This window comes from Nocardia sp. NBC_00416 (assembly GCF_036032445.1).
Taxonomy (GTDB): domain Bacteria; phylum Actinomycetota; class Actinomycetes; order Mycobacteriales; family Mycobacteriaceae; genus Nocardia.
This window is the reverse complement of the sequence record NZ_CP107932.1, coordinates 3,687,322-3,802,664: the sequence shown is the minus strand read 5'-3', so window position 1 is coordinate 3,802,664 and position 115,343 is coordinate 3,687,322. Positions and strand designations below refer to the sequence as shown.

Sequence of the window (115,343 nt, the reverse complement as noted above, 5' to 3'; positions counted from 1 at the left end):
CTGCTCGGAGGATCTGAGCGAGTTCGTTCACCCCGCCGTCCACGGCTTCGGCAATGAACTGTTGCGAGTCCTCGGAGCGCGCGACCCGGACCGCGTTCTCGAGGCTCAACAGCAGATCTTCCTTGTGGGCCCGGATGGCATCGAGCATGCCGTTCCAGGTGGGCGCCACCGACTCCGGCAGCGACCGGCCCTCGGCGGCCTCTCGCAGCCTATTGTCGAAGACATCGCCCAGGCCTTGGCCCGTGGCCTCCGCGAGCGCCTCGGTGATGAGACGGTCTTTCGAGCCGAAGTGGTAGCCGATAGCGGCCAGGCTGACTCCGGCGGCCTTGGCGATATCGCGGGCGGTGACCTTGGCCAGGCCGCGTTCCAGCAGTGCTTTGCGGGCACCGGCAAGTAGGGCTTCTCGGTTTCCCATGATTTCACCGTACCAGCGTCTCAGACGTTTGTCCTAGACATGTGCGAACAAATGTGTTAGACATTTGTGTAAGACACACGTTCTGCATGTAGGAGTTTCGATGAACAAGACCCCCGCGCCCCTCCGCATCCTCGTCGCCGGTGGCGGCATCGCGGGCAATGCCGTTGCCCTGCAACTGCTGCGCGCCGGTATTCGCACAACCGTCGTGGAGCGTTCGACCGCCCCACGCCCCGGCGGCCAGGCAGTGGACCTGCGCGGACCCAGCAAGGAAGTGATCGAGCGGATGGGTCTCATGACGGGCGTCGGCAAATATCAGCTCCACGAAGAGGGCATGAGCGTGGTGGATCGCACCGGGCGCGACGTCTACCAGATGCCCGCGGAGATGTTCGACGGCAATGGCCCGGTCGCCGAGATCGAGATCACCCGCGGAGACCTCAATCGAGTGCTCCTCGACGAACTCGACACGGTCACAGGCGAACTCGACTACCGCTACGGCGAGTGGATCGACGCGCTCACACAAGACGACACCGGCGTCGAGGTGCGGTTCGCCTCCGGCGACACCGAACGGTTCGACCTGGTCATCGGCGCGGACGGCGTACACTCTGCCACCCGGCGGCTGGCCTTCGGCCCCGAGGAGAAGTACTCCACCTACCTCGGTGGATACATGTCCTTCTTCACCATCCCCACGCCGGAGGGTGTCCGGCCGAACTGGATGACCATGCACGCGGTCCCCCACGCCGCGGTCGGTATCCGCCCCGACGGCGACCCGGCGACATCCAAGGCCATCATCACCCTGCGTACCGACCACGACCCGAGCCTGCGCGGCGATGTCGACGCGCAGCAGCGGCTCATCCGCACCATGCTCGCCGATGCGGGCTGGCTGGCCCCCACTGTCCTTGCCGCCATGGCCGACACCACGGACTTCTATTTCGACGAACTGGCCCGCATCGACCTGCCCACTCTCACTGCAGGGCGCGTCACTCTGCTCGGAGATTCCGCCTTCTGCGGTTCCCCCATGACCGGAATGGGCACCGCCATGGCCCTCGTCGGCGCCTATCTTCTCGCCGGTGAAATCGCTTCCACCCCGGACGATCTCCCTACCGCCTTGAAACGGTACGAAGAAAAGGCCACCCCGTTCCTGGCCAAGGCCAAGGAAATGCCCGGCGGTGGCATCAAGCAAATGGTGCCCACCAGTGAACTCGGCCTGAAGATGATGCTTACCATCGGCAAGCTCATGACCACCCGCCTGATGCGCCCGATCATGAACCGCATGCTCGCGAAGACCGACGATTACACCCTACCCACCTACTGACTGTGACCATCTCATGGATTCCGAGCGCAACCGTGATAGCGCGAACCAGGTCCTTGTGCGGGTCCTTCGCCGAGATAAGTTGACGACTGCGGGCACTACGCTTTCCGCATGCCCGATCTCGGCGGAACACACCGGCCGCTGCGAGATCCCGACGCACGCGACGGCGAGTGACAGATTATCGGCACGAACACCCGAAATTGCGGCGCATCGAGTGGTGCCGAATAGCTCGTGGCCTGCCGTCAGTTCGGGATGCAAGCGAGCCGGAACGGTGCGGCACCGACGGGATTCAGGAATATCTCGACACCGGTCGGCACGACCTCAGTGAGTTCTGCTCCGTGCACGGAACGCCATCGGTCGACGTCGATTCCGGTCTTCTGCAGCTCGGCGGTAGCAACGACCACACAACCGATTCCGTCCGGGCTGGAACCGAACCTGCGCCTGCATTCCTGCTGCTTCTGCTCGGGGTCGCGATCCTCGCGCAGGTCGGAGACGTCATCATCGGGGTCACTCATCGGCTGACCGGCATGGTCGCGGGCGCTGCGTTCGCCGCGGTCTGCCACGGAGCAGCGGTTCTAGCGTTGCTGTAGACCTTCCGGTCCGACGAGCACGGCGAAAGTAGTCTGAGCATTTCGGTGGGCCAGGAAGGTTGCCCGACGTTGCCGCTGGGGCCGAACTCGTGATCACCGGACCGCCACGGCCGTGGAAGGCATAGAGCCCGAACATGACAGACAGGGAGTGGTTGATCGTGCGCGGCGAGCAGCCGGCCCCATCGGCGGTATACGGGCGAGTAGCAGGCCGTCGACGCCCTGCCCGTTGTAGGCCGGGTCGGCCCTCGAAAGCTATTCCCCTTCGGCACTGACGACGGTCTCCTGGCCTTCGGATCGCCGGCTCGGCTCGTCCGCAGCTGCCGTCATAGGCTCAGCACCAGGTCCCGGACGTCGGTGGGTTGGGACAGGAACGGGTGGTGGCCGGCGTCGAGTTCGACGGCGCTGCCGGCCCGGCGGGCGAACTCGCGCTGCAGCCGCGGTGGGGTGCCCCGGTCCTTGGTGCAGATGAGATACGTAGAGGGCAACTGCTGCCATGCGGCCGCCCCGACCGGTTGGCCGGTCACCTGCACGCTCTGTCGGGCGAGGTGGGCGGCTGCCTGCGCCTGGACTTCGGGGTCGCAGTCCTGCAGGAAGGTATCCACGAGCAGCTCGGGGCGGACCCCGAATGTGCCGGCGTCGGGGTCGACGTCGAGAAACGGGGCAGGGCTGCCGTCCCCGAACTCGGACAGGCTCTGCCCGACCTCGGGCAGGTAGCTGGAGATCAGGAGCAGGTGCCGTACCGACCCGATTCCCGCGGCGGCTTCCGCGGTGACGATGCCGCCGTAGCTGTGGGCGACCACGATGATCGGCTCGTCGCTGTCCTGCAGCACCTGCCGCACCGCGGCAACATCCTCGGGCAGCCCCGGCCCGCCGCCGCCGGCGGGCCGGCCTGCCTCGCCGCAGCTCGGCAGTGCCGGGGCCGTGCTCGGCACCCCTCGCTCCTGGAGCAGCTCGGCGGTGCGGTGCCACCACCACAACCCGTCCCGCACGCACGCCCCGTGCACGAACACGACCCTCATCGCCACCTCCACGTCTGCCCTGATTGCCTCCTGCCGACGATAGACGTAATAGCCGTTACGTGAAAAAGTAGGGCGGTGGGTAGACGACCGCAACCGCACGTCAAGGAGAGGCTGCTCGATGCCTGCGCTGATCACGCCCTCGCGCACGGCCTCCCCGACCGGCTCGAGCCGCTGGCCACCGCCACCGGGACCTCGGCCCGCATGCTGATCTATCACTTCGGCACCCGCGACGCGCTGCTGCGGGCCGTCCTCGGGCACGCGCGGCAACGTCAGCTCGACATATTCGGCGACCTCCTGCGGGTGCGACCCGACGAGCCGTACACGGCCACCCTGAACCGCGCCTGGACCTCCATCACCGGCCCGGACGGGCAGCCGTACCTGCGGATGTTCGGTCAGCTGCGCGAGAGCGCGGAGCAGCAGTTGTGGCCCAACTTCCGGCGCACCGCGACGACCGACTGGCTCGGGCCGCTCGAGGACGGCCTGCGCAGCATCGGTCGGCCGGATCTCGCGACGCTCGTTCTCGCCGTTATCCGTGGTCTCCTCATGGACCTCGACGCCACCGGCGACACCGCCCGCACCGACCGAGCCTTCCGCGACTTCCTCGACGCAGTCGAGCACCTGTCCGGGGACTACCGCTCAGCCGCAATTCTCCTCGTCCCAGATGGTGTCCCGCCGGGTGGTGTAGCGGCCCCACCGAGGCCGGGGATGCCGAGCGGCTCATGACGGCCCTTCGGGTCGGCCGCCGGCATTCCGAGGCCGACGAGCTGACCGGCCGGGTCTGGTGGGTAGCCATCCCTTTGCTGTCCCGCAGGGAATATCTGGGTCCGCGCCCGGTCGCCACGCCGTTCCCATGACTCGGCCGGCGTCGAGTTGCCGTGCCCGCCGGGGTTCGGGTGGCGGGCCGATGTTGTGGGGTCGGATTTCAGGCGGCGGTCGCCGTGGCGATCGTCGCGGCGAGTTCACGAGCACGGTCGTGGGCGGCGGCCATGGATGCCTTGTGCATCGGGAGAAGCTTCGCCAGGGCCGGTGTGTGGGGGCCATGGTCAGCTCGGGCACCACGGTGGCGACATCGAGTCCCAGCAGTTCTTCTCGTCCGAGCACCGCCTCGGTGGTGGGCACAACGTAGTCGAAGCCGTGATTCGGCGCGCCGGGACCGTAGCTGCCACCTCGGGCGGAGATCAGCACGGCCGGGCGTCCAGCAGCCGGGGACGGCTTGATAAGGTTCTGCTGGTGCAGAAGGAAGCCGGACGCGAGCCCTGGTTCCGGTTGACCGTCGAGATGACTCCGCTGGATCTGGCGTGGATGCTGGAGAACTCCGGGTATTCCACTCCGCTCGGGCCCGGGCACGCGTTGTCCATTTCGACGATCGCGGTCCTGATCCGAACTCTTCGCCGAAGCTTCTCTACGCCCGCGATCACATGACTTCCCCGTCGGGGAATCTTGTTTTCTGTAAGGTTCTGGTCGACGAGCGTGACGCGCAAACTCGTATCGTCCATCTCAAGTTCCTGAACATCTGAACCAGACCCGCCCCGTGGCGGTCGGCGATCCTGGGGAATCAGTCGAGCTCCGGATCTGCCAGCAGCACGACCCGGTCGGCGGCCGGGTCGAAACCCATCATCGGGTAACCGTAGTCGCCCTCCGCGCTCATGGACACCGGCTTGCCCAACCACCGGCCGACCGTGCACAGGAAACCACACAGGGTGTCCACCCCCGCCTGCCCCTGCAACTGGCGAAGGTCGACATCGAAATCGATCTCCGTGGTCGACAAGGGCCAGAAGATCACCAACACATCCGGGACAGGCCAGACACGCAGCCTGACCATCTCCGAATCGGCAGGGCGCGACAGAACCTCCACGGCAGACGGCAGCCGCTGCTCGACGTCACCCTCCGAGTACTCCCATGCCCACCCCTTCGACCGGACCAGATCGAACACCGCCTGCCAGTCCTCGACCGAGGTGCCCGACACGCATACATCCGGCAGCGCACCCATCAGGTCGGGATCGAAGAAGTTCTCGACCTCACTCCACAACAGATCCGGCACCCTGCCATGCTGCCAGGCCGGCTCGGCCGAGCGCAGCCCGATTTCGTGGCCACCTGGCAGTCATGCTCGACAAGACGCTCCGGTTCGACGATGCCATCATCTGGTATCAGCGGGCGGCGGAAGCCGGCCACACCGACGCTATGCACAACATGGCGATTCGGCTCCGCCTCCGGGGTCACTGAGGCATGGTGGCGCAGAGCGGGGCACAAGCGTGCGCAGCGCGCCAACGTCAAACCACGTGGCCCGGTCTCCAGGACGCAGACCAGGTGAGAATTTGCGCGAGTCCGCCTAGATCGAGCATGGTGGAGTCGCGACGGTCAGCTCTCGCCGAATATGTTGCCGCATTGGGTCAACTGGCGGGTTTGCCGGTGCCGGTGAGCTCGTAGACTGTTCGCTGGCCCCGTCCACCGGTCTGAACTACGACTCCCGCGTCCCGCATTGCGCGTAACGCTTTCCGGATCGTGGACGTGGACAGCTCGAGCAAAGGTTGGAGCTGTGACGTATCGTGTGGGCCGTTCGCGAGGATTTCGGCGATTCGTCGTTGGGTCGGGGTCAACTCGGCAGTGGTCGAGTTCATTGCCTCAAGCCTTCGATCTTCCACAGGCTGCGCAACTGCTGGTCGCTGTTTCGCTTCGCCCGGAACCTTTCGGTGGTCCGCTGTGGTTCGCAGAACGGCGGTGAACCTGATGCCCATATCACTGTATTGGGCTGGTGGTAGCCTGTTGGCTTCGAGAGCATGAGCGATGGTTGGTATTCCCGTCGCCAGTGCTTCGATGACCCGGCTGCCGGACTCTGGTGAGCGCAGGTATTGGCAGATGTTGACCAGCCACATGTTTCGCGCCGAAGTCACTGTGTCTTTGCCGAGGCGGTCGACGGTCACCCCATAGAGGCCGCCCGGGTTGGTGACGATCAGTCGATCGCGGCGCAGCCGTACTTCCACGGCCATCCCCTGTGACCACTGATCCAGATCACGGTGCAGCATTGCGTTGGCGATCAGCTCGCGGAATGCGACCAGCGGGTAGGACGGTATGTCGACTACGGTGCCGTCGGGTCTGCTCACGATGGCGGTGTCGAAGGTCTGTCCGGCCCATTCCAGAGCCGCGTCCAGCATGCGGGGGATCGGGCCGGTCAGCGTGACTTGGTTGCGTGCCCGGGTACCCGGTGGGTCGGTGGGCCCCGGCTCTGCGGCGGCGCGGATGACGTATTGGGGAAACCACTGCTGGGGATATGTTCCGAGCGCCAGCAGCCCGGCCAGGGTGGGGACGCCGTCGGGCGTGAGCACACCTGCGCGTCTGAGCAGTTCGTCACCGCTGAACCGGCCGAGTCCATGTCGATCCCGCAACCGCACCGTGCGTGCGAAATCTTCGACCAGCGCGTCGTCCAGGTCGTTCCGGGACGCCTCGGTTACGGGCGTCCGATCGAAATGCGGGGCTTGCCGGGCTGCGAGGAAAGCTTGCTCCTCGAGCGTGGACATCCGGAAATCCCCGTCGTACCCGCGCAGGTACGCCGCGCCGGTCGCACCGACCCGGCAGGGTTTGGCCGACGGTGCGCATTCGTGTACTACCGCGGCGACGACGGGCTTGCCGTCGGCGGTGGCGTCTTCGATGGTCACCTGAACAGGTGGCGTAAACGACCGGGCTTTCTGCGCGAGGCCCTGTTTCAGCTTCTGAGGGTCCGGCAATCCAGTCGGCCGGAAACCATCCCGCTCGTCCAAGCCGAGGATGATCAACCCGCCGCCCGGAAGGTTCGCCAAGGCCGACAACGTGCTGGTCAACGAGTCCGGAAGTCCGCCGGCCGCGGACTTCACCTCGATGTTCGTACAGTCGCCGCCCTGTGAACACAGCGAGGGGATCAGCGCAGGCAGGTCGATGGCCACAGGCAAATGGTACTCAAATGGGAATGAAATGGGAAATGGGAATCGAAATGGTACCTAAATGGGAACCAACCGGATGAGCGCGGTAGCCCGATTGTGATGGCGTCCGAGCCAGGACTGGAGTGGTCCTTGTTCCGGGTTTCCTTCGAAAGCCGGAATAGTACGTACCCAAATCCCGCTTTCCGGAGTTCCCAGGGTCCGGCAGGGTGGTCGCGGAGCATCGTGGCGTCGGGGGTGTGCCGGCAACCTGGGTGCTGCTGCCGGTGGCCCGTTCACGACGCGACGATCAGGGCCACCAGATCGTCGCCGCGATCACCAGCAGAGGCAGTCCGATCGCGATCGCGAAACCGGCGATTACCAGTGCGCTCATGGTGTCACCTGCTGGGGTGTACAGCGGGCGAAGCTGAGACGGGGTAACACGGTCTCGACGTCGGCGATGTCCATGACCTCGTTGAGTTCGAGGGGGCTCAGGTGGCCGGGTGCAGGCAGGATCAGCAGGTCGGCCTCAGCGTTGCGTACCTGATCGACCACCCGAAGTACCGATCGTTCGCAGGGCCACACGAGTCGGTAGCCGAGTTGGTCGGCGAGGCGGCGTATCCGGTCGCGGTCGGATTCGGGTGCCGGGCTGATGTTGTAGTCGATCCAGCCGAACGCGATCGAATGGCTCATCGCGCGATATCGGCGTCGGCCGCGGTTTCCGGGACATCGAGTGTGGCCCGGAGTCCTGTCGCCACTCGTTCCAGCACGGCTGTCTCGACGGCGTATTGATCGCGCCACATCCGGGTGGCCGCTTCGATTGCCTGGTTTCGCGCGGGTCGCTTGGGCAAAGGTGGTCGTTCGCGCACGGTTCCTCCTCATCAGGTTTGATGGCAGGCACCCGGCGCCGGGGAGTGTGAGGCGGTCGGCAACTCGTAATGTGCTGTCCAACAGAATGGTTCGACCCGGCGCCGGGGCCGAATCAAGCCTTATCGACCGAGGCGGTCCGTCCCAGGTACAGCAGTGATAGGAAACTGGTACCTTTCCGCTAGGTGCGGGGCAGGGGGTCGATCGGAACGAGGCTGGCGAGAAGCCCTGCGGGGGTAGAGAAATCGATCGATTGAGTGCTCAACCCGTGGGTGAGGGAGCGGTGTACCGGGCTCAGGTGAGTGTGAGAGCCCGATACACACCGACCACGGTCGCCGCGCCGGCGATCTCTCCGCGATCGATCATCTCGACCGCCTCATCGAGTGGTACCCAGCGGATTGCCTCGGCCTCGTTGATGTCCGGGCGGGTGTCTGTGAGCTCGGCACCGCGGGCCAGGTAGATCTCCTGGGGATGATCCAAGGTTCCGATCGCAGGCTGATAGGTCACGAGGTGTTCCATCGTGCGCGGACGCCAGCCGGTCTCCTCTTCGACCTCGCGGGCCGCCGCGGCGGCGACATCTTCGGCGTGGTCGACGTACCCTCCCGGCAGCTCCCACACCCACTGGTCGATGATCCACCGGTGCCGGTACATCAGCAGCACCTCGCGGTTGTCGTTGAGCACCAGCGTCATCGCACACCGCGGTATTCGGGCAACGTACTGGGTGAACTCCACCCCGTCCGGGAGACGAATGTCCGCTGTCGACAGCCGGATGTGCCGGTTTTCGTCGACCAGCTGCTCACCGAGGATCGTCCACCGGGTATCGCTCACCTCCTCGACGGTAGCGGAACCGGTCCGGAGGCGGACGTGTACGGACACCGTCAGAATAACTGCAGGTGGAGTGCGGCCGGCTCCACGGTTGGCGGAGGGCGAAGTAGCAGCTGTCGCGGTCGCCGGATAACGCGACGGGATACGCCGGCTGCCCAACATATAGGAGGTAACGATGCGGGTCGCCGTGACCGGGCACATGAACATCACCGAGAAGACCGCGGTGCTGGTGCGGGCGGAGATCGCTCGGCACCTTGCCGAGGTCCCGGATCTGGTAGGAGTGAGCTGTATCGCCCGGGGCGCAGATTCGGTGTTCGCGCAAGCGGTGCTCGACGCCGGTGGCCGGCTCGAGGTGGTGTTGCCCTCCCGAAATTACCGCGAAGCCAAAGTGAAGCCTGATCACGCACCGGTGTTCGACGGGCTGGTGGCGCGTGCATCCGAGGTTCGGGTGATGGAGTTCGCGGAGGCCGGCCGGGAGGCATATGAGGCGGCGAACGAGGCGCTCCTCGGGTCAGCTGACCGGCTGGTCGTGGTATGGGACGGGGAGGGCGGAGAGGCCGGCGGTACGGGGAGCGTGGTGAAGCTGGCGCGAGAGCGTGGGGTGGCTGTGGATGTGGTCTGGCCCGAAGGCGCCGCCCGAGCTTGACCGGGGCTCGGTTACCTCTCGACGCTCATCGAAGAGCCACCGGGTTCCTTCTGACGCCCGTGCTCGCGGGTTCTATTCGGACATCTGAAGAAGCGCAGGGTAGCCATCAGCAGTGATTCGAACACTGCTGGAGTATCCACCGGGCTGAAGGAGATCAGGGATGATGTAGGTCGCCCGAGCGACCTCGCCGTTCTCGAGGAAGACGAGGATGTTGCCCTGTTGCATGAACGTCTCGTCCATGTCGATCTTCCCTCCTACCTCGCGCTCGACGTAGTCGCGGGAGACCGGCTGGTGCGACACATAAACCGAGTCCCAGTCGCCGCCGGCCAGCTCATGCAGGCTGACCGACCCGCCGTTCTGGCGCAGTTCGGCCGAAAGTGCCTGGTCTTCCTCCAAAACAACCCCTCCATCACCTGAACATGCAGTCAGCGCAACAGCGGCGCACACCAGCAACGCGAGCAGGACCTTATTAGCCGTCATAGGTGCCGTAACTTTCGCCGTCGTCTCCCGGGTTGTATCCGCCCCGGGCGAGCAGGTCGTCATGGAAGAGGTTCTCGGGTGTTTGTCACCTATTTCGAACCCCGGTAGTGATGGGTAGCGGCGTGTGGATCGGCCGGGCTACTACGTATGCGTGCCGGTGCGCCTGGCGAAGGCCAGTAGGCCCGGCAGCGTCGCAGTCTGCGGGTGTTGCAGCAGGTCTGCGGTGATCTTCTGGATGGGTTTGCGGTAGCGGACTTCGTCGGGAGCGGCTTGTTCGGCAGCCCGCAGTGCCCGGTAGCACTGTTCGGGTTTGCCCCACTGGTGGAATGCGCGGGCTACGTCGGACCAGTAGCGGGCGCGGCTTTCGGCCAGCGGAATTGCTGCGGCGTCGATCCGACGTGCCGCGTCGATAGCTGCGCCGGAGTCGCCGAGGACTCTGGCGATACTGACCTGGTACAGCCCGACAGTGCCGGAGCCGAATCCGGCGACGGAACCTGGACGCTCGTGGTCGAGCCGGGCAGCGGCGTGTGATGCCTCGGTGATCAGAGTTCGGGCGGACTCGCGATCGCCGTCGACGGCGGCGGTGTATGCCGCAGTGGACAGTAGCGCCCCATACGCCGCAAGGTATTCCGCACCTCGGTGAAGTTCTGGCTGTAACGAGGTCGCGGTGTCGAGGATCAGCCGTGTTGCGGTGTCGGTGTGTCCGGTGCGGCGCAGCACGATCGCCCATGACCGGTGAGCCGAGACTCGGGTCAGCGGGTCGTAGCTGCCGTCGGCGGCTTGCATCGCGCGGTCGGCGGTGGTCCAGGCGAGTTGATCGTGGCTGAGTTTGACACTCAGTCTGGAAGCCAGGACGTAGGCACGGGCGACGAGCGCCCCGGCTTCGGCGACATCATCTGTGCTGGTGCCCGCGGTGCGGGTTGCCGTCGCGTTTGACAGCAGCCGGGGTAGTCCGGCGGCGAGTTCGGTGTAGTGCCCGCGGCCGAACAACGACTGTGCCGTGGCGATCTGGTGGCCGAGCTGCCGTAGATCGACGGGGATGCCCGGAGCGGGCGGGGCCAGCAGCGCACGTTCCAGCGCGCATAGCGGGTCGGATATCTGTGCCGCTGTCGACGGTGGCGGGGTGACGCCGAGAGCGGTGACGGTGCCGGCCAGGCCGGCCAGCAGCGTGCGACGACGCATGGGTTCGGTCTCCTCGTCCGGCGCTGGGGTGACGCCGACGATAGCGGCGGGTCCGGCGAAGCGCACTGTGCGCGGCGGTGGGTCGGCCAATCCGAGCAGTTCCGGTGGAATGTGCAAGGCGAAAGCGAGGGCACGCAGCACGCGCACATCGCTGAGTGGCTGTTTGCCGCGCTCCAGCCGGGACAGCGTCGAGATCGAATAGTTGCTGCGTCGAGCGAGGTCGGCGAGAGTGAGGTTGTTGGCGCGGCGGACAGCTCGAACCACGGCACCGTAGTCACCGGAGGCCAGGGCACCACGCACGGCGTGCGTGTCCCAGATCGCGCAGTCCTGGTCCATCGTCGAGTTCCTTGCTCAGACCGGATATCGAGCATATCCGGCAAATCATCGACTGCGGCAGCGGTTTTGCAGTTCACGCAACAGGTTTTCGAATGCCGCAAAGCCTCTGGTCCGTGACGTCACGGCGGGCGTCCCCTGGTATGTACCGCGGCAGCTCACCCGTCCCCGCCGTGGTGGAGCAACACCATGAGAATCCTCAGCACGAGATCACCGCAGCCTCACATCCAGAGCAGCATGCGGGAAATGACCGTTACCGAACTCGACCGTGCCGGCTTGCTGCACGCCGACGAAGACGTGCAGATCAGCAGGTTCGCCGTGTTCATCCCGGCCGATGAGCTGGGTACGGCTCGCCCGATCGTGGTGCGCCGGGGCGCGGTGATCTCCGCGTTCGCGGTGGTGCACGGCGGCGCGATAATCGCCGAACGTGCGCGTGTCGAGGAGCACGCGGTGGTCGGCAAGCCCGAGCGCGGGTATGCGGTCGGCCGGACCTACCCGGGCGCAGGCGCCGCGGCCTTACTCGGGGCTGATGTCGTGATCCGATCCGGCGCGGTTGTCTACGCCGATGTCGAGGTCGGCACCGGCACAGTGGTCGGGCACCAGACCCTGTTGCGCACCGGGGTCCATGTCGGTGCGGACACCTTGCTCGGCCATCACCTGTGCGTCGAACGCGAGACCTGGATCGGGCGAGGAGTGCGGTGCTCGCCGGGATCGCACATCACCAGCTCGACGTACCTGGCGGATCGGGTGTTTCTCGGTGCCGGGGTCCGCACGATCAACGACAAAACACTGATCTGGCGCGAGCCGCACCGCGAACCGACATTGATCGCACCGCGATTCGAGGCCGGAGCCAAGGTCGGCACCGGATCGGTGATCCTGGCAGGTGTCACCATCGGCGCACACGCGCTCATCGGCGCCGGTTCACTGGTCACCCGCGATATCCCATCCGACGCCCTGGCCTACGGCCGGCCCGCCCGCGTCCAGGGGGAGGCCCCATGAACCCGAACATCTCGGTGGAGGCCATCGGCATATGGCTGGAGCCGCTGCGTCCCCTGCTCGATCCCGGGAACCACCTCGACTGGCCCCGGCTGACCGCTCTCGCGGAGACTTTGGACGAGCTCATCGCGATACATCCGATCGCGACCGGACCATACGGACATGAACGGAGCGACCAGCTACGTGCGATCCGAATCGAACTCGCGCGCAGCGGCCTCCTCGACACCACACAGCAACCTGCACTGTTCGCGGTGCTGGCCCAGTTCGTGTGCGGCTACTGCGATATAGACCTGCGCGACTCCACCGGACTCGGCCACGGTGCGCTCATCGCGCACCACGCGAGCCCGGCAGCGCGTCGGCATTGGGTTCCGCGTTTGCTGGACGGCGAGTTGGCAGGTATCGCGGTCACCGAACCACACGGCGGATCGAACCCGGCGGCCACCACAACCGCCGCGGTCACCGCAAAGGACGGCAGCTGGCGTGTGACGGGCCGCAAGGCCTGGATCAGCCGGCTGACCGAGGCCACAGTGTTCGTCGTGTTCTTCCGAGCTCCGGATGGTCACCTGGCTGCCGCTGCGGTCGACGCCACGGAACCGGGCCTGCACCGGCAGCCGATCACGCCCGCAGGGCTCGCCGGCTGGGCCTGGGGAATTCTCGATCTCGACCAGGTCCCGATCCGCCCCGACGATGTGCTGCGCGGAGACGGGATGGCTTTGTTGCGTAATCACTTCGCCCGCTATCGGCCGCTGATCACCGCCACCGCCCTCGGCGGCGCTGCTGCGATGTTCGACGCGGTCACAGCCGCCCTCACCGACCGGCAGACCACGGGCGGTGTCGCGCGACTACGGGACACAGCACTTGTGACGGTCGGCCGGGCGCACGCCCAATTGGTCACCGGCCTGCTCGGCGCCGTGGCAGCCGCTCAGCTGGCCGAATCCGGGCACCCGCACGCCGAGCGGTGGTCCGCGGTGATGAAAGCCCACGGCATCGACCTCGCTGATCGGGCAACCACTGATCTGATGCCGCTGGTCGGAGCGGCAGGCTTCCGAGCCGACGGCCAACTGGTCAAGATTCGTCGTGATCTGGGCGCGCTGCTCTACGCCGACGGCGTCCACGACAGTCTCTACCGGGCGGCGGGCAAGCAACACACTGCGCTGACAGCGTCGAGTCCGCATCCAGTCTCAGGATTGTTGCCGGTCTCGGCGTGACCGCGAACCAGGGGCGGCGTCGGTCAACCGATGCGCCGCCCCTGCTCGCACAGCACCGTGACCCCTTCACGTACCGCGACGAACGCCGCTGCCAAACGATCTGCCAACAGCGTCTTCACCTTCGTGGCTGCTTCGTCGCGCGCGTAGAAACCCGCAGAGCGGATCTCGCCCGGATGCAGGACCATTCCCGCTACGTCACTGTCGGAGAGCACACCACCGTCGAAAAGGAACACGACGCCTTCGGGCCGGCCGTCCTGCGGCCGCACGTAGTCCACCAGCAGCAACCGGCCCACGGGCCGGTCCCAGCCGATCTCCTCGCATAGCTCGCGGCGAACTGTCTCCCACGGTGCCTCATCCTCTTCCACCGCGCCGCCCGGGATCTCCCAGTTGGGTTTGTAGGTGGGTTCCACCAGAAGCACCCGGTCCCGCTCATCGCGGAACAACACTCCCGCAGCCATCCGTTTGCGCGCCAGCCCGGCCACGTACTGCTCCACCGGCAACACCCCGGTAGCCGACTCCGAACTCGATGGTGTGCTCACCCGCGCCACCCTAGCCTCGGGCCGGTCTCTCCGCGGCGTACGGCGTGCCGACGTGGGGTGAGAAGACAATCTCCGGCGCTGGCGCTTTCCGCTGTCGGTGGCTTCGTAATGTACTGCCCAGAACGGCGATCCGATTGAGAGCCCGCTGAGATAGAGGATTGCTATCTCGAGGACAGCGGTGCGGGGAGCCGATACGCTTCCGACAGGTATGCATGGACAGGGGGCGTCGCATGATCGTGGAGGTTTGGACAAGGGTCGAGGTGCGGGCGCTGCGTGACGCCGCGCTGCGGATGACCCAGGAGCAGTTCGCTGAACAGATCGGGTGGTCTGTCGCGACCGTGCGAAAATGGGAGCGTGCCACCGAATCGCGGCCGGTGCGCGGGCAACGTGCCGCCGACCTCGATAGTTGGCTCGCCAAGCTGAGCCCGGAGCAGATGCGTCGATTCGCTCTCGCAGTATCCGCCCCGCGGGCCGCAGCACAGCGACTCTCGCAGTCTGGAGGCGTAGAGGATGAGGCAGACGTGAACCGCCGCGAATTCAGCAAGGCCGCCGCGCTCACCGTCGTGACGTTGCCGCAATGGAATCCCTCCCGCATCGGTATGGCGGATGTAGACCGGCTCAACGCATTCACTGCCGAGCTGGAGGCCGCCCAGCAGAGGGTCGGAGGCGCAGGACTCCTGCCCACTGCTGTCGATGCATTGGCGCGCAGTCAGGCGCTGGTTCACAACTGTGTCTTCGACGACGCGACTGGCCGAGCATGGATGTCCGCAGTAGGCGAGCTTGCTGTTCAAACCGGCTGGCTCGCCTACGATGCGGAGCGCACCGAGCTGGCGTGGCGCTGCTATTCCGATGCGCTGTCATTGGCATTCACGGCGGACGACGACGATCTGACCGTGCATGCATGCCTGAACGCTGCCCTACAGACCACCACCCTGGCGCGTGTCGGCCGAGCGTCCCCGTCGTATGCACTGGCGCTCATCCGCCGCGCCGGAAGTCTGGTGCGGCGGCGGCCGGCGGGACGGATACACGCACTGATCGCCGCACGTGAGGCCGCCGCACACGGAACGGCTGGTGACTGGAGCAGTGTCCAGCGTTCCATGTCGGGGGCCTGGCGTGAGATGGACAATGCGATCGGGCATGAGCCGGTGGACGAGTGTGCTCCATGGCTGCGGTTCGTCAGCCATTCCGAGATCCGGTTTCATGAGGCGCGGGCCTGCACCGATAGCGGCCGTCACGAGCGTGCGCTCGGCTTGTTCGAGGTCGTCGCGGGTGAACCTGCGAGCGTGGGCAACGTTGTGCACAGGGTAGCTTGGAAGTCAGCGGCGCTGGCCCGCACCGGTGACGCGCGGTCAGCGATCGATGCGGCGGCACCGGTGTTCGATGCGCTTGAGGGCTGGCTGTCGTCTCCGCGTGCGCTCAAAGCGCTGGCACCAGTGCGGCATTCGGCCGAGACCTTTTCCGATGGTGAGGAGTTCCGGCATCGGTTCGACGCGCTCACGATGGTGAAAGGTGCAGTAGTTGACTGAATTCCACCGATTCGACCACCTGAGCGCCCGCGAGATCCGCGACACCGTGCAGGCTGTGTACGCGCGTGCCTATGTGGAAGCTATCGCGAGCGGCGACCCGTTCGAGTCGCTGGAGGCGGCTATGCGCCGATTCGACGCCTACACGAACGGTGCAGGATTCGATCTAGTTGTTTTGTACTCCGATGGTGAGGCGATTGGGCAGGCGTGGGGGTGGCCCCTCGACAAGGCGTCCCGCTGGTGGAACGGTCTGTACCTCGACGATGAGGATCCCGGATTCACTACAGAGGATGGAACACGGACGTTTGCGCTGTCGGAGATCATGATGGTGCGAGAACACACTGGCCGCGGTTATGCGCGGGCACTGCACGACGAACTACTTGGGGGGCGGCAGGAACGGCGGGCGTCGCTGCTGGTAAATCCGACCAATGACCACGCGTACGCCCGGTATTTGGAGTGGGGTTGGTCCCGGGCAGGGATGCTTAGACCCAGCTGGGCGGGCGCGCCGACTTTCGATGTACTGACTCGCACCCTGACGTCGTGACTAGATCAGGTGCTCAAGGACGGGCAACACGGAGATCTGAGCCGGAGACCGATCTTCGGCTGACCGTAGCGGTTCCGGCGCACCACATCGAAGTAATGCGCGAGACGGCAGTGCCGGCGATTCGGTGCACCCGGAATTTGCATCCGAGCTGCGTGGTCCGCCCCGACCGACGATCTGGGGCGAAGTCGGGGTCGGTCTATGCCTCGCTACGAGGGCTTAGCAAGTTCGCAACCGCACAGTCAGCGGATTTAGGTTTCCTAGCGGTGCTGATCTGGCTGGATCCTGTACCGGAAGGTCCGCTTGGCGATAACATTTCTCCCTTGGGGAGTTCTCTAGACCCCGTATCGACGATAGTGCTCCCGCTGTGCGTCAGCGGATTGACAGCGAGGTAGCGTGTGGCTTTCAGGGAATGGTATGGAAACGAGTGGCAAGACTACTGCCTCCAGCTCCTGCGTGCGCGCTATGCAAGCCACGAACTAGTGGAGGTTCCTGACCGACACAAAGGTGATCTGGGCCTTGAGGCGTTTACGCACAACGGAGTTGCATTCCAGTGCTATGCGGCTCAAGAGCCTGTCTCTACTGCAGAACTATGGGAGCATCAACGCGATAAGCTCACTACCGATCTTGGAAAATTGAAGAAAAATAAGATCGAACTTGGTCGATTGCTAGGTCCGGTTGCGATTCACGCGTACGTATTCATGGTTCACCGGCACGAATCTCGTCAACTTGTTGCGCATGCGCAGACGAAATCTACGGAAGTTAGAGGCTGGGAACTCTCATTTGTCAGCCCCGAGTTCAGGATTACAGTCGAGACAGACGAATCTTATAACAAGGAGCGAGACCTTTTATGTTCCATCCCGGAGCAGTTGGTAGACCTACGCGATGTTGATGAGTCGGTTATCGACGGTTGGCGATCGAGTAACGTTCCACTGTTCGGGGACGCGCGCAGGAAGCTTGTCAACCTTGACTTGACCGGCGTGCGCCTGGAGTCGCGTTTAAACGCCCTACTTGACCAGTATCTAGTTTCCGAGAACGGCATGGACAGCCTGCGTGACAGATATCCTGACAGCTGGAGGGGGGTTTCTAGAGTAAAATCAGCGAAACGGAAGTTGCTCGCACTTGAGGTTCCGGACGGTCCCGAAGCCGACTTCGGGGCTGTCGCCATGGTTGCGAAAGAGTTGACGACGGAGATTCTGCAGGCCGTACCATCGATTGGCGAAACAACAGCGAAAACCTTTGCTTGGGGAGCCGTTGCTGACTGGATTTTTCACTGCCCGCTCGATTTTGGAGAGTCCGCATGAGTTCGCTGCGTGTGCTTGAAGAGTTCTTTGGCGAGGATCGTCATTCGATCCTATTCACCTCCAGGCCTGAGGCAATCCCGGGAGATCTGAGAATCTCATGGAGGCTGTCAGCAATTTGTTTGATACTGGACAAGTTTCGATCACAAAAGTCGCAGCTCGACCAGCTACATATTATGTGGTGGGCGATTCGTGCCGACGAAAGTCGCAAGATGTTCTTGCGTTGGTTTTCTGACAATAAACGACCAGACGAGGCAATTGTCCGTTTCGATCCATCGTTGAGCTCGACGGTAGATCTCGCATTAGGGCAAGGGTTGGTGGTGCAGCAGAGGTCTGGGTCGATCGCTCTCACAGGAGCGGGAAAGGCACTGGCACGCAGAGTTCGCGAGACTAAAGGCGTTTTTCTGGAAGAGAAGGACTTTCTGAATCAAATTCCAGGAAAGCTGACTCAGCGAGCAGTAAAGGATGTTCCTGAATGGAACTAGCGTCTCACCTGCGCATTCGGGCAGTAAGGCTGGAAGCGTCAACTCATACAGGCACATTTGCTAGAACGGTATATTTCGATAGCGGCTTGAACGTATTTCGTGCCGACAATTCAAGTGGAAAGTCGACCTTGCTTCAGGGTATAATATACGCCCTGGGCCTTGAAGGGATGCTCAGTTCCCGTCGTGAGGTGCCGCTCCCACATGCCATGACGGAGCGGCTGAACACCGGGCTATCCGAGGTTGCGGTCGACAAATCCGCCGTATTTCTTGAGGTCGAGAATCGCAATGGTGAAGTTATAACGATTGTCCGGTACGTGAAACATCCTTCAATACAGGATGGGCTTATCCAAGTGGGTTTGGGTCCTGGTCTAACGGAACGGAATATTAGCCGATATCGCGACTATTTTGTACGCCGCCCAGGGGCGGCCCAGAGAGAATTCGGATTCCATAAGTTTCTCCAGGAGTATATCGGTTGGGACCTTCCTTGGGTTTCAAAGTTCGACGGCAGCGAAGTCCCTCTTTATATGGAGACGCTTTTTCCATACTTCTATGTTGAACAAAAACATGGATGGTCCGGTGTGCAGGCGCGTATGCCGGCATATCTGGGGATACGAGATGTCGCGAAAAGGTCGGCTGAGTATGTACTGGACTTAGAAGTATTTCAACGAATTCAGGTGCGCCAGCGTATTGCATCAAATCTAAGCCAGTTGGAGTCCGAATGGAATTCCTCCCGGCAGGAATTGATAGACCTTTCGAAGGCCTCGGGTGTCGGTCTGGCAAGGATTCCTCGGCGAGTTGCGGAAACATCAGATGATAGCGCGATCGTTTTCACAGTGTTCGTCAGCGACGAGTGGATTTCGATCGAACGTGCTGTCGAGCAAATGGAACGTGGGTTAGAGGCGGCGTCTAGTAGGCCTGTGGAGTCTGTCGGTGTAGCAGCGCTGGAAGCCGAACAAGAGCTTGAGCGAGAAGAACGGTTACTCCGTACACAATTGGTGTCACTGGCGGCTCTCGCGGAAAGACGCGATGAAGTTCGAAAAAGAATACTGCAACTTGATTTGCGTGTTGAGGCGCTACGTGAAGATCTCCAGCGACATAAAGATGCAAAGGCCTTGATAGGATTGGGATCTGATCTCGCGGCTGATCTGATCTCCGATCATGTGTGTCCTACGTGCCATCAAGGTGTTGATGATGGAATGGATATAACATCGCATGCGATGTCGATTGACGACAACATCGAATTTGTTGAACGTGAGGTCCGGACCTTCACTGCTTCGCGAGATGACATTGTCCGTCAGCAGGAATCCCTCGCGCTTCAGGAACGCGGCATTCGTGGTGAGTTGGCTTCAAACAGGCGTCGTATCCGCGCACTTCGAGAAACTTTGAGCACCCCCAGTAATTCGCCTTCGGTGGCGGAAGTCAGGCGACGCGTTGAGCTCGAAGACCGTCTTGAGCGCATCCGGGCCAGTGCAGGGCAGCTGGAAAATCTGCGTTCTAGGTTGCTGGACCTCGGTACGCAGTATGGCCGACAGAGACAGCTGTTAAAGGGCGCGAGCGGCTCAGAGCTGGATAGTTCGGACATCGAGAAAATTGATCTGTTGCAACGGCAAGTCCGTACTCAGTTGAGGCGATATAATTTCCGGTCGCTACCGCCGAATGAAATCGAGATAAGCAAGGATACCTATCGTCCAGCGCACGAGGGGTTTGACCTGGGTTTCGATCTATCGGCGAGCGACAATATCAGGGTTATTTGGTCCTACTTGTTGGGTATTCTATACGTAAGTCGCGAGCGAGGAGGGAATCATCTCAATCTGCTGATTTTCGATGAACCTCGCCAGCAGGAAACGGCGCCGGAAAGCTATCGCGAGCTGTTGCAACAGGCTGCGGAGCAAGGGGCAATGGGCGAGCAGATCATTTTTGCGACTAGTGAATCGTCGGGTCGAATTCGAGCAATGTTGGGAGAGGCGCGCGCAAACGTGCAATATCTCGAGCGCGGGGAGAAACTGCTGGTTCCTTCTGAGTTCAGCCTTATGCGTTGACGTCTCCGCTCCGGTAATAAGGTACCCAGCCTGGCATGTCGGTGTTATAGGATAACCGCATATTTTCGAATCTGCCCGCGAGTGCAGGTCGCGTACATGCTCGCCGTAGCCTGGATGTCTGCGCTGTATTCTGTACAGCTTATCGTGGTGCTTCGAATTCTGTAGATGAAGCATTGAATTCGGAGTTAACAGGATGGGATATTCAAGTATTATGGTTTCCTTTTTGAGCTACTTTTATGGGGGCATTCCGATACTTCCGTCGGCGGAAAAGGCGGTGGGGCAAATGTAATGCCGATACCGGATTGGTACCTCCAGCACCTGGTCAGTGGTTGTAACGTTCCTGTTCAGGAAGGGATTAATAGGCATGGCGCGTTACCGGTACCGGGACATGCACGTAAACGTGCGCGACACTGCAAGGCCACGCCCGCACCATGAGGTGGCCGAACATCACGCTGCCGCGCATATGCACTGGCTCGGCTACGGGGATGCCCAAGTCACGCCACGGGGTTCGGACGGTGGGATCGACGTCGTTTCTTCACAGGCGATCGCGCAGGTGAAGATGCATATGAAGCCTGTCGGTGCGCCGGACCTGCAACGTCTGTTCGGCGCACGGGGAAATCTTCACCACCAGGCGATGTTCTTCTATTCCCTGTCAGGCTACAGCCCGAAAGCCCTTGCGTACGCCAACGAACACGGCACTTTGCTCTTCCTGATTGGCCTGCACGGCATAGCTTCGCCCGTGAACGAGGCAGCTAAGCGGCTAGTCCGTGGCGTTGTTGATTCCCAGCGGGCAGAAGATAACCGCCGGCAGCAGCGTTTACAGCGGGTCGCGAGGGGGGAGAGCGCGCCGCAGTCACGGGCCGAGGAGCAGATTCGGCGGTTCGCGCAGATCGGGCGGTCCGCTACCCCGCAGCCCATGCGGCGGACTCGGGGCGGTGAGCAGTTCCCTGATGCTGAAAAGATCGCTCGTATGTGGGTGAGTGTGGCTGGGCGGGTGAATCCATCAGGGGAGCATCGGTTGAGGCAGGCGTGCGATTTGGTGGCGATATGTGCGTCAGGAGCGGTCGCCGGCGTTCTTCTGCTATTTGCGACGGTTGGGGTTTTCGTGGTCGGTGTCGACAACTGGGTTCCCGTCGTAATTTTCTGTTTGGCTGCTTCCGCCGGGTTCGGAGCCGTCGGTTGGTTTGCGTGGCTTAGGTACGATCGCCGCGATAGGGGCGGGTCCTGAGGATTCTGTGGTTTGAGTCCTGCTGGAGCCTTTAAGTAAGGCATGGAAGGCTCTCTTACGAGATCCTCGATGGTCAAAATTGTCGACCAATCAGCCGGACTCAGATGGCCCTGCGCGCACTATCCTTCTCCTATCGCCAGGCGTTGTGTGCTGGTCCAGTTCGCGTTATCTGGTCGGCCCGCCCGGCCACCAACTGCTCCGCAATAGCCGACCCGTCGAACAGGAACCGATGGCAGAATTCATCGTTGCAATGCGCGTCGAACAAGACGTTTGCCACCTGTCATTCTATTAAATTATGCTCGGAAGCTAGTGTGACGGGGACAGGAAAGCTCAATTGCGCAGTTCATGTCGGTGCGTTTGGTCACGCAGCGCTCGGCGGCGGATCTTCCCAGTCTGGGTTTTTGGCAGAGCTGGGATGATTTCGATCGTCCTCGGCCGCTTATACGGAGCAAGTCTATCGCGGGCGAACGCGATCAAGTCGTCGGCCCGGGCCGTATGCCCGTCTTTCAGGGATACGTAGGCAGCCACCGACTCACCTTGGTACTCGTCGGAAACTCCCACAACCGCCGCTTCGAGTACTGCCGGGTGTTCGTAGAGGACGTCCTCGACCTCACGTGGCCATACCTTGTAACCGGAGACGTTGATCTGGTCTTTGATCCGGTCGACGAGGTAGACCCAGCCCTGCTCGTCCACGATCGCGCTGTCGCCGGTTCGGAGGCGGCTTTGAGGTAGAGCGGCTTTGGATTCTTCTGGTTTGCGCCAGTATCCGCGGATGACCTGTGGGCCGGTGACGACTAGTTCGCCTTGGCTGCCGGGTGGGAGAGGGTGGCCTTCGGGGTCGACCACCTCGGCGTTCACTCCTGGGAGTGGTAGTCCAATGGACAGGGTGCCGCTGTCCGGGTCGACCGGGGCGCTCGTTCCGGGGGGCACCGCGGTGACTGCCGAGGAGGTTTCGGTCATGCCGTAGGCGTTGTGGATGTAGTGGCCGAAGCGTTCCTGGAAGCGGGCGACCGTGCTCGGCGGGACCGGCGCACCCCCGCTGTACAGCGTTTTGATGGTGGAGAAGTGTTCGGCCGTGGCGTATTCCGAGTTCATCATCGCGTTGAAGGCGGTGATGGAGCCGATGGTGTAGGTGACGCCGTGTTCGCGGAGGGCGTCGACGGCTACGTCGGTGTGGAAGCGGCCGGTGAAGACCAGGGAGGTTCGTTCGGTGAGGGCGAGGGCGCCGATGACGACCGCTCCGGTGATGTGGAACAGCGGGGCCAGGGCGAAGACGACGTCGCCGGGGGTGATGCCGGCGAGTTCGGCGAAGCTGGTGGTTACCGCGCGGACGTTGGCGTGCGAGTTCATCGCGCCCTTGGGCGGGCCGGTGGTGCCGGAGGTGTAGGCGAGGAAAGCGAGGTCGTCGCCGTTTACCTGGACCGATGGGGGTTTCCGGCCGGCGTACTCGTGGGCCAACGTGAGCAGGTCGGCTGCTTCGGCAGGGTGGTCTGCGGACCCCTCGGTGGCGGAGGGGGTTTCGGGTTTGAAGACGCGGGGGTCGTTGCGGGACTGGAGGTCCGACTCCGCGGTGCCGAGTACCCACCCGACTGTGGTGCCCTCGACGTCCGCCCGGACCTGCCGCACATCGCGGTCGGTGGTGATGATCCCGACCGGTTCGGCATCGCTGACCAGTTCGCGGAGTTCGCGGCCGCGATACATCGGGTTGAGCAGCAGGGCGATCGCGCCGAGTTTCCACAGGGCGAGCAGGACGAGCGCGTATTGCGGGATGTTCTGGAGGTGGATGCCCACCCGCTCACCGTGGCCCACGCCGCGGTAGGCGAAGGCGGCCGCGAGTGCGTCGGCGAGGTCGTCGGTTTCGCGGACGGTGAGTGTGGTGTCGAAGTAGACGAGGGCCGGGGCGTCGGGTTCGTGCTGGACTCGGTCGTTCCATGCCGCCACGAGTGTGGCGAACTGTGCGGTTACCTCTCGCGGGCGGGACGCCCCGCCCGCCGCACCCTCATCAAATGCGGCGGACGGGGCGTTCCCGGTATTACCGGTGGTCATGCGGGGAGTTCCTCGCGGCTGGTTTCGCGGATGGTCGCGACGGTGAGTAGGCCGATGGCGCAGACGCCCATCACCCAGTAGGCGGGTGACATCGCGCTGCCGGTCGTTTCGACGAGCTGGGCGGCGACATAGGGGGCGGTTCCGCCGGCGGCGATGGTGCCGATATTGAAGCCGAGGGAGACGCCGGTGTAGCGGACGGTGCGGGGGAACAGTTCGGTGAACAGGGGGAACGCGGGGACCTGGACGACGCCGTTGAGGACCATGTAGACGAAGTAGACGAGGCCGATGACGACGATGCTGGTGGTCGCGCCCATGATCAGGAACGCGGGGAGGGCGATGACTACGTAGGCGAGGTAGCCGGCGATGAGGACCGGTTTGCGGCCCCACCGGTCGGTGGCCATGCCGGCGAGCGGGAAGGTGGCGCAGGCCAGGGCGATGCTGACGGCGGAGGTCCAGTAGACGGCGTCTTTGGAGAATTCCAGGTCTTTGATCAGGTAGACGCTGAAGTAGGTGAGGCCGATATAGCCGGAGCCGTTCATCGCGATGGCGACGCCGATGACGCGGAGTACGGACAGCGGGTTCTTCTTGATGACGTCCATGAGCGGGCTCTTGGTGACCTGCTTCTTCTCGGCCATCTCCTCGAACTCGGGGGTGTCCTCGAGCTTCATCCGGACGCGGAGGCAGATGAGGGCGAGGGGGAGTGCGAGCAGGAACGGGATGCGCCAGCCCCACGACTCCATCTGTTCGTCGGTGGTGGCGAGTGCGACCACACCGACGACGGCGGCGGCCACGGCGAAGCCGAGGGTGGAGCCGACGGGGGTGAAGGAGCCGAAGAAGCCGCGGCGTTTGGGCGGGGCGGATTCGGCGATATAGGTCGCGGCACCGCCTACTTCGCCGCCGGCGGAGAAGCCCTGGGCGAGGCGGATGAGCACCAGGAGGGTGGGGGCGAGCACTCCGACGGACGAATGGGTCGGGAGCAGACCCAGGACGCCGCAGGCCACGCCCATACAGACGACGGTGATGACCAGTGCGGATCGGCGGCCGCGGCGGTCGCCTAGGCGGCCGAAGAAGATTCCGCCTAGGGGGCGGGCCACGTAGGCGACACCGAATACGGCGAGGGTCGCGAGCATCGAGGCGCCGGGGCTGTTCGAAGGGAAGAACAGGGGCGCGATGGTGACGGCGAGGAAGCCGTAGACCGCGAAGTCGTAGTACTCGATGAGGGTGCCGACGCCGCCGGCGATGGCGGCCCGGCGTGCCATGGACGGCGACTTCTCCGGTGCTATCACCGGTAGCGGGCCGGAGGGGTGCGTATCACGACGGGTGTCCTGGACGCGGTGATCTACGTTGGTCATTGCGCTTGTCCTTGGCTTGCGTGCTCGGCGAGCAGGAGTTCGTACGAGCCACCGGCCTCGATGACCTGGACGGTCCGCGGATTCGGTGGATTACCGACCAGTTCGGTGCCGTCGGCCAGGCGCATGGCCGCGGAACGCCAGTCGAGTGCCACGGGATCGTCGACTTTTACAGCGGTCGAGATACCGGGGATCGTGATCAACGGCATGCCGTTGAAGGTTTCGCCCCGCCAGAAACCGGGCGAGAACGATTCCGCGACGATCGCCTGGATGCCCGCGTTGCGGAGGGCGACCATCGGCGGATAGTGCGGATGACCGTAACCGAAGTTACGGCCGCCGACGATGATATCGCCGGGGCGGACGCGGTCGGCGAAGGAGGGGTCGTAGGCCTGCATACACACCGACCGCAGGTGGTCGGGGTCGTAGGACTTGATATTGGAGACGCCGACGACGAGGTCGATATCGAAATCGTCGCCGAAGATCCAGGCGACCTTGCCCTCGATCACGTCGGGCGGGGGTGGGTAGGCGCTCACTGGACGGACTCCTGGATGGTGCCGGCCAGGGCGCTCGCAGCGACGGTGTACGGGGAGCCCATGTAGATATTGGCGTCGGGGCTGCCCATGCGGCCGGAGATGTTGAGGACGCCGGTGGAGATGCAGTTCTCGCCGGCTTGCAGGGGCTTCTGGTAGCCGAAGCAGAAATCGCAGCTCGATATATTGATATGCGCACCCGCGGCCCGGAGCACATCGAGGATGCCCTCGTTCTCGGCTTGCTCGTACACCTTCTGCGAGGTCGGGACGACATTGAGCTCCACGCCGGGCGCCACCTTGCGGCCGTCGAGGACCAGGGCGGCGGCGCGTAGATCTTCGATGCGGCCGCTGGCGCACGAGCCGATGAAGGCTTTGGTGATCGGGGTGCCGGCGAGTTCCTGGGCGGTTTTGGTGTTGACGGCCCGGGCCGAGCCGGGGAGTACCACCCGGGGGGTGAGGGTGGCGAGGTCGATCTCGTAGCGGGCCGCGTAGGTGGCGTCGGCGTCGGGATACACGGCGTCGAAGCTGTGGCGGGCGACCTTGTTCGCGTAGGCCAGCGACATCTCGTCGGGTTCGAAGATGGCCGAGACTGCGCCGGTGAACATGGCCATTCCGCACAGGCCCTGGCGGTGGTCGATGGCCATCGAGCGGGCGCCGGGGCCGCCGAATTCCATCACCTGATGGGCGCAACCGTCGGCGCCGACCATATCGATGATGGTGTGCACGAGGTCGCGGCTGTCGACGCCGGGCGGGAACTCGCCGACCAGGTCGAAGCGGGTGGTGGCGGGGATATCGACGAAGACCTGGCCGGTGACCCAGGCTTCGATGAGGTCGCGGCGGATACCCCAGCCGAGGGCGCCGAACGCACCGACACCGCTGATGTGGCCGTCGAAATGGACCAGGAATTCGCCGGGGATCGCCAAGCCGAGTTCGGCGGTGAGCTGGTGGCCGATGCCGCGGCCCTCGTGCAGCTCGATGCCGTAGAACTCGCACCAGTCGCGGGTGACCTGGTGGACTTCGGTTTCCTTGTCGTTGCCCTTGCTGAGCATGTGGTCGATGAAGATGATGTAGCGGCTCGGATCCTTCAACTCGGTGATCCCGAAGTCGTCGCGCATCTGGCGGAACATCACATCGGTGTAGCCGGGGAAGTCGTAGGCGATCATCCGCGACGGCTGCACCGCGTGGTTCTCGCCGCTCCGGACCATCTTCTGATCCGAGGCGCGGCCCAGGATCTTCTCGGTCATCGTGTAGCCCACGGCGGTCACCGGTCCTGTTTCGCGGGTAGGTACTTGTTCTGCTTGGCCTCGACCTCGGGGAAGCCGATCAGTTCGACGAACTCGTGGTGCTGGAGGGCGTCGGCGCTGACCTGGGCGGGGGCTTCGCCCGCGGCGAGCCGTCGCAGCGCCTGCTGCGCGGCGCCGGTCGCCGCCATCAGGACCTGGGTGGGCAGCAGGGCGAGGCGGACGCCGATCTGGTCGAGGATCTCGGGGGTGAAATCACGTTCGGTCCAGGTCGAGGCGGTGAGGGTGGCCATGAGCGGGACCCCGACCGCCTCGTGGCAGCGCTGCCATTCCTCGACGGTCGCGAAGGTCTTGGTGACCGGCATGATCATGTCGGCGCCGGCTTCGACGTAGGCCTGGGCGCGGCGGATGGCCTCGTCACCGCGGGCATCGGTGCGGGCGATGAGGAGAACCTCGTCGGGGATCGAGTCGCGGACGGCGCGGATCTTGCCGGTCGCTTCGTCGACGCTGATCAGGTCTACGGGGTCGCCCACGCAGATGGGGCAGGACTTGGGGGAGACCTGGTCCTCCATGAACATTCCGCCGACGCCCGCGTCGGCGAATTTCGCGGCGGTGCGGGCGGCGTTGACGGCGTTGCCGTAGCCGGTGTCGATATCGGCGACCAGCGGCAGCTTCGAGGACTCGCGGATCGTGCGGACTGCCTGGAGGTTCTCGGTCTGGGTGTAGAGCTCGGCGTCGGGGAGGCCGAGCGCTGCCGAGACGGCGAATCCCGAGGCGCACAGTGCGCTGAATCCGGCCTGTTCGGCGAGGCGTGCGGTCAGGCCGTCCCATACGCCGGGCGCGTAGACCAGGCCGCGTGACGTGAGGTCTTTCAAGGTCGGGCTGCTCACTGTCAAACTCTCCGTTTCGCAATGCGGAATGCGTTTCAAAATCTCGATACGAGACGGTAAGGTGGCTCAGGTCACAAAGTCAACCCCGATCGATGAATCAGTTCGTAAGGTGGCGAGATCGATCGCCCGAGCCGTGGAAGCGAGTGAGTATCAAGTGGCTGTGCCGTCCGAGCCGAAGGCGACTGTGCCCGCCGAGTCCGAGGTGTCCGGGGGGCGCGATGTCGTGGGTGCCGTGCTCAAGGCGTGCACGCTGCTCGGTCACTTCAGTGCGGACCGGCCCACCTGGGCGTTGAACGACCTCACCGTGGCGAGCGGGATGAACAAGACCACCGTGTTCCGCCTGATGGCGACCCTGGTCCAGGCGGGATGGGTGGACCGCACCGAAGAAGGCGCCTACCGGGTGGCTATGCCGGTGTTCGAGATCGGCTCCGCGGCGCTGGCCAAACTCGATATCCGGTCGGCGGCAAAGCCGTTCATGACCGAACTGGCGACGGCGTTCGGCAACACGGCCTATCTGATGGTGCCGGCCGAACAGGGTGCGGTCTGCATCGATCTGCTCGAGGGGCGTAACTCGCTCGTGGTCGCCGGGATCAATGTCGGGTCGGTGATGCCCTATCACGTGGCCGCGGGGCCGGCCGTCATGCTCGCCCATTCGAAAGCGTTGCGGGACAGGTGGATCACGAATGATCTGCCCGCGATCACCGAGCAGACCATTACCGAGGCGGACCGGCTCGTCGAACATCTGGACGAGATCGAGCGAGCCGGCTATTCGGTGAGCAATTCCGACTATCTGCCCGGGGTCGCCGCGGTGGCGGCACCGATCCTGGGGCGGGACGGATCGGTGGTCGCTTCCATCAGCGTCGGTGGCCGTTCCGAGGAGTTCGAAGGCGAGGCGCTCACCGCGAAGATCGAGAAGGTGTGTGATGCCGGAGCGCGGATCACGCGGATCGTGCAAGCGCTACCGCGCGGCTAGAGCGAATCCCGGAGTCGGTCGGGCCGCGGGCTGTCGGCCGGTCTCCCGCGCCGATACGAAGGTAGCGCGTACGCGACCGTGAAACGGTCCTGTTCTCCACCGACTTCCCCCGGCCGCCGCTCTGTAATGGAGGCGTGGATACAACGCTGGCCCACAGGCGGCCGTTCGGGCACAACACCGTAAGCCGGAGGGGGGTTCGATGGTTCCTGTTGCTTGCCTTCGCGGGGGCATGGATTCCGTGGGGTATCGCCGGAGCGGCCGGGTATTCGCTCGACGATCCGGTCGTCCAACTGCTCGTCCTGCGCGGTTTCTCACCCCGGGTACTGGCCGAACGCGGCCTCGAACCGGCATTGATCGATCTCGCGGCGGATCTGCCGCTGGATATCCGCATCGACCTCGACGCGCCGTCGGTCCCCGGCAACCGGCTGCCACCGGCCGTCGAGCACATGTCCTACGTGCTGGTCGCCGAATGCCTCACCAATGTGGTCCGGCACACCGGCGCGGCCCGGGTCGGCGTGCGCGGCACGCACACCGACCGGAAGTGGATACTGAGCATCACCGACGACGGGCCCGGCGGCGCGCATATCGTGGCCGGCCACGGCCTCGAACGCCTGCAGCGCAGGCTCGCCGCCCTGGACGGACAGTTGACGGTGACCAGTCCGCCCGGCGGGCCGACGACCATCCGGATGGAGTGCTCAGTGTGACCGCACCACCCCCTCGACTGCGGATCGTGCTGGCCGAAGACAGCCCACTGCTGCGCGCGGGACTCGAGAGTGTGCTCACCTCGGCCGGACACGAGGTGAGCGCGGCGGTCGGCGACGCGGCGGGTCTCGTCCACGCCTACGCGGCCTACGCACCGGATCTGGTGATCACCGATGTGCGGATGCCGCCCAACGGCACCGACGACGGACTCCGCGCCGCGGCCGAGCTACGCGGCCGCGACCCGAATCTCGGCATAGTCGTTCTCTCCCAGTATGTTTCGGTCGCATATCTGGACGATCTACTCGGTGCTGATTCGACCGAAGGCGGTGTGGGCTACCTCCTGAAAGAACGGGTGGGACATGTGCGGCAGTTTCTCGACACCGTCTCCCGCGTCGCCGCGGGCGAGACGATCGTCGATCCCGAGGTCGTCCGCGCACTCGTCAAATCGAGCAGGCACCGCACACCGCTGGCCGATCTCACCGCACGGGAGCGGGAAGTGCTCGCGCTGGTGGCGGAGGGGGCTGCGACACTCATCTACCTCCGCTCGCTCGGACAGTCTCCTGCCCGCTGAGCAGCGGGTCCCTTCCCCCGAGCGGCGAGGTCGTCGCAGTCGGAGTGCACATCGAATTCGGCGGCCACGGTCGTGCCGATGCTGTGCACAGAGCCGGCGGCCTCATATCAGGGGCGTGGGTGGCCCGCCGCGCGGTAGTGTTCCGGGCATGCGTGGTGGGAGAACGGGGGGCCGGTGGCTCGTCGCGGTTGCTTTGTTGCTGATGGCGCCGATTGCCGGTTGCGGACATTCGGTGTCGGGCAGCGCGGTCGCGGCGGAAGCGGAAACCGTCGAATCGGATTCGCTGAACCTGGCTGATATCACCGGCGTCTGGGTCGGCACGTACACCTGTGCACAGGGTGAGACCGGGCTCGAGCTGACCGTCGAGGACAGCGGGCGGACCGAATTCGCCTTCCATCCCTTGGCGAACAATCCTGAGGCGAAGTCGGGCAAGTACGAAATGCGTGCCTCGGTCCAGGGCGAGAAGGTGGAGTTCGACCAGGTCCGCTGGATCGAACGGCCCGGTGACTACGGAATGGTGGATCTGGTGGCCACCCGGGTGCAGCCGAGCACCATGCGCGGGAACGTGTCGGCCGCGGGATGCACGACGTTCCAGGTCGAGCGGAAGCGGAACTGATCGATTCCGGGGCAGCGGACACCCGGGATCACCCTGGCACGGATGAACTCTGTTGTGCTGCGGCGTGCCCTGCCTGGAGGTTCTCGGTTCGGGTGTAGAGCTCGGCGCTCGCACGAACTACCGGCGACCCCGCTGCCACGGAGTCGGGACCGGTGCTCGGCCGTTGCGCTCGTGATTCTGCTGCGGCGTCAGTGTCTGGTCGGGGACGTCGCGGTCGGCATGCGCGGCCCATGGTGCGGGCCTGCGGTCTTTGCGAGGGGGGAGGTCGAGGGCTTCTTCGATGTGGGGGATGCGGGTCGACCGGGCTGGTGACCGTTCGGGTGCGGTGTCGAGGTTCCCGGTGTCGATCGGACGCTCGCCCCTGGTGGCTGTCGGCGGTGCGGACTCCGCGGGATCGGGTCCGATCCGCGCACCGTGTCCGGAGGTTTCGTTTCCGGCGAGTGGTACTTCCGGGATGGTGTTTGTGAGGTTGGTTTGGTGGGGGGTTTTCCAGGGCTTCGGTTGGTGGGTTGTGGGGGTTTCGGCGGGGTGTGTCGGGAGGGCCGATCGGGAGTTGAACGGTTTATCCGGTGACGAGGGCTGCGCGGCGCCCGGTGTTCGTGGCGACGGCGCCTCGGGGCCCGGTTCGGTCGGGGTGGGGGCCTGCTGGGGGCCCGGCTCGGGCGGCGGTGGGGTGGTTTCGGGAGATGAGCCTTGTAGCTCGGATTCGGGGTCTTCCTTGTGTCGGCGGCGGAATATCCCACCGCGCTTCGGCGGTCGCGCGGGGGACAGGCCGCCTTTGTTGTTGTCGGTGAAGTAGGCGAAGGAGACTGTGTCGGGGTCGTCGAGGAGCTTGCCCAAGCGGAGGGGGACGCCTTCGATATCGGTGATGATCGCGCCCTCCACCTGGGTCCCCTTCTGGGTGATCACGACGGCGAGGGCGACCTCGTCTTGTCGGGTGCGGACTTTTCCGACGATATCGGCGACCGCGGCGTCGCCGGTGAGGGCATGCGGTCTGATCTTGGTGCCGATGATGTCCTCGAGCGGTTTCCAGCTGCCCTTCGCGTTCGACTTCGGGTCGGTGTATTCGGTGTCGCCGCGCAGCTTTTGGAATGCGCGGGCGAGTTGTTTCGTGGTATTCGTGACGGCGGCGGGGTCGGCGGCGACGGAATCGGGGTGTGGGGACGAACCGTCGCCTGTCTGCGGCAGTTTCGCATTCCGGCGGCGCGTCGCAATTCCGATCACGGATGCCCCGATGCCCGACGCGGTCAACAACGCGGCGTCCAGCAAGCCGACCGTGGTGGAACCGAGAGCGAACATGGGGGAGAGGGCGGCGCCGGCGGCCATCCCCCAGATGAGGTTGGTGGTATTGATGGCGGAAGTCGTGCCGGCCAGCGCGTCGCCGGCTACCTCGTCTCGTTTGCCCGCGAACTGCAGGTTGTTGATATATGAGGCGACACCGGCTGTGAACGATAGCGCACCGATGGCCAGTGGTTGGCCCGGAATCAACGCGTAGGCCCCCATTTGAGCCGCCAGCGTGTACAACGACCACGGATAGGCGCGCTCAAAGGAAATGTGGCGCCGGAGCTTTTCCGTGAACGGGTATGCTGCGGCGTACCCCAGACCGAGGGACGCGAAGACTACTCCCTTGGCTGCCGAGCCGTAGTTTTGTTCGTTGGCCATGATCGCGACGTGCGATTGGCCGAGCCCGACCGCGAAAACCGCAGGCGGGCTGATGGCCAGGTACCATTTCATCCAGTCGTCCGCCAACATGCGGCGGATCCCGGCCACGGTCCCAGGCTTTTTTGTCGCCTTCTCTCCCTTGGCTTTCTGCTCCGCCACCATTTTCTTGAACTCCGCGGCCTCTTTTTTGAACTCGGCCCGCGTCGGCGAGGGAAGCTTCGACAGCACGAATAAGTTCACGCCGTGTGCCGCGGCGAGGAGTCCGTTCATGAACCAATCGCCGATCGCCGAGGCCGCCGGACCGAGCCCTTTGCCCACCGCGCTGCCCGACGAACGCTCGATCAATGAATACTTTCTGGCGACAACCTTTTCTTCCTCGGACTTGGCCAACCACATGTTGTAGAGCGTCCCGATATTACCGTTGACATTATCGATGAAGACCAGGATTCCAGCCACGCCTATCGCGGCGTATATGACGCCGTCCAGTCCGAACATGATCCAGCCGCCGGCGGCAGCAGACGCCGTGAGACCGAGGCTCGACATGAATTTCAGTGATTCACGATGTCGGAAACTGTTCCCAATTTTGACAGCCGAGAGGGAACCCACGAATCCTGCTGCGTTGGCCGTGAGTTGCGCAACCGAGAGATCGGAATTCGTCGCGCCGTGATCGAGCAGGAACGAGCTGTTCAACTGGATGATCGAGGTGGTCGCGATGGCGATCGGGACAGAGGTGAAGAACCGTTTCCGGAGGTTCTTGTTGGGTGGGGTTCTCGCGGTGTGGGCCGCAGGCGAATCCAGGAATTTCGAGGCGCTATTGGTCGCCGGGGCCTGTTCGGGCTGTGTGGCTTGGTCGGGTTGCGTGGCTTCGTCGGGCTGCTGCACCGCCGTGCCGGGCTCTTCGGCGGCTGGTTCTTGGATTATGCGCTGCGGTTCGGCCGGGGGCTCGGCGACGGGTGCGGGGGCCGGGGTGGTTTCCGAACCCGGCTGTGGCGCGGGTTGCGGTGCGCCCGCCGGCGGCGGTGTGGGCGTGGTCGGATTCGACTTCGGCCCGCCACGGTTCTTGCGGCCCTTGTGGGGTCTGTTTCCACCGGCTTTCGCTTGAACCCACGGGAACGAGACGGCCTCCACCGGTTCGCTCGGCGGCACCGCGAGGAAAGCACCCGGTCTGCTCGCGTGATCCGGGAGGCCGCTCAGCGGTGGGAGGTAGTCGAGGCTGGAGGGGTCGAAAGGGACCCAGCGGGACGGGTCGGTGGGTGCGCCGGGTGCGTTCCTGTCGAAGCGGGTGGGGAATTGGTTCGGACGCAGGACAGTGTCGGGAGATGCGGTGGGGGACCCGGCGGGGGGTGGGGCAGGCAGCGGGGTCGGGGGTGTGGCGGACAGGCGTTGTGGCGAGGTGGACCACGGGTTCGTCGCGGGTTCGGTCAGCGGGTTCGCTTCCGCGGCATCTCGATCGGTGTCCGCCGGCTGGTCTAGGAATGGGCTCGTCGCGGGGAAGGTCGGGCGGAGTTCGGTGTGGTCACGGGGTACCGCGAGCTCTCGGTCGGACTGCTCTTCCTCCTCGATGTGCGGGACGCCGGGGAGATGGAATTCGCCACCGTCGGGCCGCTGGTATTCGCGGGGCGCCTCGACGGGAAATGTGGTGCCGTATTCGCCGGGGTTCGGGAAGACGTCCGGCCGGGGGAGGATGAACTCTGGATCGGAGGCCGGAGGCTGGTACTCATCGGGCTCTGCGTCCGGTGTCGTAACAGTCAGGCCGCCCGTGGCCGGGGCGTGCGTCGGCGCGTCGTGGGTCGCGATCACCTCGGCTCTGGTGCCGAGCCCGCCTGCCGGTGACGGCGAATCTATCGGCGGGGTGGCGTAACCCGTCTCCGAAGCCGCGGCCGCCGCAGTCGCGGTCGTAGCGGCTGCTGCCGTCGCGGCCGCGGCAGTCGACGGAGGTTCGGTGCGCGGTACGCCCGGCTGCGGCCCGGGATCGACCGGCGCTCGGAGGCCGGTGGCACCGGGCTCCGGCGCGATGGCCGATACGTGGGCGTTCGCCGTGTTCGGCGGGAGGCCGGGTTCGGACTGCGGTGTGGCCGTAACCTCTTGGTGTGCGCCGTTGTTCGGCGTGGTGGTCGATCCCGGAGTGTTCTCAGGAGTCGATCGCGGCGGCGCTGTGGGGGGTTCCGTTGTGTGAGTGGGGGCGGCGTGAGCGGTTGGTTCCGCAACAGTGGGGCTCGAGGTGACCGTTTCGGTCGCGTTGGGGACTGCGGTTGCGGTCTCCGGCTGCTGGGCCGCGGTCACCGGCGGCGCGTTGTCCGGTGTGGGCGCCGAGGGGAGGTCGAAGGCATGGGCGAGGTCGGCGAACGCGGCGTGTTCGGCGGGGCTGAGCGAGGTTTCGGGGGCGGGCGGTGCGTTGGCGGGACGGTCCAGGAGTGCGGTGCCGCCGTCGACTCGGTTGCCGAGGTTGTCCCAGGGGACGTCGATACCGATCATGCCGCCGGTCTCGCCGTTGTGGAGTTGGAACTTCGGCAATCCGTCGGTGAAGTAGACGCCGTTGACGATCTTGGTCCGGGGCAGTTGGTCGTAGAAGTTCTCGAGGGCGTCGGGGTTTTCGCGGGTGCTGACCCTGTCGGTCCGGTTGCCTGCCGAGTCGACGTCGTATTCGAGGACTCTTCCTTCGGAATAGGTCTCGCGGTCGATCACGACGCGTTTGATCTCGCCGTCGGGGCCGGTGACCACCCTGGTGAGCCGTTCGGAGATCACGACGTGGCCGGGTTTGGTCTGGGTGACGGTTCCGGCGTGTGCGCCGTGCTCGAATTGGAAGGCGAAAGCGTTGTGTCCGCCGTTGTTCGCGACCTCTTCGACGAGTTCGCGCGGTGTGCGCCACCCGCCGGGTTTGAAGTCGCCGCCGACGGCTTTGGCGTAGGACCCGGCGTCGACGCCGGCGACCGCGGCGTCGTCGACGATCGCGGTGGGGTCGCCGCCCCATTGAACGTCGTGTTGGTCTACGTAGTCCTTGGTGCGGGCCACCGCTTCGGGGGCGCAGTTCATTTCCCCGGGGCCGCGGTCGTAGGTGATGAGGCCGGAGGGGTGTGAGCCGTCCCCGGTCTGCGGTGGCACGCCGCCGGTGAGGTCGGGGTGATTGCCGGTGGGTGGGTCACCGGCGCCGGTGACCGCGTGATCGGCGGTGGGAGCGAGAGCGCCGCCGTCGTGTGCCGCGGGGGTGAATTGGTCGGGTGCGGGTGTGGTGTCGGGCGCCGTTACGGCGGGGGCGTCGGCGAGCGCGGTCGGCCCGGATCCGTCGGCGACTCCCGAGTGAGGCGGGGCGGCGGTCGGGTCCGCCGAGATCATGGGGGGCGGGGTGTCGGGTGTGGCCGAGACGCGCGGGCCCGGGGCGTCGGGTCCGGCCGATGTCGAGGAGATCACACGCACCGGCCGGGCCTCGGGCGCGGCCGAGGCGCCGGCGGGTGCGAGGTGGGGTGTTGCCGGTGCGGCGGTGTGAGGTGCCCCCGGACCTCGATTCCCCGTGGGCGAATTGGATTGTGGCCCGGAATCTTTCGAGCCGGAGCCGCTGGCGGGGGGTAGCTCCTGGCCGGGGTGGCGGGGCACGCCGCGTGGCTCGGCGAGATAGTTCTCCGCGGCCTGCCGGGGGCCGCCTTCGGCGAATTTCGCGGGGTCGAGCTTGGCTCTGGCGTCGTCATAGATCTGATTGATATCCCCGACGAGCTCGGGGGGAACCTCTTGTCCGTGTGCCATATCCGTGCTCGACAGGTCCCTGGGCGGGACCGCGTGACCGTCTCCGGCCGCGGTCACCGACCGCCCCGGCCGTCCCGTTTGCCCCACCGGGGCCGAAGTCTGCTGAGGGTTGCCCGCGTCGCCGATGACCGGATCGTGCGGGTGCACGGATCTGATGTCGGGAGGCGCGGCCCCCGCGCCGGAGTCGGCGAATACCGGTCCGGACCGGGACGCGGCCCGCGCGGCGTTCAACGACGACCCCACCGAGGTGACCAGACCGGACCCCGCCCCCGTGATCCCCATACTGAGCAGATCCTTGCCCCGCAGTTCACCACCGGTGACCGCCCAGGCGGTGACCCCACCGGCAACCCCGCCCGATATGCCACCCCCGGCGCCCGCGGCCAGCGTCGCCAGCACCTGCCCGCTCATCCGCGCAGTCCGCGTCGACGCCACATTCACCGTGCGCCGCAGCACCGTCGACGCCAGGATCCGCCCCACCGGAGCACCGACCATGGCGCCCGCGGCGGCCGCGGCAGTCGCGACCCCGACGTCCTTCCAGTTGGTTTTCTTCCGGTGCCCCCACGCGATCTGGATCTGCTGCGCACCCAGGTTGACGCCGCCCCCGATCCCCATGCCGAGCACGGCCGCACCCACTGTCGCCGACAACCTCGGGAATCGCACCACCAACCTGGCCAGCAGCTGCGCCAACTGGAGCAGCATGCCGCGCCACCCCATCACCGCGGCCTCCCTGGCCGCGAGCCGCTGCGCGTAGATCAGCACCGACCCGCCCGCGGCGAACAATGCCAGCGACGCCGCCACCTGCAGCGCCAGCGTGATGATGATCCCGTAGGCCAGCAATTGCTGGAACTCCAGCACCATGGCGGTCTCATAGGCCTTGCGCGCCAGATCGTCCAGACCCTTGGCCACCGACCGCATATCGGCGATGTTCGCCGCGATCTGCTCGGCGACCGTGTCCCCGGCCGCCCCCTCGAGCACACCCGGCAACTGCTCGCGCGCGACCCTCTCGAGCTCATCGGCCAACTCCGAGAGTCCACTCCCCGCCGCCGAATGGTGATCTCCGCACCGACGCAGACCCTCCGCTTTGCACTCGGGGACCTGGCCTGCGACCACCTCGACGATCCACGGCGGAATGCCCTCCGGAAGCCCCAGATTCACTTCAGGACCTCTCCATGCCGGGCGCCCACCGGGACCGCCGCCGTATCGGCCGGGAGCGATTGCGGCAGTCCATCATCGGAATCGACGAGACGGTCGCCACCCGCCCGAGCGGCGGAGTGAGCGTGGATGGCTTCGAGCACTGGGGTGTGGCCGTCGTCCAGGGCGATGAGAGCCCGGCCTCTGATCGAGGATCCGGCCTGCGCGTGGACGGGACGCCTAATGGGCTGTGCTGCGGGAATATCGGAGTTCGGGCATGCGCCGAAGGAAGATTTATCCGCGGGGTTTCGCATCGTCGCGCCGGTTGCGGAGGATCCGGCGGGATGTGTCGCGCCGGAGGGTGTCGAAGTCTGCGAGCGGGGCGTCGCTGTCGGCGGCGGATATCACCCGGGCCGGCGATGCCGTGCCCGTGGTCCGCGGTTCACCGGTGGGCATATCGGTCCGGCAACCGATATTCCGCCGGTGTTCGCCTTGTCGAAGAGATGTTCTCGACCGAGGGTGCGCTCGGTCGTCGGAGTGACATCGGTCTATGCGAACCAGCACACCCGTCTCCATCGGGTGCTCGGGACCAGGTTTCGGTGTTGGGGGCACGACCCGGCAGCCGCGCGGGCCGAAGACGGTCCGCGTGCGTCCGGTCGACGCATCGGGTCGGTCGGCGCCGCGCAACACACGGGAATTGACATGTCGGTGAATTTAGCCCGGCGGATTCGGCCGGGGCGGATCAGGAACTTCCCAATGTTGGGTATCGCGCGGGGAGAGTACATCATTCGGCCGCCGGGGCCGATGCCGTCGCCGCGGCGGCGGGCCGGATCCAGGAGCGGGATTCTCCTCCTACCGGGCCCGATGGGGATTCGAATCGCCGATCCGTCCTGCGGAAGCCTATGTCAGCGAAAGCGATTCGCTAGTGGAGTTCTGATCCGCGCCGGCTCTCACGGCATCCGGGCAGTCGCCCCGAGCCCCACGTCGAGTACCGATCCGGTTGTGTAGCGGCCGGATTCGCCGACCAGATAATCGACCGCGTCGGCGATCGCCTCCGGTGGGCACCACGGGATCCGCATGGGGCTCATCCGGGCGTATCGGTCTTCGACGTCTATTCTTTCGGGGTGGTCGAGATCGGGTGCGAACAATGAGTACAACGCCGGGTTGTGCAGCATCGGGGTATCCACATTGGTAGGGCAGACGACGTTCGCGGTCACGCCGCTTTCCGCGTATTCGAGAGCGACGGATTTGACCAGACCGATCACACCCCATTTCGACGCCGAGTAGTGGGCGAGATTCGGAGTTCCCTGTCTGCCGCTCATCGATGAGATCGCCACGATCCGGCCCGACTCGGTGGCGGCCATATGGGGTAGGACGGCCCGGATGCAGTGGAACGTCCCGGTCAGATTCGTGGCCAGCATATCGGCCCACATTGCGTCGGAGAGTTCGGCGGCCGGCGCGAATCCGACGATTCCGGCGCACGTTACGAGAATGTCGATGCCGCCCGCGCGTGCGGCGACCGCGTCGGCGAACGCGGTGACGGACGTGGCGTCCCGGACGTCCAGTACGGATGGGTGGCAGTCGCCGCCGTCGCTCTCGATCAGGCGGGCTGTCTCGGCGAGATCGTCGCTGGTCGCCAGCGGATAAGGGGCTGTATCGCTGGGCGCGCACAAGTCGGCGATCCACACGGTGGCGCCGCGTCGGGCGAGCGACCGCGCGACCGCGCGACCCTGTCCTCGCGCGGCGCCCGTGACGATTGCCGTGCGGCCGGTGAGGTCGGCTACGCCGTCAGGCATGGTCATCTCCCGTGTTCGTCTCGATCAACTGCCGTACCCGGGCTTTGGCGATCTTTCCGCCGGGGGCCAACGGCATATTCTCGAACACTCGCAGTCGTTCCGGTAGGTATTCGCGGGTGATTCCGGCTTCGCGAAGCCACGAATTCAGCTCGTCGAGCGTCAAATGGTCGGTTCCTGGAGTCAATGTCACCGCGGCACACAGTCGTTCGCCGAATATAGGATCGGGCACGCCGACCGCCGCGACCATTTCCACCGCAGGGTGCTCGCGAACGAAGTCCTCCACTTCGAGTGCGGAGATGTTCTTGCCGCCGCGAATGATCAGGTCCGCCAGCCGCCCCACTACTCGCAGTCGATCGGATTCGTCGACTTCCACGATGTCACCGAGGAGGATCCAGCCGTCGTCGGTGAACAGTTCGGCGTTCGCGGCCTCGTCGTTCCAGTAACCGGGCGATATGAGCGGTCCGCGCACCGCGGGCTGTCCACGCCGGACGCCGGGGCCGCCTTCGTTCGTGCCGTCGTCGAGGACCCGGACGTTCATCTCCGGGATGAGGCGGCCGCTGGTGCCCAGCCGGGTCTCGTCGTCATCGTCGACCGTGGTGGCGCTCGCCGCCCCGGTCTCGTTGGAACCGTAGAACTGGAGGACCAGCGCGCCGGTGGCTTCCTCGAAACGTTTGGCCTCGGCGTAGGGCACGGCCTCGCCGCCGGTGAACATGACTCGCAGCGTGCTCGCTCGGGCCGGTGTGCTGTCCGGTGTCTGCAGCATCATCCGGAACTGGGTGCTCACACAGGCCAGCACGGTGGCGTGGTGGCGGGCCATCAGATCGATTGCGATCACGGGATCGAATCTGTCCATCACCAGGGCCGGCCGGCCGAGGAGCGCCGGCAGGAAATGCGAGGTCCACAGCCCGAACCCGAAGGGCGCGGGGACGAACGCGGCGACGACCTCCTGTGCGTGCATGGCGGCGTTGCGGCAGGCCACCGCCGCGAAGGAGTTCCACCGCCGCTGGGTCTGCTTGACCAGCTTCGGCCGCCCGGTCGTGCCCGACGTGCTGTTGAGGAGGCACACGTCGTCCACGGAGAACTCCGCCGGAACTGCGGGGCGCCCGGTCGCCCAGGCCGCGTCGCCGTCGATGGTGATCTCCGCGCCGTCGACGAGGACCAGCGCTGCCGGGGTCGCGTCGCGTGCCTGCAATTCGCGCACCAGATCGGACACCGGTCGCCCGCGGTTGTCGCTGGTGGTCACGAGCACGGTGGAACCGGACGCCGACATCAGATGAGCGACTTCCGCCGGTCCGGAGCGCGCCCCGACCGCGACGGCGAGCACCCCGGCGCGGTACGCCCCGACCAGCGCGGCGTGGAACTCCACGGTGTCGGGCAGGTAGACGGTGGCGGCCGGAGTGTTCCCCAGGGAGAGCAGCGCCGCGCAGACGCTGTCGGCGATGCGGTCGTATTCGGCCCAGGTGGTGGTCCCGGCCGGGCTGATGTACGCGGGTTCGTCCGCCCGGCTGCGGGCCCAGTGCCGAACCAGGTCGCTCACCGAGTAGTCGGTGAACGCGTCCGGGTCGGCGGTGAATCCGGGGGTGTCGGCGATATCGGCGCGGCGGGCCGGTTTCATCACAGGGCTTCCTCCAGCATGCCCATGGCGGCACGGTAGGCGGTATCGAGGTCGGCGGCGTTCTCCTTCGGCTCGGAGAGGGTGCCACGGATCATGACGTACCCGCGGTCGACGATGCGGGAGACACGGTGCAAAGCCGGTTCGGCGACCACGACCGTGATCCCGGTGTCCGCCAGCTCGCGAACGTGGTCGAGCAGCTCCCCGGAGATCTTCGGCGACAGCGCGGTGGTCATCTCGTCGAGCAGGAGCACCCGCGGTGCGACCAGCAGGGCGCGGGCGAGCACCAGCATCTGCTGTTCGCCGCCGGAGAGGACGCCGGCGAGCTGTTTCGACCGGGTCCGCAGGATCGGGAACCGGTCGAAGGCCGTGTCGAGGACGTCGTTGCGGGCGCCCAGCAGTCGTGCCCCGATCTCGAGGTTCTCCCGTACCGTCAAGCGCCCGAACAATTGCCGGCCCTGAGGGACGAAAGCGACTCCGGCGCGCAGCCGCTGCTGGGCGGGCGCACCGCTGAGCTCGGTGTCGTCGAGGGTGACGGCGCCGCGTGCCGGAGTACTGCCGAACAGCGCGGAGAGCAGGCTCGACTTACCGGCGCCGTTCGGCCCCACCAGCGCGGTGACCTCGCCCGAGCCCGCGCGCAGCGTGACGTCCCGGACCGCGACGGCGTTGCCGTAGCTGACCGTGATCCCGTGGGTGGTGATCATCGGGCCTCCTCAGGGGATGCGGTGCCGAAGTAGACGGACTGCATTTCCGCGCTGCGCATACAGTCCTGCGGGGTTCCGGTGAAGGCCACCCGGCCGTCCGCCAGCAACACCACCGAATCGGCGAGTTCGGCGATCAGATCGACATTGTGATCGACCAGGACGACCGACCGTCCCGAGTCGCGGACCTTGTGCACGGCGTGTGAGATTCGCGCGATCCCGTCGGTATCGGATCCGGCGAACGGCTCGTCCAGCAGCAGCACCCGGGGTTCGGCTGCCATGGCGCGGGCGATCTCGACCAGACGCTGCGATCCGAGGCCGAGGCTGCCGGTGGGTACCGGCTCGGTGGTGACGCCGTACTCCTCGGCGACCGCCCTCGCCTGGTCGAGTACCGCGTGCGGTGTACCCGCGAGGCCGCGCAGGAGAGCCAGTAGTGCGGCGCCGTAGGAACCGATCGACCGGCCGACGATACCGGGCACGATGTTCTCGACGGGTGTCAGTTCCAGTGCCAGTTGTGGGTGCTGGAAGGTGCGGGCGAGCCCCGCTCCGGCTCGCCGGGCCGGACCGGAACGCAGTTCGCGGCCTTCGACGTGCACCGTGCCCGAGCTGGCGGACTGGGTGCCGACGATGCAATCGACCAGGGTGGTCTTTCCCGCACCGTTGGGGCCGACCAATCCGAGCACGCGGCCGGGCGGTAGCTCGAACCCGACGTTGTCCACGGCGGTGACGCCGCCGTAGTGCTTGGTCACTCCTGCCACGGACAGCAGGGCTGCGGAGGATGTGGATGCCATCGTGGTCACCTCCTGTCTCGGGGCCGGGACGGTATGAGCCGGGTGGAGATCCGGCGGGCCCAGCCGATGATTCCGCCGGGTGCGAGCAGCAGGATGACCAGTACGACCACGGCCAGCAGCAGCTCGCCCGAGCCCTGGTAGCCGGGCATGTTCAAGGTGACGGCCACGACGATCAGCGCACCGAGCGGCGCGCCCCAGGCCGATCCGCGGCCACCGATGATCGGCATGAAAATGGCGAGGAACACCAGGTCCAGACCGAAGGTCTCCGGGGTCACCGCCTGTACCGATACCGTGAACAGCGCGCCGCCGGTGGAGGCGATCGCCGCGCCGACCGCCAATGCCACCACTGTCAGATGGGTCGGGGAGATGCCGGCGGATTGCACCGCGGGAGCGCTCTCGCGGGCGGCGGAGAGCGAGATGCCCCAGGCGGAGCGACGGAGCCGGTCGATCAGGACCGCTACCGCGCAGACGAATACGATCGCGGCCACCACCTGGGCGTAGCGCGGCGGTTCCCAGCCGAACAGCGACGGAACCGGGATGGCGGAGATTCCCGACGCACCGCCGGTGACGGCGGTGGCGTCGCCCAGCCAATGTTCGAAGGCGATCGCGAAGAGCAATGTCACGGCCGCGAGATAGAACCCGGACAGTTTCCGGGTCGCCACGGCGATGACGAGGGCGACCGCGGCGGCGATCAGCATGCCGGCGAGCCAGCCCCACCACGGTGACAGGCCCTGTTTCACCGAGAGGTAGGCGACCGCGTACGCGCCGATGGCCGCATAGGCGCTGTAGGCCATGGACAGTGAGCCGGCCAGCACGAACGGAAGGTACATGCCCAGCGCGACCAGGGCGTAGGTGGCGGCGAGGAAGACGAGGTCCTGGCGGTACAGGCTGGGCCCCATCCAGAGCAACACCACGACGACGACCGCGAGGCAGGTGGACAGTTCGGCGAGCAGCGCCCGTGCGGTAGGTCTGGTGGTTGTGATCGCGGCAGCACCCATCACACACGCACCTTTCGTTGGAACAGGCCTTCGGGACGGAACGCGAAGAACACGAGGGCGATGAGGAAGATGGCGATCGAACTGCCGGTCGCGCCGAAATAGAAGGCGCCGAACACCTGGACGCAGCCGAGCAGGAGTCCGCCTATCAAAGGCGCCCAGGGTTTTCCGGTGCCGCCGACGACGAGGGCGATGAATCCGGTGAGCGTCCAGGACAATCCGCTGGTGAACTGGGCGCCGGATTTGGCGGCGAAGACGATTCCGGCGAGGGCGGCGATGGCTCCGGAGAGACCGAATGCCCACAGCCGGACTCTGTTGACGTTCACGCCGATCATGCGTGCGGCTTCGTGGTTGTCACCGACCGCGCGCAAGAGCTGGCCGGTGGCGGTGAGCCGCAGCCAGAGCACAGTGGCGGACAGTACGACCGCGGTGACCAGGACAATGGCGGCCGTGGTGCCCTGCACCGCCACCGACCCGACGCGGAAATCCGGCAGCGGGATCAGCGCGGCCACCGAGACCGGCGTCCGGCCGAAGATCGTGCCCGCGAGCTGCTGGATGGCGAACAGCGTGGCGGTGACGGCGACCAGCGCGGGAAGTTCCGCGCCGCCGGACCGGCGTTGCACGGGCCGGACCACGACGACTTCGGTCAGCAGTGATATCCCCACTGCGACAGCGACTCCCAGGGCCGCGCCGACCAGGACCGGCACTCCCCAGTGGGCGGTCGCGTACCCGGTGAGCACGGCCGCGGCCATCGCGTACGGGCCGGCGGCGAAGTTGAAGAACGAAGCGCCCACGACGACCAGATAGATCGACAGGGCGACCAGGGCGAAGAAGCAGCCGATCTCGGCCGCGGCAAGCCACAGCTGTGGGTCGCTCATCGCTGCGCTCCCTTGTTCGAGCACTGCGGCTGGTATTCCGACCAGGGCCCGGCGGGTGTGTTGTCGCTGCCGAACTCGATGAGCACCAGACCGCAGGCCGAGTCCGGGGCGATGTGTTTATCGGGTGAGAACGACAAGGTCAGCGGTGATTGACCGAAACTCGCCGGAACATCGCGGATCTCCTGCATGGCCCGGTTGAGCAGGTGCGGATCGGTGTGTGTTCCCGCGAGCTCGATGGCCCGCGCGAGGAGCATCACCGAGTCGTAGGCCTGCGCGTCGTAGGCCGTCAGTGAGTAGCCGGGCCCTTTGACGGTTCGCAGCCAGTTCTGCAGTTCCGCGGTCCGGCGGTTGTCCGCGCTGAGGCTGCCCATATAGACGAGGCCGTCGAGGGCGCCGGGCTGGGCGAGTTTCCAGGACGCGGGCTGGTTTCCGATCGAGGCCAGCGAGAAGCGCTGCAGGTCGGGCGCCAACCGGTGCACGGTGTTCTGCGCGAGCAGCTCGAAGTTGCCGCCGACACTCGCGACGAGCACCACGTCCGGATCGCTGTCGAGCAGTCTGCTCACTCCGGCCGTGAGATCGGCGGCGTCCACGGCGGCTTTCTGGGTGCCGACGATATCGATGCACTTGCGGAGCCGGGGATCCAGAGTATTGAGGATTCCGGAGATCGCGGGACTGGAATCGGCTATCACGCCGAGCCGTTTCCGGCCCTGCGCCTCGAATGCCCCGCAATAGACATCCGCGTATTGGGCCAGGGGGTTGGGGGCCATGTAGGCGAACTCGTTGCCCGGGGGACCGGCGACGGTGTCGGTGAGCGCTGTGGGCGCGATGGTGACGATCCCGGTGGATTGCGAGATCTGTTTGGCCTGCAACGCCGATCCGCTGCCCGTCGACAGGATTATCGCGGAGGCGCCCTGGTCGACCAGCTTTCGAATGACAGAGGGGGTGTTCGTCGGGCTGCTCTCGTCGTTCTCCACGACCAGCCGGACCTCTTTGCCGTTGATCCCGCCCGCGGCGTTGATACGGGCCACCGTCGCGCGGACGGTGCTACCGGCGATCGTCGAATAGGACGCTCCCGGGCCGGTCGAATCCTCGTCCATGCCGAGGACGATGTAGTCGTCCACCGGCTCGTGGACCTGGGCGCAGCCCGCGAGCGCCACGGCGGCGGTCGCGATCCAGCACAGCATCCGGGTATGTCTCATAGGGCAACCACCAATCAAGCAAGCGCTTGGCCACAGCCAAGCGACTGCTCGATAGTGTGTCCCGTGTCACTGCGCCTGTCAATGGTTGCGGCGCATTCGCCTACGGCTCGTGCAGCAGGGAGTCCGACAGTTTCTCCAGCCGACGCTCGATACGGTCGAGTCGATCGACGATCGACCGATCGTCGGCCGCCGGCCGGGCGCCCGTGCGTGCGCCGGGCGCGGCGCCGCCGTCGACGAAGGCCGCCAGCACGGTATCGGTGACCTCGTCACGTCGCTCGTCCAGGTGTTCGCGGTGATAGCGGATCGACCACCACACGCCCTCGCGGAGCATCCGTGCGAACTCGACCGGATCGAGACCGGCACGCAGTTCGCCGCAGGCGCTCGCCTTGGTGGCGGCGGCGATCCAGAAGGTGTGCGCCTCCCGGACCGCGGTCGCGATCGCCGCGGGCGCGTCGGGGCCGTGATAGGCCCGCTCGTTCTGGTAGATCTCGGTCGCGTACGGGTGTGCCCCGGCGATCTCGATCGACGAATGGACCAGGGCGCGAAGCTCCTCGCGCATTCCGTTGACGTGCGGGAGAACCGATCGGTAGCGGGCGTTCAGATCGGTCAGGAAATCGCTGAGGATCGCGAACGCGATCGCATCCTTGGACGGGAAATGATGGTAGAGGCTGCCGGACAGCATGCCGACGCCCTCGGCGATATCGCGCACGCTGGTACCCGCCACTCCGTGCTCGACGAAGAGCCCCGCGGCTACGCGCTTGATCTGGTCTCGGCGGTTACCCATTCGCCAATGCTTACCGGCGTCGTGGTCCGCTGTCGAGGCAACGCACGCTGGGCCGGGTACTGCAGTGGCGCCCGTCGGCGGCTCGAGCGGGCGCCCCGGTCCGCTCGTGGTGACGGCTCGGCAAACGGACAGCGCACGCCTGGTTGCGCGGAATTATCGTGCGGAAGTTCCGGCGGTCGGCGATGTCCGTTCCGCTAGTCGAATGCCCAGCCGTGGGAAGTTTTCGCCGCCGATTCTTATTACTCGCCTGCTTGAATGCCCATAGAGCGTCAAATGTTGAGGAGTGCCCAGTGCCGACTTCACCGATTCGTCGGCCGGACGGATTCGAATTCCACGGGGCTTATTCAGAAGGTCGGCACGGATTCTCCGATCCTCGAGCGGCGGCCCGAACTTCCGAATCACCGCCTATATCAGTCGAATTCGTGCGGATTGCCCACCTCGGTCTGTCGCGGCGACGAGAGGCGGCGCCACCACCTCCTCGAGACCGCCCGGGAGCGACCGGTGTGCCGGCCCGCCGGGACCCGACCGGCAGTCGGCCGCGCGGTCGCGTTCTGCCGCCCGCCTCGGTGTGGCCGACGTCTCAGTGGGCTCGGATCCAGAGGGGCGGAATCCGCTGTGGGTACTGATGAGGGCAGGTCAGCCTATGTGGAGTACCTAGGTTTGGCGCGGATACTCGATGCGCAGCGGATCCGCACGCAACCGGCAGAGCACGACGAGATGCTCTTCATCATCTTCCACCAGGCGACCGAGTTGTGGTTCAAGCTGCTCCTGCACGAGCTGACCGCGACACGAGAGGCGTTCCGCACGGACGGGCCCGTGTTGCCCGCGCTGGCACGCGCCCAGCAGATCTTGCTGCTGCTGGACAATCAATGGCTGGTGCTGGACACATTGACTCCCACCGCTTTTCACCGTATACGGCCGTTTCTCGGCCCCGCGTCCGGGATGTTTTCCGAACAGTATCGGGCGCTGGAATTCCTTCTCGGAAAACGACATTCCGGTTGGCAAGATATCGCCCCGGAGTATTCGGCCGGTCCGAGTCTGTTCGATGAGCTGATCGGCTATCTGCACCGGCGCGGTCACGCGGTGCCGGAGAGCTATCTCGAACGGGATTGGCGCTGCGGCCGTGAGACGACCCCGGAATTGCTCGGGGTATTCCAGGGCATCTATGCCGCGGGGCATCACGGTGTCGAATACGAGATCTGCGAGCAACTTTCGGGCATCGACGCATACCTGCGGCTGTGGCGGCAGCGGCACCTCGAGATCGTCCGGAAGCATATCGCCGACGCGCCGGGAACCGGCGGAACCTCGGGTGCGGGATACCTCAGCCGGACCATCGACGCGCTGTACTTTCCCGAACTGGTGAAACCGCATGATCTTTGATCTCCTCCTCACCGCCGACGCCGCGTGGCTGGGGGAGCGAACACTGGCCGGACCCACCGCAGTCGGCGTGCGCGGCAGCGAGATCGGCTGGATCGGGCCGTCCAGGGATGCACCGAGCGCCGTAACTCGAACGCATGTCGACGGGGTGCTGCTGCCCGGGCTCACCGACCATCACGTGCACGCCGCAATGATCCGACCGGAACAGTTGCTGGCCGCGGGCGTGACGACCGTGCTGGATCTGGGTTGGGCTCCCGATGAGATCTGGCCGCTGGTCGATCGCGCGCGATCCGATCCCGCACTACCCCATATCCGTGCGGCCGGCCCGTTCCTGACCGCTCCCGGCGGCTACCCTTCCCGGCAGTCCTGGGCGCCACCACGAGTCGCGATCGAGGTCGAGGATCCCGTCTCCGCGATCCGGGCTGTCGAGTCGCTCGTCGCGCGTCGCCCCGCGACGATCAAGGTCACGCTCAACTCGGAGGCCGGGCCGGTCGTCGACGACGCCACCTTGAATGCCGTCGTCGGTGCGGCGCGCGCCCACGGCATCCCGGTCACCGCGCACACTCAGGGCCACGGTCAAACGCGGCGAGCGTATCTGGCCGGGGTCCGGGTGCTCGCGCATACGCCGTGGACCGAAGAGCTCGACGACAGCCTCGTCGCGGACCTGGCCCGCGATACGACGATCGTCTCCACGATCGATATCCACGGGTGGGGCGAGCACACCCGAGACCGTCGCACCGCCCTGCACAACCTGCGTCGTTTCCACAGCGCGGGAGGCACGGTGCGGTACGGCACGGACCTCGGCAACGGCCCCCTGCCGATCGGGGTGAACATCCGCGAGATCGCCGCGCTCACCGATGCCGGGCTGAGCCCTGTCGAGATACTGCGGGCGATCACGGGAGCGCCGTTGCGCCCCGGCGCCACCGCTGATGTGAGCGTCGTGCCCGCCGATCCGACCGCGGATCCCGCCGTCCTCGGGCAGGCGAAGGCGGTCCTCAAGGCCGGTCGACCCGTCCCGGCCCGGGCGGACGGGGACTGACATCGAACTCGTACGCGGCGCTGCGGTCGGACTGTCCGGCACGCGTCATCCCGTCATCCGTATTTCCGATCTCTGTCGTATGAAGAGGATTTGATGTCCGATCTGGAGAAGGCAGCGGCGGCGGTCGGCACTCTCGCCGGCGCGCCGCAGGACCCGTTCCCGGCCTACGCTCAGCTGCGCCGGTCCGCGCCGGTGTTCTTCGACGATGCACTGGACATGTACCTGATCAGCCGGTACGAGGACTGTCACCGGGTGTTGAGCAGTCCGCAGGTGCGCGTTCCCGATCATCAGTGGCACGACCGCATCCTGCCCGACTGGCGGGCTCATCCGGCGGCCGTCTGGTGTTTCACCAGCCTGCCGTTCGAGGGCCATGCGAGTCATGCGCGGATCCGGCGGCTGGTGAACAAGGCCTTCACCAAGCGTCGAGTGGAATCCCTGGTGCCCGCGATACAGCAGGTGGTCACCGGGCTGCTCGACACACTCGAGGAACAAGGCTCGGGCGACACCGTGGTGGATCTCCAGGACGTGGTCGGATTCCGGCTACCGGTAGCGGTCATCGCGTCCCTGGTGGGGGTGCCCGACACCGATCTGCCGAGGTTCCGCTGGGTTTTCGGCGATATTCTCCGGGTGATGGATCTGGTCGTCGACGACGCGACCCTGGCCCGCGCGGACGCCGCCATGGTGGAGGTGCGCGACTACTTCACCGAGCTGCTGCGATATCGACGCGAGCATCCGGCCGACGACCTGGCCTCCGGTCTGCTCGCGGCATCCGACGAAGACGGTGACCGGCTCACCGAAGACGAGCTGCTCAGCCTCGTCATCCTGCTGTTCACCGCCGGCTTCGAAACCACCACGCTGACCATCGGCACCGGTACCTACGCGTTGCTCTCCGATCCCGGCCAGTACGCCCTGCTCCGCGACGACCCCGCGCGGGCGGCGGGCGCGGTGAGCGAGGCGCTGCGCTGGGACTGCGCGCTGCACCGAGTGATACGCGTGACCGACCGGCCGGTGCAGATCGGTGCGGTCGAGGTTCCCGGCGGCTCGGTGATCGCGCCGCTGCTCGGCTCCGCCAACCGGGACCCCGAGGTGTACGAGAACCCGGACCGGTTCGATATCCAGCGCGCCGGGCCGCGGCCGTTGACCTTCGGCGGCGGCGCGTACGTATGCCTGGGCAACGCACTCGCCCAGACCGAGCTGGAGGTGTACTTCGCCGAACTGAGCCGCCGGTTTCCCCGGCTCGAGCTCGCCGGAGAGCCCGAACGCCGGCGCGGCTACGTCCGCGGTCTCGACACTTTGCCGGTGACCCTGGGACGCCCTGCCGTCGCTCCGGCGGTCGGCGCGGGGCCCGGAACTCTGTCATGTCCGCATCACTCCGCGGGCCCTGTCGGCTGACCCACGGACCGGAAGGTCAGCACATTGCCCCAGCCCACTGGAGGAACCATGTCCGACGAGCGACCACCCACCCCGGCACGGCTCCCACGGGAGCTTGCGGACGGTCTGCAGTTGCGTCACGCCGTACCGGGAGACCGCGATGCGCTGGGCGATCTGCTGGCCGCCGTGCACGCGGCCCCGGACGGCAGCCCGAACGCCGCCGTCCGGCGCTGGCAGCGGGACCTGTTCGACAAGGGGCATCCCACGATCGGCGCCGACGATATGTTCGTGGTGCAGGATCGACACGGCGAACTGGTGTCCAGCTTCCTGATGGTCCCGCAGACCTGGTCCTACGCGGGGGTGCCCCTCGGTGTCGGGCTCCTGGAACTGGCGGCCACCCGGCCGGACCATCGGGGCTACGGCCTGTCGAAGATACAGCTGAACGCCCTGCTCGAGGCGAGCACGCGGCGCGGAGACCTGATCCAGGGGATCACCGACATCCTGTCCTTCCGCGGTGACACAGGTCTACTGCCCGCGATCACCCAACGGGCCGGCCGCGGTGGATACCTGCGGGATCTTCCCGTCGCTACCGGCGGCGAGCCGGTAGCGCCGCGGCCCGCGACAGTCGACGACATCGCGTTTCTCATGGACACCGAAGCCCGGGCGATGAGCCGGGGATTATTGGCGTGCGTGCGCGACGAGGTTCACTGGCGGCACGAGCTGGGCGGGCGCAGCGCCGACAGCATGGTCCACAGCGACATCCTGATCATCGAGATGGCCACCGGGCCAGTCGGATACGTGGTACTCGGCTATGGCGGCACCCCCAGCTTTCCGATCCCCAGCTGGCTGCCCGGATTACCGTGCCCGGAGCCGGCCGTATCGATCGCCCGCTTCGAATTGAGGCCGGGCGTCTCGTGGTTCGAGGTCGTTCCCAGCGTGCTCCGGCAACTCACCCTCCCCGGCCAGGAGTCTCCGGAGAGCTACCTGCTGTGGCTCGGCCGGGAGCACCCTGCCTACGAGGTGCTCGGCGACCTGCTCGTCCGGCGTCCGCCCGAGATCGGCTGGTTCCTGCGGGTGCCCGACGCGCCCGCCCTGCTCCGTGCGATCGCCCCCGTTCTGGAACAGCGGCTGATCGGCACCGCGGCCGAAGCCTTCACCGGTGAGATTCGTATCGACCTCTACCGCTACGGCATTCGCCTCTCCTTCGACAACGGCATCCTGCGCGCGGTGGAGAGGTGGCCGGGCCACAGCCGGCGGGCGTCGGACGCCTCGCTGCCCGAACAGATGTTCCATCAGATCGTCTTCGGTCATGCCACCTGGGACGAACTGGCTCGGGCCTTCCCCGACAGCCGCCTGCAGACCACCCGCGGCAGCGTGCTGCTCCCACTGCTGTTTCCCGTGCAGTCCTCGGATATCTGGCCGCTCATCTGACACCCGCCGTCGGCTGGCCAGACCCAGTCCGCCCAACGACCGATCAGCGCTTCGAACCGCTTTCGTGACAGGAGAACCTCAATGCCCGTCGATTTGGGAAAAGCGATGGCCGAATTCCACGGCCGGATCCTCGCTCCCGGCCATGACGACTACGACGCCGCCCGCGTCATCTGGAAGGGCATCGACCGGCAGCCGGCGCTCATCTTCCAATGCGCGGATGTGCCCGATATCCAGCGAGTGCTCGAATACGCCCACGGGGCCGGCCTGCCTTTCGCGGTGGCGGGGGCCGGGCACGATGTCGCGGGCAGATCGGTTCCCGACGGCGGCATCGTCTTGTCCACCGCCGCACTGCGCGACATCACGATCGACCCGGTCGGCAAGGTCGCCCGCGTCGGCGCCGGGGTCCAGTGGGGTGAGCTGGCGGCAGCGGCTCATCCGCACGCGCTGGCCACGACCGGCGCGGCATCGGCCTCTGTCGGGGTGGCCGGTTTCTCGCTGCACGGCGGGTACGGGTTGTTGATGCGCAGTTGCGGGACCGGATGCGACAACATCATCGAAGTCGACATGGTGACACCGGACGGCACCCATCGGACCGTCAACCAGCACACCGACCCGGACCTGCTGTGGGCGGTACGCGGCGCCGGCGCCAACTTCGGTGTCGTCACCTCCTTCACCCTTCGCCTGCACAGCGTGCCGCGGGTCACCGTCGGCGTCGTCTCCTATCCGGTGGCGCAGGCCCGCGCGGTCCTGCGGGTGTACCGGGAGATCACCGCGACCGCGCCGAACGAGCTCGTCACCGACTTCTATTACAAGGTCAACCCGGACGGGACCCGCACCGCCAGCATCGGAGTCTGCTTCAACGGGGCCCGTGCCGATGCCGAACGCGCGCTCGAACCGCTCAGCGCGCTCGGCCTGCCCTGGCGCGAGGCCTTCCACGAAGCCGACGCCGTGGAATTGCACGCCCTGCACAACACCAGCACCCCGTACGGCCCGCGTTACCATCTGCGCAGCCACTATCTCGACGAGTTGACCGACGAGGTCATCGACCTGATTCTCGACCAGGGGGAACGGATCACCGCGCCGCTCACCGGGATATTCCTCGAACATCTCGGCGGTGCGATCGCCGCGGTGGCCCCGGACGCCACCTCCTTCCACGGCCGCGAAGCCCGCTACTCCTTCCTGGCCATCGCGGGGTGGAACGAGCCCGAAGACGATGACACCCACAAGGCCTGGACCCGGGAGCTCAGCAAGAATCTGGGGCCGCTGGCGATGGACGCCTGCTACGCCAACTACCTCGACGACGACGAGGACCACCGCATCCCCAGCGCCTACGGCCCCGGATACGAACGCCTGCGCGCGCTCAAGCAGATCTACGACCCGACCGACCTGCTGCGCGGAAACCGCAATATCGCGCCGGCCTGACAGCTCCGTCGCCGCGGGCGTGGCACAGCGGCGGGCGTGGCACAGCGGCGGGCGTGGCACAGCGGCGGGCGTGGCACAGCGGCGGGCGTGGCACAGCGGCGGGCGGAGGCCGACCCGACCGCCGCTCGCCCGCACCGGCCGTGCGGCGGTGGTGAACGGGTCGATCAATGATGCCGGTCGCGTCCGGCGACGAACCGACCGTCAGCGGCGGCGGCCGCTGCAGGGGGCGGTTCGCGCGCTCTTCGCCTGATCGACCTCATCGTCGGTGAGGGCGCGGACCGGTAGCTCTCGGCGCGCGACATTGTCGGCGCGGATTCCGTTGAGCGTGATCGCCATATAGCGTCGCCAGATCTCGGGGTTGATCGGCTTGGCGAATTCGGCGAGGCCGTCGACCATATGGATCATCGCGAACAGGTCCGAGGGTTCGATATCGGGCTGTAGGACGCCCGCGTCGCGGGCCCGGTCGACTATCCCGCCGACGGCCGGTTTGACCCGGTCGCGCAGGCAGTGGAAGCGCTCGGTGTCCAGGTCGAGTTCGAGGATTACCTCGCTGAACCCGCGATTGGTCGCCAGATGGGTGCAGGCGTATTCGACGAACTGCACCAGGCCGAGCCAGGGGTCGGGGTGGCGTTGGCTCGCCTCGGCGGCCTCGGCGAACTCTCCGATGTGCTGTTCGAAGACCTCGGTGATGAGTTCTTTCTTGTTGGCGAAGCGACGGTAGACCGTGCCCACGCCTACGCCCGCGCGCTCGGCTACGTCGTCGAGGGTGATCTCGAGCCCGCGATCGGCGAACAGTTCGCGGGCGGCCTCGACGATGCGTTGGTGATTGCGTGCGGCGTCGGCGCGCAGACGCCGTGGTGCGCGCAGGGTCGTGGCGTGTTTCACAGTCGCAGTCTACCAACGCGGGGATTAAGTGGAGGCCAGTTCTCCGTTATTGTGTTAGCGTTCATAGAAGCGGAGAGTACTCCTCCGTTTAATCCATTCTTTCAAGGGGCGAGATGACTACCACGATCGATCGCGGTCCATCCGCGCAGGAAATACCGTCAGGCAGGCGCGGCTCGCACGCCCTGCGGTGGTGGGTTCTCGCCGTCCTCGGCCTGGCCCAGCTCATGGTCGTGCTGGACGCGACCGTCGTGAACATCGCGCTGCCGGAAGCGCAGCGCGATCTCGGCTTCGACGACGCCAGCAGGCAATGGGTGATCACCGGTTACGCACTGGCCTTCGGCAGCCTGCTGCTGCTCGGCGGCCGGCTCAGCGATCTGTTCGGCCGGCGCAATACCTTCATCATCGGCCTGATCGGCTTCTCGGTGGCCTCCGCCATCGGCGGCGCGGCCGCCAACTTCGAGATGCTGGTCGCCGCGCGCATCGGCCAGGGTGTTTTCGGTGCGATCCTCGCGCCGGCCGCCCTGTCGCTGCTGACCGTCACCTTCACCGAACCGTCCGAACGGGCCAAAGCCTTCGGCATCTTCGGCGCCGTCGCCGGTACCGGCGGCGCGATCGGCCTGCTGTTGGGCGGAGCGCTCACCGAATGGGCCTCGTGGCGCTGGGTGATGTTCGTCAACCTCGCCTTCGCGGCCGTCGCGCTGGTCGGCGCGGTGCTGCTGCTGGCCAAGCATGTCGCCGGGACGCGTCCGCGGCTCGACATCCCGGGCACGGTCGTGGTCACCGCCGCACTGTTCGGCATCGTCTACGGGTTCTCCCATGCCGAGAGCAACGGCTGGACCGATTCGGTCACGCTGGCGTTCCTCCTCGGCGGCGCCGCGCTGCTCGGGCTGTTCGTCTGGCTGGAGACCCGGGTGGCCCACCCGCTGCTGCCGCTGCGCATCGTGCTCGACCGCACCCGCGGCGGCGCCTACCTCGCGGTGTTCGTCATGGGGATCGGGATGTTCGCGATCTTCCTCTTCCTGACCTATTACATGCAGCTGACGCTGGGATACTCGCCGATCATGACCGGTGTGGCGTTCCTGCCGATGGTCGCCGCGATGATCGCCTCCTCCACCACGGTCCCGTCGTTGCTGCTGCCGAAGGTCGGCCCGAAGGTGGTCGTCAGCGGTGGATTCGCGATCGCCGCGGTCGGTATGGCCTGGCTGACCCGAATCGGTCTCGACACCGGTTACGCGACCCATATCCTGCCCGGCCTGGTTCTGCTCGGCCTCGGCCTCGGCGGGGCGATGTCGACGGCGTTCCAGAGTGCCACCGCCGGCGTGCACCACGACGACGCCGGTGTCGCGTCCGCGATGATCAACACCAGCCAGCAGGTCGGCGGTTCGATCGGCACGGCCCTGCTGAGCACCATCGCGGCCTCGGCCGCCAGCGACTACCTGGGCGCCCGGACGCCGAACCAGCTAACGGTCGCGCAGTCGGCGATCGAGAGCTACACCACCAGCTTCACCTGGGCCGCGGGCGTGTTCATCGTCGGCGCGGTGGTGCTGGGACTGCTGATGCCGAGCACCCTTCCGGCCCCGGCCGAAGGGGAACCGGTACTCGCGCACTGAGCTCACGAACCGAATCCGCCCGCCTCCGCGTATCGCGGGGGCGGGCGGTTCGCTGTCCGGCCGAATGCCGTGGGGTTCGTGCGGTTTCGCGGCGGGTGGGACTCACCGGCGTGCCACGGTCCCGGCGGCGACGCTGCCGGGACCGGCGACCGGCTACGAGACTGTCGCGCTCATCCGGCCGGTCGGGTCGCGCGGCGCGGCCGCCGCTGTCCCCGCGCCGAGTCGGCGTGACCGGACACAGACTTCCCGCCACCGGTACGAGCCGGATCCGCGGTCCGCTTCGCGCCGGATACCGGCTGCTTGCGCGCGGCCGTGGCGGGCTGGCGTGCTTCGTGGCCCGCCGCGGTGGCCCGGTTCCCGGACCGGCCCGCGGCGTTTCCGCGCCGGCCGCTCGATCCGCGCGCCCCGGCGTGTTCGGCCGCGCCGGACCGTTCCCCTTGACGCGATCGCCGATCGGCGCTGTCCGGCCGGTTCCGGTCGCCCACGGATTCGCGGCCACCCGACCTCGTCGAATCGATGTGCCCGCCCACACGTTCGCCGCCCGCGCCGCGCCGGCCGCGCGTGCCACGCTTGCTGCCACCGCCACCGCGCTGGCCGCCGGTGGTCGCACGGGTGGATTCCGGCTCTGCGCCGGTCTGCCGTGTCCGGGCGGCCGCCGGGGCCTCGGCGGGAACCGAGAAGTCCGCGAGACCGGCGATGACCGGTGAATCAGGGGTCGCCGGGCGCGGGGTCACGTTGATACCGGCCTTGCGCAGCAGCACCGCGACGTCCTTGCGCTGCTCGGGCAGCACCAGCGTGACCACTGTCCCGGCGGTGCCGGCGCGGGCGGTGCGGCCGGAACGGTGCAGGTAGGCCTTGTGCTCGGCGGGCGGGTCGACGTGCACCACCAGTTCGAGGTCGTCGACGTGGATACCGCGCGCGGCGATATCGGTCGCGACCATCACGCGGGCGGTGCCCGCGGCGAATGCGGCGAGATTACGGTCGCGGGCGGGCTGGGAAAGGTTCCCGTGCAGATCGACGGCCGAGATACCCGCGCGCGTCAGTTCGCTGGCGAGCCGGCGGGCGTGGTGCTTGGTGCGCATGAACAGGATGCGCCGGCCGCCGCCGGCCGCCAGTGCCCGGACGAGTTCCTTCTTCGCCGCGGCGCCGGCGACCTCGAAGACATGGTGTTCCATCTTCGGCGGCGGGGCGGCGGCTTCGTCGACGGAATGCGAGATCGGCGCGCTCATGAACCGGTCCACCAGTTTGCCGACGCCGTTGTCCAATGTGGCCGAGAACAGCAGGCGCTGCCCGCCGCGCGGTGTCGCGGCGAGGATCCTGGTCACGCCGGGGAGGAACCCCAGGTCGGCCATATGGTCGGCCTCGTCCAGCACCGTCACGCGCACCGCGTCCAGCGAGACCGCGCGCTGTTTCATCAGGTCTTCGAGCCGGCCAGGGCAGGCGACGACGATATCGACACCTTGTTTGAGGGTCTTGATCTGACGGTTCACCGGTACACCGCCGAATACGGTGGTGACCCGCATGCCCCGGCCCTCGGCCAGCGGCGCGAGGGTGGCGGCGATCTGCGTCGCGAGTTCACGGGTGGGCGCGAGGACCAGCCCGGTGGGCCGCCCCGGTGTGCGCACCGCGTCGGCGAGAAGTGTGACCAGCGGAATACCGAACGCGAGGGTTTTCCCGCTACCGGTTTTCCCGCGGCCGAGAACGTCGCGACCGGCGAGGGTGTCGGGCAGGGACGCGCTCTGGATGGGGAAGGGCTGGGTGATACCGCTGTCCGCGAGCTTGCGGACGATATCGGCGGGCACGCCGAGGTCGGCGAAGGACTGCACGGCAGCAGTGTCGGCAGACTGCACGGCAGCAGTGTTGGCAGGCATGAAGGTATTGGCGCCTTTCGGCATCGGAGGTGATACCGCGACGTCCGTTCGGACCGTTTGTCCGCGCCTACACGAGGTGGCGGCGTCGCGGGTCCCGACGCGAAAGGCTGGAATCCGCGACGGAGGTGTACATGGTGCGCTTCTGCGCAGGTACTACAGAGAGATCCTACCGTACCGTTCGATTCGGCCGATCGGTCACAGTTCGCGCGCGCCGCCGTTCCGGGTGTTTCCGGTCCGGTCGACGAGATCAGGGTGCTCGCCGTATCGCGCGCAACACGGTGTCCACCGATTGGTCGGCGAGTTCGTCCGGCAGCGGCAGATGCCCGAACAGCGCCCGGAAGTAGATCGGTGCGGCCACCGCGTCCAGCACGAAATCGATATCGATATCCGGCCGGATCTCGCCGCGTTCGATCGCCGCGCGCAGCGCGTGGGCGGTGGTGTCGCGGCGGGGGCCGAAAACGCTGGACCAGAGTTGTTCACGCAGTGCGGGATCGGCGGCCAGGTCGGCGACCAGCGCGGGCAGCACCCGGCCCAGCGAGGTGTCGCGCACGGCGCCGACCAGGTCCCGCATGGATCGGATCAGATCCTCGCGCAGCTCGCCGGTATCGGGCGTCGGCTCGAGTCCGAGCAGGTCGGCGACGATGTCGACCACGAGATGGCGTTTGGACGGCCAGCGCCGGTATATGGCCGGCCGGTGGATTCCGGCCTCGGCGGCGACCTGTCCGATGGTCAGTCCCGCGTATCCCTTGGCGTCCAGCAGGGCTCGCGCCGCCGCCAGCACCGCGGTGTCGATCCGTTCGTCTCGGGCGCGCCCCGGCATCAGAAGACCGGTCGCGGGACGAGCACGACCTGCCAGCCGTCGGGGTCGGGGAACGCCAGGGCGCCGTGGTCGGCCCAGTACGGGTTCTCCGTCGCCACCGGCTCGGCGCCGAACTCGCCCAGCCGTCGCACGGTTTCGTACATCCGGCTCTCCGATTCGAAATACAGCACGAGCAAATTGTCCTCGCTGGGCGCGTTTCCGGGGCTGCCGGCGGCACGAGTGGTGAATTCGAGGTGGTATTCGGCGCCGGGGAGGCCGAGCATCACACCGTCGTAGCCGGCGTGGTTCTCGAACCGGTACAGCTCACGCAGGCCGAGCCCGTCCCGGTAGAACCGGATCACCTCGTCGAGCCGATCGGTCGGCCGGGCGAACCGGACCTGAGCCACCCGTAACTCATCGGGCCATGTGTTGTCAGTCGCCATAGTTCGTACGATACGGTACGAACTGTATCGTTTCGATCCTGCTGAAACGACGGCGATCCAGCGGCTACCGCTCCCCGTGCGGGCCGTCCGCGATATTGCCCCGATTCGGTCCGGTCCGATGAAACATTAAAGGGCGTCGTATTTTTCGCCCGCACCCCCGGTGGACACGTGCGATTCGAATCATTCGCGCGGCGACGGAACAATCCAGTCGAGCGCTCCAATTCCGTAGCCCCGCTCGGCGTGGTATATCTCTGCTGCGGCGCCCGGCCGGGCTCCGTGGAGTTACGTCGAAGAAGAGTGTGCGCGTGTCCAACCCAACCGATCCCACTCGCGGGCCGATCCCGCGCCCCAATTCGCTGGCGACCAGCGGCGAACCCGGTAAGCGCGCCCGCGGCGCCGAGAGCCGGGTATTGATCGCCTCGGGGGCGGGTATCGCGCTGGCGGTCATCGGTTTGGTCGTCTCCCTCCTTGTCGCGCCGGGGGACGGAGACGCGGAATCCGAAACCGCACAGTCGATTACGACCGCCGAGGGCGCTGCGCCGAGCGCGCCGCCGGCGCCGGCGCAGAGTCCTGCCGCCGTCCCGGTGCCGAAGCAGTATCTGGGTGAGATGACCCCCACCACCGGTGCCGCGTATACCGGGGCGATCACCGTCGGCGGTGTCTCCTACCCGCATTCGATCTATCAGCAGTTCAGTGGTTGCGATACCGAGGTGAGTCATACATACAACCTGAATCGCGAATGGTCCCGGTTCTCGGCGACAATCGGCATCGCCGACGGGGGCAATAGTGAATCGGTGCTCCAGTTCGAGGTGATCGCCGACGACAAATCGATCTATTCCTCCGGAAACGTGCGGGCGGGGGAATCGCCGGCGGTGAATGTCTCGGTGGCGGGTGTGCAGAATCTCACCATCAGTTTCCTGTTCGTGGGCGGGAACATGGAGAGTTGCAGCCAGGCCGGCAATGGAGTGTGGGGGGACGCCGGACTCGCGAAGTAAGGGGCAGGCGTTCCGGGGCTACCGGCGGGAGCGGGATGTGTCCGGGCTCGCCGAGTCCCGGTTTCGTTCGTGGTTTTCAGCGGCGCGATCCGCTGCTGCGGAACACCGCGGCCCGCTCCCCGGCAGGTGATGGTGTGGTGGGGCCGATCCGGCGAGTACTCCGGCGCCGACGACCGGTGACTGCCGGCACCGTGCGGCGCCGCTGTCCGCGCCGGTGCCGCAGGGTATTTCGGGAGGCGCCGGTTTCAGCGGTTGGTGTCGGTGTTGATGTGCTCGAACAGACCCGCATTGATCCGGGTGCGCACCCCTTCGGCCCACGGCTCGTCCAGCTCGCCGACGTCGAGCGCGGCCGCATTGTTCAGCAGCATGCCGAAGGCGAGAAACGATTTCACCGTCACCGGATCGAGGCCGGACGAGTCGGCGACCGTATCCCACATGTGGGCCACGCGCGCCCGCACCAGCTCCCGGACCTCGTGATCGCCGCAGGCGGCGAAGCCCTGCAGGTGCAACAGGAGCGTGGTGCGGTCGGCCAGCAACTCGTAGTACTGCGTCCCCATCAGTTCCAACGCGCCGAGTCCGCAGGCGTTCTCGGCGGCTCGAGCCATGCCGTCGCTGAAGCGGTCGAAGGCCGTGCCGACCAGTTCCAGGAACAGCGCCTTCTTGGTGCCGAACATCCGGAACACATAGGCCTGGGTGATGCCCGCCGCCCGCGCGATCGCCTCTATCGATGCGCCGTGTAGTCCATGATCCGCGAACTCGTCCGCGGCGATCCCCAGCACTTGCGATCGCCGTTGCGACCCGCTCATACGCCCAGCCATGACCATAAGGTTACTGGTTGATAACTGCTAACTTGTATTCCGGCGTCGTGGACGACGACGGCAGGTCCGGCCGACCGGGGCCCGTGCCGCCGAGCGGGGCCCGTCCCGGTCAGAAGTGAACGAGAATCCGGCCCTCGTTGCCCGGATCCGCCTCGACCCGCCGATAGAACTTCTTCAAGCTCGGCTGGGAGAGCTTTGCCAGAACGCGACGCTTCAGGGTTCCGGAGCCCTTGCCCGGAATGATCTCCAAGACGCCGACCTTCTGCGCGGCCGCGCGGAAGACCGCGCTGCGCACGGCATTGTCGATATCACGATCGCTCCGGAAAATCGGGTGCAGATCGACTGTCAGCTTCTCGGTCACCTGAACTCCTGAGATCTGTGCGCGACGATCGGCCTCGTCGTAGGCCGGCGACGGTGATCGTGTGTCCCGCAGCGTAGTCGGCGAATTACCGACACGCGGCCGCCGATTCGTCCCAGCAGGGATAAGCCGGATTCCCCGCGGCGACGCCGTGACGGGCCGCATCTATCGGGCCGGGCGCGGTCGCACGGCTCGGCCGACTGTGCGTGTCGTCCGGATTTCGTCCGCGTTCGGACGTAACCATCATGTTTCTTCCCTGTCCTGTGCTCTTCCCTGCGCCACCGGCCTGTGTTAGAACTCATGTCAGTTGTCATACAAATTTGGAGGCACTGTGGAGGCAGCCCTTCTGATCACCGGGGTCGACGTCGTCGACGAGACCGGTGTCCGGACCGCCGACGTCGCCGTCGACGGAGGTCGTATCGTCGCGGTGGGCCCGCGGCTCCCGGTGGAGTCCGCGGGCGAACGCATCGACGGGTCCGGCAGGCTCCTGCTGCCCGGGTTCGTGGACTTGCACGCACATTCCGCGCTACGCCCGTTCGACGATCCGCTGCTGACGCCGAAGATCGCGCAGGGCTTCACCACCGAACTGATCTGCCCCGACGGTCTGGGACCGGCCCCGGTGACCGATGCGACAGTGGCGAGTCGCCGTCGTTACCTGCAGGGACTGGAGCCCAGCAAAGCCGCGCCGTGGCACTGGCGGACAATGGGCGAGTTCCTGGACGCTCTCGCGGCGACCCGCCCGGCCGCCAATATGGTCGCCTGTGTCCCGCACAGCGCGGTGCGCGAAGCGGTGATGGGAAATGCCGATCGGCGGCCGGACGCGCGGGAGATGGCCGCGATGCGGGATCTGATCGAGGAATCGCTGGCGGCCGGCTGCCGGGCGGTGTCGTTCGGCATGATCTACGCGCCCGGTCTCTACGCCGATACCGCCGAACTCATCGGTATCGCCGAGGCCGCGGCGGCATTCGACGTGCCGCTGGTGCCCCACGTCCGGAACGAGGCGGCCGGGGTGCTCGAATCGATCGGCGAGTTCGTCCGGGTCGCCGAACTGACCGGGGCGCCCCTGCACGTATCGCACGTCAAGCTGGTCGGCGTACCGGAACTGCTGTCCGACCTCATCGACCTGCTCAGTTCGGCGCGGGACCGCATCCGGCTCACCTTCGACCAGTACCCGTACGGCGCCGGCAGCACCCTGCTGAGCGCACTGCTGCCCCCGTACGCGTTCGACGGCGGCCCGGCCGCCACGCTGGAGCGGATCCGCGACACCGCCGAACGCGAGCGAATGGCCCGCGATATGCATCGCGGGCTGCCCGGCTGGGAGAACCTGTTCGGCGCCTGCGGACCGGACAACATCGTGGTCACCCAGGCCGCCGCGCCCCGGGGCGCGGCGGTGAGCAGAACCGTCGCGCGGCTCGCGGAGGAGACCGGGTCCGATCCGGCCTTCGCGGTGCTGGACCTGCTGTCCGACACCGAACTGGATGCCGCCATGATCGACCACTACTCCGCCGAGGAGGTGGTGCGGGAGATCTTCGTCCGGTCCGGCGCGCTGGTCGGCTCCGACGGGGTGTTCAACCCGCATCCGCATCCGCGGCTCTACGGCACCGCGCCCAAAGTCCTCGGCCGGTTCGCGCTCCGGGACCAGCTGATCACCCTGCCCGACGCGGTCACGCGGCTCGCCGCGGGACCGGCCCGGCTGCTGGGACTCGACGATCGGGGAGCCGTCGCGGAGGGTCTGCGGGCCGACCTGGTGCTGATCGATCCCGCGCGGTACCTGGACAGCGCGACCTACGCCGAGCCGCACCGCACACCCGACGGTGTCGACCTGGTGACGGTGGGCGGTGCGGCGGTCTGGCGGGCGGGCGCACACACCGGCGCCCGGCCGGGGACCGTGACCGGCGGCACCGGGGCGGGCGGGATCTGAGATGAGCTCCACTGCGCGGAACCGGGCGCCGAGATCGGCCGATATCGATCGAGAAGCATTGCGGGACTTCCTGTTACGCCTGATCGCCGCGCGCAGTCCCGCCACCGCCGAGGAACCCGCGGCCCGGGTGTTGTGCGACGAACTCACCGCGCTCGGGTTCACCGTCGCCGTCGACGACTGGGGCAATGTGATCGGCACCCGGCGCTTCGGCGCCGGACCGGTCGTCCTGGTGGACTGCCACCTGGACACGGTGGAGGTCACCGATCCGGGCCGGTGGTCGCGCGACCCGTGGGGCGAGGTGGCCGCCGGCGCGGTCTACGGCCGGGGCGCCGTCGATATGAAGAGCGCGCTGGCGGCCGGTGTGTACGGCGCGGCGACCCTGGCGGGCGGTCGGCACGGGACGCTGGTGATCGCGGGCACCGTCTGCGAGGAACTGGTCGAAGGGCCCGCGCTGAGCCGGGTGCTCGAGCAGGTCCGGCCGGATGTGGTGGTCATCGGGGAGCCCTCGGCCAATCGCTTGATGCTGGGCCAGCGCGGCCGGGCGGAGGTGCGGGTCGAGGTGCTCGGCCGGTCGAGTCATTCCGCCTACCCCGAGGCCGGGGTGAACGCCGCCGAGGTGATGGCCGATGTGATGACCGCGGTGCGCGGCCTCGACTTCCCGCGGCACCCGCAACTCGGACCGGCGATGATCGCCCTGACCAATCTGAAATCCGAGCCCTACCCGAACGTCTCCGTGGTGCCCGACCGCTGCACCGCGACCTACGACCGCCGGACCGTCCTCGGTGAATCGGCCGGCGATGTACTGGAACCACTGCGCGCGGTTGCCGAACGGGTGGCCGGCGCCGCCGGCGCCCGGGCCGGTGTCGAACTCGCGCGCAGCGAATTCACCACCTGGACCGGGGTCGAGGTGAGTACCGAGTCCTTCGCCCCGGCCTGGTGCCTGCCGCCGGGTGATCACCGGGCGGCGGCGGTGATCCGGGCCTTCGAAGCGGCCGGTCTGGACGCCCGCCCGGACTACTACCAGTTCTGCACCAACGGGTCGGCCAGTGCGGGCCGGCACGGTATTCCCACCCTCGGGTTCGGACCGGGTGATCCCGGCCGGGCCCACACCACCGACGAATCCATCGACCTCGACGACCTGTACCTGGGCGCGCACGGTTACGCCGTCCTGCTGCGGACCCTGCTCGCCGCGGAATCCGAAAAGTCTGCGTCCGAGCAGATCTGAACACCCTGAAGGATCGACAATGAACGCGACCGTTATCACCATCATGGTGGCCTATATGGCCGTCATGGTCGGGATCGGCCTGTACGCCCGGACCCGGATCAAGGACGGTACCGACTATCACCTCGCCGGGCGCCGCCTCGGCGTGCTCATGATGGCCGGGACCCTGGCCGCCACCGAGATCGGCGGCGGCAGTTCGGTCGGCGTGGCCAGCAAGGCCTACGGCGACTGGGGCCTGTCGGCCGGTTGGTATGTCGTGGCCGCCGGTATCGGCATCCTGCTGGTGTCCTTCGTGGCGCCCGCCATGCGCCGCACCATGGCCGTCACGGTGCCCGAGGTCATCGGGCGCCGGTACGGCGCGGCCGCGCAGACCATGTCGGCGGTCCTGGGCAGTGTCGCGCTGGTGGCGCTGACCGCGGTCCAGATCACCGCGACGGCGACCATCGTGTCGACGCTGGGCGGTGTCAGCCTGGCCTGGTCGATCGTCTTCACCGGAGTGGCGGTGATCTTCTACACCTGGATCGGCGGGATGTGGAGTGTCACGCTCACCGATTTCGTGCAGTTCTTCCTGATCGTCGGCGGTTTCGCGATCGCGGTCCCGTTCGCGCTGCACAACGCGGGCGGCTGGGGCAATGTCGTCGACAACCTTCCGGAGGGTCAGCTCGGCTTCACCAAGATCGGCTGGCCGACGATCATCGGCCTCGTGGTGCTCTACTTCATGACCTTCTCCACCGGTCAGGAAGCGGTGCAGCGGTACTACTCGGCGAAGACCCCGCGGGTCGCCGTACTCGGTTCGCTGCTGTGCGGTTCGCTGATGGCGCTGTACGCGTTCATTCCCGCCGTGCTCGGCCTGATCGCGCTCGCGGTCTATCCCGATATCGACCCCAACAACGCGCTGGCGACGGTATCGGTGGGGCTGCTGCCGTCGCTGATCGCGGGACTGCTGCTGAGCGCGGTCGTTTCGGCGACGCTGTCCAGCGCCAGCGGCAATATGCTCGGCTCCTCGACCATCTTCATCAAGGATCTGCTGCCCAAGCTGGGCCGGGAGGTCACCGCGGACAACGAGGTGCGGTACAGCCGGATCGCGGTGGTGGTGATCGGAATTCTGGCCACGCTCATCTCGCTGTGGAGCCAGGCCATCATTCCGCTGCTGGTCTTCGCCTTCACCATGCGCTCGGCCGGACCCTTCTCCGCGTTCCTCTTCGCCCTGGTGTTGAAGAAGACGAGCCGGGTGGCCGGGGTGGTCTCCATCGTCGTCGGCACCGTCTCCGGGTTCGTCTGGGAACTGAACGACGAACCCTTCCAGGTCGCGTCCATCATCTTCGGCAGTCTGTGCGGACTCGCGTCGTTCCTGGCGATCCACCTGATCGACGCCCGCCGCGGCAGGCTGGTCGGTGACGCCTACGGGCCGGAGGCCGAGAAAGCGTCGACATCCGCCGCCGGCCCGGTGCCCGGGTCGGCCTGATCGGGAGTCCGTCCCGCCGCGCACCGCGGCGGGACGGATCGGCATCGTCGGGGCTCCGGGCCGTGTCAGCTCTCGCGGCGGCGGCGCAGCTGGAACCGGAACACTTCCGGCGACAGCCATGCCTCGCTGCGATCGACGATCGCACCGAGGGCGTCGCGGGTCAGCTCGCTGAGTTGCAGCAGCGGACTGCCGTCCTCGCATCCCAGCCGGTCCCGGATCTCGCCGGTGGCCACCACGGGCGTCAGTGTGCAGTCGGAGTATTCGGCGAGTCCCTCGGCGAGCAGTAGATCCAGGACCGAACCGTCGAACCGTTGTCGCAACGTGTCCGCGGGCAGGATCGATTCCGGGACGTAGTCGACGATCAGGGCGATCTTCCGGTCATCGATGGTCTTGGTCCGGCTCACCAGCGTCACCGAGCCCGGTTCGAATACCGCGGCGAGGGGGTCGTCGTCGCGGTTTATCCGGGTGAATTCCAGGTCGTCGGTGCGGATCTCCTTGCCGGACTGCGCGGCGAAGGTGTCGAAGGAGGAGAGCCGATCGAGACCGGAACTGATCGATTCCGGCCGGGGCAGCACGATCGACCCCGAGCCGCGGACGATCCGGATGTAGCCCTGGTCCTTCAGGCTCTGCAGGGCGGCGCGGATGGTCACCCGGGAGGCGCCGAACAGGCGGGAGAGTTCGCTTTCCGACGGCAGCCGGGCGCCGGCGTCCAGTCGCCCGGACAGGATGAACTCGTTGAGGATCGCGTCCCGGATCTCGGCGTGCAGCTGGCGCCGGGCGCGGATCCGGGAGATATCGCCGCCGATGCCCTCGGAGCCGGCGGGGGCGTTGGTGGCCATCGCGGAAACCCTTTCGCTCACCTGGGAACACATACATGGGACGCGTCCGCAGCCTATCAGGGCTAGTTGGCTTAAGTCACTTGACAGTTGTCATACAAATTTCTAGGCTGAACCCGTTATTCAACGGCCCGGGAGGAACGCAATGTCAGAACCTCGACTGGTACGGAATCCCTTGGTGTCCAAGGAATCCGTGCGCACGCTCGTGGACGGGAGCCGGGACTTCCACCGTTCGATGCCCGCCTACCGGCCCACCCCGCTGGCCGCCCTGCCCGCGGCGGCCGCTCGACTGGGCGTGGGCTCGGTGTTCGCGAAGGACGAATCCAGCCGGATGGGCATGCCGTCGTTCAAGATCCTCGGGGCCTCCTGGGCCTGTTACCGGACCCTGCTCGCTCATCTCGGCCGGCCCGTCGACAGTGCGATATCGCTCGACGAACTGAAAGCCGAACTCGCCGTGGGTCCCGGGCTGCGACTGGTATCGGCCACCGACGGCAATCACGGTCGTGCGGTGGCCCGGATGGCCGCACTGCTCGGTCTGTCGGCCCATATCCTGGTGCCCGAGGACATGGTCCCGGCCCGAATCGACGCCATCACCGGTGAAGGCGCCGAGGTCGAGATCGTGGCCGGCGGATACGACGACGCCATCCGCCGCAGTGCCGAACTGGCCGCGGACGACGCGCTGGTCATCTCCGACACCTCGTGGGAGGGCTACACCGAGCCGCCGTCCTGGGTCATCGACGGCTATTCCACGATGATCACCGAGATCCTGGACGAGATCGCCGCCGGGACCGTGCCCCCGCCCACCGTGGTCGCCGCGCAGATCGGCGTGGGCGCCTTCGCCGCGGCGGTGGCGCGCGGGTTCAGCGGCCGGCCGGCGGTGCGCCTGGTCGGTGTGGAACCCACGGACGCGGACTGTGTGACCGCCAGCGTGGAGGCCGGCGGCATCACCACGATCCCCGGACCGCAGCGATCCATCATGGCCGGGCTCAACTGCGGCACACCGTCGGTCATCGCCTGGCCCGACGTCTCGGCCGGATACGACACCTTCGTCACGGTCACCGACGCCGCTGCCGAGGAGGCGATGCGCCTGATGTACACCGACGGTCTCGTCTCCGGGGAGAGCGGCGCGGCCGGACTCGCCGGAATCACCACCCACGCGGCGGAACTCGGTCTGGGCCCCGACGACCACATCCTGGTGATCTCCACCGAGGGCGCCACCGACGTCGCGAATTTCGACCGCATCACCGGCGCCCGGCTCGCCGGATAACTGGAGGCGTAAATGAGTACCTACGATTCGTCCATCCGGATCGACTCCGGCCGTCTGTGGCGATCACTCGGCGAACTGGGCGAAGTCGGCGCGTATTTCGACGCCGACGCGGATCTGCGGGGCGTGCGCAGGCTGGCCCTCACCGACGCCGATCTGGCCGGGCGCGAACTGGTGGTGGGCTGGATGCGTGCCGCCGGTCTGACCGTGACCACCGACCGGATCGGCAATGTCTACGGACGACGCGCCGGTGTCGACGACACCTCGGCGCCGGTGCTGATCGGATCCCATATCGATACGGTGGCCACCGCGGGCCGATTCGACGGATGCCTCGGGGTCCTCGGCGGCCTCGAGGTCGTTCGCACCCTGAACGACCACGGCGTATCCACCACGCGACCCATCGAATTGGCCATCTTCACCGAAGAAGAGGGGGTCAGGTTCGGTACGGACATGCTCGGCAGCGCCGTGGCGGCGGGCCGGATCGAGCTGGACCGGGCGCGGGAGCGTTCCGATCCCGACGGGGTGACCGTCGGGGCGGAGCTGGACCGGCACGGGCTGGTCGGCGAGGTGGCGGTGCCGATCCGGCCGCCGTTCGCCTATCTCGAATGCCATATCGAGCAGGGGCCGATCCTGGCCGCCGCCGGTACCCGGATCGGAGTGGTGCGCGGCGTGCAGGCCATCACCTGGCTGGAACTGCAGATCAGCGGACGCGCCGCGCATGCGGGCACCACGCCGCAGCGGCTGCGCCGCAACGCCGGACTCGCCGCCGCGCTGATCACTGTCCGACTGAACGAAATGGTCGAATCCGGGGCGTACGGGCAGATGCTCGCGACCGTCGGCCGGCAGGTGAACTATCCGAACCTGATCAATATCGTCCCCGAGCGGACACTGATCACGGTCGACCTGCGCAACCACGACGGTGCGGCCATGCGGCGCGCCGAAGACGACCTCACGGCCTATATCGCCGAAGTCGAAGAGCGAACGGGTGTCACCGTGGCCGCGCGGACCACGGCCCGGACGCCGCCGGTGGTGTTTCCACAAGGCATGCGCGACCTGGTCGAGAAGCACGCCGCGAATCTCGGGATGAGTTCCGACCAGGTGACATCGGGCGCCGGGCACGACGCCGGGGAAATCGCCGCCCTCTGTCCGGCCGGCATGATCTTTGTGCCGGGGCTCTACGACGGCATCAGCCATAATCCCCGTGAATACTCCACACCGGAGGCCTGTGCGGACGGTGTCAACGTCCTGCTGCACGCGGTGACGGAACTGGCCTGCACTGCTCGGTAATTGTGATTGCGGCCGGCGCGGTAGTTCGTAAAGGAAAGTGCCGGACATGTCCGGAAAGAATGGCGCGGCGGGTCGGATGGGATTCCGGCGACGGCGTGAACGGAGCCGGGACGGTGGGTCGCGCAGTCCGCGGAGATTGTCGAGGTTCCCCTTCCGGGGAGGCGAAGCGGTCCCCTCAAACCCTGCCCGGCCTGCGAAGATGCCTGTTCGTTGCGCGGAATCGACACGCCGACAGGCGAGTCCGTACCATCCGGTCGTTCTGTTACTGTTCCGCGCATGAAATCTCCCGCGAAAAGGCTGCTGTCGTATGCGATGGGAGCGAGTTCTTTCTTTCTTTCACTTATTGTCGTGGCGCCGTCCGCGAATGCCGAGATCGTCTATATGGCGCCGCACGAGAAAACATTCCAGTCGGCGGACGGGCCGACTTTCGTTGTGGGGAATACCGGTGAGACGGTGAACAAGGTGCCGCCGCTGAACGCGTCGGGAACGGTGCGCGAGGTCTTTCTCTCGGGTACCGCCTACAGCAGCGTCGACGCGGGAAGCGGCGGTGAACTCCAGGTGGGCTACCACGTCGGCTGTGCGGTCGAACTCACCGGCGGCTCCGGCGGCGCCGGCGTGACAGCCGAATCCCCGGGCTACACCGTCGGGATCGAGCCCGGCGAAGTCATCGATGTTCCGCTGGTGGACAAGGAGATCGTGCCCGGAGTGCCGGGCCGGGTCGTGTACCACGACGTTCATCTCGTCGTCAACGGATGCATCGGTCCGGCGGTGATCCGGCAGTACACCGAGATCCAGATGAAATCGGACGCGGTGGACGAGCGCGGGGTCGTCTACGGGGATCCGCTGTGGATCTGAGCGCCTCGTGTGTGCCGGAGAACGGCCGGTCACCGGCCGCGGGGCTGCGCCGGTGACCGGACCGGTTCGTCAGCTGGGGCGGTAGGTCGTGCAGCGGGCCGAGTGATCGGCGCTGCCCGGAGCGACCCGGATCTCGCCGGCCGTGCATTCGAGGTTGGCGTTGTGCGCGCAATCGGCGCGCTGGCAGGCCCCGACCATGCTGGTGACCGTGTCCAGCCCGCCCTTGGTCGCCAAGGGGATGAACGTCGCGCAGTCCGCGCTGCCGTTCTGGCCGGAGACGTTGATCGCGTACGCGTGGCATCCGTCGTGGTTGTAGGAACAACTGTTGACTGTGCATTCGCTGACGTGCGGCATTTCCATCGTGGTCATGTGCTTCGTCCTCCGGAAGTGTGGGGAGTCGTGCTCATGCGGCTACCACGATAGACCGGTCCGCCGCTGCTGAACACTCGATCGGCGCTGTTGTGCGCCGTGTTCGCGGCGGGGGTCCGCCGTGCTCGATATCGTTTGCCGGTTGTTCGCCAATGGATGCGGCAGGCACCCCCCAGTCAATAAGTGAACGCAATTTACTAAAACGTGTTCACAAATGAAGTGTGGTGTGGTTCACTCCAGGAACTGCGTTTCCGAAGGAGGCATTTGTGTCCGCTCCGTCCCTGTCCCACGACTTCGACTTCACCGACCCCGATCTCCTGGCCAGTCGGCTGCCCATCGAGGAATGGGCCGAACTGCGCCGGACGGCCCCCGTCTGGTGGGTCGACCAGCCCGACGGGGTGAGCGGGTTCGACGACGGCGGCTACTGGGTGGTCAGCAAACTCGAGCACATCAAGGAGATCTCCAAGAACTCCGAGGTCTTCTCGACCAACGCCAACACCGCCGTGATCCGCTTCAACGGCGAGATCACGCGCGACGAGATCGATATCCAGCGCGCCATGCTGGTCAACACCGATCCGCCGGAACACGACAAACTGCGCCGCATCATCTCCCGTGGCTTCACCCCGCGCGCAGTGCAGAGCCTGCGCGACGCGCTGCACGAGCGCGCCGAACGGATCGTGCACGAAGCCAAGAAAACCGGCGGCGGCGACTTCGTCGAACAGGTCGCGTGCGAACTGCCCCTGCAGGCCATCGCCGAACTGCTCGGGGTGCCGCAGGAAGACCGCGGCAAACTCTTCGAGTGGTCCAACCAGATGATGGGCTACGACGACCCCCAGTACGCCGACAGCTACCGAATGGCCAACGCACAGGTGATGGGGTACGCCTGGAACCTCGCCGAGGAACGCCGCGGCTGCCCCGCCGACGACATCATCACCCAGCTGCTCAGCGCCGATGTCGACGGCGAGGCACTGAGTTCGGAAGAATTCGCCTGGTTCGTCATCCTGCTGGCCGTGGCCGGCAACGAAACCACCCGCAATGCCACCACGCACGGGATGAAAGCCTTCATCGACAACCCCGAACAGTGGGAGCTGTACCGGGCCGAGCGTCCGCGCACCGCCCCCGACGAGATCGTCCGCTGGGCCACCCCGGTCATCGCCTTCCAGCGCACCACCCTGCAGGACACCGAAATCGGCGGCCAGGCCATCGCCAAGGGCCAGCGGGTCGGCCTGTTCTACTCCTCGGCCAACTTCGACGAGGACCATTTCACCGACCCGTTCGCGTTCGACGTCACCCGCAACCCGAACCCGCATGTCGGTTTCGGCGGCACCGGCACCCACTACTGCGTCGGCGCGAACCTGGCCCGCCTGCAACTGGACCTGATCTTCAACGCCCTCGCCGACGTGATGCCGAACCTGCGTGAGGTTTCCGAACCCGTTCGGCTACGGTCGGGTTGGTTGAACGGAATCAAGAGCTGGCAGGTCGAATACGAATGACACCACCCGCGCGGCGGGGCCGGATGCCCGCGGTCAGCGACGCGGACATCCGGCGAGTGGCCCGGGTGCTGCTGGTCGGGCGGGGCGCCGAAGCGCTGACCTTGCGCGCCATCGCGCGTGAACTCGGCATCACCGCGCCCGCCCTGTACCGCTACTACCCCTCCCGGGAAGACCTGGTGGCCGCGGTGCGCCGGGATATCTGCGTGCACATGGCCGAAGACCTCGCCGCACAGGTGGCCGAGCTGCCCGAGGACGGCGTGGTCCGGTTGTTCGCCATCTGCCGGGGGTTCCGGCGTTGGGCACTGGACCACCGCAACGAGTTCACCCTGGTGTTCGCCTCGCCGGCGGACGGCGGCGCGGGCGGGCTGCGCCGGTTCGACGAATCGTTCGGCCTGGTCTTCCTGGAAGCCGCCGGTCGGCTGCTCGCGACCTACGATCTGGTGACTCCGCCGACCGATCGGATCCCCGACGCGCTGCGCGAGGATCTGATCGGATTCCAGAACGAACTGCTCGCCGTCCTCGCGGAATCGGGTCAGAAGTTCCCGGCCGAGAAACTCGATCTGGGTGTCGCGTATCTGATGATGACGATGTGGGCGCGGCTCTACGGCCACGTGACCCTGGAAGTGTTCGGGAACTATCCGATGCCGGTGAGCGATCCCGATGCGCTGTTCGACGCGGTGCTCGCCGAGCTGGCGGCCGGGATCGGCGTATCCGCCGGCTGATCACCCGACGGACCGTCGATATCCCGACGACGCGCCTGCGTCCGCGCCCGGTGTGCGGGGCACCGGCCTCCACTGCGAGGACTCGGCGCGGCACCTGCTTCGGGCGAGGTCGTGGGTGGCGTGGTCGGCCGGGTTCCCAGGACCGGGCGAGCCCAGGTGTCCGCGGCCGAGCGAATCTGCGCGTCCCCGTCCGGCGACCGGGTTAGACTGATCGCTCGCATCACCTGTGCGGCGCGGCGATCGCGCCGACCTGCTCGAATTCGTGAGAAACCGATCGAGACCGGACAGGGACCCCATGACAATCATTCGCATTCTGCGCACCACCGCACTGACCGTGTTCATCGCGATCGTCGCGCTGGCGGCGGTCGCGATGCCCGCCTCCGCCGCCCCCCGGCCGACCGTCGTGCTGGTGCACGGCGCGTTCGCCGACTCGACCAGCTGGGACGGCGTCGCCGCGCAGCTGCGCGGACAGGGATACCAGGTAGTGACTCCGGACAATCCGCTGCGCGGTCCCGCCTACGACTCCGCCGCCATCCAGCGCACTCTCGATACCGTCGAGGGGCCCATCGTGCTGGTCGGGCACTCCTACGGCGGTTTCGTGATCAGCAATGTGCACGATCCCGACGTCGTCTCGATGGTCTACGTCGCGGCCTTCGCGCCCGCGCAGGGCGAATTCGCGCAGCTGGCGCTGGATCCGATCCGGTTCCCGGGCAGTCAGCTGCTGCCGCCGGCGCTGCAGGTGAAAATGGTGGAGGACCAGCAGGGCGTGGCGGGCCGCAATCTCGACGCCTACGTGGCCCCCGACTATTTCCACGACGTCTTCGCCCAGGACGTCGACGACGCCACCGCCGCTCAGATGCTCGCCCACCAGAAGTCGATCGCGGTGGTCGCCAACCTCGAGCCCTCCGCCGCGCCGTCGTGGGCGGATACGCCGACCCGGTACCTGGTGTCCGCGCAGGACCGGGTGATCCCGCCGTCGTCGCAGCGATTCATGGCCGCCCGGATGGGTGCGCAGACCAGCGAGCTGGACGCCTCGCACGCCTCCCTGGTCTCCCATTCCGGCGATGTCGCCGCGGCGATCGCCACCGCGGCGGGCTGAACCCGGAATCGGCGATCCCGGCCGGCGGTGGGTCGCCTGCCGGGATCGTCACCGCGTGGTCAGCACAATCCGTCGAGAACGGCAGGGGCCGGCCCCAGTGCCGTCGTCATGCCGATACCGGAGATGACCGCGACGACGCGGACCGCGGCGGGCCCCGAGGGCCGCTACCGGCCGGACCGGGTCACCTGCACGATCGAGAACGCCCGGCCGGCCGCTGCCGGGGGTCGGCCACGATGTGCGGGGTCGGCGAACAAGCGGAATGAACGAGCGACAGTGCTGCCCCGGGTCCTCGGACCCGGGCACTGGGAGGACCGTACTCGGTGGTTGCTCCGGCGGGGAATTACGGTTCGGTGCGCGGAAATATCGGTAACCGGCAGGAACCCACGCACAGATTGTGCGGTGCGGTCCGGCATCCGACACTGGCCCTGATTGCACCGAAATACCCAGGGAGACATCATGTCCGAGTCATTGATCCAGCTTCCCACCCCCGGCGAGTCCATTCTGGCCACGCACGAGCGAATTCAGCGTGCCGGTGAGATCGTCCCCATCGAACTGCCCGGCGGAGTGCCCGCGTTCATCGCGGTCAGCCATCGGGCCGCGAGCGAAGTACTCGACGACAAGGTCTTCGCCAAACACCCCTCGAAATGTCCGGCACTGCACGACGGCCGAATTCCCGCCGACTGGCCGTTGCGGGCGCTGACCGACGCCGAACACATGCTCAACCAGGACGGCGCCGCGCACCGGCGGCTGCGCCAGACGATCAACAAGGCGTTCACACCGGCCCGGATCGCGGCGCTCGAACCGCGGATCCAGCAGGTCGCCGACGAACTCATCGACAGTTTCCCCGATACCGATGAGGTCGATCTGATCTCGAACTACACGACCCCGCTTCCGGTCCGGGTGATCTGCGATCTGTTCGGAGTCCCGGTGGACGAGCAGCCGGCGCTGAAGAACTGGACCCTCACCATCGTCTCGGTCGCCAGTACCGGCGAAGAAACGCAGGCGGCGATGGCCGCGATGGGGGCCTACTTCTTCGAACTGCTCGCCCGTAAGCGGCGCGAACCGGGCGACGACCTCACCTCGGCGCTGCTGGAGGCCAACGAGCAGAACGAGCTCACCGACGAAGAACTGGTCAGCATGCTGTGGCTGGTGATCGTGGCCGGTCACGAGACCACGGTGCACCTGCTCGGCAATGCCGTGATCGCGTTGCGCCAGTATCCCGAACAGCTCGCCCGCGCACAGGCCGAGGATCGCTGGGCCGATGTGGTCGAGGAGGCGCTGCGCTACTGCTCCTCGGTGGTCGGTGCGCTCACGCGTTACCCCCTGCGGGACGTGACCGTCGCGGGGGTCGAGATTCCGGCCGGTTCACCGACGCTCTGGCACGGCGGCGTCGGCCGGGACCCGTTGCGCTACGCCGACGCCGATGTCTTCGACATCGACCACGAGCACCGCGACCAGCTGGCGTTCGGCCGCGGTCCGCACTTCTGCCTGGGCGCGCCGCTGGCCCGGCTGGAGAGCCGTATCGCCCTGTCCACGCTGTTCAGCCGCTATCCCGACCTGGCGCTGGCCGTCCCGCCGGCGGAGGTCGAATACACCGTGCAGATCAGCACGGTAGGGCCGGTCGCACTGCCGGTGCGGCTGAAGCCGGCGCTGTAGCGTCACGCGACAACCGGATGCGGTTCACGCCTGCTCGGTGATCTCGGCGCGCCGGCTTCTCCGGTACTCCCGGGGGGTCAGGCCGAAGCGTTCTTTGAACGCCGCGGAGAACCAGGTGGGTGTGAATCCGCACCGGGTCGCCAGTTCGGCGATGGACAGGGTGGCGCGCGGGTCGTCCAGCAGGGCGCGGGCCGCGCGCAGCGCCTCTTCGCGACGCACATCCCGGAACGTGGTTCCCGACTGGGTCAGTACCGCGCGCAACTGGCGCGGCGACCAGCCGAGCGCATACGCGACGGCGGGCAGCCGCACATCCGCGCGGCCGATGTTCTCCCGCAGATAGCGGCGAATGCTCTCGGCCACCTCGGCGTGGTGGTCGCGCTGGGGCTGTGTCTCGCCGAGGGTCATCATGCACAGCAGTTCGGTGACCCGATCGCAGACCGCATTGAATTCGCGTTCGGACAGCCGGGACTGTTCGGCGTGGACGCCGCGGATCATATCGTTGGCGACCCTGCCCAGGCCGCGGCTCATATCGAGGACGACGTTCATATGCGCGCGGGGGCGTACCCGCTGCTCGAACTCGGTGCGCGGCACCTGGAATGCGTAGGCCGCCGAATCGGGTATATCGAGACGGCACGGTACCTCCAGCCCGGCCACCACGGCCCGGCCGGGCCCGACGGCGGTCACCTCGTCGCGGAAACGCATCGCGTACTCACCGCGGTCGGGCATGACCACCCAGTAGAAGTCGTCGCCGGGGGTGGTGCGGATATGGCTGCGGGTGCGGTGACACCGCCGGATTCCGCGCTGATCCCAGCGCAGCAGGTTGTACACGCTCGATTCCTGACCGGTGAGTCCGGCGGACCAGCCCTCGAACTGACCGAACTCGTGTGCCATCGGCACGAACCCGTCGGCGAGCGCGGAGAAGGACTCGGGCCCGCATTCGTCCACGTTGTACCAGCGCATAGTGACCATCCCCTCGATCAGGATCGGCTGCCCCGTGCTGCCCGCCGAAATGATCAGCGTCATAACAATACTGGGCGCGAATCATTTCGGCCGCGAATCGGTGCACCGCGATCACGACAATGCGGCAGCCACCCGCCGGTATCTGGCCGCGTCGGTGGGCCGGTCGTCCTCGAGGGACCAGGCGACCTCCTCCACCGCGCGCAGGAACGCCCAGCCCCGAGCCCGTTCCGGCCGCACCTCGAGCCCGTCGGCCGCCGCGGCGACCATCCGGCGGGCCGCACGCGGATCCGGATCCGCCTCGGTTTCCACCATTTTCAGGATCAGGAACCCGGCGTCGAAGGCCGCCTCACCCAGATAAGCCTTCGGATCGATGAGCAGCCAGGGCTCACGTTCGGCCGCGACAATATTTCCCAGGTGGGTGTCCCGGTTCACGACCAGCAAGGGGCCGTCCGGTTCGGCCAGGGCCGCGCACCAGTCGCGGGCCGGCCCGGTCAGTTCCGCGGTGAGGTACCCGGTCAGCTCGGCGCCGGTCAGGCGGACGGTCCAGTCGGACACGATATCGGCGACCAGCGGTAGCGGCGGATATCCGGGCGGGAGGGTGGTGGGTTGGCGCCGCAACCGCCGGTACAGCGCACAGGCGAGCCGCACCCGGCCCGCGTTCTCCGGTCTGCCCTCCAGCGGAATCGGCGGCTGGGCCACCAGCGGTGTTCCCGGGCGCGCCCACTCGAGCAGCAGCGCGCCGCTGTCCGCGTCGAAGTCGTAGAGATATGCGGCGCCGTCGCCTCGATAGCAGTACATTCCCGCGACCTCGCCGGCGTCCTCCTCGTCGGGCACCGGAACTTTCAGCACCGCGACGGTGCCGTCGTCGCGCCGCACCGGCGCCGCGAAGGAATGGGTTCCACCGTCGAACGGCTGCCCGATCACCTCCAGGTCCCAGGCCGCGCACCGTTGGGCCACCATCTCGGGCAGATCGGCCAGCCAGCGTTCGCCGCGGGCGGCGAAGATCGTCCGGATGTTCGCCACCACGCCGGGCGGAAGGGTGATCGTCACCCGTACAGCTTGCCGAGACGCCGGGCGAACCCACAACCCGCCCGGCCGCGTACCGGGCGGTTCGCTCACCTGCGCCGAGCTCGCGTCGCGCCGTAGTGCCGCAGGACCGCCGGGATCGTCACCGCCAGCGTCACCGCGATCCAGACCAGCGACGCCGCGACCGGTTCCCGCAGCGGCCACGCCGCCCCCTCCGCCGCGACCTCCGGCGCACCGAACAGTGCGCGCAGGGCGGCGACGACCGCGCTCACCGGATTCCATTCCGCGACGGCCCGCACCGCGCCCGGCATGGACGCGGTGGGCACGAAGACATTGGAGAACATGATCGTGCCGAAGATCAGCGGCGCGACCTGTTGGAGCATCTGCTCGTCCCGGATCGCCGTGCCCAGGCAGATCCCGACCCAGCTCAACGCGAACCGGAACAGCACGAGCAGTGCGAAGGCGGCTGCCGTCGCGCCGAATCCGGCGTCGATCCGCCAGCCTGCCAGCAGGCCGATTCCCGACATGATCAGCAGGGCGACGCCGCCGGTCAGCGTTTCCGCGAGCGCCAGACCGGCCGGCACCGCGATCGCGGGCACCGGTAGGGCACGGAAACGGTCGGTGAGCCCGCTGGCGAGGTCCGCGTTGGCGGTCGACGCGGTGGCGGCCAGACCCATCGCCGCGACCAGGACAAGGACGCCGGGTGTCAGGTAGGACCGGTACGCGGTGGCGTCCGCGCCGCCGGCCAGCGCGCCGCCGAAGACGAAACCGAACAGCAGCATCATGCCCACGGGCGCGGCGAGGGTGATCGCGAGCAGGCCCGGAGAGTGCCGGTAGACCGACAGGATCCGGCCGAACGCGGCCCCGGTGGCGGCGAACACGGACGGCGGGTGCGGGGTATGGGTGTCGGTCACGGGGTTGTCCTCGGGGTGGGGCCGGTCAGGGCAAGGAAGGCATCGTCGAGAGTGGCGCTGCGGCGGCCGATATCGCGGACGTCGACGCCGATCGCGTCGAGTGCCCGCAGGATCGGCAGCAGCGGGATATCAGGGTCGCGGAACGAGTACGACAGCTGCGCCGGGGGATCTCCCGGGTCCGGGACCGTCGGGCCGCCGGTCGGCGACCCACCGAAATCCGCCATCACCCGGGTGATCTCGTCGCGACGCCGGGAGTCGGCCACGAGGTCGAGTCCACCGCCGATGCCGGCGGTGAGCGTACGCGGGGTGCCGGTCGCCACCACCCGGCCCGAATCCAGGATGGTGACGGTATCGGCCAGCCGGGCGGCCTCGTCCAGGTATTGCGTGGTGAGCAGCACGGTGGTGCCCTCGGCCACGAAATCGTTGACGTAGCCGTAGATCTGGTTGCGACTGCGCGGGTCGAGCGCGGTGGTCGGCTCGTCCAGGAACAGGACGGCGGGGCGTACCACCATGGCGGCGGCGATATCGAGCCGGCGGCGCATCCCGCCCGAGTAGTCCCGGACGAGGCGGTCCGCGGCATCGGTCAGCCCGAACCGGTCCAGTAGTTCACCGGCGTGGGCCCGGGCGCGCCGGCCGGTGAGCCCGTTCATCCGGCCGAACAGGGTCAGGTTCTCCGGTCCGGTGAGCCGCGGGTCGACCGCGTGGAACTGGCCGACCAGCCCGATCCGCCGCTTGACCGCCCAGGTGTCGCGCACGGTGTCGTAGCCGGCGATCCGGGCGTATCCGGCGCTCGGCCGTAGCAGGGTGGCGAGCATGCGCACGGTCGTGGTCTTGCCCGAACCGTTCGGCCCGAGCAGGGCGTGCACCCGGCCGGCGTCGATACGCAGGTCCACGGTGTCCAGCACGGTTCGCTCACCGTATCTCCTGGTCAACCCCTCGGCCTCGATGACGGTCATGACCCCTCCTCAACTGGGAACGACGTTCGCATTTAACGCTAGCTGAATGCGAACGATGTTCGCAACCGGCTCGAGGCATGCTTACCGGTGTGCCATCCGCTGAACCGACGAACGCGTTGTGGTTGCGGGCCGGGGATCCCAAACCGGGCCCGAGGCCGGGTCTGCGCCTCGACGACATCGCCGCGGCCTGCGTCCGGCTGGCCGACGCGGACGGAATCCGGGCGCTGTCGATGCGCCGGCTCGCCGAAGAGCTCGGCACCGGAGCCGCCTCGCTCTATCGGTACGTCACCGGCAAAGACGATCTGGTGTCGCTGATGTACGACCGGGTGGCGGCGGAGTACGAATTCGCGCCCGTCACCGGGGATCTGCGCGCGGACGTGCTGTCGGTGGCCGAGCAGGCGCGCGCGATGTACCACCGCCACTCTTGGCTGGCCCAGGTGAACCCCAGCGGCCTGGGTCCCAACGGCCTGCGCTACCTCGACCATATGGTCGAGGTCCTGGCGCCCGCGCGACTGGAACCGGCCGCGACGATGACCGGGATCGCGATGCTCTCCGGCTGGGTGACGGTTTTCGCGACCCAGGAAGCGTCCGGGCGCGGCGTATTGGAGACCGGCGGCGGCGCCGGCCATATCGCCGCGATGCTGCGGCTCGGCGACTATCCGCATCTCACCGCACTGTTCACCGGCTCCGACGCGCCCGAACGGCACGCCGTGGACAACGACTCCGTGTTCCGGGCCGGTATCGATGCGCTGCTGTTCGGTATCGCCGGTGTCCGCTGAGAAACGGCCGTGGGGAGACCGGTCCGGCGTCGCCCGCCCGCGGTCCCGGGTCGCGCCGAGGTATCGCAGACTTCGGAAGTGCCTACGGCGATGCCGCCGCCACCCACCGGGCCGCCGGCCGGAAGGGGTGCGGCAGGGTCCGCCGTATCGGCGCTTTTGGTGGCAGACTGCGGATATGAGCACACCCGATTGGGCGGACGTGGACCGGTACGTGGTGGACCAGCTGGCGCGCGACGCCGACGCGAGCGCGACATTGCGCGCCAACGCGGCCGCCGGGCTGCCCGCCATCGACGTCTCCGAGGCCAACGGCAAATTCCTGTACCTGCTCGCCAGATCCACCGGCGCGCAGCGCGTCCTGGAGATCGGCACGCTGGGCGGTTTCAGCACGCTGTGGCTGGCCCGCGGGGTGGGCGAGAAGGGGCGGGTGACGACGCTCGAGTTCGAACCGCGCCATGCCGAGGTGGCCAGGGCCAACCTGGACCGTTCCGGTGTGGGCGACCGGGTCGAGATCCGGGTCGGCGCGGCGCTGGACACCCTGCCGGTGCTGGCGGACGAGCAGCCCGACCCGTTCGACCTGGTGTTCATCGACGCGGACAAAGTGAACAACTCGAACTATGTGAACTGGGCGTTGCGGTTGACCCGGCCCGGCGCGGTCATCGTCGTCGACAATGTGGTGCGCGCGGGCCGGGTCGCCGACGAGACCGACGAGGACCCCGCGGTCCGGGCGAGCCGGGATCTGGTGCGACTGCTGGCCGACGAACCACGCCTGGACGCCACGGTGATGCAGACGGTGGGTACGAAGGGCTGGGACGGGTTCGCCTTCGCGGTCGTGAACTGACCCGCGCTCGCGACCGCAGGTCAGGAATCCGTACCCAGCGTCGCGGCGATCCGGCCGTCGTCGATCGCCCGCCGCAGCTCCGCGTGGTCGAGGGCGTTCTGATCGGCGTAATCCTCGGCGAAATCCGACATCGTCGCGTCGAATTCGTCGTCGGAGCCCAGGTATCCGGCGATGGCGAAGCGGTCGCCGCCGCGCGCGTGCGCCTGGGCCAGCACCCGCGCGCACAACCGTCCGTAGAGCGCCATCAGATCAGGGGACATGGTCTCGATCACCGCCGAACCCTTACCGTCGCGGAGCTGGCGGATATAGAAGTCGCGGGCCACGCCGTCGGGGTCGGGGTCGGGGTGCTGTTGCCAGCCGAGGAAGATATCGCTGGCCGCCTGCATGAGCCGCTGCCCGGTCACCACGCGTTTCCCCTGGTTCGTGTACCCGGGGCCGTCGACGTAGCGCGCGAGCACGGAACGCTGTGCCTCCTTGGCCTGCAGGAACAACGGTTCGTCGCCCGGCCCGTGCAGCAGGATGATCCAGGTGCGGGTGCCGACACTGCCCACACCGACCACTTTGCGGGCCGCGTGCACATACTCGAACCGGTCGAGCAGGAAACGGCGGTTCGGTTGCAGGGTGCCGCGGTAGTCGGCCAGGCGTTGCATCAGTCCCCGGTGCACCATCTCGGCGTCCGCGCCGGCGAACAGCTCCTCGACGGGCACGATCAACGGCGGCATGCTGACGATCCGCGGTTTCCCGTTCGCCGGGGTGGTCAATTTCGACAGCGCCTGGAAGCTGTCCCGTCCCCACGCCTTGTCGATCGTCTTCTGGACGCGTTTGCGCGCCGACGAATCGAGGACATCGCGTAGTTCGGCCATATCGGCCGCGGCGTCGATATGGGAGTACCAGACGGCCAGCTCTCCGCGTCCGGCCTGATAGGTCATGGTTTCGCGGTATTCGGCCACGCAGGCGCGGGTGATCCGGCGCCGCTGCTTCCTCTTGAACCCGTTGTCGCGCCCGGCGACCGCGAGACTCGCGACGAGCCGCTTCACATCCCATTCGAACGGGCCGGGATAGGTCTCGTCGAAATCGTTGACGTCGAAAGCGAGCTGACGTTCCGGGGTCGCGTAGAGCCCGAAGTTGCTCAGATGCGCGTCCCCGCACAGTTGGGTGTGTAGGCCGGTGCTCGGCACGCGCGCCAGATCGTCGGCCATCACCAGCGCCGCACCTCGGAAGAACGAGAACTGTGAGACCGCCATCCGCCCGTATCGCACGGGCACCAGTTCGGGGACCCGGGTCGGCGCCTGCGATTCGAGCAGGGCGAGCGGGTCGCGGTCGGGCGCCGGATCGAAGGCGGCGATCGCGGAGAAGGGGGTCCGGCGCCGCTGCCGCGCGCCGTGTTCGGTGCGTTCCGATCGGGCCGCGAATTCGGGGGCGGGTCGGGCCGGATCAGCATGTGGTCTGCCCATGCGCGCACAGTAGGGCGACCGGGCGCGACCTGTCGTCACCCGATCCGGGTGAGACCCGGCCGCGGGACCGCTTCGGATCATGATGCGCCCAAACCTGCTTGTGGCCCCGGCCGGTGGCTAGCGTTTTCTGGCGGCGCGTGATGAAGAGGTGGCGGCGATGGCGGACGGCAGCGCGGGGTCGGTGCTACGGGCGGTACTGGAACTGGGGACCGAAGCCGAGGCACGGGAGCTGGACGCCGAACTGGAACGTCTGATCTCCCCGGACTACGCGCGCCGCCAGCTGGCCGAGCGGTTCGGCCTGCCGCCCGAGGCGCTGGAGCTGGATCGCGAACTTCCCGGCGAACTGCCCAGCGAGGACGATATCCAGGGCGCGAAGAGCCGATACACGCTGATCGTGAATCTGGCCCGCACCGAGCGGCTCACGGTGCGTCAGTTGATCGCCCGGCTCGGCGGGGGCCGCGGGCACCGCACATTCGCGGGGACCGCCGAACAGGTGGCCGACACGATCGAGGAATGGTTCCGGGCGGGTGCGGCCGACGGGTTCAATGTGATGCCCGCGGTGCTGCCTTCCGGGCTGGACCGGTTCGTGGACCGGGTGGTGCCGATCCTGCAGGAGCGTGGACTGTTCCGCACCGAATACACCTCGACCACACTGCGCGGCCATTACGGTCTGGCGCGCCCGGACAGTCGGCTCGCCGCCGAGGCCGCGCTCGCGGTCGCGCGGTGAGCGGCTCCGGAACGCGGCAGGGCACCGCGGGCGCGGAGGTGGGGGAGCCCGGCGAGGAGACGGGGGCCGGGACGTCGGACGGCGCGGGCTGGCTGCGCTACCTGGCCCGCCGATGTCTGGTCCACCGCCGCTTGGTGATCGGCGCCTACCTGGGGGCGGCGGTCGCGGCCGGCCTCACCGCGACGCTGCCGCTGGTGGTCCGTCATGTGGTGGATACGCTCACGGTGACCGCCGCATCGGTGACGCCGTGGGCGCTGGCGCTGCTGGCGCTGGGCGTGGCGCGGTTCGGCGCGTCGTTCACCCGCCGGGTCAGCTCGTCCAAGCTGTCGCTGGGTGTGCAGCACGATCTACGGCGTGACCTGTTCGCCTCGTTGCTGCGGCTCGACGGCCGGGAACGCGAAGGGCTGCGGACCGGGCAGGTCGTCAGCCGGGCCATCACCGACGTCACGCTCATTCAGATGTTCCTGCAGCTGATTCCGATGGTGTCGGGCAATCTGGTGCTGTTGTTCGGCGCGCTGGCGTTGATGGCGGTGATGTCGCCGCCGCTGACGGTGATCGCGCTGCTGGTGCTGCCCGCGCTGTGGCTGATCGCCCGGCGCAGCCAGCGCGAACTGTTCCCGGCGAACTGGGACGCCCAGGCCCGCGCGGCGGAAGTGGCCATGCAGGTGGAGGCCGCGGTGGCGGGCGTGCGGGTGGTCAAGGGGTTCGGGCAGGAACGCCACGAACTCGACGGCCTGCGCGAGCGTGCCGCCCGGCTGTACCGGTCGCGGTTGCGCCTGGCGCGGATCACCAGCCGATTCACCCCGGCGATGCAGGCCGTTCCGGCGGTGGGGCAGGCCGCGATCCTCGTCGTCGGCGGGCTGCTGGCACTGCGGCATTCGATCACGCTCGGCACTTTCCTGGCGTTCATGACCTATCTGGGTTCGTTCGTGAGTCCGATCCGGCAGTTCTCCATGCTGCTCACCGTCAGCCAGCAGGGCCGGGCCTCGCTGGACCGGGTCCGTGAGGTGATCGAGGCGCCGGCACCCGCGACGGCGCTTGTCGCGAGCGCGCCTTCGGTCGCTGGGGCGGCCCCGGGAATCGAGTTCCGGGGTGTTCGTTTCGGTTTCGGGGTGAACCAGGTGCTCGACGGGATCGATCTGACCGTGCGGCCGGGCGAGACGGTGGCCGTCGCCGGGAGCGCGGGCACCGGCAAATCCGTACTCGCGCAACTGGTGCCGCGCCTGTTCGATCCCGACGAGGGGAGCGTGCTCTTCGACGGCGTCGATATCCGCGCGCTGCCCGGATCCCGTGGCCTCGTGGCCATGGTCTTCGAGGACACCCACCTCATGGCCGACACCATCCGGGCCAATGTCGCCTACGGCCGGCCCGATGCCGGTGACGAGCGGATCTGGCACGCACTGCACCTGGCCGCCGCCGACGAGTTCGTCGCCGCGACGGCGGACAGTCTGGACACCAGAATCGGCGAACGCGGTCAGCGGTTGTCCGGCGGCCAGCGCCAGCGCATCGCGCTCGCGCGCGCCCTGCTCACCGAGGCGCCCATCCTGGTTCTCGACGACGCCACCTCCGCGATCGACGCCCGGGTGGAGGAGCTCATCTTCACCCGGATCGCCGCCGAGGTGCACCGGCGCACCACGCTCGTCGTCGCACACCGGCTGTCCACCCTGGCGCTGGCCGACCGGGTCGCGGTACTCGACGGCGGGCGGGTCGCCGAGCTGGGCCCGCTGGACGAACTACGCGATCGCGGCCACCTGTTCCGGGCGCTGTTCACCCCGCCGGATCCGGCCGAGATCGATACGGCGACAACGCAGGACGCGGCACCGGTGCCCACCGCCGTGCTCTGGGTGGAGCCCGCCGTCGACGCCGACGACGCTCGCACACTCGAACAGGTCGCGAAGGCGTTCGCGCAGCGCGCGGCGGGCGCTCCGGCCGGAGTCGGGCGGGGCGCGGCCATGGGCGGGATGCTGGCGGCCGCGCCGCCCAGCGGGGACGTCGCGCGGCTCATCGATTCGCTGCCACCGGCCACCGGTGAACCGGAGGTCCCCGAATCCTTCTCCCACACCCCCGATCCGCGATTCGGTTTGTCGCGGTTGCTGCGACCGTTCACCTGGCCCCTGCTCGCCGGGCTGGCGCTGGTCGGTATCGACGCGCTGGCGCAGGTCCTGATTCCGTTCCTGGTGCGCCACGGGATCGATCACGGGGTACTCGCCGGGGCGCGTGCGGTACTGCTCGTCGCGGCGGGGCTGACGCTGCTGGTGGTCGCCGTCGACTGGGTCATCGGCGTGGCGCAGGTGCGAGTGACCGGCCGGGCCGGTGAACGACTGCTGTTCGGCCTGCGGGTGAAGACCTTCGCCCAATTGCAGCGACTCGGCCTGCAGTACTACGAGCGCGAACTCGGCGGCCGCATCATGACCAGGATGACCAGCGACGTCGACGGACTGTCCGGCTTCCTGCAGACCGGCCTGGCCACGGCGCTGACCAGCACGATCACCATCGTGGGCGTGGTCGTCGCGCTACTGGTGGTGGATGCCGGGCTCGCGGTGGTGGTGCTGGCGACCCTGCCGGTGCTGGTGGTCACCACCATCGCGTTCCGCCGGGCGTCGGTACCCGCCTACAACCTGGCCCGGGATCGGGTGAGCGTGGTCAACGCTTACTTGCAGGAGAACGTCGACAACATCAAGGTCACCCAGAGCTACCGGCGGGAAGCGGTGAACCAGGCCGAGTTCGAGCGACGCTCCTGGAGCTACCGGGACGCGCGGTTGCGCAGTCAGACGCTGATGGCCGTTTTCTTCCCGTTCGTGGAATTGATGTCGGTCGTGGCGACCGCGGCGGTGCTCGCCGTCGGTGTGCACCAGGTGCGCGACGCCGCGGTGACCGCGGGCACCCTGATCGCCTTCCTGCTCTACATCGATCTGCTGTTCGCGCCGATCCAGCAGCTCTCGCAGGTGTTCGACGGCTATCAGCAGGCCGTGGTCGGGGTGGACCGGCTGGGTGAGTTGCTGCGCACCCCGGTGGACACCCCCGATGATCCGGCCCCGCGACCGGTGCGCTCGCTGCGCGGTGAGATAGAGATGCGCGCGGTGGATTTCGCCTACGGTCCGCGTACCGGCGCGGGGTCCACGCCGAAAGCGCCGCCGGTGCCCGCCCTGCGCGAGGTGGCTCTGCGTATCGCGCCGGGCCAGCGGGTGGCCCTGGTCGGTGAGACCGGCGCCGGGAAATCGACCCTGGTCAAGCTGCTGGCCCGGTTCTACGATCCGACCGCGGGCCGGGTGCTGATCGACGGTGTCGATATCCGCCGGTACGCCCTGCGCGACTATCGCAAACGGCTCGGTGTGGTGCCGCAGGAACCGTTCCTGTTCGGCGACACAGTGCGTGACGCCATCGCCTACGGCAGGCCCGAGGCGACTCCGGCCGAGATCGAATGGGCCGCCCGGGCCGTCGGCGCGCACGAGATGATCGCGGCGCTCGAGCACGGCTATCTGCAGCCCATCGGTGAGCACGGTCGCGGGCTGTCGGCGGGCCAGCGCCAACTGCTGGCGCTGGCCCGGGCCCAGTTGGTGGAGCCCGACATCCTGATCCTCGACGAGGCGACGGCGTCACTGGATCTGGGGACCGAGGCCAAGGTCAAGGCCGCGATCGACGTCCTGACCGCGGGCCGGACGACCATTGTCGTGGCGCACCGGCTGGCCACCGCCGCGGATGCGGATCTGATCGTGGTGCTGGGTGAGGGCCGTCTGCTGGAAACCGGTACCCACGCCGAACTCCTCGCCCGTGCCGGTGGCTCCTACCGGGCGCTGTGGGCGGCCTATGTCGGGGAGGGCGCCGGGGATTCGGCGGCCGTGCGCTGAATCCCGCTGTCCGCCGGTTCCGCGGATCGGCGGACAGCGGCAAACCGGGTTCGGGCTCGGCTACGCGGGGGTTTCGGTGGCGATGGTGCCGTCGGTGATCTCGGCCAGCATCCGGCCCCAGTCGGGATAGGTCCGCACCTTCGCCAGATGTAGATTCTCGATCTTCTGCGCCAGTTCCGGGTCCGGATCGTCGGCGAAACGGACCGCGGACAGGCGTGCGAAATACGGCAGGATGTGCGGGTCTCCGGCCAGATGCACCGGGTCGTGCAGATAACGCTCGAGCGCGTCCAGGTCGCCGACCGCGGCGAGGAAGGCGTGGGTGAATCCGTCCCGGGGGTCGCCGATATCGCGGCCGACGGAACCGAAGACGACCGATTCCACGCGCGCGGTACGGCGCATGCGTTCGAGTACCGCGGCTTGTTCCCCTTCCGGGACGCCGTCTTTGAAGCGGAACCGCAAGATGTTGACTATCACTGGAATACCTCCCTGGATTGAACCGGCGAGTTCAGATTATCTGTCTTGCCGGTAATGTCAATCCAAGTATGAACTTCTGAACCGATGGGTTCAATCCCGAGGTGTTGTTGCTAGCATCGGCGGGTGTGTGCGCGAACGGCGGACGGCCCGGGTGCCGGGCGAATCGATAAGCGGCGGGCCATCCTCGACGCGGCTTTCGCCGTATTCGCCCGGCTCGGTTACGAACAGGCCGGTGTCCGGGAGATAGCCGACGCAGCCGGTGTGGCCAAACCCACCGTCTACAACCACATGGCCGACAAGGAGAGCCTGCTCCGGGAAGCGCTGCTGCGTGCCGCCGATCAGGTCGGCGCCGACTGCCTCGCCGCCGTCGAGCGACTGCGTGATCCGGGCGCCGATCTCGGGTCGGCGCTGGAGAACACCGCCCAGCGGCTCCTGCGCGTCTGCGCCGGCGACACCTCGCACGCGCTGCGCCGCCTCGCCGCCGCGCAGTCCAACCGGCTGCCCGACCTGGTCACGCTCGTCCGCGAACGGACGGCGACCAGAACTCTGGACGCGCTCACCGACCGGCTGGGGCTGCTCGCGCTGTCCGGGCGGTTGCGGATCACTGATCCGGCCGTCGCGGCCGAGCAATTCCTGGCCCTGCTCACCGGTCCGCTGGAGAACCGGTCCGCCCAGGGTGCTCGCAAGGTGCCCAGGGCCGAACTCGGTGCGATCGCGGCCGCCGCCGTGCGCACCTTCCTCGCGGCCTACGGATCCGACGATCAGGCCGAGGCGGCCCGGGCGTCCTGACCGCGGGCTCGAGCCCCGATCGCCGCGGCTCGACCGGTGTAGCGCTGATGACCCAGCCGGCAAGGTTCAGTGCGGACGGTATCGCCGAATACGCCCCCGGCGGCCGGGTGGTGAAGGGATTCACCTGGTTCCGTCCACGCGGTGGGGGTCCGCCGCCGCGGCGGCGACCACCGTCGCTCTCTGCGGTGACGACCCGGAGGCGCTGAATGTCGTCGAGGCGCTGGTGCGCGACGCCGGCGCGGTTCCGGCCGTGGTGGGGCGGCTGGACCGGGCCAGACAACTGGAGGAGGCGGCCGGTTTGTTCATCGCGCTGGCGTTCTCGGGCGTCGATCCTGGATCCGTGGTGCCGGCGTTGCCGCCGGTCGAGCCGTGACCGTTTACGGCCCGACCGGTCGTCGCGGCGGCGGGGCCGGCAGCCGCCGCCCGACGGCGAGTCGTGGAAGTCGATCGGCCGGTCGGTCCGGAGCTATGCGTGGAACATGTTGGTGGTGAACATGTTCTGGCTCGAGGTGAGTATCTGGGCGACGTGCTCGGGATGGGTGAGATGCGGATTGTGACCGGCCCCGTCGATCACCGTCGTCGGTGCGGTGGCGGCGCTGGTGAGCGGATCGTCGGATCCGACGACGATATGGACCGGCACGGTGGCCTCCGCCAGCAGTGCGCGTGCGGCCGCGCGGCTCCGCGGCCGGGTTGCGGAGCGTAAGGCGGCGACGGTGCGCCGCGCCACCCCGCCGCGGCGCAGACCCGCGCCGGCGCTCTCGATCGCCGGGCCCGGCGGCACCCGCAGGAGGGCGGCCAACCGGTCGGCGGAAAGACGGCGCAGGTAGGCGGCGGCGAGCGGGGTGCGCGTGATCCAGGGTCCGCGGCGTTGCAGGAATGCCGGGGACACCAGCACGACGCCGGCGACGCGGTCGGGATGGGTCGCCGCGTAACGCAGTACCGGTACGCAGCCGAGAGAATGCCCGACCAGGACCGGGCGGCTGGTGACCGCGTCCATGAGCTCGTCGATCCGGTGATCCGGGCCCGCCGGCCCCGGCGCGGATCGGCCGAGGCCGGGGAGATCGGCGGCCAATGTGGCCACGCCCGTGCGCTCGCGCACCTCGCGCCACGCTTCGCTGTCGGTCGGCAGCCCGTGCAGCAGCACGAATTCCGGCGTGTGCCGGTCGCCGGAGACCCACAGGCGGCCCTGGAAACCCGCCGCCGGATCCGCGTCGGTGGTGCCGAAGCGGCTGCTCACCAGGTGATCCGCCCAGGTGCGCACGATCTGCTCGGTCGCCGGCATGACGAGCCCGGCCCGCGCGGCCACGGCCTCCGCCGCCGAGGTGTCGTAGCGTTCGTCCGCGAGGAAAGCCAGCCGCTCGCGGTCCACTCCGGTCACCCAGCGGGGCAGCCGGGCCACCAGGCTCACCGGAATTGTGAGATGCGGTGCGCGCACGTTCATATGCCGGGCCAGCAATCGCATCAGGTCCGGTAGCGGCGGGCTCGCCGGATCGAGCACTGTGTACGACTCGCCGGCGGTGTCCGGGTCTTGCGGCAGGGCCGTCAGGAAGGCGACGAAGTAGTCGAGATCCAGGATGGGGAGCAGAGTTTCGGCGCTGCCCGGCAACGCGGGCAGCCTGCCGTACCAGAGGTCGCGGATCAGTTCGGCCAGGCCTATGTACTGTCCGGGGCCGATGACGGTGCTGGGGTTCGCGATGCTCAGCGGAACTCCGGTGGCGATCGCTTCTTCCTGGAGGATCCGGTCGGCCTCGAATTTCGACGCGCCGTAGGCGCCGACGGCGTAGTTGTGTTCGGCGGATTCGGGCACGGTGACCCGATAGCCGGTGATATGGACCAGCCGGCGCAGCCGCGGGCGTTGCGCCGACCAGCGCAGCACCCGGACGGCGCCGTCGATGTTCACCGCCCGGGCGAGGGCGGGGTCCAGTCCGAACGCGAACTGCGCGGCGCAGTTGTAGACGTCGCGCACGTCGTCCAGCCGTGCCGATCCCACAGCGCCCAGTTCGGGGTCGGTGATATCGGCGGCCAGCACGGTGAGCCGCCGGCGATCGACCTGCCGGCCGTCGAGCCAGGCGCGGAGGCGGGGTTCACTGCCGGGGCGTACCGCGGCGGCGACCGTTCGGCCCTGCTCGAGCAGGCGGGCCACGAGTGCGCGCCCGATGAATCCGGCCGCGCCGAAGACGAGAGTGTCCGGTGTGCTCATATCAGTGTCCTAACTAGACTGGTCTACATATTCTGCGGATATGCGTACACGGTGACCTGTGTGGGTCGGATTCAGAGCAGGGTGCGGGCGACGCGCGCGGCGCGGTCCAGCGGTTCACGGCTGCGATGGGTCCGTGCGAGCAGCAGCGCACCTTCGACCAATGCGAGCAGCGAAACCGCCAGATCCTCGGCGTTCCGGTGGCCGCCGGCTCGCAGGATGATGCGCAGGGCCTCGGTCCACTGTGCGTACACCTGCGCGCAGGCCTGCTGCACGATGTCGTTCGTGCCCGAGATCTCCAGTGCGACAGTCGCGACCGGGCAGCCGTTCTCCCACCCCGACGCCTCCAGGCGGTCGCCGAGCAGAGTGATCAGATCGGCGACCGCGCCGGCCGGATCGCTGATGTCGGCGGCGTCCAGGGCCGCGTCGATCAGGCCCGAGGTCTGGGTGATCGCCGCGGCGACGAGTTCGTCCTTCCCGCCCGGGAAATGGAAGTACAGCGATCCGCGCGGGGTATCGCTGGCCGTGAGGATCTGGTTCAGGCCGGTGCCGAAATAACCCCGGCGCTCGATCGAGGACCGGGTGGCCTCGATTATCCGCTGTCTGGTTTCGGCTCCCTTGGTGCCCATACCAAGAAAATAGACCGGTCATCATAAAAATGTCAACAGCGGTACCGCGGCCGAACAGTGGCGCTCAGGGCCTGGAGCGGGCGGCCTTGTTGCGGTACATGGCGATATCGGCGGCCTGCATGGCCTCGTCGATCTCGGTCGGCGCGTCTTCGAGATAGACGGTGCCGATACTGGTGCCGATAGTGATGGTCTGCTGCCGGATCGCCATCGGCGCGGTGAGCGTGGCCAGCAGATCGGCGCGCATCGCGGCGAGCTGCTCTGCGCCGCGGCAGTTCTCGATCATGGCGATGAATTCGTCGCCGCCCAGCCGGGCGACGACCCCGCCCGCCGCGGTGACGATCCCCTGCAGCCGGACTCCCACTGTGCGCAGAACCTCGTCGCCGGACGAATGCCCCCAACGGTCGTTGATCTCCTTGAACCCGTCCAGATCCAGATAGGCCACGCCGACCGGCGGGTTGGCGGCGGCGAGCCGGTCGAAGAAATACGCGCGGTTGGGCAGGCCGGTGAGTTCGTCGTGATTCGCGTCGTACCAGAGCTGGGCGGCCAGTTCGCGGCGTTCGGTGACATCGACGGCGACGCCGATCAGGAACTGGATCCGGCCGCGGTGATCCCGGACCGCCGACATCGACAGATCGATACCGGCCTTCGAAGCGTCGCCGCGCCGGTAGTCGATCTCCAGCCGGAACCGGTCGATACTGCCCGCGAGCAGCTGCGTCATCCGCGTGTAGGCGGTACCGATTTTGGCCGCACCCACCAGGTCGACCACCGCCCGCCCGGGCATCTCGGCGACCTCGAGCCCGAGCATCTCCGCGAACGCGGAATTCGCCTCCAGCACCCGGCCCGCGGTATCGACGGTGCCGATTCCCACCGAGGCTCCGGCGAACACCGCGGCGAACCGGGCTTCCGACAGCTCCCGCCGGGTCTCGGCCTCCCGGGCCGCCGTGAATGCCGCGGCCATGGTGGCCTCCTGCTCCGACAGCGCCACCGAGCGCAGCGCGGCGGCGAAGCCGGTGGCGAATTCGGCGGCGACGAGCAGGGCCCGCTCCCGGATCGGCGCGGGGGCCAGGCCGGGGTCGGTCCGGCGCAGGTGCTCGGGCACGGTCGCGCAGATCAACGGGATCGTCCGGCCGACCACCAGGGGATCCCGGTAGTTCGCGTCGACCAGGGCGGCGGCGGTCTCCTGTGCGGTTTCGGGCGCCCGGCGGCCGCGCACCGCGTCGATGAGATCCCCGGCCAGCTCGGCCAGTAGCTCTTCGATCCGGTCCCGGGTGAGAGTCGGTGCGACCGCGCCGTCGAGTGCGTCCGCCCAGCCGACCGCGAGTTCCCGTGGGGTCACGGCAGTAATCCCGGTGCTCGGATCAGGCTTTGCACGCCACCCCGGCCAGGCCGAGTGATCGGCCGGGCTGTTCGTGCCGGTCGCGTGCCGACTCCGGTCGCCACAGCGGCAGTTCGACCACTCCGGGTTCCACCAGCTCCCAACCGTCGAACAGCGCGGTGATCGCGGCGCGCGACCGGAAATGGATGCCCACCCCGTTGGCGGCGGCTGAAGAGGCGCCCAGCTGGGCGGCGTCCTCGGGGCGTTGTGCGGAGGTCAGATGCGAGATGGCGATAAAGCTGCCGCCCGGTACGGCATGCCGCAAGGCGGCGACCTTCGCCGCGGGCAGATGATCGTCGGAGAGCAGATGCAGGACCGCGAACAGCAGTATCCCGACCGGCTGCGCGAAATCGACGAGACCGGTGGCGACGACCCGTTTCAGGAGGTCCGCCGGATCGCGGAGGTCGGCCTCGATCGCGCGGTAGCGGTCGTCGCCGACCAGGATCGCCCGGGAGTGGGCGACCGCGATGGGATCGATATCGGCATACAGCACATGGGCGTCCGACCCGCACTCCTGCACGATCTCGTGCACGTTACCCGCGGTCGGTATCCCCGAACCGATATCGAGGAACTGGGTCACGCCCGCCTCTACGAGGAAGCGCACCGAACGGCGCAGGAAGGCCCGGTTGCTCAATGCCAGCCGGGGCAGATCGGGTACCAGGCGGCTGCCGCGCTGCGCCGCACGCCGGTCGACCTCGAAGTTGTGCGACCCGCCGAGGAGTGCGTCGTACATCCGCGCCGGGCTCGGCTGTCCCATATCCACACCCGCGGGCGCCCATGCCGGCCTGTCCATCTCGTCCCCTCTGCGCTCGGTGCCCGCACCCGACCGGCGCCGGCGCGCCCGCCGCGCGCAGGTGATCCTGCGCGGCACCTCGGATCGCCCGCGGTACGGACGGTCCGGAGTCGGCCGGCGCATGTTCCGGCGCCGGACGACGCTGTGCGAATAATAGCCCGTACGTGGGGAGTCGCCGCGCGCGGTGCGGCGCGGCGCGGGCGGTCATCCGGGCGAGAGGTTTATGAAATATGTTCTCGGGCAAGCGAATCCGTGGATGAATGGATATCGGGTGAGTTGCTCGCCACACCCTCGGACACCAGCGCGACCGCTGCGGTTCCGGTGCTCGCGTCGGTGCGGCCGGAGGTATGGCGCGCGACCCTCTCGAATACGCACCGCGACCGCAGGGGCCGCGGTCGCCAAGGCCGGTCGGCGTCGACCGGGTGGGCGGGTGGAGTGCGGATCGGTCGCCGACTCGGCCTATCCCGCGGACCGCCCGGCCGCCGCTATGAGGCGCTGGATCGCGTGGTGCGCGAGAACCGGAGCGGCGCCCGGCCCCGTTGCCTGACCGTGCCCGGACTAGCCGACCCCGGGGACGACGCCGTGCGGCTGGATGAGCGGTAGATCGTTGTAGGTGACGATGCCGGGCGCGGCGGCGACCACCGCGGGGATCGCGTTGATCACCGGCATGGCGGTCATGATGTGTCCGAGGGTCATGAAATCGGCGATCGTCTCGGCCTGGAAATCCGGTGGCGGCAGGAAGCTCACGATGTTCTTCACGGTCGGGCGCCCATCGATCTGGAGAACCCAGCCGTCCTGATCGATCTGCCAATCGGGTTCGAGGGTCTGCCCCTTGCGCCAGCGCACGGTCAGCTCGACCAGGGCGCGGCCGGCGACGATTCCCTTCCAGCTCGCGAACACTCCCGCCACCCCGCCGGCCGGGATGGTCCACGAACCCAGGTCCAGATCGGCGGTGGTCTGCGCGAATTCGGCGTCGCAGCGGATCTCGTCGAGTTCCACGCCCAGGGAGTCGCCGATCATCCGCACCGCCTCACCGAATACGGCGGTGCCCGCGGCGGCCATGGCGGGTAGTTCGGGGTCATCGATCGGCCGGCCGAATCCGACCGGCCGTTCGGTCGCCGGTGAGTCGTAGAAGGTGGTGTCGGCCGCCTCGCTGACGGTCACCTTGTCGACGCGGTCGCAGATGCCCGCCGAGACGATGGCCAGCAGGTTGATGAATCCGGGGCTGATACCCGAGCCGAATATCGTCGAACCGCCCCGGCGGCAGGCCTCGGCGATCCGGTCGCGGCCCGGGCCCTGGCGGTGGCCGGTGATGAACGAGGCCGTCGCGACCACGTCGATGCCCGCCGCCAAGATGCGGACCAGTTCGTCGACGTCGATCCACATCGGGTTGTAGACGACGCAGTCCGGTTTCAAGGCCAGCAGTGCGTCCACATCGTCGGTGGCGGTGATCCCGAGCGGTTCGATTCCGCACAACTCGCCGATATCGCGCCCCACCTTCGCCGGCGCCCACGCGTAGCAGCCGACGAGTTCGAGGGTGGGGTTCGCGACGATGGCGTGGACGGAACTCTTGCCGACGTTGCCGGTCGTCCACTGGACGACCCGATACCGATCATGCTTGGGCACGCGCTCAGCATAGGGCGGCTCGCCCGTTCATGGAACGAATACTCTAATTTTCGAGAACAATATTCTCCTACCGGCCCGCGGTGTGCCGGGTCACAGATCTCGGTAGGTCGACACTCCTGAGATCGCCGTCACGGCGAGGCTTCTGTCACAGGTCTTCGCGCGTCGGAAGTGCGCGCGCGGAGTGCTTCCGTCGCAACCTCGGTGTTTCAGGTGTCACTCTGCCTTGTCGCGGTAATCCACTGGCCATCAATATGTTTCGTAATTGTGAAGAATATGTTTCGCAGCCGTGGTTGATTGCGGGCTGTTGTGCGCCGATACGCGGCGCCGCCGGATCGAGTTGTTCACTTCGGTCAATCCGGTGTCATCCGATGGTCACGGCGCGGTAATATCTAATGGCTCGCCTGCGGCGTGACCGTGGCGAGTCCGCCCGATCGAAGGTTGGTGAGACCGCACATGTCGGTATCGATGTTCGACGAGACCCTGCCTCGTGGCGAACAGGACGGGGTCGGGCTGCGGGTAGGCGCGATCATCGATCGGGGTGGGGAAGTTCTATTACTCGAACTGCCCAGCACCGGGCCGATTCGTCCGACACTGAAACTCCCCGGCGCGACGGTGGAACCCGGGGAATCGGTGACGGGCGCGCTCGTTCGTGGTGTACAGGAAGAGACGGGGCTCACCGTCACCGATATCCGGCACCACGTCGGAGACTTCGACTACCTGTCCCCGGCGGGCAAGCCGGTGCGGCGGCTGCATTTCGCGGTAGAGGTGGTGGCCACGGCGCCCGTCGTGCTGAGTGCGCACGCCGCGTACGAATGGACGCCGTTGAACGGCGAGTTGCCCGTCACGTCCTCCATCCGGAAGATCCTCGACAACTATCGCGAGCTGGCCTACCACTGAACGCGGTCGGCGCGGATGCGCGGATCCGATCTGTGATCGTCGGATCGGCCTGTGATCCAGCGCGACTGTTCACCGCTGCGCGCGGCAGTGCGTAGACCGTCCGATTCGCGGGCCCGCCGGGGTGTGGTGCCCGATCTCGTACGTGATCGCCGGGCGGATTCCCGAGGTGGCCGGGTACTCCTCATGTGGAGCCTATCGTATAAGCATCTAAATCGAATTGTCTTGTCCGGGAACGGTATTCGAAGCTCCAATTGGGATAGAGGCCGGCGTTGCGGCCGTCCGGGGTCTGGTAGTAGCTGGTGCACCCGCCGGAGACCCACACGGTGGACACGCTGCGCCGCGCCATCTCGTCGAGGAAAGCGTCCTGCACCCCGGGTTTGAGTTCCACCCGGCGGGCCGAGCGCCTGCGCGCGGTGGACAGCGCGTCGACGATATAGGCGATCTGGGATTCGATCATGAAGATCGCGGACTGGTTCCCGGCCGCGCCGAAGGGGCCCAATGTGCAGAAGAAGTTGGGAAATCCCGCCAGGGTGGTGCCGAGATAGCTCTGCGGCTGTTGGCTGTACAAATCGGCGATCGACAGTCCCTCGCGCCCGGCGAACCGCTCGAAGGCGCTGGGCAGCGCGCAGAACCCGGTCCCGTGGATGATCGTGTCGACCGGATACTCGGCGCCCCCGCGAGTCACGATCGAGCGCGGCCGCACCTGCGCGATCCCGTCGGTGACCACGTCCACATTGGGCCGGTCGAGTGCGGGCAGGTAGGCATCGGAGAAGAGGGCGCGTTTACAGCCGATCATGTAGTCGGGGGTCAGTCGCCGGCGCAGCGCCGCGTCGCGCACCTGTCGCAGCAGCTGCAGTTTGCCGAGCATCTCGAAGGGATGCCGGAACCGCTTGTCGACGAAACCGACCAATCCGAAACTCTCGACCGCCAGGAACCAGCCGCCGCGCATCGCCGCGCCCGCCGGCGGGAACTCGCGCAGCAGCAGCCGTTCGAGACGCGAGGTGCGGCGATCCAGCCGGGGGATGATCCAGGGCGCCGACCGCTGGAACACCACCAGACCGGCGACCTGCGGCTGGATCCGGGGAATGAACTGCACCGCGGCGGCGCCGGTGCCGATGACCGCGACCCGCCTGCCGGTCATATCGTGGTCGTGATCCCAGTGCAGTGAATGAAAACTCGTGCCGGCGAACGTGTCCAGGCCGGGTAGGTCGGGATACTTCGCCTCGGCGAACAACCCCGTCGCGGAGACGAGGAAGTCCGCGGTGACCGTGCCGCGGCTGGTTTCGATCCGCCAGTGTGAGCGGCCGTCGTCCCAGCGCGCGTCCAGCATCTCGGTGCCGAAGCGGATATGCCGGATGACGTCGAACCGGACGGCCACCGAACGCAGATATTCGAGGATCTCCGGTTGGGTGCCGTAGGTGCGCGACCAATCGGGGTTCGGGGCGAACGAATAGCTGTAGAGCGGGGACGGCACGTCACACGCACAGCCCGGATAGGTGTTGGCCCGCCAGGTGCCGCCCAGATCGTCGGCCTGCTCCAGGATCAGCAGATCGTCGAATCCGGCCTCCCGCAGGCGCACTGCGAGACCGATACCGCTGAAACCCGCCCCGACCACGACGATATGCCGGTGTTCGGCCGCTGAGGACATGTGCACGGTCCTTCCGCTGTCAGAGGTCGACGACCACTGCGTCGCCCGCCGCGCGGGAAACGCAGGTGAGCATATGGGTGTCACGTTCGATATCGGGCAGGGTCCGGTCCCGGTGGTCGATCGCACCGGCGATGACGGCGGTCTTGCAGGTGCCGCAGAAGCCTTGCCGGCACGAGTAGGCGAGGTCCGGGACGACCCGGCCGAGCGCGGTCAGCGCCGTCTCCCGCGCCCCCACCCGGACCGTGCGGCCGGTCCGGGCGAGGGTCATATCGAATTCCTTGCCGTCGATCACCGCGGGCGCCGAGAACTGTTCGCTGTGCAGCGAGCCGGTCGGATTCAGGGCGAACATGCTGCGGCGCGCGGCGGCGAGCATCGGCGGTGGGCCGCAGACGTAGACGGCCGCTCCGGGTGCGGCGGTCGCGATCAGTTCCGCGATATCGGGCGGGCCCGATTCGTCGTCGGGGCGGATATCGGCGTCGGTCAGTTCCGCGAGGAACGGCATTGTCGCCCGCGAGCGCCCCGCGTAGATCAGGCGGCCGCGTTCGCCGGCCGCACGGACCATCGGAAGTATCGGCGTAATGCCGATGCCGCCGGCTATGAACAGATAACTGGGTGCGGAGACGAGGGCGAACGCGTTGCGCGGGCCGCGGGCCCGGAGCACGTCACCGGTGCGGATATCACGGTGCAGTTCGCGGGAGCCGCCCGCGCCGTCGGCGATGCGCCGCACCGCGATTCGATAGTGGAAGCGTTCGCCGGGGTCGCCGCACAGGGAGTACTGCCGTTGTCGGCCCGACGGCAGGAACAGATCGAGGTGGGCGCCCGGCCGCCATCCGGGCAGCGGCTCACCGTCGGTGGCGCGCAGGGTGAATCCGAGCACCTCGTCGGCTTCGGGCCGGATCTCCTCCACGACCAGTGGTCGTGAGAAACCGCCGCGCCGCAGCGGATTCGGGGGTGACAGAACGGTCGCGGCCGGTCCGGAGACGAAGACGGCCCGGTAGGCGTCGACGAGCGCGCCGATCATCCGCAGTGGCCGGGGTGGGGCGAAATCCCGTGCGGGGCGGCCGGAGCGCTGAGCCATGGCGGTAGCTTACAAAGCAACAAATTGGCTTGCAATGTTGAGGAAGTCGAGGCTGGGAACCCGGTGGACTCCGCTCGGCGACCGTAGCGCCACCGAGCGGAGCGCGCACCTACTGCGACGATTCGTCGTGCGGGACCAGCTCCAGCCCGATGACCGCCACCACGATCCCACTGAGGCAGACGAGCTTGGCGACGGTGACGGCTTCGCCGCCCGTGACCATCGCATAGGTCACCGTGAGCGCGGTGCCGACTCCGGTCCAGACGGCATAGGCGCTGCCGATCGGAATATCGCGGACCGCCCGGCCCAGCCCGAACATGCTCGCGACCAGTGCGACGAAGAAGATCACCGTCGCCACCGGTTCGGTCAACCCGGCCGACTTTCCGAGCGCGGTTGCCCAGACTGCTTCGCAGACCGCGCTGGCCAGCAGAATGATCCACGCCATGGTCAGCTCACCGCCTTCAGGCCCACGACCGAGGCGATGAGCAGCGACAGCAGCAGGAGCCGCGCGATACCGGCGCGTTCCTTACCGGTGACGACAGCCCAGAGGGCGGTCAGTGTCGCGCCGGTGCCGACCCATACGGCGTATGCGGTACCGGTGGGCAGATCGATCATCGCCCAGGCGAGGCCGGCCATGCTCAGAACGAGTGCACCGGCGAACAGGACCGTGGGTTTCCAGCGACGGAAACCGTGCGAGGCGGCGAGCGCGGTGGCCCACACGGCCTCCAGAACGCCCGACAGCAGCAGGACGAGCCAGGACATGACAAAACCTTCCGAGTCAGTCTTGTCGCGATGCGGGTACTGCTCCCTCGTCCGCGAGCCCGATCGCCGGGCTCTGTGTCGGCAACGAACCGGGCGCTTCCGGGATTCCCGCGGGTGACCGGAACCACCACGGTCACGGTCAGGGGTGCGGCTGCCGCAGCGTCCGCGATAGGGCGTCGGTCGCGCCCCCGCGGGTCAGGCCGGGTGCACCGAGACGACGCCGCGGCACACCGACGTCCGGGTATTGACGAACCACCAGCCGCCGCCGGTGCGGGTGGTCACCGTGAACGCCACTGTCCCGACCCCGGTCCAGGCACGGTTCACCGGAACTCCCGGCTTCTGCTTCAGCGTCTCCTCATCGCTGAAGGCGGTCCCCGAAACGCCCGTGGTCTCGTTGTGCCAATCGAGCTGTACCCGGGTGCCGTACGGCGTGGCGCCGAAGATCGGGAACAGACTGGCCGGCGGGTTGGGCAGATCGTTGCCGCCGCTGAGCAGCAGTGACGGCTCCAGCGCCGCGCCGCCCGGCGGCAGGCTCGCTCCGGAACTGGCCCGGATGTTCCAGGTGAACGGCGGCGCCCACGGCAGCGGATTGGCGCTACCGCAGGTCATATCGGTGTACGCCCCGGGTTGCGCCGCGGCGGCGCCGGCACCGGCGGTCACCAGCGCGGCCGCCGCGAGAACCGCAGCGGCAGGGGCGAGTACTGCGGTGACGAACTTTCGTGCGTGAGGCAATGGCGCTCCCGAATCCTGTAGTGGGGTGTGCCGGAGACAGTATCGAGCCGAGTGTGTCGCGCGGGCGATCGCCACGATCAGGGCGTCGCGCGGTCGTCATAGCCGTGTCTCCTTCGGTGACGAGGCGGCCGGTGTCGCGGGGGTGCCGTGTTCGGCGGCCAGGGTGAGCAGTTCGCCGACCGACCACTGGTCGTCGACATGGGTGCCGTACTTCGCGGCGAGGACCGCACCGTGCGGAGCGATGAGAAAATCGGCGGGCAGTCCCAGCCGCCCGCCTTCCGGGTGGGCCGGGGGCGCCGGGCGGCCGCTGTGCCGGCCGGTCGCGGCCAGTTCCGCACCGACCGCACGCGCGATGGTGGGCCAGCCGCGGGGATCCAGCAGGGCCCGGGCGCCGGATTCGACGCCGAATTCCCGGTACAGCCCGCGATCGGGATCGGGGATCACGTCCAGGGGCAGGTCGGCTGTGTATTTGCGCAGTTCCGCGGCGGAGGAGTGGAAGACGACCACTTCCCGGATGCCGGCGGCTCGGATATCGGCCAGTCCGGCCACGATCGAGCGCAGGTGCAGAGTGCAGACCGGGCATCCGGCGAAGCGCCGGAACTGCAGGTGGACCAGATGCCCGGGGGAAGGGATCGGAATGTGTTCGCCGGTGAGGCTGGTGAGTGTGCGGGCGGATACCGGGTCCGGATGCGACATGCGGGCTCTCCTTAAGAGTACTTTGTACGCCTATAATCATTATGCGCGTATCCAGTACGCTGTCAATCCGTGCCCAGGCCGCGATCGCTCACCGACGACCAACTGGTCGCCGCCGCCCTGGCGGTGATCGACCGGGACGGCTTGACGGCGCTGACCATGCGCGCCGTCGCGAAGGAACTCGGGATGGCCACCATGGGCCTGTACCGGTACGTCACCGATCGGCAGGCGCTGGAAGTGCTGGTGGTCGATCACGTCTTCGGGTCGGTCGACCTCGCATTGCCGGCCGCACACTGGACGGACCGGATCCGATCGCTGATGGACCGCCTGCGCGTCGCGGTCGCGAAACATCCCGCCGCGGTGCCGCTGATACTGCGGCACCGACAGGCCGCGCGGGCCTCGCTACGGTTGATCGACACCATGCTCGCCGTGCTCACCGACGGCGGATTCACCGGCGCCGACCGGGTCGTCGCACAGCGCACCCTGATCGGCTACCTGCTCGGATTCCTGCAGAACGAGCACTACGCCGCGTTGTCGGGGGCGGGCACGATCACCATGTCCGAACTCCGGCCGGCCGATTTCCCGTACCTCGCCCACACGGCGGCCGACGCCAGATCGGTGCCGCCGGACGAGGAGTTCCGCCGTGGGCTCGACATCGTGCTGCGCGGCCTCACCGCGGGCTGACCGGCGACCCCTCGGCGGAGCCGGCGCGGTCGATCACCGTGCGTCCGGCGGGGCGTGCGGTCCGGAGCTCTCCCAGTCGTCGTCGGGGCGCTCACCGGCCAGCACCGAGCCCAGCCGGGCTCTTTCGGGGGCTCGCGTCACGACGTCCTCGAGAATGGCGAGGATCTCGGCTTCGGTGCTGCGTCCGTGATTGACCGCGCGCACTCGCAGGGCGCGGTACACCGCGTCCGGTACATGTCGAACAGATAGCGTCACCATACGAGGGCGTCTTTCGTCGACTGTGGTCGGTGACCCGATTATATTTCCCGCTCCGGCCGGGTTCCGGCGTGCGCGGCGTCTCGTTCTGGTATCGGGCCGCGCGGCCCCGTCTCGTCGGCCCGTCTCGATGGTCCGGCGGTGTGCCCGAAACCGTCGGCCGGATATCTTTCGGTCGAAACCCATTCCGGCACTGGGAATATGGCGCAAGATCGAGAATCGTCGATGCGATAGAAAGCCCGGACCGGATGGTCCGGCACGGTGCGCGGTATCTCGCGCATCCGGAAAGTGAGGCGGAAATGAATCACAAGCTCTGGCTGCTCGGTCGGCTCGCCGCGGTCGGCGGGCATATTCTCGGAGAGAAGATCACCGGGCACCGGGCGCGCGCGATAGCGGACGTGCCCGCGTCCGGCGCCGCGCTCACGGCCGAATGGCTGACCGCGGTGCTGTGCCGGGAGACGCCCGGCGCCGAGGTGGTCTCGTTCGACATCGCGGGCGGCAGCAGCGGCACCTCCACCCGGGTGGCCATACGGGTGGAGTACAACGACGCCGGGAAGACGGCCGGGCTGCCGGAGGCCTTGTTCGCCAAGACCACGACATCGCTGAGTCAGCGCATTCTGCTGGGCGGCGGGAAGATGATCGACGGTGAGACCCGGTTCTTCCGGGATTTCCGGCCGAAGCTCGATATCCAGGCGCCGCTCGGTTACTGGGGCGCCTCCGATCCCGCCTCGTGGCGGTCGATCGCGCTGATGGAGGATATCGCCGCGACCCGGGGTGCGGTGTTCAGCGAACCCACCGCGCCGATCGGCCGGGACGAGATGGAGGACCTGGTCCGCAATCTCGCGCGTGTGCACGGGACGTACTGGGAGGATCCCGCGATCGAGGTGCTCAAGACGACCAATGAGGCGCTGCGCGCCTATCTCGCGGCGATCGATATGAAGACCCGCTGCGCGGTGGGCCTGGAGCGGGCCGACGAGGTGGTTCCGGAAAACCTGAAAGGGCAGGCGGCGCGCCTGTGGGCCGGGGTGGAGCGGGCTGTGGACATGGCGACCCGTGATCTGCCGCATACGCTGCTGCACGGCGACCCGCATATCGGGCAGACCTACCGGACCGCCGAGGGGCGGATGGGTTATGTCGACTGGCAGGTCGTCATGCGCGGCGGGTGGGGGCACGATTTCGCCTACACGGTCAATTCCGGATGCGAACCCGAGGACCGGCGGGCGTGGGCACCGGATCTGCTCGCGGCGTACCTGGAGGAATTGTCCCTGGCCGGCGGTGCGGCGCCGGCCTTCGACGACGCGTGGCTGATCTACCGGCAGCAGTCGATGTTCGCGTACGCGGCATGGGCCTTCACGATCGGGCGCGCGGCCTATCAGCCCCGGATGCAGTCGACCGAAACCTGTCTCACCTTGATGCGACGGATCACCACGGCGATCGACGACAATGAATCCCTGGATGCGCTGGGTGTCTGAAAAGCGGCCGGGGGCTGAGCTTTTCGATGCCCGGGCCTCGGCCGCACCCCTTTCCGCCGACCGTGGTCCGGGGTCCCGAATGTGCGGACTAGTCCCATGAAATGCCCGAAAAGGACGGGCGTACAACATATTTGAAAGCGAACACATGCAATAGTGATGTCGTACCATCGCGGGGTTCCGGCTCGAGTCAGCAGTTCGCAGGAGGAGCCTCGAACCGGGACCGGCCGATGGAAAACCATCGGCCCCACCCCCGAACGGCATGGAGTTTCGTCCTTGACTACCTCGGACTACCGAAGACAAGCCCACCCGGTCGTGCACGGTTCGCCGATCGATTCCGATGATCCGCGGGTTCCGCTGTACCTTCCGGAGTTCGCCGCCGACCCGCATCGGGTGTACCGCGAGATGCGCGCCAGGTACGGGTCGCTGGCGCCGGTGGAGCTGGCGCCCGGGGTGCCGGCCACCCTGGTGATCGGTTATTCGACCGCGCTGCGCGTGCTCAACGATCCGGAGCGTTTCCCGGCCGATCCGCGCACGTGGCAGAAGGATATTCCGGCCGAATGCCCGATCCTGCCGCTGCTGGAGTGGCGGCCGATGGCCAGCCGCTGCGCCGGTCAGGAGTTCGTGCGCTACCGGCAGGCGATCACGGCGAGTATGGACGAAGTGGATATGTACGCGATCCACACCGTCGTCGAGAACATCGCCGGCCCGCTGATCAACTCGTTCTGTCAGGACGGCCACGCCGAACTGATCCAGCAGTACGTGTTCCCGCTGGCCTTCCAGGTGATCAACTATCTGCTCGGGTGCCCGCCGGAGATCGGACAGCAGGTCGCCGCCGGGACCGCCGCCCTCCTGGAGGGGGTGGACGCCGAAGCGGGTAGCCGGATGCTGGGTGAGGCCCTGATGAATCTGGTGCAGCTCAAAGGTGCGGAGCCGGGTCGTGATATCACCTCGGTGCTGCTGCAGCATCCGGTCGCGCTGACCGAGGAGGAGGTGTCCCACCATGTCTCGCAGGTGTACGGCACCGGGATCGAGTTCGAACTGAACCTGATCGTCAACACCCTGCTGCTGATCCTCACCGACGAGCGGTTCGGCGGCAGCGTGCTGGGGGGGAACTTGACTTCACGCGACGCCCTGGACGAGGTGTTGTTCAACGACCCGCCGCTGGCGAATCTGCTGATCACCTATCCGCGGATGCCCATCCTGCTCGACGATGTGTGGCTGCCCGCCCATCAGCCGGTCGTGATAAGCATGGCCGCCTGCAACAACGACCCGTCCATCCGGGCGTCGGAGTTGACGGGTAACCGCGCCCATCTGGCCTGGGGCCTCGGTCCGCACGCCTGCCCCGCGCAGTCGCTGGCCTACATCGTCGCCGAAGGGGCCATCGATCAGCTGCTGGACGCATTGCCGGAGATGCGCGCGGAATTCCCCGACGGAGAGCCCGCCTGGCGGCCGGGACCTTTTCACCGGTCCCTGTCCGCACTGCCGGTGACCTTCCCGCCGGGCGCGCCCCTGCTGGGATTCGGGGACGGTTCCGCCCGCCCCGCTATCCGGGCCTGACGCGAGCTCGGACGCCGCCTTCGCGAGGTTCATCGGAAGAACGGATCGGCCACCAGGTCGGCTTCGCGCCGGGCCGTCGATCACCCGGTGGGTCCGTTCCGTATGCGAGACGCGACCCTGGAGCCGAGTTCAGCGAGGCACCCCCGAAGGGTTGAGGCCCGTCCCGGCGTTCAGTCCTCGAAAGCGCATGAGGCGAAGCCTCGAGTCTCGAGGGCTGAACGCCGGGACCAAGGGGGCCTCGACCCCCGCGACGCCGCAGGCGGCGCCAAAATAGTTGAATCCGGATTCAAGTTCGTTTACCGTCGGAGAGCATCGAACGGCTGCCGCCGGCGCATCGAGCCGCGCCCCGAAGATCGGAGTTCTCGTGGAACTGTTCACCTCGACCGAGCGTGCCCGGGAGTACCGACGCACCCTGCTCACGTTCATGGACGAATGCGTCTACCCGGCCGAGCCGGTGTACGCCGAGCAGATGGCCGCGGCGGGCGATCCGCATCATCAGCCGCAGGTCCTCGAGGACCTCAAGATCGAGGCCAAGAAGCGCGACCTGTGGAATCTGTTCCATCCGCATCCGGAATGGGGCCCCGGCCTGACCAACCTGGAGTACGCGCCGCTGGCCGAGATCATGGGCCGCAGCCCGGCGCTCGCGCCCGAGGCGTGCAACTGTTCGGCCCCCGACACCGGCAATATGGAGGTGTTCACCCTCTTCGGTACCGAGGAGCACAAACAGCGCTGGCTCGAACCGTTGCTCGACGGAACCATCCGGTCCGCGTTCGCGATGACCGAGCCCGGGGTCGCCAGTTCCGATGCGACGAACGTGGAAATGCGGATGGAGCGCGACGGCGACGACTACGTGCTCAACGGCCGCAAATGGTTCGCCTCCAACGCCATGCACGCGCACTGCAAAGTGCTCATCGTGATGGGCAAGACCGATCCGGACGCGCCGAAACACCGGCAGCAATCGATGATGGTGGTGCCGATCGACGCGCCGGGTGTCACCGTCGTGCGTAATCTGCCGGTCTTCGGGTATGTCGATCGCGAAGGTCACGCCGAAATCGATTTCACCGATGTCCGGGTGCCGCTGACCGATGTGCTGAAGGGGGAGGGCGAGGGGTTCGCGATCAGCCAGGCGCGGCTCGGCCCCGGCCGGATCCACCATGCCATGCGCGCGATCGGAATGGCCGAACGCGCACTGGAGCTCATGTGCGCCCGCGCCGATTCCCGGACCACCTTCGGCCGCAAGGTCAGTGAACGCGCCAATATCCGGGACTGGATCGCCGAAGCCCGGATCGATATCGAACAGGCGCGGCTGCTCACCCTGAAAACGGCCTGGATGATGGATACCGTCGGCAACAAGGAGGCGCGTACCGAGATCGCCGCGATCAAGATCGCGGCACCGGTGATGGCGCTGCGGATCGTGGATCGCGCGATCCAGGTGTACGGCGCGGCCGGGGTCACCGAGGATTTCCCGCTGGCCAGCATGTACGCCCATCTGCGCACCCTGCGGATCGCCGACGGTCCCGACGAGGTCCACAAACTGACGATCGCCCGGGCCGAACTCGGTAAGGCCCGCGCGGCCGCCGAAGCCGCCGGAAGCTGAGGGCGTCCGGGGCCGCGAATCCACCGACCTGGCCGGGGCGTACCGACCCACCGCCCGATACGTTGGATATGTCCGGTCGAGTCCGTTGAACATCAGCCGCCGGCCGGACGGGCACAAGGAGGCAATCCATGACGGTCGAGACCGGAAGCGAATCGCGGCGACGGCGCCACATCCTGCTGGAGCTGGGCTTCGCCACCACACTGGCCGGCGACGAACTGCACGGGTCGGCGATCATCACCCCGCAGCTGCACGTGCCCGGAACCGAGCGGTTGCGCACCTCGGTGCTCGCCGCCTGGACCGATACCGTGACCGGTCTGCTGGCGGCGCTCACCCTGGGGCCGCGGGTGCCGGTCACCCTCGAACTCGATGTGCACCTCTACCGTCCGGCGCCGGGGTCCGGTGAGATCAGGGCGGTGGGGCGCAAGATCAAAGCGGGACGCTCGGTCTTCGTCGCGGAGGTCGAATGGAGCGTGGACGGCGAACCCTTCGCCTTCGGTGGCGGGTCGTTCATGGTGTCCCCGAACGAGGAGTTGCGGCTGCCCCCGGAGCTGAGCATCGATATGCCGGTCTCCGATCGCCTGCTGTCGGTACCGCTGGCCGAACGGGCCGGCTGCGCGCGCAGCGGCCCGGGCACCGCGGTGCTGCCGCGTACCGACGACGGCCTGAACGCCTCGCGCACGGTCAACGGGGGACTGATAGCGCTCGCCGCGGAAGAGGCGATCCTGTCGCTGGCGCCCGGCGCCACCCTGAGCACCCTCGGACTGCGCTATCTGCAGCCCGCCCGGATCGGGCCGGTGGTGGCCGACGCGACGCTGCGGGCCGATGTCGGACGAGCGACCCTGCGCGACTCGGGGAACGCCGATCGGATCACCACGCTGGCGACAGGTCGGCTGTTCCCCGCGTGACCACCGGGTTTCCCGGCCCGGTCCGGGGCGGCCGGATCCGGGTCGGACGGCTGTTACCATCCACGGCAGCCCGAGACAGACCGCCCCAGGACAGTGAGTGAGCTGGTGAAGGCCCAGGAGGACAGTATTTCCGCGGGCGGGGCGACGGACTCGCCGGTCGCGCCACCCGCCGGCCGGGCGACCCGCCCGGCCCCGAAGAGCCGGCGCGGGATCCGCACCCGTGCGGCCCTGATCGCCGCCGCGCGCACGGTTTTCGAAGCCGACGGTTTCGTCGACGCCCGGATCAACGACATCACCAAGACCGCGGGCGTGGCGTCGGGTTCGTTCTACACCCATTTCGACGGCAAGGAAGAGATCTTCGCCGAGGTCGTCGAGCAGATGCGTGAGGAGATGCTGCATCCGCACGTCCGGGCCCGGGGCGGCAGTGCCGATCCCCGCGAATGGATCGCCGCGGCCAACCGCGAATATCTGCGGTCCTATCGCCGCAACGCGCGGTTGATGGCCGTGCTCGAACAGGTGGCGCGGATCGATCAGCAGTTCGCGGCGCTGCGGGCCGAGCGTGCCTCGGCGTTCATCGACCGCAATGCCGCGCTGATCCGGGACCTGCAGGCCCGGGGCCTGGTCACTCCGCGACTGGATCCGCGGGTCACGGCGCTGGCCCTGTCGAGCATGGTGAGCAAGATGGCGTATCTGGTGTTCGTGGAGGGTGAGAAGGTCGGCTTCGACACGTTGCTCGACACGCTGAACTGGATCTGGTTCAACGCGTTGCAGCTTCCCGAATCACCGATCGAACCCGCCTGAACCGCTCGGAACACCCGGTGCGCACGCGAGTATCCACCGGGATGTTGTAGGCCACCGATCCCGGTTCGGATGACCGGCCCTGCCGGTGGTGTCTCACTGCGCGCGCCGGGTCGCCCGGAAACCCCGGAACCGGCGGAGATAGCCCACGATTCGGCGGAGTGGGACCGCCCGTGGCCAGTCGTCGGGACGGAAGTAGGCGTCGGTGCCGCCGTCGACGAAGACCACACTGCCGCAAAGGAATTCGGCCGCGGGCGATAGCATCATGCACACCCATTCGGCGATGTGCTCCGGTTTGCCGAAACCGCCGGTGGGCACGGGGAAAGCGTTGATCGCCTTGGCTTCGGCCGGGGACGCGAGCTGGCGTTCGAGCAGCGGGGTCAGTATCGCGCCGGGGGCGATGACGTTGAGCCGGATGCCCGCCCCGGCCCATTCCGGCCCGACCGCGTGCCGGCGGACCCAGCGGCTCACCGCGATCTTGGAGGCGGCGTAGACGAACGGCGCGGCCTGTTTGCCGAATATCTTCACCGTGCGGACGGCGCGTTCGGTGTCTCCGGCCAGGAAAGCACGCACGGTGCGACCGGGTACCGCGGGGACGGTGGTGGCCGAATTGCTGCCGAACGCGACTACCCGCGCGGCGCCGGTCGCGGCGAGTGCGGGTCGCCACCCTTCGAGGAGGTCGACCACGCCGAGGTAGTTCACGGCCGCGATCACCGGCAGTCGTGCGGGATCGGGCACCGGGCCGAGTCCGGCGGCGAGTACGGCTCCGTCGAGCAGGCCGTCCGCGGCGGTCAGCACTCCGTCGATCGCGGTGCGCCGGCCTTCGGCGGTGGACAGATCGGCGACGATATCGGTTTCCTGGATGTCCACGCCGATCACGCGGTGGCCCGCGGCCGTCAGCTTGTCGGCTACCGCCTTGCCCATCCCCGACGCTGCCCCCGTGACCGCGTAGACACCCATCCGAAATCCCTTCGTCCGACCCGCCGACTACCGTCCCGGGCGATTTCGTCGGAGTCTGTCAAAAGTACGGATTCTGTCAAGCGCACTGGAAGCGTCACAGGTCCGCGCGGGTGCCGGTCCCCTCGCTCACCTTCCGTCGGACACCAGCCCCGGTACCTCCAGATACTCGGGGAGGGTGAAGCAGATGATGCCGAAGTCGTAGCCCCGGGCCACGTTCACTTCGTCGGCCACGCCGTCGGCCGCCACCAGATGCCTGCCGGGCGCCGTGGGGGCCCAGTCGGCGGTGAACTTGCCGGGGGACACCTGCTCGACCGGCCCGAAGGTGCCGCCGCCGGGCTGTCCGTCCACCGAGTCGGTGAGCGAGCCAACGCTGTCGCCGAGAACTGTGACGGTGTAGGTGCAGCTCGTCCCGTACTGGACGAAACCGAGGCCGAAACCGCCGGATACGCTCACGCTGGTGACGGCGGCCGAGGCCGTGGGCATCGGCCCGAGCGCGGCGGCGAGCGCGAGGGCGGTGCCCGCGAGACAGAGATTTCCTGCGGTCGTCATGGCTGCTCCGCTCGTATCGACGATGCGTACGCGGTGGAACGTCCTGTAAGTAGTGGAGCACTTCCCGGCCGCTCGGCACAGTCCTCGCCGGTCACGAAGTAGTCCCGGTTGGTGTCGCCGGTCCGGGCTTCCCGGTGCTGATAAACCGTCGCGGGCCGTCGTTCGTGGGGCGGTCGATGACTGGCACATATCGGCTGGTGTGTAACACCTGCGTGCCATCTCGTGAATAACGGTGCGTAAATGTTATCGGCCCTGGCTGATTGCCAGGGGAATGCTGCAGGCTCCGGCGGCGATGTCGCGGAGATATCGCAGAGTCCTATAACCGTTGAAAGCGACGAGTATCCGGGAATTCGAGCCCGGCCACACGGTTATTCGGTAGCAATTTAAAGGATTAATTCTCCTGTTAATTACTGATATGCACTCGAACTCCGAATATCGGTATGGTCCTGTGCGCGAAGTGAAATCGCAGCCGCCCGGCCCTCGGTCGGTTCACGTGAGAAGGATTGAGCGTAATGAAGTTCGGCACTTTCGCCGCTACCGCACTTCTGTCCGTTGCCGCTGTAGGGATTTCCGCCGGCGTCGTGCACGCCGAACCCGCGGCCGCGGCTCCGGCACCGGAGATCAAGAGCGAGGGCGTCGACCAGGGCGTCGCCTACGAGACCAGCGTCGACCAGAAGACCCAGACGATCACCACCGAAGTGCAGGACGGCCGGTTCGAACTGACGCCGGACGGCGCCACCGCGATCCTCAAGGCCGTCAGCGGCGCCGTCATCGCCGAAGTGCCGCTGCAGTACGAGGTCTCGGGCAGTGAGATGGCCGTGGCGCACGAGATCAGCGCGGACGGTACGACACTCGAACTGACCCCGACGGTCACCGCCGAGAACATCGGCGAGATGCGGCCGGTCAGCTCGATGACCCGGCTCACCGACGAACTCCAGCGCAATGTCGCCGGTGTCGCGGTCGGCGCCGTGCTGGGCGGCCTGCTCGGCGCCCTCGTCGGTCTCGGCTTCCTCAGCATCATCACCGGTCCGATCGGCCTCGTCGTCGGCGCTGTGGCAGGTGGCTACATCACCGGCGGGCAATCGTTCACCGACGCCGTGATGGCGGTCCTGCGCGGCGAACCGTGACCCAGCCGGGCCCGGACGAGGACGGCGGGCGTCCGCCGCTCTCACAGCAGGACAAACGCGCCCGGGTCGGCGCCACGGCGGCCGCGATCGCTATCGCGGCCGTCGTGACCTCGATCGTGCTGGGAATCGGGGTGGCCGCGCTGCTGGCCACCGCGGGCAGCGGTGACGAGGCCACCAACGACCTGGCGGCCCCGGCCGCGAGCGCCACCGCCACCACCGTCACCGATATCGCGCCCGTCGCACCGGCCGCGCCGGCCGGCCCCTCGTCGACTTCGGCGACGTCGAGTGCCCCGGCAACGACGCCGTCCGCGCTGGGAACCGCCGGTCCCGCCAACAAGGAGGCCAAACAGGCCCCGTTGAAGGTCGAGGTGGCGGCCGGTGAATGCCTCAGCGGATTCAGCGACAAGGACGTCAGCAAGGCCGCCTGCGGAAGCGCGGAATCGCGGTACAAGATCGCGAGTGCCGGCCCGCCGGGCACCGCCTGCCCGACGGACGCCGATTCCAGCCACACCATCGGCGAGACGACCATGTGCCTCGATATCGATTGGGTGGTCGGCAGCTGCGCGGATGTCTCCGGCGACCAGCCGCAGCGCACCGAGTGCGGTCCGGGCGGGGTACAGGTGATCAGCATCCTGCCGGAGACCGTGAGTGTGAACGCCTGCCCCTCGGCCGACCGTGGGTTCGTCTACGACCAACGTCGCTTCGTGGTGTGTTTCGCCGATCTCTAGCCGGCGGCCCGGCGCGAGCCCGGCCGGGCTCGCGCTGTGGAGGAGTCGTAACCGTCGCGGGTTAGGCTGAGCCATGGCTCTGTCCCGGCGCCGGGTACTGCAAGCGGGTGCGGCCGGCGCGGCCGCGCTGCTGGCCGGAGCCGGTCTGGCGAGTAGTGCGCCCTATCGGGCGCCCCGCCGGCTCGGCGACCCCTTCACGCTCGGCGTGGCCTCCGGTGATCCGCTGCCCGACGGCGTGGTGCTGTGGACCAGGCTGGCCCCGGATCCGTTCGCCCCGGACTCCCTGGGCGGTACGCCGCGTGCCCCGGTCACCGTCGAATACGAAGTCGCCGAGGACGAGTATTTCCGCCGTATCGCCGTGCGTGGGAGCGCATTGGCCACCCGCGAACTGGCGCACAGCGTGCATCCGGAGGTCCGGGGTCTGGCACCGGATCGCTGGTACTACTACCGATTCCGTGCGGGCTCGGCCATCTCGCCGGTAGGCCGCACCCGGACCGCGCCGGTCGCCCGGGTGAACCGGTTACGGTTCGCTTTCGCCTCCTGCCAGCACTGGAGCTCCGGCTATTACACCGCCTACCGGCACCTCTGCGACGAGGATCTCGATTTCGTCGTGCACCTGGGCGATTACATCTACGAAAAGGAATGGGCGTCCGGCCGTTCGGGGGTCGCCATCCCGGAGACGCTGCGCGCGGAGGCCACCGATCTGGCCGGATACCGGCTGCGCTACGCGCAGTACAAGGCCGAACCCGAGCTGCGGGCCGCGCATGCCGCGTTCCCCTGGATCTGCACCTTCGACGACCACGAGATCGACAACAACTGGGCGGGTTTCGAACCCGGCGCCGGTATCGATATCCATCTGCTGCCCGCCCTGTTCCGGCGGCGGCGCGCGGCCGCCTTCCAGGCGATGTACGAGCATCTGCCGCTGCGGATCGATCAGTTGCCCGCGGGACCGTACGCCCGGATGCACCGCCGCTACGCGTTCGGCGACCTCGTCGACCTGACCATGCTCGACACCCGCCAGTACCGAACGCCCCTGGTGTGCGGTGACGGCGCCAATCTGGTGGTGGACTGCCCGGACCGTTTCGCCGCCGACCGCACCATTCTGGGGTCGCGCCAGCGCGACTGGCTGATCGACGGTCTCACCCGGTCCCCGGCTCGCTGGCAGGTGCTCGGCAATCAGGTCGCGATGGCGCAGTCCGATTACGACCCCGGTCCGGCGGTCGCGGTGGGGACCGACTCCTGGGACGGCTATGTCGCCGATCGGGACGCGGTGCTCGCCGCCGCGGCCGCGCGCGGCCGCGGGAACCTGGTGGTGCTCACCGGTGATCGGCACGAGAACTATGTGGTGGATCTGCGCGGCGACTATCGGGATCCGGCGTCGCCGGTCGTGGCCACGGAGTTCACCGGCACCTCGATCACCACCGGACGCGACGGCGCCGATCTGACCTCGCGCGGCGAGACTCTGCTCGCCGCGAATCCCGATATGAAATTCTTCAACGGGCAGCGCGGCTATGTCCGGGTGGAGGTGGACGATCAGCTGTGGCGCGGCGACTACCGGGTGGTGCCCTATGTCCGGGAACCCGGGGCGCCCGTCACCACCCGGGCGGGTTTCGTGGTGGAGCACGGTGTGCCCGGGGCGCGGGCCGCGTGGGCTCCCGATCCGCACGCCGAGCCGGAGGCCGAAACGCCCGCGCGGGAACCGGTGGCGGGGGCCGGCGGATGAGCGTGGACACCTGCTCGACACCCGGATTGGCCGAAAGTGCCGATTTCCTGTCCGCGGGTATGTTTCCCACCGGGTGACCCAGGCCATAGTCTCGGAAAGATGTCCAGTTCCGCAACGGGCGCCGGCACCGCCGCCGGGCCCGGCCAGACCTTCGACTACGACGTCCTCGTCATCGGCTCCGGATTCGGGGGCAGCGTCAGTGCCCTGCGGTTGACCGAGAAGGGGTACCGGGTCGGGGTCCTCGAGGCCGGTCGCCGCTTCGCCGACGACGAATTCGCGAAAACGTCCTGGCGTGCCAGGCAGTATCTATGGGCGCCCTACCTCGGCTGCTTCGGCATCCAGCGGCTCGCGCTGCTGAAGGACACCCTCATCATGGCCGGCGCCGGGGTCGGCGGCGGCTCCCTCGTGTACGCGAACACCCTGTACGAACCGCCGGACAAGTTCTTCCGGGACGGCAACTGGGCGCATATCACCGACTGGAAAGCCGAGCTGACGCCCTACTACGACCAGGCCAAACGCATGCTGGGCGTGACCACCAATCCGGCGACCACGCCGACCGACTGGGTCCTGCTGGAGGTCGCCGCGGAAATGGGCGTCGCCGACTCCTATCAGCGCACCCCGGTCGGGGTCTTCTTCGGCGGGCCCGGGAGCCGGCCCGGCGAGGATGTGCCCGACCCGTACTTCGGCGGGGTCGGCCCCGCCCGCCGCACCTGCACCCACTGCGGCGAATGTATGACCGGATGTCGCCACAACGCCAAGAACACCCTGGTCAAGAATTATCTGTTCCTGGCCGAGCAGGCCGGTGCGACCGTCCATGCGCTGCGCACCGTCACCGATGTGACACCGCGACCCGGCGGCGGGTACGCCGTGGAAACGGTGGTGACCGGGCGGTGGCTGCGCAAGAAGCGCACCGTTTTCACCGCCGAACAGGTGATCTTCTCCGCGGCTTCCCTCGGCACCCAGCGCCTGCTGCACAAACTCCGGGATTCGGGCTCCTTGCCCGAGATCTCGAGCCGCCTCGGTTATCTGTCCCGGACCAACTCCGAGGAGCTGCTCTCGATCCGCAGCCGGGACAAGACCAGCGATTTCACCAAGGGGGTGGCCATCACCTCCTCGATCCACCCCGATCACGACACCCATATCGAGCCGGTGCGCTACGGCAAGGGCAGCAATGTCATCTCGCTGATGGGCACGGTCATGGTCGACGAGGAGCCCGGCGTCTCCAAGCGCCGGCTGTGGCTGCGCGAGATGTGGCGCAACCGCCGCGATCTGCGTCATCTGCACAACCCGCGGGGCTGGTCGGAGCAGATGATCGGCCTGCTGGTGATGCAGTCGGTGGACAACTCGATCACCACCTACACCAAACGCGGTCTGTTCGGTCGCAAGATGACGACCCGTCAAGGCGAGGGCGCCCCCAACCCGACCTGGGTTCCGGCCGGGCACGAGGTGGGCCGCCGGGTCGCCGACAAGATCGACGGGGTCGCGGGCGGAGCCAGCAGCAGTATCTTCAATGTCCCGATGACCGGCCATTTCATCGGCGGTTGCGTGATCGGCGACAGCCCCGAGACCGGTGTCGTGGACCCGTACCACCGGTTGTACGGCCACCCGGGTGCGCATGTGATCGACGGTTCGACAATTTCGGCCAACCTGGGTGTGAACCCGTCGCTCACCATCACCGCGCAGTCCGAGCGCGCCGTGGCGATGTGGCCGAACAAGGGCGAGGCCGATCCGCGGCCGCCGCTCGGATCGGCCTACCAGCGGATCGCCCCGGTCGCTCCGGTATCGCCGGTGGTGCCGGCCGCCGCGCCCGCCGCCCTGCGGCTGCCGCTGGTCGAGGTGCGGCACCCGGCGCGACCGCAGGCCCCGGTAGCCGACGAAGTGCGCTGAAACGGGCGTCCCGGGCGGGCCGCCGCCGTGGCCCGAACGGGACGATTCCGCACCTGTGTGAGCCCCTTCACATAAGCTGGGAAGTAGCTGATGAGAGGTGGTCGGCCGCGTCCGTTCGGCGGGTGCCCGCGTTTACCCGCGGAAAATCCCGGGTAACGGATGGAGGTCGATACTCGCCGGAACCCGGTCGCCGGTGGGCACGACGTCATGGGTCGGCCGGGCCGACACGGCCGCATGTGCCGGAGAGGACGGACCGTGACGGACCAGCAGGCCCCAGCGCCGCATCTCAAGAAGTCGGTGGCAGCCTCCGCAATGGGCAACGCCACCGAATGGTTCGACTACGGCGTCTACGCCGCAACCGCCACCTATCTCACCGACGCGTTCTTCCCCGGGGAGCTCGGCACCCTGGGCACCATGCTCGGGTTCGCCATCTCCTTCGTCCTGCGGCCGGTGGGCGGCATGGTCTGGGGACCGCTCGGCGACCGCGTCGGCCGCAAGGTGGTACTGGCCACCACCATCCTGCTCATGGCGGCGGCCACCGGTCTGATCGGTGTCCTGCCCACCCATGGCCAGGTCGGGGTGCTCGCGCCGATCCTGCTGATCCTGCTCCGGGTGGTGCAGGGCTTCTCGACCGGCGGCGAATACGGCGGCGCGGCGACCTACCTGGCCGAATGCGCCGGCGACAAGAAACGTGGATTCTTCGGGAGTTTCCTGGAGTTCGGCACTCTCGGCGGTTTCGTCGGCGGCTCCGCGGTGGTGCTGTTGTGCCAGCTGATCCTCGGGTCCGACGCCATGCACGACTGGGGCTGGCGGATCCCGTTCCTGATCGCGGTTCCGTTGGGCGGCATCGGCTGGTATCTGCGAACCAAGCTGAACGAGTCGCCGGTCTTCACCGAGGTGAACGAACACGAGCACCCCGAGGGCGGGCTTCGGGTTCTGCTCAGCAACTACCGGCGTGAGCTGCTGGTTCTCTTCGGCCTGGTGGTCGCGCTGAACGTCGCGAACTACACGCTGCTCACCTATCAGCCGACGTATCTGCAGAAGACCATCGGCCTCGGCGAATCGACCACCACCGCCATGATGCTCATCGGGCAGGTGGCCATGATGGCGTGCGTTCCCTTCTTCGGCCGTCTCTCCGACCGAGTGGGGCGGCGACCGCTGTGGCTGTTCTCGCTGATCGGTCTGGCCGTGCTGTCCGTGCCGATGTACGCGCTCATGGGCGTGGGCACCGGCTGGGCGGTGCTCGGTTTCGTGGTGCTGGGTCTGCTCTATGTGCCGCAGCTGTCCACCATCAGCGCGACCTTCCCCGCCATCTTCCCGACCCATGTCAGGTACGCGGGTTTCGCGCTGAGCTACAACCTGTCCACGGCCGCGTTCGGCGGCACCGCGCCGTTGGTGAACGAGGCGGTGATCGAGGGCACCGGCTGGAATCTCTTCCCCGCGATCTACATGACCGGCGCCGCGCTGGTCGGTCTGGTGGCATGGTTCTTCCTGCGGGAGACCGCGGGTACCTCGCTGCGCGGCACCGAGGTGCCCGACGCCGCAACCGATTCCGAGCCTCCGACCACGGAGAAACAATCCGTCGCGTGATCCCATCAGAAGGGCCGGCCCAGTCATGAGTGATGTCCGCAATCCTCCCATCGCCGAGATCGTGAACTCGGCGCTGGAACACACCATTCC

Annotated in this window: 104 protein-coding genes, 1 pseudogene and 1 riboswitch (2 of these 106 only partly in view); of the genes and pseudogenes, 52 read left to right on the top strand and 53 right to left on the bottom strand. The window is 67.5% G+C overall.

Annotated features, from left to right (window positions below; all coding sequences use genetic code 11):
• Positions 1 to 415: the 5' portion of a TetR/AcrR family transcriptional regulator gene (locus OG804_RS16095; RefSeq protein ID WP_328387382.1), read on the bottom strand. 179 nt of this gene lie to the left of the window's left edge; the window shows 415 of its 594 coding nt (coding positions 1-415); it begins with the start codon at positions 413 to 415; the stop codon falls past the left edge of the window.
• A gap of 100 nt (positions 416 to 515) precedes the next feature.
• Here OG804_RS16095 and OG804_RS16090 point away from each other — a divergent pair, with 100 nt between their 5' ends.
• Positions 516 to 1,727, top strand: coding sequence for an FAD-dependent monooxygenase (locus OG804_RS16090; RefSeq protein WP_328387380.1), 1,212 nt, complete (start codon positions 516 to 518; stop codon positions 1,725 to 1,727).
• Positions 1,728 to 1,966: 239 nt separating this feature from the next.
• Here the strand turns inward: OG804_RS16090 and OG804_RS16085 are convergent, their stop codons facing one another.
• Positions 1,967 to 2,239 (bottom strand): hypothetical protein, encoded by a 273-nt coding sequence (locus OG804_RS16085; RefSeq protein WP_328387378.1) that lies wholly within the window; start codon positions 2,237 to 2,239, stop codon positions 1,967 to 1,969.
• A gap of 398 nt (positions 2,240 to 2,637) precedes the next feature.
• Positions 2,638 to 3,333 carry an alpha/beta hydrolase gene (locus OG804_RS16080; protein ID WP_328387375.1) on the bottom strand — a complete coding sequence of 232 codons (696 nt, stop codon included), beginning with the start codon at positions 3,331 to 3,333 and terminating at the stop codon, positions 2,638 to 2,640.
• Between the two features lie 75 nt (positions 3,334 to 3,408).
• Between OG804_RS16080 and OG804_RS16075 the strand changes: the two genes are divergently transcribed.
• Together OG804_RS16075 and OG804_RS16070 are read left to right on the top strand one after the other, a co-directional pair.
• Positions 3,409 to 4,056 carry a TetR/AcrR family transcriptional regulator gene (locus tag OG804_RS16075; RefSeq protein ID WP_328387373.1) on the top strand — a complete coding sequence of 216 codons (648 nt, stop codon included), beginning with the start codon at positions 3,409 to 3,411 and terminating at the stop codon, positions 4,054 to 4,056.
• A 507-nt stretch (positions 4,057 to 4,563) separates the two neighbouring features.
• Positions 4,564 to 4,755 carry a hypothetical protein gene (locus OG804_RS16070; protein ID WP_328387371.1) on the top strand — a complete coding sequence of 64 codons (192 nt, stop codon included), beginning with the start codon at positions 4,564 to 4,566 and terminating at the stop codon, positions 4,753 to 4,755.
• A 133-nt stretch (positions 4,756 to 4,888) separates the two neighbouring features.
• On the opposite strand, the gene OG804_RS16065 is transcribed toward OG804_RS16070, so the two are convergent.
• From OG804_RS16065 to OG804_RS16045, 5 genes are all read right to left on the bottom strand, one after another.
• Complete coding sequence (locus OG804_RS16065; protein WP_328387369.1) at positions 4,889 to 5,374, bottom strand: hypothetical protein; 486 nt, start codon at positions 5,372 to 5,374, stop codon at positions 4,889 to 4,891.
• 349 nt (positions 5,375 to 5,723) lie between these two features.
• Complete coding sequence (locus tag OG804_RS16060; RefSeq protein ID WP_328387368.1) at positions 5,724 to 7,250, bottom strand: ATP-binding protein; 1,527 nt, start codon at positions 7,248 to 7,250, stop codon at positions 5,724 to 5,726.
• Positions 7,251 to 7,613: 363 nt separating this feature from the next.
• A complete protein-coding gene (locus tag OG804_RS16055; protein WP_328387366.1) occupies positions 7,614 to 7,916 on the bottom strand; it encodes a hypothetical protein in 303 nt (100 codons plus the stop codon).
• The gene (locus tag OG804_RS16050) at positions 7,913 to 8,092 is read right to left on the bottom strand and encodes a hypothetical protein (RefSeq protein WP_328387364.1); all 180 of its coding nucleotides are present in this window, start codon (positions 8,090 to 8,092) and stop codon (positions 7,913 to 7,915) included. The genes OG804_RS16055 and OG804_RS16050 overlap by 4 nt, the downstream gene beginning before the upstream one ends.
• A gap of 292 nt (positions 8,093 to 8,384) precedes the next feature.
• A complete protein-coding gene (locus tag OG804_RS16045) occupies positions 8,385 to 8,918 on the bottom strand; it encodes an NUDIX domain-containing protein (RefSeq protein WP_328387362.1) in 534 nt (177 codons plus the stop codon).
• A gap of 172 nt (positions 8,919 to 9,090) precedes the next feature.
• Here OG804_RS16045 and OG804_RS16040 point away from each other — a divergent pair, with 172 nt between their 5' ends.
• Entirely contained in the window at positions 9,091 to 9,561 is a 471-nt protein-coding gene (locus OG804_RS16040) for a hypothetical protein (protein WP_328387360.1), read from the top strand.
• A 72-nt stretch (positions 9,562 to 9,633) separates the two neighbouring features.
• On the opposite strand, the gene OG804_RS16035 is transcribed toward OG804_RS16040, so the two are convergent.
• Together OG804_RS16035 and OG804_RS16030 are read right to left on the bottom strand one after the other, a co-directional pair.
• On the bottom strand, positions 9,634 to 10,041 hold the full coding sequence (locus OG804_RS16035; protein ID WP_328387358.1) for a hypothetical protein: 408 nt from the start codon (positions 10,039 to 10,041) through the stop codon (positions 9,634 to 9,636).
• Positions 10,042 to 10,182: 141 nt separating this feature from the next.
• The gene (locus OG804_RS16030) at positions 10,183 to 11,559 is read right to left on the bottom strand and encodes a helix-turn-helix domain-containing protein (protein ID WP_328387357.1); all 1,377 of its coding nucleotides are present in this window, start codon (positions 11,557 to 11,559) and stop codon (positions 10,183 to 10,185) included.
• A 243-nt stretch (positions 11,560 to 11,802) separates the two neighbouring features.
• Here OG804_RS16030 and OG804_RS16025 point away from each other — a divergent pair, with 243 nt between their 5' ends.
• Together OG804_RS16025 and OG804_RS16020 are read left to right on the top strand one after the other, a co-directional pair.
• Positions 11,803 to 12,555 (top strand): hypothetical protein, encoded by a 753-nt coding sequence (locus OG804_RS16025; RefSeq protein ID WP_328387355.1) that lies wholly within the window; start codon positions 11,803 to 11,805, stop codon positions 12,553 to 12,555.
• Positions 12,552 to 13,760 (top strand): acyl-CoA dehydrogenase family protein, encoded by a 1,209-nt coding sequence (locus OG804_RS16020; protein WP_328387353.1) that lies wholly within the window; start codon positions 12,552 to 12,554, stop codon positions 13,758 to 13,760. The genes OG804_RS16025 and OG804_RS16020 overlap by 4 nt, the downstream gene beginning before the upstream one ends.
• A 23-nt stretch (positions 13,761 to 13,783) precedes the next feature.
• Here OG804_RS16020 and OG804_RS16015 read toward each other — a convergent pair whose 3' ends face one another.
• Positions 13,784 to 14,299 carry an NUDIX hydrolase gene (locus tag OG804_RS16015; protein WP_328387352.1) on the bottom strand — a complete coding sequence of 172 codons (516 nt, stop codon included), beginning with the start codon at positions 14,297 to 14,299 and terminating at the stop codon, positions 13,784 to 13,786.
• 230 nt (positions 14,300 to 14,529) lie between these two features.
• Between OG804_RS16015 and OG804_RS16010 the strand changes: the two genes are divergently transcribed.
• From OG804_RS16010 to OG804_RS15985, 6 genes are all read left to right on the top strand, one after another.
• Positions 14,530 to 15,825: a helix-turn-helix domain-containing protein gene (locus tag OG804_RS16010; RefSeq protein ID WP_328387350.1), complete on the top strand. Its 1,296-nt coding sequence runs from the start codon at positions 14,530 to 14,532 to the stop codon at positions 15,823 to 15,825.
• On the top strand, positions 15,818 to 16,366 hold the full coding sequence (locus OG804_RS16005) for a GNAT family N-acetyltransferase (protein ID WP_328387348.1): 549 nt from the start codon (positions 15,818 to 15,820) through the stop codon (positions 16,364 to 16,366). The genes OG804_RS16010 and OG804_RS16005 overlap by 8 nt, the downstream gene beginning before the upstream one ends.
• A 395-nt stretch (positions 16,367 to 16,761) precedes the next feature.
• Positions 16,762 to 17,667 (top strand): hypothetical protein, encoded by a 906-nt coding sequence (locus tag OG804_RS16000; protein ID WP_328387346.1) that lies wholly within the window; start codon positions 16,762 to 16,764, stop codon positions 17,665 to 17,667.
• Positions 17,664 to 18,149: a hypothetical protein gene (locus tag OG804_RS15995; RefSeq protein ID WP_328387344.1), complete on the top strand. Its 486-nt coding sequence runs from the start codon at positions 17,664 to 17,666 to the stop codon at positions 18,147 to 18,149. The genes OG804_RS16000 and OG804_RS15995 overlap by 4 nt, the downstream gene beginning before the upstream one ends.
• Positions 18,140 to 20,188 (top strand): hypothetical protein, encoded by a 2,049-nt coding sequence (locus tag OG804_RS15990; protein ID WP_328387342.1) that lies wholly within the window; start codon positions 18,140 to 18,142, stop codon positions 20,186 to 20,188. Before OG804_RS15995 ends, OG804_RS15990 begins: the two co-directional genes overlap by 10 nt.
• 364 nt (positions 20,189 to 20,552) lie before the next feature.
• On the top strand, positions 20,553 to 21,416 hold the full coding sequence (locus OG804_RS15985; RefSeq protein WP_328387340.1) for a restriction endonuclease: 864 nt from the start codon (positions 20,553 to 20,555) through the stop codon (positions 21,414 to 21,416).
• A 330-nt stretch (positions 21,417 to 21,746) separates the two neighbouring features.
• Here the strand turns inward: OG804_RS15985 and OG804_RS15980 are convergent, their stop codons facing one another.
• The 5 genes from OG804_RS15980 to OG804_RS15960 are packed head-to-tail and all read right to left on the bottom strand — an operon-like array spanning position 21,747 to position 27,478.
• Complete coding sequence (locus OG804_RS15980; protein WP_328387339.1) at positions 21,747 to 23,462, bottom strand: class I adenylate-forming enzyme family protein; 1,716 nt, start codon at positions 23,460 to 23,462, stop codon at positions 21,747 to 21,749.
• A complete protein-coding gene (locus tag OG804_RS15975) occupies positions 23,459 to 24,814 on the bottom strand; it encodes an MFS transporter (protein WP_442941535.1) in 1,356 nt (451 codons plus the stop codon). The genes OG804_RS15980 and OG804_RS15975 overlap by 4 nt, the downstream gene beginning before the upstream one ends.
• The gene (locus OG804_RS15970; protein ID WP_328387337.1) at positions 24,811 to 25,344 is read right to left on the bottom strand and encodes a 3-isopropylmalate dehydratase; all 534 of its coding nucleotides are present in this window, start codon (positions 25,342 to 25,344) and stop codon (positions 24,811 to 24,813) included. Before OG804_RS15970 ends, OG804_RS15975 begins: the two co-directional genes overlap by 4 nt.
• Positions 25,341 to 26,585 carry a 3-isopropylmalate dehydratase large subunit gene (locus tag OG804_RS15965; RefSeq protein WP_328398433.1) on the bottom strand — a complete coding sequence of 415 codons (1,245 nt, stop codon included), beginning with the start codon at positions 26,583 to 26,585 and terminating at the stop codon, positions 25,341 to 25,343. Before OG804_RS15965 ends, OG804_RS15970 begins: the two co-directional genes overlap by 4 nt.
• 17 nt (positions 26,586 to 26,602) lie before the next feature.
• Complete coding sequence (locus OG804_RS15960) at positions 26,603 to 27,478, bottom strand: isocitrate lyase/PEP mutase family protein (protein WP_328387335.1); 876 nt, start codon at positions 27,476 to 27,478, stop codon at positions 26,603 to 26,605.
• Positions 27,479 to 27,626: 148 nt separating this feature from the next.
• Between OG804_RS15960 and OG804_RS15955 the strand changes: the two genes are divergently transcribed.
• The 4 genes from OG804_RS15955 to OG804_RS15940 all read left to right on the top strand — a co-directional run bounded on the left by OG804_RS15955 (position 27,627) and on the right by OG804_RS15940 (position 30,334).
• On the top strand, positions 27,627 to 28,445 hold the full coding sequence (locus OG804_RS15955; protein WP_328387333.1) for an IclR family transcriptional regulator: 819 nt from the start codon (positions 27,627 to 27,629) through the stop codon (positions 28,443 to 28,445).
• 209 nt (positions 28,446 to 28,654) lie between these two features.
• Positions 28,655 to 29,149, top strand: a complete 495-nt coding sequence (locus tag OG804_RS15950) for a sensor histidine kinase (protein WP_328387331.1) — start codon at positions 28,655 to 28,657, stop codon at positions 29,147 to 29,149.
• Positions 29,146 to 29,718 (top strand): response regulator, encoded by a 573-nt coding sequence (locus tag OG804_RS15945; protein WP_328387329.1) that lies wholly within the window; start codon positions 29,146 to 29,148, stop codon positions 29,716 to 29,718. Before OG804_RS15950 ends, OG804_RS15945 begins: the two co-directional genes overlap by 4 nt.
• Before the next feature lie 202 nt (positions 29,719 to 29,920).
• Positions 29,921 to 30,334, top strand: a complete 414-nt coding sequence (locus tag OG804_RS15940; protein ID WP_328387327.1) for a hypothetical protein — start codon at positions 29,921 to 29,923, stop codon at positions 30,332 to 30,334.
• A 117-nt stretch (positions 30,335 to 30,451) separates the two neighbouring features.
• On the opposite strand, the gene OG804_RS15935 is transcribed toward OG804_RS15940, so the two are convergent.
• The 9 genes from OG804_RS15935 to OG804_RS15895 form a co-directional block, all read right to left on the bottom strand.
• Complete coding sequence (locus tag OG804_RS15935) at positions 30,452 to 36,889, bottom strand: hypothetical protein (RefSeq protein WP_328387325.1); 6,438 nt, start codon at positions 36,887 to 36,889, stop codon at positions 30,452 to 30,454.
• 926 nt (positions 36,890 to 37,815) lie between these two features.
• A complete protein-coding gene (locus OG804_RS15930; RefSeq protein WP_328387323.1) occupies positions 37,816 to 38,661 on the bottom strand; it encodes a mycofactocin-coupled SDR family oxidoreductase in 846 nt (281 codons plus the stop codon).
• Positions 38,654 to 40,276: a class I adenylate-forming enzyme family protein gene (locus OG804_RS15925; protein WP_328398431.1), complete on the bottom strand. Its 1,623-nt coding sequence runs from the start codon at positions 40,274 to 40,276 to the stop codon at positions 38,654 to 38,656. Before OG804_RS15925 ends, OG804_RS15930 begins: the two co-directional genes overlap by 8 nt.
• The gene (locus OG804_RS15920) at positions 40,276 to 40,977 is read right to left on the bottom strand and encodes an ABC transporter ATP-binding protein (RefSeq protein ID WP_328387321.1); all 702 of its coding nucleotides are present in this window, start codon (positions 40,975 to 40,977) and stop codon (positions 40,276 to 40,278) included. The genes OG804_RS15925 and OG804_RS15920 overlap by 1 nt, the downstream gene beginning before the upstream one ends.
• Entirely contained in the window at positions 40,974 to 41,765 is a 792-nt protein-coding gene (locus OG804_RS15915; protein ID WP_328387320.1) for an ABC transporter ATP-binding protein, read from the bottom strand. Before OG804_RS15915 ends, OG804_RS15920 begins: the two co-directional genes overlap by 4 nt.
• 5 nt (positions 41,766 to 41,770) lie before the next feature.
• Positions 41,771 to 42,763 (bottom strand): branched-chain amino acid ABC transporter permease, encoded by a 993-nt coding sequence (locus tag OG804_RS15910; protein ID WP_328387318.1) that lies wholly within the window; start codon positions 42,761 to 42,763, stop codon positions 41,771 to 41,773.
• Complete coding sequence (locus tag OG804_RS15905; protein ID WP_328387317.1) at positions 42,763 to 43,638, bottom strand: branched-chain amino acid ABC transporter permease; 876 nt, start codon at positions 43,636 to 43,638, stop codon at positions 42,763 to 42,765. The genes OG804_RS15910 and OG804_RS15905 overlap by 1 nt, the downstream gene beginning before the upstream one ends.
• The gene (locus OG804_RS15900) at positions 43,635 to 44,837 is read right to left on the bottom strand and encodes an ABC transporter substrate-binding protein (RefSeq protein WP_328387316.1); all 1,203 of its coding nucleotides are present in this window, start codon (positions 44,835 to 44,837) and stop codon (positions 43,635 to 43,637) included. Before OG804_RS15900 ends, OG804_RS15905 begins: the two co-directional genes overlap by 4 nt.
• Positions 44,838 to 44,937: 100 nt before the next feature.
• Entirely contained in the window at positions 44,938 to 45,621 is a 684-nt protein-coding gene (locus OG804_RS15895; RefSeq protein WP_328387314.1) for a TetR/AcrR family transcriptional regulator, read from the bottom strand.
• Between the two features lie 255 nt (positions 45,622 to 45,876).
• Here OG804_RS15895 and OG804_RS15890 point away from each other — a divergent pair, with 255 nt between their 5' ends.
• The 5 genes from OG804_RS15890 (at position 45,877) to OG804_RS15870 (ending at position 52,261) form a co-directional block, all read left to right on the top strand.
• On the top strand, positions 45,877 to 47,001 hold the full coding sequence (locus tag OG804_RS15890; RefSeq protein ID WP_328387312.1) for a tryptophan 2,3-dioxygenase: 1,125 nt from the start codon (positions 45,877 to 45,879) through the stop codon (positions 46,999 to 47,001).
• Positions 46,991 to 48,037, top strand: a complete 1,047-nt coding sequence (locus OG804_RS15885) for an amidohydrolase family protein (RefSeq protein WP_328387310.1) — start codon at positions 46,991 to 46,993, stop codon at positions 48,035 to 48,037. The genes OG804_RS15890 and OG804_RS15885 overlap by 11 nt, the downstream gene beginning before the upstream one ends.
• 93 nt (positions 48,038 to 48,130) lie before the next feature.
• A complete protein-coding gene (locus OG804_RS15880) occupies positions 48,131 to 49,429 on the top strand; it encodes a cytochrome P450 (protein WP_328387308.1) in 1,299 nt (432 codons plus the stop codon).
• 48 nt (positions 49,430 to 49,477) lie between these two features.
• Positions 49,478 to 50,839, top strand: a complete 1,362-nt coding sequence (locus OG804_RS15875) for a GNAT family N-acetyltransferase (protein ID WP_328387306.1) — start codon at positions 49,478 to 49,480, stop codon at positions 50,837 to 50,839.
• A gap of 81 nt (positions 50,840 to 50,920) precedes the next feature.
• Positions 50,921 to 52,261, top strand: a complete 1,341-nt coding sequence (locus OG804_RS15870; RefSeq protein WP_328387304.1) for an FAD-binding oxidoreductase — start codon at positions 50,921 to 50,923, stop codon at positions 52,259 to 52,261.
• Positions 52,262 to 52,462: 201 nt separating this feature from the next.
• On the opposite strand, the gene OG804_RS15865 is transcribed toward OG804_RS15870, so the two are convergent.
• A complete protein-coding gene (locus OG804_RS15865) occupies positions 52,463 to 53,146 on the bottom strand; it encodes a TetR/AcrR family transcriptional regulator (RefSeq protein ID WP_328387302.1) in 684 nt (227 codons plus the stop codon).
• 113 nt (positions 53,147 to 53,259) lie between these two features.
• Here OG804_RS15865 and OG804_RS15860 point away from each other — a divergent pair, with 113 nt between their 5' ends.
• Entirely contained in the window at positions 53,260 to 54,756 is a 1,497-nt protein-coding gene (locus OG804_RS15860) for an MFS transporter (protein WP_328387300.1), read from the top strand.
• Positions 54,757 to 54,926: 170 nt separating this feature from the next.
• On the opposite strand, the gene OG804_RS15855 is transcribed toward OG804_RS15860, so the two are convergent.
• The 3 genes from OG804_RS15855 to OG804_RS15845 form a co-directional block, all read right to left on the bottom strand.
• The gene (locus OG804_RS15855) at positions 54,927 to 56,627 is read right to left on the bottom strand and encodes a DEAD/DEAH box helicase (protein WP_328387298.1); all 1,701 of its coding nucleotides are present in this window, start codon (positions 56,625 to 56,627) and stop codon (positions 54,927 to 54,929) included.
• 247 nt (positions 56,628 to 56,874) lie between these two features.
• Positions 56,875 to 57,447: a TetR/AcrR family transcriptional regulator gene (locus OG804_RS15850; protein WP_328387296.1), complete on the bottom strand. Its 573-nt coding sequence runs from the start codon at positions 57,445 to 57,447 to the stop codon at positions 56,875 to 56,877.
• Positions 57,447 to 57,869 (bottom strand): VOC family protein, encoded by a 423-nt coding sequence (locus tag OG804_RS15845; protein ID WP_328387293.1) that lies wholly within the window; start codon positions 57,867 to 57,869, stop codon positions 57,447 to 57,449. Before OG804_RS15845 ends, OG804_RS15850 begins: the two co-directional genes overlap by 1 nt.
• A gap of 305 nt (positions 57,870 to 58,174) precedes the next feature.
• Here OG804_RS15845 and OG804_RS15840 point away from each other — a divergent pair, with 305 nt between their 5' ends.
• Positions 58,175 to 58,864, top strand: a complete 690-nt coding sequence (locus OG804_RS15840; protein ID WP_328387291.1) for an NPCBM/NEW2 domain-containing protein — start codon at positions 58,175 to 58,177, stop codon at positions 58,862 to 58,864.
• A 245-nt stretch (positions 58,865 to 59,109) separates the two neighbouring features.
• On the opposite strand, the gene OG804_RS15835 is transcribed toward OG804_RS15840, so the two are convergent.
• Positions 59,110 to 59,682, bottom strand: a complete 573-nt coding sequence (locus OG804_RS15835; RefSeq protein WP_328387289.1) for a TetR/AcrR family transcriptional regulator — start codon at positions 59,680 to 59,682, stop codon at positions 59,110 to 59,112.
• A gap of 109 nt (positions 59,683 to 59,791) precedes the next feature.
• Positions 59,792 to 60,043, bottom strand: coding sequence for a Smr/MutS family protein (locus OG804_RS15830; RefSeq protein WP_328387287.1), 252 nt, complete (start codon positions 60,041 to 60,043; stop codon positions 59,792 to 59,794).
• Positions 60,044 to 60,371: 328 nt separating this feature from the next.
• Between OG804_RS15830 and OG804_RS15825 the strand changes: the two genes are divergently transcribed.
• Genes OG804_RS15825 through OG804_RS15815 form a run of 3 tightly spaced genes read left to right on the top strand, consistent with a single transcriptional unit; the run spans position 60,372 to position 64,648 of the window.
• Positions 60,372 to 61,961, top strand: a complete 1,590-nt coding sequence (locus OG804_RS15825; protein ID WP_328387285.1) for an N-acyl-D-amino-acid deacylase family protein — start codon at positions 60,372 to 60,374, stop codon at positions 61,959 to 61,961.
• 1 nt (position 61,962) lies between these two features.
• Positions 61,963 to 63,186, top strand: a complete 1,224-nt coding sequence (locus OG804_RS15820; protein ID WP_328387283.1) for a YgeY family selenium metabolism-linked hydrolase — start codon at positions 61,963 to 61,965, stop codon at positions 63,184 to 63,186.
• 19 nt (positions 63,187 to 63,205) lie between these two features.
• Entirely contained in the window at positions 63,206 to 64,648 is a 1,443-nt protein-coding gene (locus OG804_RS15815; RefSeq protein WP_328387281.1) for a sodium:solute symporter family protein, read from the top strand.
• A 65-nt stretch (positions 64,649 to 64,713) separates the two neighbouring features.
• Here the strand turns inward: OG804_RS15815 and OG804_RS15810 are convergent, their stop codons facing one another.
• Positions 64,714 to 65,487, bottom strand: a complete 774-nt coding sequence (locus tag OG804_RS15810; protein WP_328387279.1) for a GntR family transcriptional regulator — start codon at positions 65,485 to 65,487, stop codon at positions 64,714 to 64,716.
• A 142-nt stretch (positions 65,488 to 65,629) separates the two neighbouring features.
• Between OG804_RS15810 and OG804_RS15805 the strand changes: the two genes are divergently transcribed.
• The 3 genes from OG804_RS15805 (at position 65,630) to OG804_RS15795 (ending at position 68,890) form a co-directional block, all read left to right on the top strand.
• Positions 65,630 to 66,751, top strand: coding sequence for a diaminopropionate ammonia-lyase (locus OG804_RS15805; protein WP_328387277.1), 1,122 nt, complete (start codon positions 65,630 to 65,632; stop codon positions 66,749 to 66,751).
• Between the two features lie 12 nt (positions 66,752 to 66,763).
• Entirely contained in the window at positions 66,764 to 68,035 is a 1,272-nt protein-coding gene (locus OG804_RS15800) for a hydantoinase/carbamoylase family amidase (protein WP_328387276.1), read from the top strand.
• A 276-nt stretch (positions 68,036 to 68,311) separates the two neighbouring features.
• Positions 68,312 to 68,890, top strand: a complete 579-nt coding sequence (locus OG804_RS15795) for an MspA family porin (RefSeq protein WP_328387274.1) — start codon at positions 68,312 to 68,314, stop codon at positions 68,888 to 68,890.
• Between the two features lie 69 nt (positions 68,891 to 68,959).
• Here the strand turns inward: OG804_RS15795 and OG804_RS15790 are convergent, their stop codons facing one another.
• Positions 68,960 to 69,259, bottom strand: coding sequence for a DUF1540 domain-containing protein (locus OG804_RS15790; protein WP_328387272.1), 300 nt, complete (start codon positions 69,257 to 69,259; stop codon positions 68,960 to 68,962).
• A gap of 266 nt (positions 69,260 to 69,525) precedes the next feature.
• On the opposite strand from OG804_RS15790, the gene OG804_RS15785 reads away from it, so the two are divergent.
• From OG804_RS15785 to OG804_RS15770, 4 genes are all read left to right on the top strand, one after another.
• Entirely contained in the window at positions 69,526 to 70,752 is a 1,227-nt protein-coding gene (locus OG804_RS15785) for a cytochrome P450 (RefSeq protein WP_328387271.1), read from the top strand.
• Entirely contained in the window at positions 70,749 to 71,474 is a 726-nt protein-coding gene (locus OG804_RS15780; RefSeq protein WP_328387270.1) for a TetR/AcrR family transcriptional regulator, read from the top strand. Before OG804_RS15785 ends, OG804_RS15780 begins: the two co-directional genes overlap by 4 nt.
• A gap of 295 nt (positions 71,475 to 71,769) precedes the next feature.
• Positions 71,770 to 72,573 (top strand): alpha/beta hydrolase, encoded by an 804-nt coding sequence (locus OG804_RS15775; protein WP_442941533.1) that lies wholly within the window; start codon positions 71,770 to 71,772, stop codon positions 72,571 to 72,573.
• A 456-nt stretch (positions 72,574 to 73,029) separates the two neighbouring features.
• Positions 73,030 to 74,229 (top strand): cytochrome P450 family protein, encoded by a 1,200-nt coding sequence (locus OG804_RS15770; RefSeq protein ID WP_328387269.1) that lies wholly within the window; start codon positions 73,030 to 73,032, stop codon positions 74,227 to 74,229.
• Positions 74,230 to 74,253: 24 nt separating this feature from the next.
• On the opposite strand, the gene OG804_RS15765 is transcribed toward OG804_RS15770, so the two are convergent.
• The 4 genes from OG804_RS15765 to OG804_RS15750 form a co-directional block, all read right to left on the bottom strand.
• The gene (locus OG804_RS15765; RefSeq protein WP_328387268.1) at positions 74,254 to 75,252 is read right to left on the bottom strand and encodes an AraC family transcriptional regulator; all 999 of its coding nucleotides are present in this window, start codon (positions 75,250 to 75,252) and stop codon (positions 74,254 to 74,256) included.
• Positions 75,253 to 75,300: 48 nt separating this feature from the next.
• Positions 75,301 to 76,239 carry an aminoglycoside phosphotransferase family protein gene (locus OG804_RS15760; protein ID WP_328387267.1) on the bottom strand — a complete coding sequence of 313 codons (939 nt, stop codon included), beginning with the start codon at positions 76,237 to 76,239 and terminating at the stop codon, positions 75,301 to 75,303.
• 65 nt (positions 76,240 to 76,304) lie between these two features.
• Positions 76,305 to 77,129, bottom strand: a complete 825-nt coding sequence (locus tag OG804_RS15755) for an ABC transporter permease (RefSeq protein ID WP_328387265.1) — start codon at positions 77,127 to 77,129, stop codon at positions 76,305 to 76,307.
• Entirely contained in the window at positions 77,126 to 78,085 is a 960-nt protein-coding gene (locus tag OG804_RS15750; RefSeq protein WP_328387263.1) for an ATP-binding cassette domain-containing protein, read from the bottom strand. The genes OG804_RS15755 and OG804_RS15750 overlap by 4 nt, the downstream gene beginning before the upstream one ends.
• Before the next feature lie 89 nt (positions 78,086 to 78,174).
• On the opposite strand from OG804_RS15750, the gene OG804_RS15745 reads away from it, so the two are divergent.
• Together OG804_RS15745 and OG804_RS15740 are read left to right on the top strand one after the other, a co-directional pair.
• A complete protein-coding gene (locus OG804_RS15745) occupies positions 78,175 to 78,864 on the top strand; it encodes a TetR/AcrR family transcriptional regulator (protein WP_328387261.1) in 690 nt (229 codons plus the stop codon).
• Between the two features lie 175 nt (positions 78,865 to 79,039).
• Positions 79,040 to 79,702 (top strand): O-methyltransferase, encoded by a 663-nt coding sequence (locus tag OG804_RS15740; protein WP_328387260.1) that lies wholly within the window; start codon positions 79,040 to 79,042, stop codon positions 79,700 to 79,702.
• Positions 79,703 to 79,722: 20 nt separating this feature from the next.
• On the opposite strand, the gene OG804_RS15735 is transcribed toward OG804_RS15740, so the two are convergent.
• Positions 79,723 to 81,156, bottom strand: coding sequence for a DUF2252 domain-containing protein (locus tag OG804_RS15735; protein WP_328387259.1), 1,434 nt, complete (start codon positions 81,154 to 81,156; stop codon positions 79,723 to 79,725).
• Positions 81,157 to 81,364: 208 nt separating this feature from the next.
• On the opposite strand from OG804_RS15735, the pseudogene OG804_RS15730 reads away from it, so the two are divergent.
• Together OG804_RS15730 and OG804_RS15725 are read left to right on the top strand one after the other, a co-directional pair.
• Positions 81,365 to 81,883, top strand: a pseudogene (locus OG804_RS15730) (LLM class flavin-dependent oxidoreductase); the annotation flags it as partial.
• Entirely contained in the window at positions 81,880 to 85,731 is a 3,852-nt protein-coding gene (locus OG804_RS15725; RefSeq protein ID WP_328387257.1) for an ABC transporter ATP-binding protein, read from the top strand. The pseudogene OG804_RS15730 and the gene OG804_RS15725, both read left to right, overlap by 4 nt.
• A gap of 60 nt (positions 85,732 to 85,791) precedes the next feature.
• Here the strand turns inward: OG804_RS15725 and OG804_RS15720 are convergent, their stop codons facing one another.
• Positions 85,792 to 86,205 (bottom strand): Dabb family protein, encoded by a 414-nt coding sequence (locus OG804_RS15720; RefSeq protein WP_328387255.1) that lies wholly within the window; start codon positions 86,203 to 86,205, stop codon positions 85,792 to 85,794.
• A 123-nt stretch (positions 86,206 to 86,328) separates the two neighbouring features.
• Between OG804_RS15720 and OG804_RS15715 the strand changes: the two genes are divergently transcribed.
• The gene (locus OG804_RS15715; protein ID WP_328387253.1) at positions 86,329 to 86,994 is read left to right on the top strand and encodes a TetR/AcrR family transcriptional regulator; all 666 of its coding nucleotides are present in this window, start codon (positions 86,329 to 86,331) and stop codon (positions 86,992 to 86,994) included.
• A 223-nt stretch (positions 86,995 to 87,217) separates the two neighbouring features.
• Entirely contained in the window at positions 87,218 to 87,367 is a 150-nt protein-coding gene (locus OG804_RS15710; RefSeq protein ID WP_328387251.1) for a hypothetical protein, read from the top strand.
• A 93-nt stretch (positions 87,368 to 87,460) separates the two neighbouring features.
• Here OG804_RS15710 and OG804_RS15705 read toward each other — a convergent pair whose 3' ends face one another.
• The 5 genes from OG804_RS15705 to OG804_RS15685 all read right to left on the bottom strand — a co-directional run bounded on the left by OG804_RS15705 (position 87,461) and on the right by OG804_RS15685 (position 93,614).
• The gene (locus OG804_RS15705; protein ID WP_328387249.1) at positions 87,461 to 89,194 is read right to left on the bottom strand and encodes an alpha/beta fold hydrolase; all 1,734 of its coding nucleotides are present in this window, start codon (positions 89,192 to 89,194) and stop codon (positions 87,461 to 87,463) included.
• A gap of 71 nt (positions 89,195 to 89,265) precedes the next feature.
• Positions 89,266 to 89,820: a TetR/AcrR family transcriptional regulator gene (locus OG804_RS15700; RefSeq protein ID WP_328387247.1), complete on the bottom strand. Its 555-nt coding sequence runs from the start codon at positions 89,818 to 89,820 to the stop codon at positions 89,266 to 89,268.
• 64 nt (positions 89,821 to 89,884) lie between these two features.
• Positions 89,885 to 91,156 (bottom strand): sensor domain-containing diguanylate cyclase, encoded by a 1,272-nt coding sequence (locus tag OG804_RS15695; RefSeq protein WP_328387245.1) that lies wholly within the window; start codon positions 91,154 to 91,156, stop codon positions 89,885 to 89,887.
• A gap of 22 nt (positions 91,157 to 91,178) precedes the next feature.
• Positions 91,179 to 91,988 (bottom strand): SAM-dependent methyltransferase, encoded by an 810-nt coding sequence (locus OG804_RS15690; protein ID WP_328387243.1) that lies wholly within the window; start codon positions 91,986 to 91,988, stop codon positions 91,179 to 91,181.
• 558 nt (positions 91,989 to 92,546) lie between these two features.
• Positions 92,547 to 93,614 carry an NAD(P)H-dependent amine dehydrogenase family protein gene (locus tag OG804_RS15685; RefSeq protein ID WP_328387241.1) on the bottom strand — a complete coding sequence of 356 codons (1,068 nt, stop codon included), beginning with the start codon at positions 93,612 to 93,614 and terminating at the stop codon, positions 92,547 to 92,549.
• Positions 93,615 to 94,067: 453 nt separating this feature from the next.
• On the opposite strand from OG804_RS15685, the gene OG804_RS15680 reads away from it, so the two are divergent.
• Positions 94,068 to 94,511: an NUDIX hydrolase gene (locus OG804_RS15680; protein WP_328387239.1), complete on the top strand. Its 444-nt coding sequence runs from the start codon at positions 94,068 to 94,070 to the stop codon at positions 94,509 to 94,511.
• A gap of 181 nt (positions 94,512 to 94,692) precedes the next feature.
• On the opposite strand, the gene OG804_RS15675 is transcribed toward OG804_RS15680, so the two are convergent.
• The 6 genes from OG804_RS15675 to OG804_RS15650 all read right to left on the bottom strand — a co-directional run bounded on the left by OG804_RS15675 (position 94,693) and on the right by OG804_RS15650 (position 99,424).
• Positions 94,693 to 96,159 (bottom strand): flavin-containing monooxygenase, encoded by a 1,467-nt coding sequence (locus tag OG804_RS15675; protein ID WP_328387237.1) that lies wholly within the window; start codon positions 96,157 to 96,159, stop codon positions 94,693 to 94,695.
• A 19-nt stretch (positions 96,160 to 96,178) separates the two neighbouring features.
• The gene (locus tag OG804_RS15670; protein ID WP_328387235.1) at positions 96,179 to 97,237 is read right to left on the bottom strand and encodes a PDR/VanB family oxidoreductase; all 1,059 of its coding nucleotides are present in this window, start codon (positions 97,235 to 97,237) and stop codon (positions 96,179 to 96,181) included.
• Positions 97,238 to 97,346: 109 nt separating this feature from the next.
• Entirely contained in the window at positions 97,347 to 97,679 is a 333-nt protein-coding gene (locus OG804_RS15665; protein ID WP_328387233.1) for a DMT family transporter, read from the bottom strand.
• 2 nt (positions 97,680 to 97,681) lie between these two features.
• On the bottom strand, positions 97,682 to 97,996 hold the full coding sequence (locus tag OG804_RS15660; RefSeq protein WP_328387231.1) for a DMT family transporter: 315 nt from the start codon (positions 97,994 to 97,996) through the stop codon (positions 97,682 to 97,684).
• A 10-nt stretch (positions 97,997 to 98,006) separates the two neighbouring features.
• Positions 98,007 to 98,073: riboswitch (guanidine-III (ykkC-III) riboswitch) on the bottom strand.
• A gap of 118 nt (positions 98,074 to 98,191) precedes the next feature.
• Positions 98,192 to 98,728: a hypothetical protein gene (locus OG804_RS15655; protein WP_328387229.1), complete on the bottom strand. Its 537-nt coding sequence runs from the start codon at positions 98,726 to 98,728 to the stop codon at positions 98,192 to 98,194.
• A gap of 96 nt (positions 98,729 to 98,824) precedes the next feature.
• Positions 98,825 to 99,424 carry a peroxiredoxin-like family protein gene (locus OG804_RS15650; RefSeq protein WP_328387227.1) on the bottom strand — a complete coding sequence of 200 codons (600 nt, stop codon included), beginning with the start codon at positions 99,422 to 99,424 and terminating at the stop codon, positions 98,825 to 98,827.
• A 69-nt stretch (positions 99,425 to 99,493) separates the two neighbouring features.
• On the opposite strand from OG804_RS15650, the gene OG804_RS15645 reads away from it, so the two are divergent.
• Complete coding sequence (locus OG804_RS15645) at positions 99,494 to 100,105, top strand: TetR/AcrR family transcriptional regulator (RefSeq protein WP_328387225.1); 612 nt, start codon at positions 99,494 to 99,496, stop codon at positions 100,103 to 100,105.
• A gap of 33 nt (positions 100,106 to 100,138) precedes the next feature.
• On the opposite strand, the gene OG804_RS15640 is transcribed toward OG804_RS15645, so the two are convergent.
• Entirely contained in the window at positions 100,139 to 100,363 is a 225-nt protein-coding gene (locus OG804_RS15640; protein ID WP_328387223.1) for a FitA-like ribbon-helix-helix domain-containing protein, read from the bottom strand.
• 296 nt (positions 100,364 to 100,659) lie between these two features.
• On the opposite strand from OG804_RS15640, the gene OG804_RS15635 reads away from it, so the two are divergent.
• The 5 genes from OG804_RS15635 (at position 100,660) to OG804_RS15615 (ending at position 106,692) form a co-directional block, all read left to right on the top strand.
• Positions 100,660 to 101,832 carry an aminoglycoside phosphotransferase family protein gene (locus tag OG804_RS15635; protein WP_328387221.1) on the top strand — a complete coding sequence of 391 codons (1,173 nt, stop codon included), beginning with the start codon at positions 100,660 to 100,662 and terminating at the stop codon, positions 101,830 to 101,832.
• Between the two features lie 273 nt (positions 101,833 to 102,105).
• Positions 102,106 to 103,389, top strand: a complete 1,284-nt coding sequence (locus OG804_RS15630; protein ID WP_328387219.1) for a cytochrome P450 — start codon at positions 102,106 to 102,108, stop codon at positions 103,387 to 103,389.
• A gap of 370 nt (positions 103,390 to 103,759) precedes the next feature.
• Positions 103,760 to 104,986, top strand: coding sequence for an acyl-CoA dehydrogenase family protein (locus OG804_RS15625; RefSeq protein ID WP_442941882.1), 1,227 nt, complete (start codon positions 103,760 to 103,762; stop codon positions 104,984 to 104,986).
• Positions 104,987 to 105,114: 128 nt separating this feature from the next.
• Positions 105,115 to 105,891, top strand: a complete 777-nt coding sequence (locus OG804_RS15620) for a PaaI family thioesterase (protein WP_328387216.1) — start codon at positions 105,115 to 105,117, stop codon at positions 105,889 to 105,891.
• Between the two features lie 105 nt (positions 105,892 to 105,996).
• Entirely contained in the window at positions 105,997 to 106,692 is a 696-nt protein-coding gene (locus tag OG804_RS15615) for a TetR/AcrR family transcriptional regulator (RefSeq protein WP_328387215.1), read from the top strand.
• A gap of 93 nt (positions 106,693 to 106,785) precedes the next feature.
• Here the strand turns inward: OG804_RS15615 and OG804_RS15610 are convergent, their stop codons facing one another.
• Both OG804_RS15610 and OG804_RS15605 read right to left on the bottom strand, forming a co-directional pair.
• The gene (locus OG804_RS15610) at positions 106,786 to 107,649 is read right to left on the bottom strand and encodes an SDR family oxidoreductase (RefSeq protein ID WP_328387213.1); all 864 of its coding nucleotides are present in this window, start codon (positions 107,647 to 107,649) and stop codon (positions 106,786 to 106,788) included.
• 126 nt (positions 107,650 to 107,775) lie between these two features.
• The gene (locus OG804_RS15605) at positions 107,776 to 108,198 is read right to left on the bottom strand and encodes a hypothetical protein (RefSeq protein ID WP_328387211.1); all 423 of its coding nucleotides are present in this window, start codon (positions 108,196 to 108,198) and stop codon (positions 107,776 to 107,778) included.
• A 512-nt stretch (positions 108,199 to 108,710) separates the two neighbouring features.
• On the opposite strand from OG804_RS15605, the gene OG804_RS15600 reads away from it, so the two are divergent.
• The 6 genes from OG804_RS15600 to OG804_RS15575 all read left to right on the top strand — a co-directional run.
• The gene (locus tag OG804_RS15600) at positions 108,711 to 109,325 is read left to right on the top strand and encodes a hypothetical protein (RefSeq protein ID WP_328387209.1); all 615 of its coding nucleotides are present in this window, start codon (positions 108,711 to 108,713) and stop codon (positions 109,323 to 109,325) included.
• Entirely contained in the window at positions 109,322 to 110,053 is a 732-nt protein-coding gene (locus OG804_RS15595) for a hypothetical protein (protein WP_328387207.1), read from the top strand. The genes OG804_RS15600 and OG804_RS15595 overlap by 4 nt, the downstream gene beginning before the upstream one ends.
• Before the next feature lie 73 nt (positions 110,054 to 110,126).
• Positions 110,127 to 111,776, top strand: a complete 1,650-nt coding sequence (locus tag OG804_RS15590; protein ID WP_328387205.1) for an alkaline phosphatase D family protein — start codon at positions 110,127 to 110,129, stop codon at positions 111,774 to 111,776.
• A 99-nt stretch (positions 111,777 to 111,875) separates the two neighbouring features.
• Positions 111,876 to 113,663 carry a GMC family oxidoreductase gene (locus OG804_RS15585; protein ID WP_328387203.1) on the top strand — a complete coding sequence of 596 codons (1,788 nt, stop codon included), beginning with the start codon at positions 111,876 to 111,878 and terminating at the stop codon, positions 113,661 to 113,663.
• A 234-nt stretch (positions 113,664 to 113,897) separates the two neighbouring features.
• Positions 113,898 to 115,253 carry an MFS transporter gene (locus OG804_RS15580; RefSeq protein WP_442941531.1) on the top strand — a complete coding sequence of 452 codons (1,356 nt, stop codon included), beginning with the start codon at positions 113,898 to 113,900 and terminating at the stop codon, positions 115,251 to 115,253.
• 25 nt (positions 115,254 to 115,278) lie between these two features.
• A protein-coding gene (locus tag OG804_RS15575) for a PaaI family thioesterase (protein WP_328387201.1) crosses the window boundary here: on the top strand, positions 115,279 to 115,343 show its beginning. The gene runs 397 nt beyond the window's last position; the window shows 65 of its 462 coding nt (coding positions 1-65); the start codon lies at positions 115,279 to 115,281; the stop codon falls past the right edge of the window.

Coding starts and splice junctions, on each gene's coding strand:
- OG804_RS16035 (WP_328387358.1), bottom strand. CDS start 10,041: ATGACGGCTAATAAGGTCCTGCTCGCGTTGCTGGTGTGCGCCGCTGTT.
- OG804_RS15810 (WP_328387279.1), bottom strand. CDS start 65,487: ATGGCCACCAACGCCCCCGCCGGCTCCGAGGGCATCGGCGGCGATATC.
- OG804_RS15585 (WP_328387203.1), top strand. CDS start 111,876: ATGTCCAGTTCCGCAACGGGCGCCGGCACCGCCGCCGGGCCCGGCCAG.
- OG804_RS15895 (WP_328387314.1), bottom strand. CDS start 45,621: ATGGGTAACCGCCGAGACCAGATCAAGCGCGTAGCCGCGGGGCTCTTC.
- OG804_RS15940 (WP_328387327.1), top strand. CDS start 29,921: ATGGCGCCGATTGCCGGTTGCGGACATTCGGTGTCGGGCAGCGCGGTC.
- OG804_RS16085 (WP_328387378.1), bottom strand. CDS start 2,239: ATGAGTGACCCCGATGATGACGTCTCCGACCTGCGCGAGGATCGCGAC.
- OG804_RS15985 (WP_328387340.1), top strand. CDS start 20,553: ATGGCGCGTTACCGGTACCGGGACATGCACGTAAACGTGCGCGACACT.
- OG804_RS15890 (WP_328387312.1), top strand. CDS start 45,877: ATGCCCATAGAGCGTCAAATGTTGAGGAGTGCCCAGTGCCGACTTCAC.
- OG804_RS16025 (WP_328387355.1), top strand. CDS start 11,803: ATGACCGTTACCGAACTCGACCGTGCCGGCTTGCTGCACGCCGACGAA.
- OG804_RS15600 (WP_328387209.1), top strand. CDS start 108,711: ATGAAGTTCGGCACTTTCGCCGCTACCGCACTTCTGTCCGTTGCCGCT.
- OG804_RS15980 (WP_328387339.1), bottom strand. CDS start 23,462: ATGACCACCGGTAATACCGGGAACGCCCCGTCCGCCGCATTTGATGAG.
- OG804_RS15635 (WP_328387221.1), top strand. CDS start 100,660: ATGAATCACAAGCTCTGGCTGCTCGGTCGGCTCGCCGCGGTCGGCGGG.
- OG804_RS15770 (WP_328387269.1), top strand. CDS start 73,030: ATGTCCGAGTCATTGATCCAGCTTCCCACCCCCGGCGAGTCCATTCTG.
- OG804_RS15620 (WP_328387216.1), top strand. CDS start 105,115: ATGACGGTCGAGACCGGAAGCGAATCGCGGCGACGGCGCCACATCCTG.
- OG804_RS15990 (WP_328387342.1), top strand. CDS start 18,140: ATGGAACTAGCGTCTCACCTGCGCATTCGGGCAGTAAGGCTGGAAGCG.
- OG804_RS15750 (WP_328387263.1), bottom strand. CDS start 78,085: ATGACCGTCATCGAGGCCGAGGGGTTGACCAGGAGATACGGTGAGCGA.
- OG804_RS15820 (WP_328387283.1), top strand. CDS start 61,963: ATGAGCTCCACTGCGCGGAACCGGGCGCCGAGATCGGCCGATATCGAT.
- OG804_RS15805 (WP_328387277.1), top strand. CDS start 65,630: ATGTCAGAACCTCGACTGGTACGGAATCCCTTGGTGTCCAAGGAATCC.
- OG804_RS16030 (WP_328387357.1), bottom strand. CDS start 11,559: ATGGACCAGGACTGCGCGATCTGGGACACGCACGCCGTGCGTGGTGCC.
- OG804_RS15740 (WP_328387260.1), top strand. CDS start 79,040: ATGAGCACACCCGATTGGGCGGACGTGGACCGGTACGTGGTGGACCAG.
- OG804_RS15835 (WP_328387289.1), bottom strand. CDS start 59,682: ATGGCTGGGCGTATGAGCGGGTCGCAACGGCGATCGCAAGTGCTGGGG.
- OG804_RS15735 (WP_328387259.1), bottom strand. CDS start 81,156: ATGGGCAGACCACATGCTGATCCGGCCCGACCCGCCCCCGAATTCGCG.
- OG804_RS15780 (WP_328387270.1), top strand. CDS start 70,749: ATGACACCACCCGCGCGGCGGGGCCGGATGCCCGCGGTCAGCGACGCG.
- OG804_RS15640 (WP_328387223.1), bottom strand. CDS start 100,363: ATGGTGACGCTATCTGTTCGACATGTACCGGACGCGGTGTACCGCGCC.
- OG804_RS15910 (WP_328387318.1), bottom strand. CDS start 42,763: ATGGGTGCTGCCGCGATCACAACCACCAGACCTACCGCACGGGCGCTG.
- OG804_RS16010 (WP_328387350.1), top strand. CDS start 14,530: ATGATCGTGGAGGTTTGGACAAGGGTCGAGGTGCGGGCGCTGCGTGAC.
- OG804_RS15675 (WP_328387237.1), bottom strand. CDS start 96,159: ATGTCCTCAGCGGCCGAACACCGGCATATCGTCGTGGTCGGGGCGGGT.
- OG804_RS15665 (WP_328387233.1), bottom strand. CDS start 97,679: ATGGCGTGGATCATTCTGCTGGCCAGCGCGGTCTGCGAAGCAGTCTGG.
- OG804_RS15900 (WP_328387316.1), bottom strand. CDS start 44,837: ATGAGACATACCCGGATGCTGTGCTGGATCGCGACCGCCGCCGTGGCG.
- OG804_RS15925 (WP_328398431.1), bottom strand. CDS start 40,276: ATGAAACCGGCCCGCCGCGCCGATATCGCCGACACCCCCGGATTCACC.
- OG804_RS15815 (WP_328387281.1), top strand. CDS start 63,206: ATGAACGCGACCGTTATCACCATCATGGTGGCCTATATGGCCGTCATG.
- OG804_RS15590 (WP_328387205.1), top strand. CDS start 110,127: ATGGCTCTGTCCCGGCGCCGGGTACTGCAAGCGGGTGCGGCCGGCGCG.
- OG804_RS16090 (WP_328387380.1), top strand. CDS start 516: ATGAACAAGACCCCCGCGCCCCTCCGCATCCTCGTCGCCGGTGGCGGC.
- OG804_RS15765 (WP_328387268.1), bottom strand. CDS start 75,252: ATGACGCTGATCATTTCGGCGGGCAGCACGGGGCAGCCGATCCTGATC.
- OG804_RS15975 (WP_442941535.1), bottom strand. CDS start 24,814: ATGACCAACGTAGATCACCGCGTCCAGGACACCCGTCGTGATACGCAC.
- OG804_RS15580 (WP_442941531.1), top strand. CDS start 113,898: ATGTGCCGGAGAGGACGGACCGTGACGGACCAGCAGGCCCCAGCGCCG.
- OG804_RS16055 (WP_328387366.1), bottom strand. CDS start 7,916: ATGAGCCATTCGATCGCGTTCGGCTGGATCGACTACAACATCAGCCCG.
- OG804_RS15790 (WP_328387272.1), bottom strand. CDS start 69,259: ATGACCACGATGGAAATGCCGCACGTCAGCGAATGCACAGTCAACAGT.
- OG804_RS16080 (WP_328387375.1), bottom strand. CDS start 3,333: ATGAGGGTCGTGTTCGTGCACGGGGCGTGCGTGCGGGACGGGTTGTGG.
- OG804_RS15800 (WP_328387276.1), top strand. CDS start 66,764: ATGAGTACCTACGATTCGTCCATCCGGATCGACTCCGGCCGTCTGTGG.
- OG804_RS15670 (WP_328387235.1), bottom strand. CDS start 97,237: ATGGCTCAGCGCTCCGGCCGCCCCGCACGGGATTTCGCCCCACCCCGG.
- OG804_RS15875 (WP_328387306.1), top strand. CDS start 49,478: ATGTCCGACGAGCGACCACCCACCCCGGCACGGCTCCCACGGGAGCTT.
- OG804_RS15660 (WP_328387231.1), bottom strand. CDS start 97,996: ATGTCCTGGCTCGTCCTGCTGCTGTCGGGCGTTCTGGAGGCCGTGTGG.
- OG804_RS15610 (WP_328387213.1), bottom strand. CDS start 107,649: ATGGGTGTCTACGCGGTCACGGGGGCAGCGTCGGGGATGGGCAAGGCG.
- OG804_RS15880 (WP_328387308.1), top strand. CDS start 48,131: ATGTCCGATCTGGAGAAGGCAGCGGCGGCGGTCGGCACTCTCGCCGGC.
- OG804_RS15850 (WP_328387296.1), bottom strand. CDS start 57,447: ATGCCGGGGCGCGCCCGAGACGAACGGATCGACACCGCGGTGCTGGCG.
- OG804_RS15930 (WP_328387323.1), bottom strand. CDS start 38,661: ATGCCTGACGGCGTAGCCGACCTCACCGGCCGCACGGCAATCGTCACG.
- OG804_RS15920 (WP_328387321.1), bottom strand. CDS start 40,977: ATGATCACCACCCACGGGATCACGGTCAGCTACGGCAACGCCGTCGCG.
- OG804_RS15680 (WP_328387239.1), top strand. CDS start 94,068: ATGTCGGTATCGATGTTCGACGAGACCCTGCCTCGTGGCGAACAGGAC.
- OG804_RS15795 (WP_328387274.1), top strand. CDS start 68,312: ATGAAATCTCCCGCGAAAAGGCTGCTGTCGTATGCGATGGGAGCGAGT.
- OG804_RS15700 (WP_328387247.1), bottom strand. CDS start 89,820: ATGGGCACCAAGGGAGCCGAAACCAGACAGCGGATAATCGAGGCCACC.
- OG804_RS15905 (WP_328387317.1), bottom strand. CDS start 43,638: ATGAGCGACCCACAGCTGTGGCTTGCCGCGGCCGAGATCGGCTGCTTC.
- OG804_RS15885 (WP_328387310.1), top strand. CDS start 46,991: ATGATCTTTGATCTCCTCCTCACCGCCGACGCCGCGTGGCTGGGGGAG.
- OG804_RS15965 (WP_328398433.1), bottom strand. CDS start 26,585: ATGACCGAGAAGATCCTGGGCCGCGCCTCGGATCAGAAGATGGTCCGG.
- OG804_RS15650 (WP_328387227.1), bottom strand. CDS start 99,424: ATGTCGCATCCGGACCCGGTATCCGCCCGCACACTCACCAGCCTCACC.
- OG804_RS15605 (WP_328387211.1), bottom strand. CDS start 108,198: ATGACGACCGCAGGAAATCTCTGTCTCGCGGGCACCGCCCTCGCGCTC.
- OG804_RS15860 (WP_328387300.1), top strand. CDS start 53,260: ATGACTACCACGATCGATCGCGGTCCATCCGCGCAGGAAATACCGTCA.
- OG804_RS15690 (WP_328387243.1), bottom strand. CDS start 91,988: ATGGACAGGCCGGCATGGGCGCCCGCGGGTGTGGATATGGGACAGCCG.
- OG804_RS16040 (WP_328387360.1), top strand. CDS start 9,091: ATGCGGGTCGCCGTGACCGGGCACATGAACATCACCGAGAAGACCGCG.
- OG804_RS15870 (WP_328387304.1), top strand. CDS start 50,921: ATGCCCGTCGATTTGGGAAAAGCGATGGCCGAATTCCACGGCCGGATC.
- OG804_RS15845 (WP_328387293.1), bottom strand. CDS start 57,869: ATGGCGACTGACAACACATGGCCCGATGAGTTACGGGTGGCTCAGGTC.
- OG804_RS15915 (WP_328387320.1), bottom strand. CDS start 41,765: ATGGCATCCACATCCTCCGCAGCCCTGCTGTCCGTGGCAGGAGTGACC.
- OG804_RS15705 (WP_328387249.1), bottom strand. CDS start 89,194: ATGAGCACACCGGACACTCTCGTCTTCGGCGCGGCCGGATTCATCGGG.
- OG804_RS15995 (WP_328387344.1), top strand. CDS start 17,664: ATGAGTTCGCTGCGTGTGCTTGAAGAGTTCTTTGGCGAGGATCGTCAT.
- OG804_RS15855 (WP_328387298.1), bottom strand. CDS start 56,627: ATGCCTGCCAACACTGCTGCCGTGCAGTCTGCCGACACTGCTGCCGTG.
- OG804_RS15775 (WP_442941533.1), top strand. CDS start 71,770: ATGACAATCATTCGCATTCTGCGCACCACCGCACTGACCGTGTTCATC.
- OG804_RS16020 (WP_328387353.1), top strand. CDS start 12,552: ATGAACCCGAACATCTCGGTGGAGGCCATCGGCATATGGCTGGAGCCG.